This window comes from Sphaerospermopsis torques-reginae ITEP-024 (genome assembly GCF_019598945.1).
In the GTDB taxonomy this organism is placed as follows: Bacteria; Cyanobacteriota; Cyanobacteriia; order Cyanobacteriales; family Nostocaceae; genus Sphaerospermopsis.
The window spans coordinates 115,343-230,685 of the sequence record NZ_CP080598.1 but is presented as its reverse complement, the minus strand read 5'-3'; the positions used below and the strand labels follow the sequence as shown (position 1 = coordinate 230,685).

General features: G+C 37.2%; 116 protein-coding genes, 1 tRNA gene and 1 pseudogene (1 of these 118 cut by a window edge). 58 read left to right on the top strand and 60 right to left on the bottom strand.

What is annotated here, in order from left to right:
- The first annotated feature begins 109 nt into the window (after positions 1-109).
- The 9 genes from K2F26_RS00915 (at position 110) to K2F26_RS00875 (ending at position 8,957) form a co-directional block, all read left to right on the top strand.
- Positions 110-1,105 carry a DnaJ C-terminal domain-containing protein gene (locus K2F26_RS00915; protein ID WP_220609999.1) on the top strand — a complete coding sequence of 332 codons (996 nt, stop codon included), beginning with the start codon at positions 110-112 and terminating at the stop codon, positions 1,103-1,105.
- Between the two features lie 271 nt (positions 1,106-1,376).
- Positions 1,377-1,862: a DUF29 domain-containing protein gene (locus K2F26_RS00910; RefSeq protein WP_220609998.1), complete on the top strand. Its 486-nt coding sequence runs from the start codon at positions 1,377-1,379 to the stop codon at positions 1,860-1,862.
- A gap of 317 nt (positions 1,863-2,179) precedes the next feature.
- Entirely contained in the window at positions 2,180-2,347 is a 168-nt protein-coding gene (locus K2F26_RS00905) for a hypothetical protein (protein ID WP_246605486.1), read from the top strand.
- A gap of 640 nt (positions 2,348-2,987) precedes the next feature.
- Complete coding sequence (locus tag K2F26_RS00900; protein ID WP_220609997.1) at positions 2,988-3,350, top strand: hypothetical protein; 363 nt, start codon at positions 2,988-2,990, stop codon at positions 3,348-3,350.
- Positions 3,351-3,468: 118 nt separating this feature from the next.
- Positions 3,469-3,819 carry a hypothetical protein gene (locus K2F26_RS00895; RefSeq protein ID WP_220609996.1) on the top strand — a complete coding sequence of 117 codons (351 nt, stop codon included), beginning with the start codon at positions 3,469-3,471 and terminating at the stop codon, positions 3,817-3,819.
- Between the two features lie 124 nt (positions 3,820-3,943).
- Positions 3,944-6,100 carry a peptidase domain-containing ABC transporter gene (locus tag K2F26_RS00890; protein ID WP_220609995.1) on the top strand — a complete coding sequence of 719 codons (2,157 nt, stop codon included), beginning with the start codon at positions 3,944-3,946 and terminating at the stop codon, positions 6,098-6,100.
- Between the two features lie 233 nt (positions 6,101-6,333).
- A complete protein-coding gene (locus K2F26_RS00885) occupies positions 6,334-7,836 on the top strand; it encodes an HlyD family secretion protein (protein WP_220609994.1) in 1,503 nt (500 codons plus the stop codon).
- A gap of 148 nt (positions 7,837-7,984) precedes the next feature.
- The gene (locus K2F26_RS00880; RefSeq protein WP_220609993.1) at positions 7,985-8,524 is read left to right on the top strand and encodes a J domain-containing protein; all 540 of its coding nucleotides are present in this window, start codon (positions 7,985-7,987) and stop codon (positions 8,522-8,524) included.
- A 160-nt stretch (positions 8,525-8,684) separates the two neighbouring features.
- The gene (locus tag K2F26_RS00875; RefSeq protein ID WP_220609992.1) at positions 8,685-8,957 is read left to right on the top strand and encodes a DUF3143 domain-containing protein; all 273 of its coding nucleotides are present in this window, start codon (positions 8,685-8,687) and stop codon (positions 8,955-8,957) included.
- Positions 8,958-9,210: 253 nt separating this feature from the next.
- Here K2F26_RS00875 and K2F26_RS00870 read toward each other — a convergent pair whose 3' ends face one another.
- From K2F26_RS00870 to K2F26_RS00835, 8 genes are all read right to left on the bottom strand, one after another.
- On the bottom strand, positions 9,211-9,651 hold the full coding sequence (locus K2F26_RS00870) for a DUF29 domain-containing protein (protein ID WP_220609991.1): 441 nt from the start codon (positions 9,649-9,651) through the stop codon (positions 9,211-9,213).
- Between the two features lie 46 nt (positions 9,652-9,697).
- Positions 9,698-10,447, bottom strand: a complete 750-nt coding sequence (gene uppS, locus K2F26_RS00865; protein WP_220609990.1) for an undecaprenyl pyrophosphate synthase — start codon at positions 10,445-10,447, stop codon at positions 9,698-9,700.
- The gene (cdaA, locus tag K2F26_RS00860; protein ID WP_220609989.1) at positions 10,444-11,382 is read right to left on the bottom strand and encodes a diadenylate cyclase CdaA; all 939 of its coding nucleotides are present in this window, start codon (positions 11,380-11,382) and stop codon (positions 10,444-10,446) included. Before cdaA ends, uppS begins: the two co-directional genes overlap by 4 nt.
- A gap of 110 nt (positions 11,383-11,492) precedes the next feature.
- On the bottom strand, positions 11,493-12,899 hold the full coding sequence (gene lysA / locus K2F26_RS00855) for a diaminopimelate decarboxylase (protein ID WP_220609988.1): 1,407 nt from the start codon (positions 12,897-12,899) through the stop codon (positions 11,493-11,495).
- A 211-nt stretch (positions 12,900-13,110) separates the two neighbouring features.
- Complete coding sequence (locus tag K2F26_RS00850) at positions 13,111-13,659, bottom strand: PIN domain-containing protein (RefSeq protein ID WP_220609987.1); 549 nt, start codon at positions 13,657-13,659, stop codon at positions 13,111-13,113.
- 21 nt (positions 13,660-13,680) lie between these two features.
- A complete protein-coding gene (locus K2F26_RS00845; protein WP_220609986.1) occupies positions 13,681-14,889 on the bottom strand; it encodes an XRE family transcriptional regulator in 1,209 nt (402 codons plus the stop codon).
- Positions 14,890-14,901: 12 nt separating this feature from the next.
- On the bottom strand, positions 14,902-16,338 hold the full coding sequence (locus K2F26_RS00840; RefSeq protein ID WP_220609985.1) for a 7-cyano-7-deazaguanine synthase: 1,437 nt from the start codon (positions 16,336-16,338) through the stop codon (positions 14,902-14,904).
- 434 nt (positions 16,339-16,772) lie between these two features.
- On the bottom strand, positions 16,773-16,961 hold the full coding sequence (locus K2F26_RS00835; RefSeq protein WP_220609984.1) for a hypothetical protein: 189 nt from the start codon (positions 16,959-16,961) through the stop codon (positions 16,773-16,775).
- A gap of 232 nt (positions 16,962-17,193) precedes the next feature.
- Between K2F26_RS00835 and K2F26_RS00830 the strand changes: the two genes are divergently transcribed.
- The 4 genes from K2F26_RS00830 (at position 17,194) to K2F26_RS00815 (ending at position 21,222) form a co-directional block, all read left to right on the top strand.
- Positions 17,194-17,361: a hypothetical protein gene (locus K2F26_RS00830; RefSeq protein WP_220609983.1), complete on the top strand. Its 168-nt coding sequence runs from the start codon at positions 17,194-17,196 to the stop codon at positions 17,359-17,361.
- Entirely contained in the window at positions 17,358-17,684 is a 327-nt protein-coding gene (locus K2F26_RS00825) for a hypothetical protein (protein WP_220612029.1), read from the top strand. The genes K2F26_RS00830 and K2F26_RS00825 overlap by 4 nt, the downstream gene beginning before the upstream one ends.
- A gap of 47 nt (positions 17,685-17,731) precedes the next feature.
- A complete protein-coding gene (gene rimI, locus K2F26_RS00820; RefSeq protein WP_220609982.1) occupies positions 17,732-18,298 on the top strand; it encodes a ribosomal protein S18-alanine N-acetyltransferase in 567 nt (188 codons plus the stop codon).
- Positions 18,299-18,750: 452 nt separating this feature from the next.
- A complete protein-coding gene (locus K2F26_RS00815; protein WP_220611728.1) occupies positions 18,751-21,222 on the top strand; it encodes an ATP-dependent Clp protease ATP-binding subunit in 2,472 nt (823 codons plus the stop codon).
- A 91-nt stretch (positions 21,223-21,313) separates the two neighbouring features.
- Here the strand turns inward: K2F26_RS00815 and K2F26_RS00810 are convergent.
- Positions 21,314-22,128 (bottom strand): annotated as a pseudogene (locus K2F26_RS00810) (IS630 family transposase).
- A gap of 426 nt (positions 22,129-22,554) precedes the next feature.
- Here K2F26_RS00810 and K2F26_RS00805 point away from each other — a divergent pair.
- Positions 22,555-22,914, top strand: a complete 360-nt coding sequence (locus K2F26_RS00805; protein WP_194055767.1) for a hypothetical protein — start codon at positions 22,555-22,557, stop codon at positions 22,912-22,914.
- A 174-nt stretch (positions 22,915-23,088) separates the two neighbouring features.
- Here K2F26_RS00805 and K2F26_RS00800 read toward each other — a convergent pair whose 3' ends face one another.
- A complete protein-coding gene (locus K2F26_RS00800) occupies positions 23,089-24,168 on the bottom strand; it encodes a tetratricopeptide repeat protein (RefSeq protein ID WP_220609981.1) in 1,080 nt (359 codons plus the stop codon).
- 253 nt (positions 24,169-24,421) lie between these two features.
- Positions 24,422-25,165 carry a 16S rRNA (uracil(1498)-N(3))-methyltransferase gene (locus tag K2F26_RS00795; protein WP_220609980.1) on the bottom strand — a complete coding sequence of 248 codons (744 nt, stop codon included), beginning with the start codon at positions 25,163-25,165 and terminating at the stop codon, positions 24,422-24,424.
- Positions 25,166-25,278: 113 nt separating this feature from the next.
- Here K2F26_RS00795 and K2F26_RS00790 point away from each other — a divergent pair, with 113 nt between their 5' ends.
- Complete coding sequence (locus K2F26_RS00790) at positions 25,279-25,995, top strand: carbonic anhydrase (RefSeq protein WP_220609979.1); 717 nt, start codon at positions 25,279-25,281, stop codon at positions 25,993-25,995.
- A 136-nt stretch (positions 25,996-26,131) separates the two neighbouring features.
- Here K2F26_RS00790 and K2F26_RS00785 read toward each other — a convergent pair whose 3' ends face one another.
- Positions 26,132-26,713: a thioredoxin family protein gene (locus K2F26_RS00785; protein ID WP_220609978.1), complete on the bottom strand. Its 582-nt coding sequence runs from the start codon at positions 26,711-26,713 to the stop codon at positions 26,132-26,134.
- A 140-nt stretch (positions 26,714-26,853) separates the two neighbouring features.
- On the bottom strand, positions 26,854-27,069 hold the full coding sequence (locus tag K2F26_RS00780; RefSeq protein ID WP_220609977.1) for a CAB/ELIP/HLIP family chlorophyll-binding protein: 216 nt from the start codon (positions 27,067-27,069) through the stop codon (positions 26,854-26,856).
- A 186-nt stretch (positions 27,070-27,255) separates the two neighbouring features.
- Here K2F26_RS00780 and thyX point away from each other — a divergent pair, with 186 nt between their 5' ends.
- Together thyX and aroA are read left to right on the top strand one after the other, a co-directional pair.
- Entirely contained in the window at positions 27,256-27,978 is a 723-nt protein-coding gene (thyX, locus tag K2F26_RS00775; protein ID WP_220609976.1) for an FAD-dependent thymidylate synthase, read from the top strand.
- Between the two features lie 482 nt (positions 27,979-28,460).
- Entirely contained in the window at positions 28,461-29,810 is a 1,350-nt protein-coding gene (gene aroA / locus K2F26_RS00770) for a 3-phosphoshikimate 1-carboxyvinyltransferase (protein WP_220609975.1), read from the top strand.
- Between the two features lie 90 nt (positions 29,811-29,900).
- Here aroA and K2F26_RS00765 read toward each other — a convergent pair whose 3' ends face one another.
- Entirely contained in the window at positions 29,901-30,347 is a 447-nt protein-coding gene (locus K2F26_RS00765; RefSeq protein ID WP_302850076.1) for a restriction endonuclease, read from the bottom strand.
- Between the two features lie 85 nt (positions 30,348-30,432).
- Here K2F26_RS00765 and K2F26_RS00760 point away from each other — a divergent pair, with 85 nt between their 5' ends.
- Positions 30,433-31,053 (top strand): hypothetical protein, encoded by a 621-nt coding sequence (locus K2F26_RS00760; protein ID WP_220609974.1) that lies wholly within the window; start codon positions 30,433-30,435, stop codon positions 31,051-31,053.
- Between the two features lie 88 nt (positions 31,054-31,141).
- Here K2F26_RS00760 and aspS read toward each other — a convergent pair whose 3' ends face one another.
- From aspS to miaB, 3 genes are all read right to left on the bottom strand, one after another.
- Complete coding sequence (gene aspS / locus K2F26_RS00755; RefSeq protein ID WP_220609973.1) at positions 31,142-32,935, bottom strand: aspartate--tRNA ligase; 1,794 nt, start codon at positions 32,933-32,935, stop codon at positions 31,142-31,144.
- 166 nt (positions 32,936-33,101) lie between these two features.
- Positions 33,102-33,287: a ssr2422 family thylakoid membrane protein gene (locus K2F26_RS00750; RefSeq protein WP_194055722.1), complete on the bottom strand. Its 186-nt coding sequence runs from the start codon at positions 33,285-33,287 to the stop codon at positions 33,102-33,104.
- Positions 33,288-33,430: 143 nt separating this feature from the next.
- Positions 33,431-34,795 (bottom strand): tRNA (N6-isopentenyl adenosine(37)-C2)-methylthiotransferase MiaB, encoded by a 1,365-nt coding sequence (miaB, locus tag K2F26_RS00745; protein ID WP_220609972.1) that lies wholly within the window; start codon positions 34,793-34,795, stop codon positions 33,431-33,433.
- Positions 34,796-35,010: 215 nt separating this feature from the next.
- Between miaB and K2F26_RS00740 the strand changes: the two genes are divergently transcribed.
- Positions 35,011-35,550, top strand: coding sequence for a nucleotidyltransferase family protein (locus tag K2F26_RS00740; protein WP_220609971.1), 540 nt, complete (start codon positions 35,011-35,013; stop codon positions 35,548-35,550).
- Between the two features lie 347 nt (positions 35,551-35,897).
- On the opposite strand, the gene K2F26_RS00735 is transcribed toward K2F26_RS00740, so the two are convergent.
- Entirely contained in the window at positions 35,898-38,699 is a 2,802-nt protein-coding gene (locus tag K2F26_RS00735; protein WP_220609970.1) for a tetratricopeptide repeat protein, read from the bottom strand.
- Between the two features lie 257 nt (positions 38,700-38,956).
- Positions 38,957-39,187, bottom strand: coding sequence for a hypothetical protein (locus K2F26_RS00730; RefSeq protein ID WP_220609969.1), 231 nt, complete (start codon positions 39,185-39,187; stop codon positions 38,957-38,959).
- 84 nt (positions 39,188-39,271) lie between these two features.
- Here K2F26_RS00730 and K2F26_RS00725 point away from each other — a divergent pair, with 84 nt between their 5' ends.
- Together K2F26_RS00725 and K2F26_RS00720 are read left to right on the top strand one after the other, a co-directional pair.
- Positions 39,272-39,421 (top strand): hypothetical protein, encoded by a 150-nt coding sequence (locus tag K2F26_RS00725; protein WP_194055712.1) that lies wholly within the window; start codon positions 39,272-39,274, stop codon positions 39,419-39,421.
- 284 nt (positions 39,422-39,705) lie between these two features.
- Positions 39,706-41,706, top strand: a complete 2,001-nt coding sequence (locus K2F26_RS00720; RefSeq protein WP_220609968.1) for an FAD-dependent oxidoreductase — start codon at positions 39,706-39,708, stop codon at positions 41,704-41,706.
- Between the two features lie 75 nt (positions 41,707-41,781).
- Here K2F26_RS00720 and K2F26_RS00715 read toward each other — a convergent pair whose 3' ends face one another.
- Positions 41,782-42,219: a DUF29 domain-containing protein gene (locus tag K2F26_RS00715; protein WP_194055708.1), complete on the bottom strand. Its 438-nt coding sequence runs from the start codon at positions 42,217-42,219 to the stop codon at positions 41,782-41,784.
- 120 nt (positions 42,220-42,339) lie between these two features.
- Between K2F26_RS00715 and K2F26_RS00710 the strand changes: the two genes are divergently transcribed.
- Complete coding sequence (locus K2F26_RS00710) at positions 42,340-42,582, top strand: type II toxin-antitoxin system HicB family antitoxin (protein ID WP_194055706.1); 243 nt, start codon at positions 42,340-42,342, stop codon at positions 42,580-42,582.
- A gap of 114 nt (positions 42,583-42,696) precedes the next feature.
- On the opposite strand, the gene K2F26_RS00705 is transcribed toward K2F26_RS00710, so the two are convergent.
- Positions 42,697-43,776 (bottom strand): RNA-guided endonuclease InsQ/TnpB family protein, encoded by a 1,080-nt coding sequence (locus K2F26_RS00705; RefSeq protein WP_220609967.1) that lies wholly within the window; start codon positions 43,774-43,776, stop codon positions 42,697-42,699.
- A gap of 9 nt (positions 43,777-43,785) precedes the next feature.
- Positions 43,786-44,436: an IS607 family transposase gene (locus tag K2F26_RS00700; RefSeq protein ID WP_220611727.1), complete on the bottom strand. Its 651-nt coding sequence runs from the start codon at positions 44,434-44,436 to the stop codon at positions 43,786-43,788.
- Positions 44,437-44,505: 69 nt separating this feature from the next.
- Between K2F26_RS00700 and K2F26_RS00695 the strand changes: the two genes are divergently transcribed.
- From K2F26_RS00695 to K2F26_RS00685, 3 genes are all read left to right on the top strand, one after another.
- Positions 44,506-44,688 carry a type II toxin-antitoxin system HicA family toxin gene (locus K2F26_RS00695; RefSeq protein WP_220611726.1) on the top strand — a complete coding sequence of 61 codons (183 nt, stop codon included), beginning with the start codon at positions 44,506-44,508 and terminating at the stop codon, positions 44,686-44,688.
- Between the two features lie 132 nt (positions 44,689-44,820).
- Positions 44,821-45,144: an ATP-dependent Clp protease adapter ClpS gene (gene clpS, locus K2F26_RS00690; RefSeq protein WP_194055704.1), complete on the top strand. Its 324-nt coding sequence runs from the start codon at positions 44,821-44,823 to the stop codon at positions 45,142-45,144.
- 6 nt (positions 45,145-45,150) lie between these two features.
- Positions 45,151-45,447, top strand: a complete 297-nt coding sequence (locus K2F26_RS00685; protein ID WP_220609966.1) for a DUF2103 domain-containing protein — start codon at positions 45,151-45,153, stop codon at positions 45,445-45,447.
- Between the two features lie 53 nt (positions 45,448-45,500).
- Here the strand turns inward: K2F26_RS00685 and K2F26_RS00680 are convergent, their stop codons facing one another.
- Together K2F26_RS00680 and K2F26_RS00675 are read right to left on the bottom strand one after the other, a co-directional pair.
- Positions 45,501-45,821: a hypothetical protein gene (locus K2F26_RS00680; RefSeq protein ID WP_220609965.1), complete on the bottom strand. Its 321-nt coding sequence runs from the start codon at positions 45,819-45,821 to the stop codon at positions 45,501-45,503.
- 457 nt (positions 45,822-46,278) lie between these two features.
- Positions 46,279-46,752, bottom strand: coding sequence for a molybdenum cofactor biosynthesis protein MoaE (locus K2F26_RS00675; RefSeq protein WP_220609964.1), 474 nt, complete (start codon positions 46,750-46,752; stop codon positions 46,279-46,281).
- Between the two features lie 96 nt (positions 46,753-46,848).
- On the opposite strand from K2F26_RS00675, the gene K2F26_RS00670 reads away from it, so the two are divergent.
- The 3 genes from K2F26_RS00670 (at position 46,849) to K2F26_RS00660 (ending at position 51,519) form a co-directional block, all read left to right on the top strand.
- On the top strand, positions 46,849-48,927 hold the full coding sequence (locus K2F26_RS00670) for a PAS domain-containing sensor histidine kinase (RefSeq protein WP_220609963.1): 2,079 nt from the start codon (positions 46,849-46,851) through the stop codon (positions 48,925-48,927).
- Between the two features lie 242 nt (positions 48,928-49,169).
- The gene (locus K2F26_RS00665) at positions 49,170-49,616 is read left to right on the top strand and encodes a response regulator (RefSeq protein ID WP_220611725.1); all 447 of its coding nucleotides are present in this window, start codon (positions 49,170-49,172) and stop codon (positions 49,614-49,616) included.
- A gap of 16 nt (positions 49,617-49,632) precedes the next feature.
- Positions 49,633-51,519 (top strand): hybrid sensor histidine kinase/response regulator, encoded by a 1,887-nt coding sequence (locus tag K2F26_RS00660; RefSeq protein ID WP_220609962.1) that lies wholly within the window; start codon positions 49,633-49,635, stop codon positions 51,517-51,519.
- A gap of 85 nt (positions 51,520-51,604) precedes the next feature.
- Here the strand turns inward: K2F26_RS00660 and pyrR are convergent, their stop codons facing one another.
- The 3 genes from pyrR to K2F26_RS00645 all read right to left on the bottom strand — a co-directional run bounded on the left by pyrR (position 51,605) and on the right by K2F26_RS00645 (position 53,824).
- Complete coding sequence (pyrR, locus tag K2F26_RS00655; protein ID WP_194055695.1) at positions 51,605-52,141, bottom strand: bifunctional pyr operon transcriptional regulator/uracil phosphoribosyltransferase PyrR; 537 nt, start codon at positions 52,139-52,141, stop codon at positions 51,605-51,607.
- 112 nt (positions 52,142-52,253) lie between these two features.
- Positions 52,254-53,216, bottom strand: a complete 963-nt coding sequence (gene cbiB, locus K2F26_RS00650; protein WP_220609961.1) for an adenosylcobinamide-phosphate synthase CbiB — start codon at positions 53,214-53,216, stop codon at positions 52,254-52,256.
- Positions 53,217-53,380: 164 nt separating this feature from the next.
- Positions 53,381-53,824 carry an Rrf2 family transcriptional regulator gene (locus K2F26_RS00645; protein ID WP_096571486.1) on the bottom strand — a complete coding sequence of 148 codons (444 nt, stop codon included), beginning with the start codon at positions 53,822-53,824 and terminating at the stop codon, positions 53,381-53,383.
- Positions 53,825-54,363: 539 nt separating this feature from the next.
- Here K2F26_RS00645 and K2F26_RS00640 point away from each other — a divergent pair.
- Positions 54,364-54,777 (top strand): AbrB family transcriptional regulator, encoded by a 414-nt coding sequence (locus K2F26_RS00640; RefSeq protein WP_194055691.1) that lies wholly within the window; start codon positions 54,364-54,366, stop codon positions 54,775-54,777.
- Positions 54,778-54,956: 179 nt separating this feature from the next.
- Here the strand turns inward: K2F26_RS00640 and K2F26_RS00635 are convergent, their stop codons facing one another.
- A complete protein-coding gene (locus K2F26_RS00635) occupies positions 54,957-56,861 on the bottom strand; it encodes a chloride channel protein (protein ID WP_220609960.1) in 1,905 nt (634 codons plus the stop codon).
- 394 nt (positions 56,862-57,255) lie between these two features.
- Between K2F26_RS00635 and K2F26_RS00630 the strand changes: the two genes are divergently transcribed.
- On the top strand, positions 57,256-57,630 hold the full coding sequence (locus K2F26_RS00630; RefSeq protein ID WP_220609959.1) for a hypothetical protein: 375 nt from the start codon (positions 57,256-57,258) through the stop codon (positions 57,628-57,630).
- A gap of 103 nt (positions 57,631-57,733) precedes the next feature.
- Here the strand turns inward: K2F26_RS00630 and K2F26_RS00625 are convergent, their stop codons facing one another.
- Positions 57,734-59,344 carry an ArnT family glycosyltransferase gene (locus K2F26_RS00625; RefSeq protein ID WP_220609958.1) on the bottom strand — a complete coding sequence of 537 codons (1,611 nt, stop codon included), beginning with the start codon at positions 59,342-59,344 and terminating at the stop codon, positions 57,734-57,736.
- 228 nt (positions 59,345-59,572) lie between these two features.
- On the opposite strand from K2F26_RS00625, the gene K2F26_RS00620 reads away from it, so the two are divergent.
- Positions 59,573-61,132, top strand: coding sequence for a hypothetical protein (locus K2F26_RS00620; protein WP_367890320.1), 1,560 nt, complete (start codon positions 59,573-59,575; stop codon positions 61,130-61,132).
- Between the two features lie 82 nt (positions 61,133-61,214).
- Here K2F26_RS00620 and K2F26_RS00615 read toward each other — a convergent pair whose 3' ends face one another.
- The 10 genes from K2F26_RS00615 to pstS form a co-directional block, all read right to left on the bottom strand.
- Positions 61,215-63,047: a VMAP-C domain-containing protein gene (locus tag K2F26_RS00615; protein WP_220609957.1), complete on the bottom strand. Its 1,833-nt coding sequence runs from the start codon at positions 63,045-63,047 to the stop codon at positions 61,215-61,217.
- Between the two features lie 118 nt (positions 63,048-63,165).
- A complete protein-coding gene (locus tag K2F26_RS00610) occupies positions 63,166-63,957 on the bottom strand; it encodes an Rpn family recombination-promoting nuclease/putative transposase (protein ID WP_194055672.1) in 792 nt (263 codons plus the stop codon).
- A 21-nt stretch (positions 63,958-63,978) separates the two neighbouring features.
- Complete coding sequence (locus K2F26_RS00605) at positions 63,979-64,863, bottom strand: trypsin-like peptidase domain-containing protein (RefSeq protein ID WP_220609956.1); 885 nt, start codon at positions 64,861-64,863, stop codon at positions 63,979-63,981.
- A gap of 14 nt (positions 64,864-64,877) precedes the next feature.
- Positions 64,878-65,207: a CU044_2847 family protein gene (locus K2F26_RS00600; RefSeq protein WP_194055668.1), complete on the bottom strand. Its 330-nt coding sequence runs from the start codon at positions 65,205-65,207 to the stop codon at positions 64,878-64,880.
- An 88-nt stretch (positions 65,208-65,295) separates the two neighbouring features.
- Positions 65,296-65,367 (bottom strand) — tRNA-Cys (locus K2F26_RS00595).
- Between the two features lie 144 nt (positions 65,368-65,511).
- Complete coding sequence (locus K2F26_RS00590; protein WP_220609955.1) at positions 65,512-66,108, bottom strand: chromophore lyase CpcT/CpeT; 597 nt, start codon at positions 66,106-66,108, stop codon at positions 65,512-65,514.
- A gap of 275 nt (positions 66,109-66,383) precedes the next feature.
- Positions 66,384-67,163, bottom strand: a complete 780-nt coding sequence (gene pstB, locus K2F26_RS00585) for a phosphate ABC transporter ATP-binding protein PstB (RefSeq protein ID WP_246605485.1) — start codon at positions 67,161-67,163, stop codon at positions 66,384-66,386.
- A gap of 53 nt (positions 67,164-67,216) precedes the next feature.
- Entirely contained in the window at positions 67,217-68,098 is an 882-nt protein-coding gene (pstA, locus tag K2F26_RS00580; protein ID WP_220609954.1) for a phosphate ABC transporter permease PstA, read from the bottom strand.
- Positions 68,099-68,194: 96 nt separating this feature from the next.
- On the bottom strand, positions 68,195-69,196 hold the full coding sequence (gene pstC / locus K2F26_RS00575) for a phosphate ABC transporter permease subunit PstC (RefSeq protein ID WP_220609953.1): 1,002 nt from the start codon (positions 69,194-69,196) through the stop codon (positions 68,195-68,197).
- Positions 69,197-69,277: 81 nt separating this feature from the next.
- Positions 69,278-70,318: a phosphate ABC transporter substrate-binding protein PstS gene (gene pstS / locus K2F26_RS00570; RefSeq protein ID WP_220609952.1), complete on the bottom strand. Its 1,041-nt coding sequence runs from the start codon at positions 70,316-70,318 to the stop codon at positions 69,278-69,280.
- A gap of 725 nt (positions 70,319-71,043) precedes the next feature.
- On the opposite strand from pstS, the gene K2F26_RS00565 reads away from it, so the two are divergent.
- The 5 genes from K2F26_RS00565 (at position 71,044) to K2F26_RS00545 (ending at position 75,993) form a co-directional block, all read left to right on the top strand.
- Complete coding sequence (locus K2F26_RS00565) at positions 71,044-72,843, top strand: aspartate kinase (protein ID WP_220609951.1); 1,800 nt, start codon at positions 71,044-71,046, stop codon at positions 72,841-72,843.
- Positions 72,840-73,169 (top strand): YnfA family protein, encoded by a 330-nt coding sequence (locus tag K2F26_RS00560; RefSeq protein WP_246605484.1) that lies wholly within the window; start codon positions 72,840-72,842, stop codon positions 73,167-73,169. The genes K2F26_RS00565 and K2F26_RS00560 overlap by 4 nt, the downstream gene beginning before the upstream one ends.
- A gap of 123 nt (positions 73,170-73,292) precedes the next feature.
- Entirely contained in the window at positions 73,293-73,760 is a 468-nt protein-coding gene (locus K2F26_RS00555) for a DUF29 domain-containing protein (RefSeq protein ID WP_220609950.1), read from the top strand.
- A 29-nt stretch (positions 73,761-73,789) separates the two neighbouring features.
- Positions 73,790-75,097 (top strand): DNA methyltransferase, encoded by a 1,308-nt coding sequence (locus tag K2F26_RS00550; RefSeq protein ID WP_220609949.1) that lies wholly within the window; start codon positions 73,790-73,792, stop codon positions 75,095-75,097.
- 32 nt (positions 75,098-75,129) lie between these two features.
- Positions 75,130-75,993 (top strand): hypothetical protein, encoded by an 864-nt coding sequence (locus K2F26_RS00545; RefSeq protein ID WP_220609948.1) that lies wholly within the window; start codon positions 75,130-75,132, stop codon positions 75,991-75,993.
- A 40-nt stretch (positions 75,994-76,033) separates the two neighbouring features.
- Here the strand turns inward: K2F26_RS00545 and K2F26_RS00540 are convergent, their stop codons facing one another.
- The 4 genes from K2F26_RS00540 to K2F26_RS00525 all read right to left on the bottom strand — a co-directional run bounded on the left by K2F26_RS00540 (position 76,034) and on the right by K2F26_RS00525 (position 78,408).
- The gene (locus tag K2F26_RS00540) at positions 76,034-76,633 is read right to left on the bottom strand and encodes a MiaE family protein (RefSeq protein WP_220609947.1); all 600 of its coding nucleotides are present in this window, start codon (positions 76,631-76,633) and stop codon (positions 76,034-76,036) included.
- 72 nt (positions 76,634-76,705) lie between these two features.
- Positions 76,706-77,473 carry an SDR family oxidoreductase gene (locus K2F26_RS00535; protein ID WP_220609946.1) on the bottom strand — a complete coding sequence of 256 codons (768 nt, stop codon included), beginning with the start codon at positions 77,471-77,473 and terminating at the stop codon, positions 76,706-76,708.
- A gap of 186 nt (positions 77,474-77,659) precedes the next feature.
- Entirely contained in the window at positions 77,660-78,004 is a 345-nt protein-coding gene (locus K2F26_RS00530) for a XisI protein (RefSeq protein WP_220609945.1), read from the bottom strand.
- Positions 77,992-78,408, bottom strand: a complete 417-nt coding sequence (locus tag K2F26_RS00525; RefSeq protein WP_220609944.1) for a XisH family protein — start codon at positions 78,406-78,408, stop codon at positions 77,992-77,994. The genes K2F26_RS00530 and K2F26_RS00525 overlap by 13 nt, the downstream gene beginning before the upstream one ends.
- Positions 78,409-78,686: 278 nt before the next feature.
- On the opposite strand from K2F26_RS00525, the gene K2F26_RS00520 reads away from it, so the two are divergent.
- Positions 78,687-78,899, top strand: coding sequence for a helix-turn-helix domain-containing protein (locus tag K2F26_RS00520; protein WP_220609943.1), 213 nt, complete (start codon positions 78,687-78,689; stop codon positions 78,897-78,899).
- A 4-nt stretch (positions 78,900-78,903) separates the two neighbouring features.
- Entirely contained in the window at positions 78,904-79,842 is a 939-nt protein-coding gene (locus K2F26_RS00515) for a MamI family restriction endonuclease (protein WP_220609942.1), read from the top strand.
- A gap of 51 nt (positions 79,843-79,893) precedes the next feature.
- Here K2F26_RS00515 and K2F26_RS00510 read toward each other — a convergent pair whose 3' ends face one another.
- From K2F26_RS00510 to K2F26_RS00495, 4 genes are all read right to left on the bottom strand, one after another.
- Positions 79,894-80,865 (bottom strand): DNA-methyltransferase, encoded by a 972-nt coding sequence (locus K2F26_RS00510; RefSeq protein ID WP_220609941.1) that lies wholly within the window; start codon positions 80,863-80,865, stop codon positions 79,894-79,896.
- A gap of 299 nt (positions 80,866-81,164) precedes the next feature.
- Positions 81,165-81,506 carry a XisI protein gene (locus K2F26_RS00505; RefSeq protein WP_220609940.1) on the bottom strand — a complete coding sequence of 114 codons (342 nt, stop codon included), beginning with the start codon at positions 81,504-81,506 and terminating at the stop codon, positions 81,165-81,167.
- On the bottom strand, positions 81,457-81,642 hold the full coding sequence (locus tag K2F26_RS00500; RefSeq protein ID WP_246605483.1) for a type II toxin-antitoxin system RelE family toxin: 186 nt from the start codon (positions 81,640-81,642) through the stop codon (positions 81,457-81,459). The genes K2F26_RS00505 and K2F26_RS00500 overlap by 50 nt, the downstream gene beginning before the upstream one ends.
- Positions 81,643-81,711: 69 nt before the next feature.
- Positions 81,712-82,485, bottom strand: a complete 774-nt coding sequence (locus tag K2F26_RS00495; RefSeq protein ID WP_220609939.1) for a hypothetical protein — start codon at positions 82,483-82,485, stop codon at positions 81,712-81,714.
- A gap of 204 nt (positions 82,486-82,689) precedes the next feature.
- Here K2F26_RS00495 and K2F26_RS00490 point away from each other — a divergent pair, with 204 nt between their 5' ends.
- The gene (locus K2F26_RS00490; RefSeq protein ID WP_220611721.1) at positions 82,690-83,832 is read left to right on the top strand and encodes an IS4 family transposase; all 1,143 of its coding nucleotides are present in this window, start codon (positions 82,690-82,692) and stop codon (positions 83,830-83,832) included.
- Between the two features lie 188 nt (positions 83,833-84,020).
- Here K2F26_RS00490 and K2F26_RS00485 read toward each other — a convergent pair whose 3' ends face one another.
- The 3 genes from K2F26_RS00485 to acnB form a co-directional block, all read right to left on the bottom strand.
- Complete coding sequence (locus K2F26_RS00485) at positions 84,021-84,365, bottom strand: XisI protein (protein ID WP_220609938.1); 345 nt, start codon at positions 84,363-84,365, stop codon at positions 84,021-84,023.
- Positions 84,353-84,769: an element excision factor XisH family protein gene (locus K2F26_RS00480; protein WP_220609937.1), complete on the bottom strand. Its 417-nt coding sequence runs from the start codon at positions 84,767-84,769 to the stop codon at positions 84,353-84,355. Before K2F26_RS00480 ends, K2F26_RS00485 begins: the two co-directional genes overlap by 13 nt.
- A 66-nt stretch (positions 84,770-84,835) precedes the next feature.
- Positions 84,836-87,400 (bottom strand): bifunctional aconitate hydratase 2/2-methylisocitrate dehydratase, encoded by a 2,565-nt coding sequence (gene acnB / locus K2F26_RS00475; RefSeq protein ID WP_220609936.1) that lies wholly within the window; start codon positions 87,398-87,400, stop codon positions 84,836-84,838.
- A gap of 212 nt (positions 87,401-87,612) precedes the next feature.
- Between acnB and K2F26_RS00470 the strand changes: the two genes are divergently transcribed.
- Positions 87,613-88,638: a DGQHR domain-containing protein gene (locus tag K2F26_RS00470; protein ID WP_220609935.1), complete on the top strand. Its 1,026-nt coding sequence runs from the start codon at positions 87,613-87,615 to the stop codon at positions 88,636-88,638.
- A 29-nt stretch (positions 88,639-88,667) separates the two neighbouring features.
- Complete coding sequence (locus tag K2F26_RS00465) at positions 88,668-89,558, top strand: hypothetical protein (RefSeq protein WP_220609934.1); 891 nt, start codon at positions 88,668-88,670, stop codon at positions 89,556-89,558.
- A gap of 32 nt (positions 89,559-89,590) precedes the next feature.
- On the opposite strand, the gene K2F26_RS00460 is transcribed toward K2F26_RS00465, so the two are convergent.
- A complete protein-coding gene (locus K2F26_RS00460) occupies positions 89,591-89,851 on the bottom strand; it encodes a hypothetical protein (RefSeq protein ID WP_220609933.1) in 261 nt (86 codons plus the stop codon).
- A gap of 162 nt (positions 89,852-90,013) precedes the next feature.
- On the opposite strand from K2F26_RS00460, the gene K2F26_RS00455 reads away from it, so the two are divergent.
- Positions 90,014-90,226 carry a RelB antitoxin-like protein gene (locus K2F26_RS00455; protein WP_220609932.1) on the top strand — a complete coding sequence of 71 codons (213 nt, stop codon included), beginning with the start codon at positions 90,014-90,016 and terminating at the stop codon, positions 90,224-90,226.
- Positions 90,213-90,362, top strand: a complete 150-nt coding sequence (locus K2F26_RS00450) for a type II toxin-antitoxin system RelE family toxin (protein WP_246605482.1) — start codon at positions 90,213-90,215, stop codon at positions 90,360-90,362. The genes K2F26_RS00455 and K2F26_RS00450 overlap by 14 nt, the downstream gene beginning before the upstream one ends.
- A gap of 246 nt (positions 90,363-90,608) precedes the next feature.
- On the opposite strand, the gene K2F26_RS00445 is transcribed toward K2F26_RS00450, so the two are convergent.
- A complete protein-coding gene (locus tag K2F26_RS00445; protein ID WP_220609931.1) occupies positions 90,609-90,986 on the bottom strand; it encodes a hypothetical protein in 378 nt (125 codons plus the stop codon).
- A 528-nt stretch (positions 90,987-91,514) separates the two neighbouring features.
- The gene (locus tag K2F26_RS00440) at positions 91,515-92,573 is read right to left on the bottom strand and encodes an NAD(P)/FAD-dependent oxidoreductase (RefSeq protein ID WP_220611720.1); all 1,059 of its coding nucleotides are present in this window, start codon (positions 92,571-92,573) and stop codon (positions 91,515-91,517) included.
- A 102-nt stretch (positions 92,574-92,675) separates the two neighbouring features.
- On the opposite strand from K2F26_RS00440, the gene K2F26_RS00435 reads away from it, so the two are divergent.
- Both K2F26_RS00435 and K2F26_RS00430 read left to right on the top strand, forming a co-directional pair.
- Positions 92,676-93,518, top strand: coding sequence for a YaaW family protein (locus K2F26_RS00435; RefSeq protein ID WP_220609930.1), 843 nt, complete (start codon positions 92,676-92,678; stop codon positions 93,516-93,518).
- On the top strand, positions 93,500-94,831 hold the full coding sequence (locus K2F26_RS00430; protein ID WP_220609929.1) for an O-antigen ligase family protein: 1,332 nt from the start codon (positions 93,500-93,502) through the stop codon (positions 94,829-94,831). The genes K2F26_RS00435 and K2F26_RS00430 overlap by 19 nt, the downstream gene beginning before the upstream one ends.
- Before the next feature lie 42 nt (positions 94,832-94,873).
- On the opposite strand, the gene K2F26_RS00425 is transcribed toward K2F26_RS00430, so the two are convergent.
- Positions 94,874-95,599, bottom strand: coding sequence for a hypothetical protein (locus K2F26_RS00425; protein ID WP_220609928.1), 726 nt, complete (start codon positions 95,597-95,599; stop codon positions 94,874-94,876).
- Positions 95,600-95,719: 120 nt separating this feature from the next.
- Between K2F26_RS00425 and K2F26_RS00420 the strand changes: the two genes are divergently transcribed.
- The 3 genes from K2F26_RS00420 (at position 95,720) to K2F26_RS00410 (ending at position 99,034) form a co-directional block, all read left to right on the top strand.
- Positions 95,720-96,241, top strand: coding sequence for a Ycf51 family protein (locus K2F26_RS00420; protein WP_220609927.1), 522 nt, complete (start codon positions 95,720-95,722; stop codon positions 96,239-96,241).
- Positions 96,242-96,559: 318 nt separating this feature from the next.
- On the top strand, positions 96,560-97,708 hold the full coding sequence (locus K2F26_RS00415) for an iron-containing alcohol dehydrogenase family protein (RefSeq protein ID WP_220611719.1): 1,149 nt from the start codon (positions 96,560-96,562) through the stop codon (positions 97,706-97,708).
- Positions 97,709-97,828: 120 nt separating this feature from the next.
- On the top strand, positions 97,829-99,034 hold the full coding sequence (locus K2F26_RS00410) for an aspartate aminotransferase (protein WP_220609926.1): 1,206 nt from the start codon (positions 97,829-97,831) through the stop codon (positions 99,032-99,034).
- Between the two features lie 158 nt (positions 99,035-99,192).
- Here K2F26_RS00410 and K2F26_RS00405 read toward each other — a convergent pair whose 3' ends face one another.
- Positions 99,193-100,038: a Uma2 family endonuclease gene (locus tag K2F26_RS00405; RefSeq protein ID WP_194056091.1), complete on the bottom strand. Its 846-nt coding sequence runs from the start codon at positions 100,036-100,038 to the stop codon at positions 99,193-99,195.
- Positions 100,039-100,693: 655 nt separating this feature from the next.
- Here K2F26_RS00405 and K2F26_RS00400 point away from each other — a divergent pair.
- The 6 genes from K2F26_RS00400 to arsC all read left to right on the top strand — a co-directional run bounded on the left by K2F26_RS00400 (position 100,694) and on the right by arsC (position 106,292).
- Positions 100,694-101,017, top strand: coding sequence for an ArsR/SmtB family transcription factor (locus K2F26_RS00400; RefSeq protein WP_220609925.1), 324 nt, complete (start codon positions 100,694-100,696; stop codon positions 101,015-101,017).
- 195 nt (positions 101,018-101,212) lie between these two features.
- Positions 101,213-102,232, top strand: coding sequence for a PstS family phosphate ABC transporter substrate-binding protein (locus tag K2F26_RS00395; protein WP_437441065.1), 1,020 nt, complete (start codon positions 101,213-101,215; stop codon positions 102,230-102,232).
- A 1-nt stretch (position 102,233) separates the two neighbouring features.
- Positions 102,234-103,250 (top strand): ArsJ-associated glyceraldehyde-3-phosphate dehydrogenase, encoded by a 1,017-nt coding sequence (locus tag K2F26_RS00390; protein WP_220609923.1) that lies wholly within the window; start codon positions 102,234-102,236, stop codon positions 103,248-103,250.
- A gap of 85 nt (positions 103,251-103,335) precedes the next feature.
- Positions 103,336-104,598, top strand: coding sequence for an organoarsenical effux MFS transporter ArsJ (arsJ, locus tag K2F26_RS00385; RefSeq protein WP_220609922.1), 1,263 nt, complete (start codon positions 103,336-103,338; stop codon positions 104,596-104,598).
- Between the two features lie 95 nt (positions 104,599-104,693).
- The gene (arsB, locus tag K2F26_RS00380; protein WP_220609921.1) at positions 104,694-105,842 is read left to right on the top strand and encodes an ACR3 family arsenite efflux transporter; all 1,149 of its coding nucleotides are present in this window, start codon (positions 104,694-104,696) and stop codon (positions 105,840-105,842) included.
- 54 nt (positions 105,843-105,896) lie between these two features.
- Positions 105,897-106,292, top strand: a complete 396-nt coding sequence (arsC, locus tag K2F26_RS00375; protein WP_220609920.1) for an arsenate reductase, glutathione/glutaredoxin type — start codon at positions 105,897-105,899, stop codon at positions 106,290-106,292.
- Between the two features lie 42 nt (positions 106,293-106,334).
- Here arsC and K2F26_RS00370 read toward each other — a convergent pair whose 3' ends face one another.
- Positions 106,335-107,159: an Rpn family recombination-promoting nuclease/putative transposase gene (locus K2F26_RS00370; protein WP_220609919.1), complete on the bottom strand. Its 825-nt coding sequence runs from the start codon at positions 107,157-107,159 to the stop codon at positions 106,335-106,337.
- 575 nt (positions 107,160-107,734) lie between these two features.
- Here K2F26_RS00370 and dnaK point away from each other — a divergent pair.
- Positions 107,735-109,645, top strand: coding sequence for a molecular chaperone DnaK (gene dnaK / locus K2F26_RS00365; RefSeq protein ID WP_194056077.1), 1,911 nt, complete (start codon positions 107,735-107,737; stop codon positions 109,643-109,645).
- Between the two features lie 80 nt (positions 109,646-109,725).
- On the opposite strand, the gene dusB is transcribed toward dnaK, so the two are convergent.
- The 3 genes from dusB to rppA all read right to left on the bottom strand — a co-directional run bounded on the left by dusB (position 109,726) and on the right by rppA (position 112,415).
- Positions 109,726-110,778: a tRNA dihydrouridine synthase DusB gene (gene dusB, locus K2F26_RS00360; RefSeq protein ID WP_220609918.1), complete on the bottom strand. Its 1,053-nt coding sequence runs from the start codon at positions 110,776-110,778 to the stop codon at positions 109,726-109,728.
- Positions 110,779-110,910: 132 nt separating this feature from the next.
- Positions 110,911-111,498, bottom strand: a complete 588-nt coding sequence (locus tag K2F26_RS00355; protein WP_437441064.1) for an Hpt domain-containing protein — start codon at positions 111,496-111,498, stop codon at positions 110,911-110,913.
- Between the two features lie 224 nt (positions 111,499-111,722).
- Positions 111,723-112,415, bottom strand: coding sequence for a two-component system response regulator RppA (gene rppA, locus K2F26_RS00350; protein ID WP_220611718.1), 693 nt, complete (start codon positions 112,413-112,415; stop codon positions 111,723-111,725).
- 56 nt (positions 112,416-112,471) lie between these two features.
- Here rppA and hisG point away from each other — a divergent pair, with 56 nt between their 5' ends.
- On the top strand, positions 112,472-113,104 hold the full coding sequence (gene hisG / locus K2F26_RS00345) for an ATP phosphoribosyltransferase (RefSeq protein WP_194056065.1): 633 nt from the start codon (positions 112,472-112,474) through the stop codon (positions 113,102-113,104).
- Between the two features lie 611 nt (positions 113,105-113,715).
- Here hisG and K2F26_RS00340 read toward each other — a convergent pair.
- Positions 113,716-114,153, bottom strand: a complete 438-nt coding sequence (locus K2F26_RS00340; protein ID WP_220609916.1) for a Fur family transcriptional regulator — start codon at positions 114,151-114,153, stop codon at positions 113,716-113,718.
- Positions 114,154-114,341: 188 nt separating this feature from the next.
- On the opposite strand from K2F26_RS00340, the gene K2F26_RS00335 reads away from it, so the two are divergent.
- The gene (locus K2F26_RS00335) at positions 114,342-114,875 is read left to right on the top strand and encodes a peroxiredoxin (RefSeq protein WP_220609915.1); all 534 of its coding nucleotides are present in this window, start codon (positions 114,342-114,344) and stop codon (positions 114,873-114,875) included.
- A gap of 126 nt (positions 114,876-115,001) precedes the next feature.
- Positions 115,002-115,343 carry the start of a glutathione-disulfide reductase gene (gor, locus tag K2F26_RS00330; protein WP_220609914.1) on the top strand. It continues 1,011 nt past the right edge of the window, so 342 of the gene's 1,353 nt are visible here — the first part of the coding sequence; its start codon is at positions 115,002-115,004; its stop codon lies off the right edge, out of view.

The following is a 115,343-nucleotide window of genomic DNA, read 5'->3' as shown; positions in this document are numbered from 1 at the left end:
TTTATTGCATCTAAAATCTAATTTCAAATATTTGCAAGGTCAGTAAAAAGCAGAAGCATAACTGACAAATGATAACTGATAACTGATAACTAATAACTGATAACTGACTATGCAAAACTTGCAAAATTTCCGCGATTATTACGAGATTTTGGGAGTCACAAAAGATGCCTCTAGCGAAGAAATTAAAAAGGTTTATCGCAGGTTAGCAAGGCAATATCACCCTGATCTCAATCCTGGTGACAAGGAAGCAGAAGAAAAATTTAAGACTATTGGTGAGGCTTATGAAATTCTTTCCGATCCCAGTCGGCGATCGCAATATGATCAGTTTAGCCGTTATTGGAAACAAAAGGGCTTTGCTGGTAGCAAACAGTCACCAAAACCCAAAGGTTGGGGAGATAGTCGCGCTAACAGTCGCAGCAGTCAAAATGTAGATCCCAGCGATTTTCCTGATTTTGAAAGTTTTATTAATCAAGTCATAGGTGTTAGTAGTCGCAAAGAAACTAAAACTAATACTGGTAGTACAACCACTAGCGATCCCTTTCGCACTCCCAGAACCAAAGTAGCTTATACAGTTAACACTCCACCCCGTACCACTCGCAGAGATATCGAAGCGAGGTTAACTTTACCTCTAGAAAAAGCTTATCAAGGTGGTAATGAAAGAATACGTTTAGAAGATGGGCGATCGCTAGAAGTAACTATGCCACCTGCTATGGTAACAGGTCAAACTATCCGGTTACGCAATCAAGGTATAGGTGGCGGTGATTTATACTTAAAAATTACCGTTGAAACCCATCCGTTATTTAAACTAGAAGGTGCTAATATTTTCTGTCAAATTCCTGTAACTCCCAGTGAAGCCGTTTTAGGTGGACAAGTGGAAGCACCCACTTTAGATGGTCCTGTAAAAATGACAATTCCTCCCGCAGTTAGATCCGGTCAAAGATTTAGATTAGCTAATAAAGGTTATCCCGTAGAAGGTGGTAAACGGGGTGATCAATTAGTAGAAATTCAAATAGTCACACCGAAAAATATTACAGATGAAGAAAGACAACTTTATGAAAAATTGCGGGAAATTGAAAGTTTTAAACCAAGGGCGGATTTGATTTAATGGTAATTTAATTATCAGAATCAGGATTTTTAGGATATCCTGGAGTAAGTCAACAGTTAAATCCGAATATGAAATTGTAAGTATTCAGCTATCAGTAATCAGTAATCAGTAATCAGCCAATAGAAAGGATTCAGACGTTTTAATCTTAGTAATGTTGAATGTTATCTGCATCTGTTTTTTCATTATTTGTATTTTCATATTTCAGGTACATAGCTGATGGCTGACGGCTGATGGCTGAGTGATTACTGAAATTAATTAGTGAGGGCATATTATGAGTGTATCTCTCTATGAAAAAGATTTTAATTTATGGCTAGAATTAACAATTAAGCAATTAGAAAGCCATGAATTTACAGTTTTAGATACAGTGAATTTGATTGAGGAGTTAAAAGATTTGGGGAAAGCAGAAAAAAATGCTTTAGAGAGTAATTTAATGATTTTATTAGCCCATTTATTAAAGCTAAAAGTTCAAGCTGATGCCCCAGAAACAATGAAAAATAGTTGGTATAATTCGGTGATTGAACATCGTAAACGTATCAAAAAACAATTATCAAAAATGCCGTCTCTGAAATCCTATTTACCAGAAATTTTAGAAGATTCCTATGTAGATGGTAAAGATATTGCTATCAAAGAAGGAAAATTGGCATCTTTTGGAGTTCGTATTCCTGATGAATTTGAATATCCTGATCTATGTCCTTTTACCATTGAGGAAATTTTAGATGATGAATTTTATGGATCATCTTCATCTAATTTTGGTTAAGAATTACTCTTATCAATTGAAAATTGACAATTGAAAATTGACAATTGTTTCATTCAAGGCTTCCGCCGTGAGCGTCAGCCGAACGGTTTAAAACCTCCCCTTTCCAGGGGAAAAATAAAAAATCTGCTTTTTCAATCCTCTCCCTTCAAGGGAAAGGTAATTGTCAATTATTGAATTTGTTATGGTGATTTTTAGATCCCCTAATTCTTAAAGAAGTCGGGGTTATATCCACTCCACTGTCTATTTTATGTCTAATTTGTTGGAATACTTAATTTTTTCTGCAATAGCTTTTTCTGCTCCAATTTATCGCTGGGAACATGAGTATTTATTACAGTTCTCAGCAGATCAAAAATAAAGACTTTTGTGGTCTAGATTTTTTCTTAGTTTTGGATACAGAAAACCGACACCGTAATACTTGGGTCGTTTGGCAAGAAGGGCGTAAATATCCTAACCTGATTATATCTATTTCCCATTCCCAAACCTGATTTTACCATAGGTATTAACACATAAAATCAGGTTCTACCGTACTTGTTATGCTAATTTAACCTGAGTTCGAGGGAACAGGGAACAGGGAACAGGGAACAGAGATTAAGAGGGAATATTTAGACATTTTCTTCAATAACCAACATTATTTCCCTTATACGGTAAGCCTTTTCAGATTTTATCAGAACAATTTAGCATATTAGGTACTGAAGAGCCTAAAATCATCAGCTTTGAAGTAGAAACAAAAGAAAAAATAAAAATTATGCCCAGGTTTTCTAAAAATGATTTATGCTGCTAATATAGAAAAAAGAGAAGTTGATCATCTTCTCTTAAATGACAGTCTGACACCAACAAAATAACTGCTATTATTGATTATTATCTTTGCGTCTTATCTCAAGTTATACTAAGTTTTACTTCTGAATCTTTGCGATGAATATGATTAGCTGAAGGCTTACTAATACATTAGTAAGTCGGATATTTAATAGCTAATTTTCGCAACATCATAAATTTTTCCGGTATACATAAATAAGAAGAAAATATTAAGCCAATAGCTATCTTAATGGTTTATATATTTTCGCTGACTTAATTTTTCCTATCTGAGTCGCTACCAACAAACAACATCAACTATCAGGAGAAATTACCATGACTATTGCAGGAGAAACAACCCTGTTCAACAACCAAAGCATCTTACAAAATTTTACTTTCGGTGAAGAAATTGACGAACAAGCTGCGGAAATCATTTCTGGTGGTGTGGAGAGATTTACTCTGAAAAATGCCACACAACAAGCGATTATTTACACAGTAGATGACGTTGCATGGATTATAAAACCAAACGAAGAACATACAGTGATTACCGACATGGGTGGGAAAATAAGATTTGATGGAGATACTCGAGACAATAGATTAAGGGTAAAAGGATATAATCTAAGAGATGCTGGAAGATATGTATTTTCTAACTCTTCCAACAGTAATCCTAATAGAATTGACTTATACCGTCAAGCTTAATCTTCTGGAAAAATAGCCGTTGGTTTTTGATTAAAGCCAACATCATCTATTTCATTTGTTTGTAACAGACCGAGAAATATTGACCAATAAACTCAACTAAATTTCAGGAGTAACTCAAGTGAGTATTACTATTGCCACCTCTTTTTTACACAACCAAAGTATTTTAGAAAATATTGCTTTGGTAGAAGAAATTGACGAACAAGCAGCAGAAATCATTTCTGGAGGTCAATTTGCCAATTTGCTGAGTAAAGAAGTATATGCTTTGGATGATGGAAACGAAGAACCAAAGCTATACGATCCCAATAATCCTAATAATCCTAATAATCCTAATAAACCTGAAGAACGTGAAGATTCTGAAGAACCTAATCAACCTGTTCAGCAAGCTAATTTTGGATTTGGTGATAACAGAATATCTAGAAGAAGATACGGATTCAGAGGTAGAAACAGTAACAGAAATCGTTACTGTTAATTAGGGTTGATTTATAACTATCAAACCTCAAGTTCTACAGATTCATCACAGCCAATAATAATTTTTTCGACTGCGTAAATCCTCTTCTTTCACTGTATTTTCGCTTCAAAAATTACGCCAGTCAATGAAATATCAAATTGTCTTACAACACAGTGAAGAAGACTGTGGTGCAGCTGCTTTAGCTACAATTGCCAAATATTACGGACGCACTTTTACCCTCAACCGTGTACGTGAAGCTGTGGGTACTGGTGCAAGAGGAACTACTTTATTAGGATTAAAGCGGGGTGCGGAAACATTAGGATTTCATACCCGACAAGTTAAAGCTACTCCTGAACTCATTAACCAATTAAATCAAGCGCCTTTACCTGCTATCATTCATTGGAAAGGCTACCATTGGGTCGTATTATACGGACAAAAAGGCAAAAAATATATCATTGCTGACCCTGGTGTGGGTATCCGTTACTTAACTCACCAGGAATTAATCACAGGTTGGAGTAATGGGGTGATGTTGTTACTCCTTCCTGATGAAAGTCGTTTTTATCAACAAGAATCAGATAATATTGGCGGTTTGGGGCGTTATTTGCAACGGGTTTATCCCTATCGGTTTATTTTAGCCCAGGCGATCGCCATGAATATCGCCATCGGTATGCTTTCCCTTGCATCACCCTTTATGATGCAGTTACTCACCGATGATGTTCTCGTGCGGGGAAATACTCAACTATTAACTACCGTCGCTATCAGTGTAATTACCCTCAATTTAATTAAAAGTGCTATTAGTTTAGTACAATCTCATTTGATTGGTCATTTTGGACAAAAATTACAATTAGGATTAATCCTAGAATATGGACGCAAACTCTTACATTTACCCCTAGCTTATTTTGAAGGAAGACGTAGCGGAGAAGTAGTAAGTCGCATTGCAGATGTTCACGCTGTAAATAATTTAGTTTCTCAAATTGTCTTAGGATTACCTAGTCAATTTTTTATTGCTATAGTTTCCTTGGGTTTTATGCTTTTTTACAGTTGGGAATTAACTATAGCTTCCATATTTGCATTTATGATTATTACTGGTATTAACTTATTATTCTTACCAGCAATCCGCCGGAAAACTCGCAATATGATTGTTTCCGGTACAGAAAATCAAGGTTTTTTAGTGGAAACATTTAGAGGAGTACAAGTTTTAAAAACCACCCAAGCTACACCCCAAGCGTGGGAAGAATATCAAGGGAATTTTGGTCGTCTTGCTAACTTGGGTTGGAGTACCATGCAATTAGGACTTTATAGTAGTACCATCACAAATATTCTTTCTACATTTATTAATATTGGTATTCTTTGGATTGGTAGTTATTTAGTCATTAATCGTCATTTAACCATTGGACAATTGATTGCTTATAATAGCATGAGTGGCAATTTTCTAGGCTTTTTAAGTTCTGGAATTGACTTAATAGATGAATTTATCACTTCTCAAATAGTTATTCAACGTCTGACAGAAGTTATTGAAGCTACCCCAGAAGATGAAAATGATGTTAAAAAGCAATGGGTAGAAATTCCTGCTCATACAGATATTACTTGCACAGAAGTTAATTTTCATCACACTGGAAGAGTAGATTTATTGCAGGATTTTTCTGTAATTATTCCCGGTGGACAAGTAATTGCTTTAATTGGTAAATCTGGATGTGGTAAAAGTACCTTAGCTAAATTGATTACAGGTTTATATAAAATTCAATCAGGCAATATTCGTTATGGTTGTTATAATCAACAAGATTTAGCTTTAGAATGTTTACGAAATCAGGTAGTTTTAATTCCCCAAGAACCCCATTTTTGGAGTCGTTCTATTTTAGATAATTTCTTATTTAGTTATGCTCATATTAGTTTCGATGAAATTGTCAAAGCTTGTCATATTACTGGTGCTGACGATTTTATAAGCGAATTACCAGATAAATATCAAACTGTTTTAGGAGAATTTGGTGCTAATCTTTCTGGGGGACAAAAGCAAAGATTAGCCATAGCGAGAGCGATAGTTACTGATCCACCAATATTGATTTTAGATGAATCTACTAGCGCCCTTGATCCAGTGAGTGAAGCACAAATATTAGACCAGATTTTAGAGTATCGTCACGGTAAAACTACTATTTTAATTAGTCACCGACCGCGAGTCATTCGTCGTGCAGATTGGATTGTTTTTTTAGAAAAAGGACGTTTAAAAATTCAAGGTACACCAGGAGATTTGTCGAAAGTTCCTGGTGAACATTTAGATTTTTTAGATGATGTTATTTTGATATAAATTAATTTCTACATTAATTTTTAGATTATTTTTTAAATTAATTTTTACATTTGCGTATTTTATAACTCTTCATTTTCAAACTTTAGCCAAAAATAACAAATGAATAAATGTCTGAAATATAGTTTCTTTAGGGTGTAATTTTGTTACCCAATAATTATTAATTCTCAATGGTTATTTGATTATCTCATAACTGATTACTGAAAGCTGAAAGCTGATTACTGATAGCTATAATTATGGCTAAAGATACTGACTCATTAAACCCAATTCAAACCGATGAATTTCTCCCACCTATTAGTCATTGGACTACCTATGGTGGACTGTTTATTCTCTGTGTTTTAATATTAGCAATTCCAGTATCTGCACTGACTAAATATAAGGTGACAGTTAAAGGACAAGCAGTGGTTCGTCCATCAGGAGAATTGCGAATTGTGCAAGCGTCCACCGAAGGTCAAATTAGGCAAATTTATGTCAAAGAAAATCAAGTTGTGAAAACTGGAGAGGCAATAGCTATTATTGATGATTCTCGATTACAAACTAAAAAAAGTCAATTACAAACTAATATTCAACAAGCAAATTTACAACTTGTACAAATTAATGCTCAAATTCAAAATTTGAACTTGCAAATTAACGCCGAACTTGATAAAATTAATCGAATTATTAATGCTGCTGAAGCTGAACTGAGCGATCGCATCCGTCAATATCAGGATAAAAAAATTACCACCGTCTCTGAACTCCAAGAAGCTCAAGCTAATGTCCAAATTGCTCAAGAAGAATTAAAAATAGGACTAGCCAGATTAAAAATAGAACAAGCTAATTTAGAATCAGCCGAAGCAGTTTTGAATACAGCAAAATCCAAGCAAGAAAGATATGAAAGCGTAGCGCAAGCAGGAGCATTATCGAAAAATCAAGTAGAAGAAGCACAACTAGCGACTAAACAGCAAGAACAAGCCGTAAAAGCCCAAAAATCAGTAATTGAAGCCCAAAAAGAAACAATTACCAAACTAGAGAAAGCTGTATATGTTGCCCTAACCAGAAAACAGCGTGCAAAAGCAGCAATTAACCCCAGTCATGCAGAAGTAAAAATCGCCATTGAACGTATAGCCCAAGAAAAAGCAGCAGGAGAAAGTAACAAAGCAGCCTTAGAAAAAGAACGTCAAATGACAATTAAACAAAAAGTAGAAATTGAAAAACAGCTAGAACGGGATATTAGAGAAATCAAACAAGTAGACATAGAAATAAATCAGACCACTATTACCGCAACAGCGGATGGTATAATTACGCAAATAAACCTGCGTAACCCTGGACAAACCGTGCGAACTGGGGAAGAAATATTACAAATAGTCCCCAGTGATGCGAAACAGATCATCAAAGCAGCAGTAGCATCAGAAGATAAAAACAAACTGAAAATTGGTCAACCCGTGCAGATGCGAGTTACCGCTTGTCCTTACCCGGATTATGGTACACTCAACGGTAAAGTTGAAGCAATTTCACCAGATGCCATTGCACCGCCAAAAAAATCAACAGAGGAATCAATTACTAATAACACCAGTCCCAGAGCCACAGTACCAGGTACACTTTATGAAGTGACAATTGAACCACAAAACTTAGTTTTAGGTACAGGGAAAAATGTGTGTCACATTCAACTAGGAATGGAAGGAAGAGTAGATATAATTTCCCGTGAAGAAAGCGTACTGCAATTTTTCTTGAGAAAAGCCAGATTAATAGCAGATTTGTGATAGTGTTTTCTCATCATCAGGAAAAAAATTATCTGCGTTTATCTGCGTTTATCTGCGTTTAATGCTAAATTACCGCACCTCACTAGGACGGGAAAAGTAGTCATAATTTAAAATATAAAAACAGATGTGATCAAAGTGAATCAAAACCGTGAGTCAAACTGGGACACAGGCACAAAGCAGTAACACTACAACATATTACACCCTATTAGGACTGCATCCCTCAGCGTCAGTCATAGATATACGTCGCGCTTATCGAGAACTGAGTAAACAGTATCATCCAGATACAACAGAATTACCTGATCATGTTGCTACTGCCAAATTTCAGGAAATTAACGAAGCTTACGCTACTCTCAGTCATCCAGAGCGCCGTTTAAGTTATGATTTAAAGATTGGTTATTCGCGATTTGGGGTAATTCAAACACCAACAGATTTAAACCATCCAGTGCATAAACCCCATGATTATTCTAAATCAATGTACTTGGATGCAAGCGATCGCCCTTTATCATCGGGCGAAATCTTTGTATTATTTGTGTTGGTTTTAACCTTTGTGGGTTGTTTAGTATTGGCGATCGCTGTTGCTGTGTTCCGTGGTGAACCGAGTTTACAAACTCAACTCTCATCATATTTGAATATACAACAAATTTACCAAATCTACCAAATTAATACACAAACAACAAGTATAATTTAACAATTATTATTGAACAATTGATAATTACTTCTCCGTCATTCATGAGAAGATTGGGAAATAGGAAATTTTTGCTTTTTTCTCTTCTCAAGGAGAGGTTTTAAACATTGAATCAAACAATTGTCAATTATCAATTATCCAACATCCAACATCCAAAATTGTTATGTCTATTTTGCCAGCCAACACACCACTGTATAACCATCCTTTACCACAAATTGAAAAATGGCTAAAAGACCAAGGTTGTCAACAAGATGACACCGAGTTACATTGTTGGCGCGTGCAAAAACCAACTTGGCAAGCCGAACTTTGGCTAGATATCGAACAAATTACCGTTAGATATATTAACGCTGGAGAAAACGGTCAAGATATTCAACGTTCTTTTAAATATTCCTTGAGTCGGCAAGATATTCAAGCAGCAGTTTTTTCTGGTCCATAAGTCCAATTCCAGCATCGTTTTTATATCCTACAAAGAAGGCAAGAGGCAAGAGGCAAAAGGCAAGATTTTGGGCTATCTGTTCGTAACAAATTTTGGGAAATTTCACCCTCAAAATGCTCTATTTTTCCACTTATAGCTTCAAAAAACTTGCATTTTTGTTGAGTTAGAGAGATGGAAAATAAATTTTGAAATCTCCTCCTGACTCCTGACTCCTGACTCCTATGCCCTCACGAAAAGACTTTCTCAGCAAACCCTAATTATTCTCCCAAAAGTTAGAATTGAGGAGTATTTCTAACTCCGATGAATACGGCCATTCCGAAGGAAAATTGACTGATTTATACTCACTCCTGACATTAGTTAAACTTCGTCGCCAAGCCTCTTTAAAACTCGTATCCCATAGAGACTTGAGACTGGGTACTTGGGTAATTAATACATCAAGTTCAGTTCGTTGTGTGCGAATTGTGCGTTCCCAGCCATTATAATCGTAAGGTAAGTCAACATATAATCGCTTGAGTAAATGTTCTAGTAATACAATTAAACGACTCAATAGTTCTCTTTTTTGCGAAGTTCCCAAAGCCTCTACTTCCTCAATCAGATTTTCAATATCCAAGGTTTCAAAATCCCGTGCTTTGAGCTTGGCAACAGTATCTTCAACCCAGAGTAAAATATCTTGATCATAGAGGGATAGTGTCATATTTAATTTTTCTCCCAAATCTTACTATTGAATATAGCATTACTTCCTAAACTTTCCCAAACCGCCGTTCTCGTTGTTGATAAGCACATAAAGCGCGGTGAAATTCCTTTCTATCAAAATCTGGCCAGAGAGTATCAGTAATATAAATTTCACCATAGGCCATTTGCCAAAGTAAGAAATTAGATAAACGCATTTCTCCACTGGTGCGGATTAGCAAATCTGGATCAGCGATACCAGCTGTATATAAATGACTTTCAAATAACTGTTCAGAAATTTCATCTGGTTTTAAAATACCTTCTTGCACCTTTTGGGCGATCGCTCGACAAGCTTGTAAAATTTCCTGTCTACCGCCATAATTAGTAGCTACTGTAAACTTAATACTTTCATTATCCTTAGTTTCTGCCATAGAGCGAGAAATTTCTTCTTGTAGCGATTTTGGTAAAGCTTGCAAATTGCCCACAAACTGAATCTGCACATTTTCCTCCACCATTTCCCGCAGTTCTTGACGCAGAACCCGTTGGAAAAGACTCATTAAAAACTCCACCTCTTCCTGTGGCCTTTTCCAATTTTCTGTAGAAAAAGCATAAGCAGTTAAAGCTTTAATACCCCAATCCTTACAACAGCGCAACAAATCCTTTAGAGCATCAACCCCCCGTTTATGCCCCATAATTCTGGGAAGACCTTGACGTTTAGCCCATCGACCATTGCCATCCATAATCACCGCAACGTGCTGGGGGAGTAATTCTCGTTTTAAATCAGAAGGCAAATATTGCAGTTCAGTATGTTGTGTAGTCATTTTTCGGTCTTATTTTTTTGGCGAGAAGCAGTCGATGGTAATCTGAGTAAACGTGAAACCAGTGCTAATGTTTGACCACCTAGTTGACGACCTAAACTGAAAAGACCAGGTGCTACAGCTTCTCGGTCTACAGTTGGCGAAAATCGTTCCTCTAAAGACTCTTTTAACTTTCTAATCGTCAGTGGTCTATATAGAGTTCCCCTTTCCGCTAGGGAAATAGAACCCGTTTCTTCTGATACAACCACACAGATGCAATTTTCGACCCGCTCAGTAATTCCCATTGCTGCCCGATGGCGTGTACCCAACTGGCGCGAGGCTGTGCGTCCCGAAAGTGGTAAAATTATACCGGATGATACAATCCGCGAACCACGGATCAAAGTTGCCCCATCATGCAATAAAGTTTTGGGTTGAAAAATGGTCTGTATCAGTTCCTTAGAAACTTCTGCATTTAACTTTACACCAGGTACAGAAAAATCTCGCTCATCAATTGGTTCGGTAGTTTCCAAAATCAACAAAGCACCAATCCGATTTTTGGAAAGTTCTCTGACAGCATCAACAATTTCATCAATCACACTATCAGATTTAGGAACAGTCAAGCGGTGAGGTTGAAATAACTGCCGAAACTCGCCCCTTCCCAGTTGTTCCAAAAAGCGGCGAAACTCTGACTGGAGTGCTACGGCCATGGCTACAGCACAACCAATTACTAGCTTTTCCAAAACGAAATTGAGCAAAGGTAGTCCCAAAGTGCCACTCAATGCTGAGGCCAGCATCAAAATAATAAATCCTCGCACCATCCATAGTGTCCGGCGTTCACTAATAATCACCAGGATCATGTATGTCAACGCCAGCACTAACAGAATATCCAGAGTCCCAAGCAGCAAGGACTGTGACCATCCCAGGTTTGTCGTCAGCCATTGCTTCCACCAATCTCTCATGACATCTGGATTCTAATAGTCATTAGTCATTAGTCATTAGTCATTAGTTATTTAGTCATTAGTCATTAGTCATGATTCTTAGCTAATGACCAATGACCAAGAAAAAATAACTATTTTAGTCTTTCAGGTAGGCAATCTTGGCGAATGATGTCTTTATAGGTTTCCCGTTGCAAAATTAAATTTGCTTCACCGTTAGCCACCAACACAGCAGCCGGTCGGGGTAGACGATTATAGTTAGATGCCATACTGTAATTGTATGCTCCAGTTGCCATAACTACGAGAACATCCCCTGGTTCAGTTTTGGGCAGTTGGGCGTTTTTAATCAGAATATCTCCTGATTCGCAGTGTTTACCCGCTACTGTCACTGTTTCTGTTAGAGGAGCGGACATTTTGTTAGCAACAACAGTCCGATAAACTGATTGATAGGTGATGGGGCGGGGATTATCTGACATTCCGCCATCAATTGTCACATAAGTACGAATATCAGGAATTGTTTTAGCCGAACCAATAGTGTAGGCGGTAACGCAAGCTGTGGCAATGAGCGATCGCCCTGGTTCACACAGGAGTTTGGGAAGGGGCAAGTTTTCAGCAGCGCAAGCTTCTTGCACTACCTCACAAATCGCCTTTGACCATTCTTCAATGCTTGGGGGATCGTCTGATTCTGTGTATTTAATCCCTAAACCGCCACCGACATTTAACTCTGTCAATTCTAAATTATATTTAGCCGCATCTCGCAACCACTGTACCATTACAGCAGCCAAATCTCGATGGGGTTGACGTTCAAAAATTTGTGAACCAATATGAGCGTGTACACCCACACAGTTTAAAGCGGGTTGTTTGCTAACAAAGGCAAATACCTCTTCTAAATCATTGGGGTCAAAACCAAATTTACTATCTAAATGTCCGGTGCGAATATACTCATGGGTATGACATTCAATCCCCGGAGTTAACCGTAACATAATGCGGATTTTTTGTAGAGACGTTTCATGAAACGTCTCTACAATATCTACCAAAGTATGTAATTCATACCAGTTATCAACAACAATGGTACAACCTGATTCAATGGCTAAATTTAGCTCATCACGGGATTTATTATTTCCGTGGAGGTAGATTTTATCTGGACTCACACTGGCTTCTAATGCTGTGTAAAGTTCACCACCAGATACTACATCTATTCCTAATCCTTCTGAGGCGACAATGGCGCAAACTGCTAAACAATTCCATGCCTTAGAAGCATACAATACTTGAGATTCACCTTTGTAGTATTTTTTAAAGGTATCCCGATATTGTTGACAAGCTGTCCGCAAGGTTGTTTCATCCAAAATATATAAAGGTGAACCAAAGTGCTGAACTAGCATTGTGACATCACACCCACCGATTTCCAAGAAATCATCACGATTAACTTTGGCAGTCAAGGGTAATAGTTGCTGATTAGGAGAAATATTTGTACTATCTTGGCTGGGAGATAGATATTGATTGCCAGAAGGTTGAACCTTGACGGGGTGAGTCGCTACCATAACTAATGAAATTTTTCCTTGTTAAATTTACAAGCGTGAGTTATTCTTCTGATTTTCAGTTTACTGCTTTATGAGATTTTACCAACTTGTGATTCGTTCAGTTTTTTAGGTTTCCCCAGCAGCCATAACCATGATTTAGCCAGGGTAAGGCAGGGAATAGAGAACAGTAAATAAATTAGGGTGTACCTCATGAGACTGGGAAATGCTATGGTTAACTAGAAACAACTTGCCACCAGTTATACAGAGGACTATTTTTAGGTGGTACATAACGTCCTTTAATCTTAATCATATTGAGTACATTACTTAGCATTGCAGAATCTGAGTTTTCTGCTTCTGACCAATATTTGATTATTTCTGGAGTTGATAAAATCTGAAGATTAGGAAAATTCTGTTTAAAAAACTTGATAGCTTTATTGTCATCTGTTGCTACTGCCCATTCTCGATGAACTGCGATCGCTAAAGTTGCAGCTTCACCATCATCAAGAACAACAGCATAGTTAACAAATGATTCTTCTTCTGCTTCTGATTCAAAATCTACAACTTTTAATAAACCTTGTTGAATAGCTGCTTCAAATTCTAACACAGCATCATTTTCTTCTTCTTGAAGTTTTTGGAGTGTCTTTAATTCCCGTTCTTGAACAACTGTAGTCAGGACAATTTCAGCAGGAAGAGATTTCAAAATTGCCAGAAATTGACCCGATGCAAAGAGATTAAGAACACAACAAGCATCAAGAATAATGTGGGAGTGAGTAATTTCCATAACAATTTATATATATACTCCTCACTTCCCAGTAGTTTGGATTTGACGCAAATCAAAATCCGTATCTTCTTCCATCATTCCGCTTGAATGTTCCCGTAAAGCTTCAGCTATGCGACGGGCTTCTAAGCGGTCAACATGGAGAAATTTAGCAAAACGCCCTTCTGTAATTAAACCTTGATCAAGAGCTTCAATTGCTAGGTGTTGGTAGTGCAAAGGCATCATATCAACCCTTTGCGGAATCTGTTCTAAGCCAAGTTCCTCTTGTACTTTTCTGACTTTTAAACCTCTATCTCGTAATTTATCCCAAGTTCCTGTAGGCAAAAGTTCCATTTTTTCTAACCGATAAACTAGAGCTTCTACAGAAACACCGTAGTAATGAGCTAGTGTAAATAAATTAGTTGGAGTGAATTTGCCATGTGTACGGTACATATCATTAAACCGCTTCAGCAATCCACTGGTAGGCATGAGGAAATATTCGGGGAAGGTTTCCGCTAGTTGCTCACTTTCAGGAAATCGCTGATATTGACCATCAAAATGAAACTCTGGTTTTTGCCGATGTGCCAGAAAATGCAGGTATCCATGCGCCATTGACCAGCGCCGACGTTCTTCTGGATGATTGGCATTAATGGCCATACAACCGCCAACTTCATCGTTATAGCTATACACTTCTGAGTATTTTTGCGGCATCTGCAAATAGAAGATCCGTAAACCCACATCTTGTTCTAGGATGTCTCGCAGTTGGGAAATAGGCGCATCACCTAAACCTAAGCGTTGACGTTCTGCTACTGCTATACTCTCCGCAGCAGATTTAATGGGCATATCTGTTACTTGATACTCAAGAGGATAGTTTCGCGCTATTGGCGCATCCATGATTTTCTCAAGTTCTAGGTAATTTTGACATAATTCCTCTAATTGAGAGATAAATGGTTCAATTTCTGCTTGCTGTTCTTGACTGCGTTGATAAACTGCGCGAAACTGCACCTCAAAAGGTTGTACGACAGGGCGCGATCGTACAAATTCACTTACAGAACGTCCGTAAGCACGGGCAAGTTTAATCAGTTCATTGGCTTTGAGACGACGTTCTCCTTTCTCAATAGCGATCATAGTAGTGCGTGCAGCATCAATAATCTTGGCTGCATCTGCTTGAGTCATGCCGCATTTTTTACGGGCTTGTTGCAGGAGTTCACCTAATGTCCGCAGATCAATATTATCCAGGATGTTGGTAGTCATGATGGTTTTTCCTCAACTTTGTTGAGATGAGACTACATATTTACTAGATGCCTTCTGATCGCTTAATAATCCGTTCGCAATCTGTGATTCCACAGCATTCCATTCGGAAACATAATTTTGATAAAGTTGAATTAAACGACTTCGCATATCAGCAGGTAATAAATTTTCTGCCATAGCAGTTCGATCAACAATATCATCCAACACTGGAAACCTTTTAGTTAGAGTAATCCAAGGTTCATCTGAGACAGCAAACAAAGAATCAAGGGTACGAACTTGCGCCTGCATATTCAAGAAACATAAACTCGGCTCTTTAACTGGACGCTCTCCATGTAAGACCACATAACGAGTTCTATCTTTTATGGTAGAGGCTGCAAGTGATTGTCGCCTTAAAAGACAAGAGGAGCAGTAACCACACTGAACTGGCTTTTGACGATGTGGACTGTCACAGGACATAGTTAAAGGTGGTAAGTCATCTCTCCCATTTTTCGCCAATGCTTTACACATTTCGGCTTTAGTCCAAAACAGAAAGGGGTTTTTTACCTGGAACTCTTCTCCTAAAAGCTCGGAAACTAACTCGCTCACCATTAGTAAAGTCAGAGGATGAACAGAACGAGAGTGATCCAATCCTACAGCCGATTCACGATATGGAAGGTTGATTGCACCGATTCCGTTTTCATACAGACACAGAACCTTTTCTCCCATAAGGTATGCACACGCAGAACCAAGAAGAGTGAATACAACACCTCTTGCACGAGAAAGCTTGTTTTTTGGCTGCTCACTACTATCATCAAATCGTATTGGGAGGCGGAAAAGATAGCAGCGACCAGGGAAGATAGATTGGATTTGCTTATATACTCTTTCCTGACAGGCAGACATGATCCCATTACTGCCAGTACCAAATAGGATAAACCGTTTTTCTGGATACATCAGAAGCCGAGTGTACAAACCAGCCAGGGCATCTAGTCCACCACTCCACAACGTTACTTCACATCCTTTGGGTGCTAACGGAAGAGATTGCTGTTCAACAAGGCGTTCCGGTGCAATCCGTTTTTGGAAGTCGAAAATCCATTCGCTATCCGTTGTCCATTTAAGCAGGTTATCCAGTTTTGTGAGAAATGTTTCAGCACTTAATAATTCTGGATGACGTACTGGCAGTATTACATTAAAGCGACGCTGCTTCCCTGTAAGATTTTGAGGAGCAAGACGATCTGAGGTATATATAGCAACAGCAAGGTCAATGAGATCAGCAATAATAGGAGGAAACTCTTCTAGAACACGATATTTTAACTCTGTATCACCTACATTAATTCCAATAGTTGCCTTTTTATCCTGAGAGTGATCAACAAATAGCACAGATCCATTACTGTTCTCTACAGGTTGAAAGTGTAAAGTGTAATCTTTATTGTTACTTTCGGTTGGTTTTTGTTGACGTGAAGGTCTATGGTTCATATTGCTAGATTCTCCTCAAGGTCTATCTCCTGGATTTGCGATCGCCTACTTCGTCTCAATTTACCTACACTCTCATCTAAATTTACCTTTTTTGCTAATTTTGGAATTTCCGCAAAAATGTATCTTTTTAATTCCTCCATACGGTTTGTCAAAGTGAAATTATCAACTTTGGTATGGTGATCTGAAATTAGTGGTATTTTTCCTTCAAATTCTGATACGAACACCTTCTGCATATATCTTTCTATGATTTTTTCTGGAAGAGTATCATTGTCAAATTGTTGACCATAACGTAAATCATGAATAATACTCTTTCCAGCCTCAATAACAAGTGACTTAGTTCTATTTGTTATGTTGTTGGCTTGTTGTACTAATTTATCAATCTTTTTACTTAAATCGGCATAGTTTATAGATTTATTATTGCCATAACTTTGAATTTATTGAGCTAGAAGTTCCCCCATACTCTTGGCTATCACAATAGCTGCATTACCTTTTTTCTTCAGATCCTTCAGAAAGGGTTTCATTGTCATCCAAGCACATTCTTGAGGCTCTAGTTTTCCCTCACACAATATTAGGTATGGCTTTCTATAAAGTCCTAAAAGCCGATGAAATACATCCCCGTCCACGCTTCGACCTCCAATGAGAGCCTACTTATATGATGAGCTTAGAACATTATTTTAACAATGTCAACTTTTAAGACAGATTTTTTTTTAAAATGTCAGATTATTGTATGATTGACAAATAAGTCACCTGTTAATATTATACTTGCAAGTGACACACCTGTAACTACTTTAATTCATTATTAGTCAATCAGACTAATAAGAACGATAATTTAGGAGTAGTGAATCATGGTTAGATATGCCTTCTAAAAAACCGCAAATGAAAATTCGTATAGAAGAAGACGAATATAAATACTTAGAAAATTGGGCTACTAGAGAGTTTCTCAGTGTTACCCAATTGGCTAAGGTGATTGTTAAGAGAGCGAACGCCGAAAACAAAAAGTCTCAACAAGTAAAATCATCATGACAGATGAAGAAAAAATTTCCAGACACGCAGCAACAGACAGAGATAAATGTCAAGAAATGGCTGATAAATACGGATGGGAATTATTGAAAGTAGAACCTACTAATAATAAAATTCTCAAAGTTGATTATGTGTTTGAAAGTGAAACAGAATTTCCTAATTACAGCAGTCTCATTTGTTATGAAGTACATCATAGCCCCCTCATCGCTTGCGGGGAGGGGGTTGGGGGTGGGGTAATTTGTTACTGTCGTTATTCCCCAATAAATACCTCATTAAAACCATTACCAAAAATTCAAGTATCTCGCAGTATGAAAATAGAAACGTGAATAGATTATGGTGAAAAGATCTTGATGAAAGACGTATCTTCAATCCTGTGAACTTATTAGATTTAAAAATTCAACCTTTGACTTTAGAGCATTTGCCTGATTTACTGGAACTTGATAAAGCCTGTTTCAATGGTTTGTGGACTATGGAGGGCTACCGTCGAGAGTTGGAAAGTCCTAATAGTCATTTTTTGGGTTTATTTACACCATTTTCCAAATCTGGTTTGTTGGGAATGGGTTGTTTTTGGTCAATTTTAGAAGAAGCGCATATTACAATTTTGGCGATTCATCCTGAATATCAGGGTCAAGGTTTGGGACAGGCTTTGTTGTATGCTCTACTGAAAACAGCAAGCGATCGCGGTTTAGAAAGGGCAACTTTGGAGGTTAGGGTTTCTAATCAAACGGCAATTTCTCTTTATCAAAAATTTGGCTTTAAGACTGCGGGTAAAAGACCACGCTATTACCAGGATAATAATGAAGATGCTTTAATTTTGTGGACTTCTAACCTACAACAGCCCAGTTTTCTCAAAAATTTGGATGATTGGGAAGTGATGATTAGCGATCGCCTAAAGAAATCTTCTTGGAGTTTCATAATTTGTGAAGAAGGTGACAGGTGACAGGTGACAGGTGACAGGTGACAGTGTAAGAGAGAATAGGGAAGAGGGAGGTGGGGTGATGGGGTGATGGGGAGGTTAACAACCCAATGCCCAATGCCCAATGCCCAATTTATTAATATTTCAAAATAAATATTTTTGTTTGATAAATATTTTTTATAATTAAAATTTTTGTATTGACAATGTACCATTATATATGATAATCAGGTTTGTTTGGGAATAGATTAACAAAATCTAAAAATTAGTGGTGTCCTGTTGGTCGTAATTTCCAGGAAAGCTAGTAAATTCAACCTCCTCATCAAACTAGCGATAGAGAAAGTAATAAAAATTAATGAATGAACCCATCAACTTGTGTGATGGCTGGGGGATATCTATTTTCTTGATAGAGATATCCAAAATTTTAGCCTGTGCTAAAATCAGCATACCGGCACGACGCAGGTGATGGGAAAAATGCCATGTTTGAACGCTTCACAGAAAAAGCCATTAAGGTAATCATGCTGGCCCAAGAAGAGGCCCGCCGTTTAGGTCACAACTTTGTGGGAACTGAGCAGATCCTCCTGGGTCTGATTGGGGAAGGCACTGGGGTGGCCGCCAAGGTGCTAAAGTCAATGGGTGTCAATCTCAAAGATGCCCGGATTGAAGTTGAAAAAATCATAGGTCGGGGTTCAGGCTTTGTGGCTGTGGAAATTCCGTTTACGCCACGGGCAAAGCGGGTTTTAGAACTATCCTTGGAAGAAGCACGCCAACTAGGGCATAACTACATTGGCACCGAGCATCTGCTGTTGGGTCTCATCCGTGAAGGGGAAGGCGTAGCAGCCAGGGTGCTAGAAAACCTGGGTGTAGATTTGTCTAAGGTGAGAACCCAAGTGATTAGGATGTTGGGAGAAACTGCGGAAGTGACTCCTGGCGGTTCTTCGGGTCGCACAAAAACCCCAACTTTGGATGAATTTGGCTCGAATTTGACCCAAATGGCTGTGGATAACAAACTCGATCCTGTGGTGGGACGCGCCAAGGAAATCGAGCGTGTGATTCAAATTTTGGGTCGCCGGACTAAAAATAATCCAGTGCTGATTGGTGAACCTGGGGTGGGTAAAACAGCCATTGCTGAAGGTTTAGCCAGTCGCATCGCTAACAAAGATATCCCGGATATCCTGGAAGATAAACGGGTGGTAACTCTGGATATTGGTTTACTGGTTGCAGGAACTAAGTACCGGGGTGAATTTGAAGAACGTCTAAAGAAAATCATGGATGAGATCCGCCAAGCGGGTAATGTCATCCTGGTAATTGACGAGGTTCATACTTTAATCGGTGCTGGTGCTGCTGAAGGGGCGATTGATGCTGCGAATATCCTCAAGCCAGCTTTGGCGCGAGGTGAGTTGCAGTGTATCGGCGCTACTACTTTGGATGAGTACCGCAAGCACATTGAACGGGATGCAGCGTTGGAAAGACGTTTTCAGCCTGTGATGGTGGGTGAACCGACCGTTGATGAAACAATAGAAATTTTATATGGTTTGCGCGATCGCTATGAAGCGCACCACAAGTTAAAAATCTCCGATGAAGCTTTAGTGGCGGCGGCGAAGTTGTCTGATAGATATATTAGCGATCGCTACCTTCCAGATAAAGCTATTGACTTAATTGATGAAGCTGGTTCTCGCGTCCGTTTGATTAACTCCCAGCTACCCCCAGCAGCGAAGGAGTTAGATAAGGAACTGCGGCAAATCTTAAAAGAAAAAGATGATGCTGTTCGTTCTCAAGACTTCGACCGTGCTGGAGAACTGCGCGACAGAGAAATGGAAATTAAAGCGGAAATCCGCACCATTGCTCAAACTAAAACCAATGCAGCCGGTGGTGATGGTGTTGAACCTGTAGTTACAGAGGAAGACATCGCTCATATCGTTGCTTCTTGGACTGGTGTACCAGTGAATAAACTCACTGAATCTGAATCTGAGAAGTTGCTGCACATGGAAGACACCTTACATCAGCGCCTCATCGGTCAAGATGATGCTGTGAAAGCTGTTTCCCGTGCGATTCGTCGCGCTAGAGTTGGTTTGAAGAATCCTAACCGACCCATTGCGAGTTTTGTCTTCTCTGGTCCGACTGGGGTAGGTAAAACCGAGTTGGCTAAGTCCTTGGCTTCTTACTTCTTCGGTTCTGAAGAAGCAATGATTCGCTTAGATATGTCCGAGTACATGGAGCGTCACACCGTCAGTAAGTTGATCGGTTCACCTCCAGGTTACGTTGGTTATAACGAAGGTGGTCAGTTAACAGAAGCTGTACGCCGTCGTCCTTACACTGTGGTGCTGTTTGACGAAATCGAAAAAGCGCACCCTGATGTTTTCAATATGCTGCTGCAAATTTTAGAAGATGGTCGTTTGACTGATGCTAAAGGACGCACAGTGGACTTTAAGAACACTTTGTTAATTTTGACTTCTAACATTGGTTCTAAGGTAATTGAGAAGGGTGGTAGCGGTATTGGTTTCGAGTTTGCTGAGGATCAAACTGAGTCTCAATACAACCGGATTCGTTCTTTGGTGAATGAGGAACTGAAGCAATACTTCCGTCCTGAGTTCTTGAACCGTTTGGATGAAATTATCGTCTTCCGTCAGTTGAATAAGGCTGAAGTGACTGAAATCGCCGACATTATGCTTAAAGAAGTGTTTGGTCGGTTGACAGAAAAAGGCATTACTTTGGAAGTGAGCGATCGCTTCAAGGACCGCTTGATTCAAGAAGGTTACAGCCCCAGCTACGGTGCAAGACCATTACGTCGGGCAATTATGCGCTTGTTGGAAGATAGTTTGGCGGAAGAAATTCTGTCTGGACGCATCAAAGACGGTGATATTGCTTACGTTGATGTGGATGAAAATGGTGTTGTCCAAGTTACAGCTAAGGAAAGTCGGGAGTTGTTGACTCCTGGTGTTGAGTTGTAGTTAGGATTTTTTTAATAATAAAAAAACGGTGGAGGATTTCGGTTCTCTACCGTTTTTTTGTCTCATATCATGTCCGGGTAATGACTTACGATTAAGCGCCAGTTTGCAACCACCAATGAAAACCCGTCAAACCACGAATTAAATCAGGCTGTTGGAGTAAAGATTGACACCGATGAAATAAGACATCCTCTAAATCATCGAGTGTCTCAAAAGATTGATTAGCAATTGGTTCGTCCACCAAAGTCCAAAGCCTTTCTGCGGGTTGTAATTCAGGTGAGTGAGATGGTAATAATGTTAAATGCAGCCCTTCGGGAATCTGTAAACTCTTACTGGTATGCCATCCGGCTTGATCAACGGCTAAAAGAATACGTTTATTAGCACCTAAGCCAAATTCTTGAGCAAAATCGGCTAAAACCTGATTGAATAGCTCTGTGTTCACATAAGGAAGAATCCACCAATAGGTTTCTCCAGTTTTAGGATGTACAAAAGCATACAACCATAGCCATTTAAACCGCCAATTCACATCAGCAATTGGTTGTTCTCCTTCTGGTACATAAACTCGTCGTAAAACTGGTTTAAGTCCCAAGCGATGTTCATCTTCGCACCACAACTGAATTTCCATAAATGTGCCTGCTGGATATCATCTACTAGCGGCTGTGTACCTTGGTTTAACTGTCTACGATCGCCTAATCCTTCGATCCCTAACTCGTTGTATCTTTTTACCAATGCGTACATCCATGTTCTGCTGTAGCCAGTGATTTCCTCGATTTCTTCCGTTTTTTTGCCTTGCGCTACTAACCAAATAATCTGGTACTGACGGCTTTCTATCCCGTCTTTAGCTTGACGGTAACGTTTTTCTAACTCTTCAATACTCAGATGTGTGGCTACACTAATTCGTTTCGGCATTGGTCATCTTTGCACTCACCTCTTTTATCGTAAGCGATTAGCCGGACATGATATCAGTATTCATCAAATCTGATTTGATGTGATTATGTAAAAAATATAAACAAGTATCAGAGCTATCAACCCAAAAGCTATGACAGTTTTTGCAATTAACCAATGTTGTTAAATTTTGTTAAGGAATATCTCAGAATCTTGCTTATAGATACGGTAAGATTTAATAATGATTTCGCTGGTATTCATAAGTCGCTAATAGTTGTAATGAAGTCATAACAATTGGCCTATAGAATGACTACAAGGCGATTTAGTAAAAATCCCTAAAGTTATTACAGCTTATTACCGCAATGATTATGGCAACAAAATGTAAAATTATGTTGAAATAATTTACAATTACGGTGATATGACAAAAATTTAAAAACAGGAGAAATTGTCATGTTTGGATTTATCAAAAATTTAATCGGTGGTATTCTTGGTTTCATTGGTGGGTTATTTGGCAAAAAAGATGAATACTACTTGGAACTAAAAGAAGAAGTTGGAGAAACTACACCAGCAGCAGCACCCGTAGCACCAGCAGCAGCAGCAAAAGTAGAACCCGCTCAAGCGCCAACCCCCAAAGCAGAACCCGCTCAAGCACCAACCCCCAAAGCAGAACCCGCGAAACCCGCAGTAGCAACTGAAACAAATTTTGCAACCAAATATTTAATGGGACAATCTTTTGGTGGTCGTCGTCGTCCAGGTGCGAACATGAATATTTTTCTGGATATGGCCCGTCAAGTAAAAACTCCTGAATAAGTAAAGTTTGGATTTTAGATTTTGGATTTTAGATTTTGGATTAATTAACTTGTTTAATATAGAATATATTGCTCGTAGTGAGGACTTTAGTCCTCAAAATCAGGGCTAAAGCCCCAACTACAAACACAAAGACAAATCCTATCTTTAATCCAAAATCTCAAACTTACTGATTTATTAATTACTTGAACAGTTTTTCACAAACACAATTCCACTGTATAACTGAAAAGCTGCATCCCAATTAGTATTTTCCCTCCTAAATAATTGAATATGAGAGGGAATTTGATTTAGCACTTCTGTTTGATCTAAAACTGTTTCTCCAAAAGGTTGAAAATCTGACGAGGTTTTAACTTGAGGTATTTTTTGCTCAACCCAACTCATCAAACTATTCCAATTAATTCTAATTGTGTTTTGTGTAGCTTGGGGAGTGATTTCTAAACCTTTTTGAAATTCATAGCCATTGTCATAAATTCTTAAAATACTACGTCTTTCTGGTAGGTGTAAATCACAAAATTGGTAATAGTCTTGAGTTTGGGTTTTCCGTTCTAATTTACCACGAACATTAATATCTACTACCTGTTCAAAAATAGGTAAAAGTCCCACAACTTTGGCTGTGACTTCTGACCAATCAAAACTCAAAGAACCAAGTTGATTTTCTGAACTGACACATACAACTTTTGGGTTAGGTGATGATTCAGAAAAATATTGGACTTGATGTACTTGAATTTGTTGAATTTGGGATATTTTTAACCAAAAACAGGGAATCCCAGCTTGTTGTAATTGTTTGCCATAAAATTGCATTTCGCCTATTTTTCCTGTGCGGTATACTCGCCAACTACGACTAGGTAACATGAGTCTAGCTGAGTAAGTATCAATTTGCATAATTTGGGCAAATTTGGGTGCAGCTAAGGTTTTTAGTTGATTATTAATCGGTTCTAAAACTAAAATTCCTGGTTCATTATTACTTGGTTCTGCTATTGCTTGAGCAATGGCTTTTTGTCTTTCTGTTTGTTCAAAATCTTTGATTCTTTGTATACCTTGACGTGCTTGGGAAATGATTTTATTATTGATGGTCACTTTCAAAAGTTGACGATAAATTTTTTCTGCTTCCTGTCGCTTTTCATAAACTTCCTGTAACCGTGCAAAATAAAATTGCACCCAAGGATCTTCCGGTGATTGTTTGAGTAATGGTTTAATTAATGTAACTGCGGTTTGGTAGTCTTTGCGTTCAAAGGCGGCGATCACTTCTTCCAACATGACTTTATATAAACTTAAATGAATTTCTCACCCCTAGAAGTAAAGACGCAAACAGCGTTATCTTTATCTTGGTGCATGAGATATATCATTTATACCCACTATACTCACATTCAGCAAATTACATTCACTTCTGAATAATTATCACAAAAGACATATCCAGTAATTAGGGTTTGCATAACCAGAAACCCGTTCTAGGGACAATTCATGAATTGTCCCTACCATTATTTTCACCAGATGTCTAAAGTATTGCGGTTTATGCTTCACAAGCAGCGGCAATCAAGGATAATGCTACAATTGGGGCAGTGACAGCGCGGAGAATGCGACAACCCAGGGCAACAGGCTGAAATTTGGCTTTTATAGCCATTTCAATTTCCTTATCTGTCCATCCTCCTTCTGGTCCTGTGGCAATGACAATTTCACCTATATTTTCACCTATATTTTCACCTACAATTTCACCAGAGAGGTTATTTAGGACTTTTATTAAATGTGGATAATTTCCCCGCGCTTCACAAATATAACGCTTATAACGCTGATTTGCTGCACGTTCATTTAAAGCAGTGCTAAAAGCTACAGGTTCTAAAATGATAGGGACAAAAGCACGCTCTGACTGTTCCGCAGCTTCAGCAGCTATGCGCTGCCAACGTTCTAATTTTTGGGGACTGGGATTTAATAAGGTGCGATCGCTCAAAACTGGTACAATACAAGTTACACCTAACTCCGTACAACAACGGACAACATCATCAAAACCATTTCCTTTTGGTAAAGCTACCATCAAAGTAATAGATACAGGTAACTCGGTTTTCACTTCCAGTAATTCTAAAATCTCTCCTGTTTCTCCTGTTAACTGGGTTAACCACCATTTACCCATACCATCCATTGCGATAAATTTATCCCCATCTTGTAATCGCAAAACTCGCAATAAATAATGTTGTTGTTGGGGTGTTAATAAAATTTTTGTCTCTTGAAGTTGGGAAATTTGAATTGTGATCCTTTGCATTTTTAATTATATTTTATTGAGGTATAGATTTGAGTAGGATGAAACTAATCTGGAAAATAAAAAACCTTTTGTTTCTAAATCTTATAGTAATTGTAGTATTTTTAATAGGGTTAATGGCTGTATTTCCTAAACCAGTCATAGCTGAGGAAAATACACCAGAATGGAGCTATGCAGGTGCAGCAAATCCTACTCATTGGGGAGAAATCAGTCCTGATTTTGCGCTTTGTGAACTAGGGAAAAATCAATCTCCTATCAATATAAATAATGCAGTAGAAGCAACTCCTGTACAAATAGAGTTTAACTATCAACCCACACCTTTATTAGTTGTTAATAATGGTTATACTGTCCAAGTCAATTACCTCCCAGGTAGCACTATGAAAATTAACGATGAGGAATATGAACTCATCCAGTTTCATTTTCATATACCCAGTGAACATACTATTAATAATAAAGCATCTGCTCTGGAAATGCACTTAGTACATCGCAATGCTAAAAACCAATTAGCAGTTGTGGGAGTGATGATGAATAAAGGTTCAGCTAATCCCTTCATCGATCAGATTTGGCAGCATATTCCCGCAGTAGGAAAAATCAATGACATTGAAAATTATACGATTAACGCTGCTAATTTACTACCTAAAAATAAAGCTTTTTTCAGTTATATCGGTTCACTAACTACACCACCATGCAGCGAAAATGTAAAATGGAATGTACTGACACAAGCAACTCAAGTTTCTGAAAAACAAATTGCAGCTTTCCAAAAGTTATATCAAGTAAATGCTCGTCCAGTACAACCAATAAACACTAGAAAAATAGAATTTCACCCCTCATAGGTTAATTTTTATTTGTTGATTTTATTTGTGGATTTTTAGGGTTAATAATTCAGGAGTCAGGCGGGAAATTCCCACCTGTTCAGAAATCAGAATGTGTGAGTAATGTGTGAGTAATCTGGAGATGATTAAAATTTTCTTAACCAAAGTAATTAGGTTCGTTCCCCAGTTTCCATTTAATATTACAACCCACACTGGGAATTTGTTCACTGGTGACAGCTTGATCAGCTAAAACGGCTTCAATTGCTGCCCGTAAATCTGCACCTGTTACTGGTTTATTATTACTAGGACGACTATCATCTAATTGTCCGCGATAAACTAATTTTCTTTCTTGATCAAATAGGAAAAAATCCGGTGTGCAAGCTGCTGTGTAAGCTTTTGCTGTTTCCTGGGTTTCGTCGTAGCACAAAGGAAACTTAAATCCCAACTCTGTGGACATTTCTTTTAATGATTCAGGTGCATCATTTGGGTAGTTTTGAGCATCGTTAGCACTAATAGCAACTATTCCCAAATCACTATTCAAGTAATCTTTTCCTAAATTGGCTAATTCTTGTTGGATATGCTTCACAAATGGACAATGCCGACAAATAAACATCACTAATAATGCTTTTTTATCGGCAAAATTAGCCAGTGAAATATTTTCTCCAGATACTACTTCTGGTAGATGAAATTCTGGTGCTTTAGTACCTAGCGGTAACATTGTTGAAGCAGTTAAAACCATAGATTCCCCTTTGTTTAATGCTGACAACATACCATAAATTTTTTGCCCACATTCCCAAATTAAAAAGACGAGAATTTTCCCGTCTCTCTAGTTTATCAATTGTTATGTAAGCTGTTATGTAAGCAGATTTTAATTATTTTCTACAGGCTTTTTAAAATTCCGATCACACCGTGTCCTGTGAATACTTCTAAGGCTATCAGAGAAATGAAACCAATCATAGCTAAACGACCATTGAGTAATTCTGCATAAGGTGTAAAACCTGTGCGATCGCCTTGTTCGTCTATATATACTTTTGGTTCAACTGCAAAGTTATTCATTTTGCCTTGATCATCAACCATAGAACCGTTTGTAGCCATTATGTTATCTCCTTAACTTTTCTCTATATTAAGAACTGTAACAGATAAATTAATTTTTGTAAAGTATCTGAATATCTGGGATATATGTATGATCATCCAGAGAGTTTGATTTCTCTCCCTTCTCATCAATCAACTTGCTAACTGGTTAATTGCTATCTTTATTAAAAACCTTAATTTTGAGTAGTTATGGATAAATTTAGAGTAGAAGTTATTGCCAAAACACCAAACCCCCAACAAGTCATTTATGCTGCGATGCACCAAGACTATACAGACGGGTTTGTATATGATCAGCGAGACAAATGGCCTACCGAGTCCAAATGTGGTGAAATCATTGTTAAGCAACTCCTAGCAGGAGAAAGAGGACATTACGGACCATTAGAACATCCGCAAATAGTCTTTAACTGTGGTTTCTTTCCCCATAGCGTCATGCAGCAAGCACGCACCCACAGGGTAGGTGTATCGTTTGATGTGCAATCTTTTAGGTACACAGGAAACCAGTTTATTGAAGTGGTGGAAGGTAAAAAAGATATAGAAGATGTTTTTTACTTACGTCCTGTGGGATATTACACCGATAGACAAGGTAAGAAATATTATTATTCACCCGAAAAAAGAGCAGCAGATTTACAATGGTGTTTAGAAGCTGCCAAACAATACAAAATTGATTTTGAAGCGGGAATGTCGGAAGAACATATCAGGGGTAAAATGCCCTTTGATTATCGTCAGCATTTTGTTGTCAGTTTTAATGTTAGGTCTTTCTTACACTTTTGTGATTTGAGAAATAAGAGAGATGCACAATTAGAAATTCAAAAGTTATGTGAATTAATGTGGCCTCATTTTGAAGAATGGATTCCTGCAATAGCTGAATGGTACAAAAAATCTCGCTTGGGTAAAGGCAGATTAGCACCTTAAAATCAAAGATGGATAGATACCCGATTTCTTCAAGAATTCGGGTATCTGATTATTTACTTTTTCTGTTCGTTACAATAGACTTCTTTTTTCAGGCTGAACTCTTTAAGTAATATTACTTTAGTCTTGTATTAAATTGCTAATTACTACTTAATATTTATTTAGCGATCGCTCTTCCGGTGGGGTCATCCCACAAAATCGCATTGCTCCCTCTACTAATTTGTTAATCTACACAAATCAAGATGCAAACGGCTAGGATGGAAAGCTAAAACCCGAAAACAATGTTTTTTCTGGCTATCATCAGTCTGTGTATCAAGGTTGTGAATATTTTTGTCAAGATTTAAAAAAATGCTAGTCTAAACTGGGGCTGATTGGAGTGGGTTGCGGACTATGAAAAGCGGTAGGATAGTAGGGAGGAATGAAGCAGTGGCAGCATCTGAAGTCACTGCCAGATTTCCGGCCTATTCAAAAGCTAGTGTATCATAATGTCGGCTGCTATTATAACTTTAAAAACTCAAGAAAACGCTTCTCAAAACTTAATTATTCAGCGTCCTCCCTCTGGACTGTCTCTACAAGGTCGTATCAGTATTCCTGGTGATAAATCTATTTCCCATCGGGCTTTGATGTTAGGTGCGATCGCGGAAGGTGAAACTGAGATTCAAGGACTGCTGTTAGGTGAAGATCCCCGTAGCACTGCTCACTGTTTCCGGGCGCTTGGTGCGGAAATTTCCGAATTAAATACAGAGTTGGTGCGGGTTAAAGGTATTGGTTTGGGTAATTTTCAAGAACCTGTAGATGTGTTGAACGCGGGTAACTCTGGTACAACTATCCGGTTAATGTTGGGGTTGTTAGCTTCCCATCCAGGGCGGTTTTTTACGGTGACAGGTGATGACTCGTTGCGATCGCGTCCTATGTCCCGTGTTGTCAAACCTTTACAACAAATGGCTGCTGAAATTTGGGGACGCAAGGGTAATACTTTAGCACCTTTAGCAGTTCAAGGACAAGCACTCAAACCGATTCATTATCATTCACCCATCGCCTCAGCACAAGTCAAGTCTTGTATTTTACTTGCAGGTTTGAACACCGAAGGAAAAACTACCGTCACCGAACCCGCTTTATCACGGGATCACAGTGAACGGATGTTAAAGGCGTTTGGGGCAGAATTAAGTATAGACCCGGAAACCAACAGCGTGACTGTGACAGGTAATGCCAAATTATACGGTCAAAAAGTTGTTGTTCCTGGTGATATTAGTTCTGCGGCCTTTTGGTTAGTTGCGGGTTCTATTGTTCCCGGTTCTGAGTTAGTGGTGGAAAATGTTGGTGTTAACCCCACCCGCACGGGAATTTTAGAAGCTTTGGCAATGATGGGTGCAGATATCCAGCTAGAAAATCAACGGGAAGTTGCAGGAGAACCGGTTGCAGATGTGCGGGTGCGTTCTAGTCAGTTAAAAAGCTGTACTATTGCTGGGGATATTATACCGAGATTAATTGATGAAATTCCCATTTTAGCAGTAGCTGCCACCTTTGCGGAAGGGACAACCATTATTAGAGATGCGGCAGAATTGCGAGTTAAAGAGAGCGATCGCATTACCGTAATGGCGCAACAATTAAATAAAATGGGCGGTAAAATTACAGAATTACCTGATGGGATGGAAATTACTGGTGGTAATGCTTTGGTGGGTGCAGAGGTAGATAGTCATACAGATCATAGAATCGGAATGAGTTTAGCGATCGCTGCTCTGAATGCTAGTGGAACTACGACTATTCACCGTGCTGAAGCTGCGGCTATTTCTTATCCTAATTTCACTAATACTTTGGTAGAAGTTTGTCGGTAAAGGTGACAGGGGATTTTCGATTTTCCCCTGTTTTTTAGCATAGCTCACGCAGAGACGCAGAGGCGCAGAGAGGAAGATTGAGGTTTTTGATTACTCGTCTGTAAAATAGTCTGAATCTATTTTTTTAATCTCGTAAATAGAGACAGTTGATACACCCACATGATTATCAATCATTAATTGAGCTAATTCTTGTCCATCTATTAAAACAATCTTACTATCTATTATAGATACATATTCTCTAGCATCTTGAGAGAATTTAGAAGTGGTGATAAAAACACCTTTTCTTGCTCTTTGTCCATGTAAAGCACCGACAAATTTTTGAATTTCCGGTCTACCAACAACTGTATTATCCCATTTTTTAGCTTGAATGTAAACAATATCTAAACCTAATTTATCTTCTTTAATTATTCCATCAATTCCCCCATCTCCAGCTTTACCAATTGCTCTCCCTGCATCACGTCTTGAACCACCATAACCCATTTTCACCAATAAATCTACTACCAACCTTTCAAAAAAGTCAGGTGAACAACTTTTTATCCTCTCCTCTGCGCCTCTGCGTCTCTGCGTGAAATAAAATCTATAATATAGACAATAAAAAACCTACAATATAACTTACAACCTTATGACTACCCCCCATCGTCCGCAAATTCTCAAACCCAGTGAAACCTACACCTTTCGTAAATACTTTGATTTAAGATTTGCACCTGCGGATATTTTACAAGAACTAGGAGCAACCTTAATCAAAAGTAATATTAATTTTCCAACAACTAACAATCAAATTACTAGATTAAATGACTTAAAAGAAAGATTAGAAGAAGCAATTCAAAGAGTAAGTTTAACTAGCGAAGCAGCACGGAGAGAAGTATTAATTGCTCCTATTTTATTAGAAATTGCCCACATTACCCAAGCAACAATTAATATTGAATATCCCATTGAAATCAACCAATTTTTACGAGGTGACTTAGATTATTACTTGCAAACTCAACATCAAATATTAGTTGTAGAAGCAAAACAAGCAGATTTAACACGCGGTTTTACTCAACTTGCAGTAGAATTAATTGCTGTAAATGAATGGATATCAGGAAACGAACCAATATTATATGGTGCTGTAACCACAGGAGATATATGGCAATTTGGCAGTTTTCAACGTGATGAAAGAATCATAACTCAAGACTTAATGTTATATCGAGTTCCTACGGATTTAGAGATATTAATGAAAATTTTAGTAGGGATTTTAAATTAAAATTAATCAAAATATCCAGATACCCGACTTCTTAATTTAATCATCTTCATCAAATATGATTTATTTACAGAAGTCGGGGATCTTAAAATTACTCTTTCACTTTGGGTTTCACCGTCGAAGCAACATGAAGTTCTTTCAACTGTTTCCCATCCACTCCAGAAGGTGCATCTGTTAATAAACAGCGTGCTTGTTGTGTCTTGGGGAAAGCAATTACATCACGAATTGATTCTTCTCCAGCTAACAACATTACCAAGCGATCTAAACCATAGGCAATACCACCATGAGGAGGTGTCCCATATTCAAAAGCTTCTAATAAAAAGCCGAATTTATTTTGTGCTTCTTCGGTAGATAAACCAATAGTTTCAAATACCTGTGATTGCACTTCTCTTTGATAAATTCGCAGACTGCCACCACCGACTTCAAAACCATTTAAAACTAAGTCGTAAGCTTGAGCGCGGGCGGTTTTCAAGTCATGTAAATCATCGGGATGGGGTGCGGTAAATGGGTGATGTAATGCTTCTAATCTTTTCTCATCTGCATTCCATTCAAACATTGGGAAATCTGTGATCCACAGGAAGTTATTTTTCCCTTCTGGAATTAAATTAAATTCCCTAGCAACAAACTGACGCAACCTATCCAATGTTTTATTTACTGTTCCTGTATCAGCAGCAGCAAATAATAATAAATGACCATCTTTTGCACCAGTTCTAGTTAAAATTTCCTGTTTTTGTTCCGGTGTCAAATTATCTTTAATCGCGCCAATGGTGTCAATTTCTCCATTATCCCGCACGCGAATATAAGCTAAACCTTTAGCTCCTGCTTCTGTTGCTTCTTTGAAAATATCTCCACCGGGTTTAATGCGAACATTGGAAATAGCATCATTACCGTTAGGAATGGGGAGAATTTTCACAATTCCACCTTTAGAAATGGCATCTTTAAAAACTTTAAAACCCGAATCTTTTAAAACATCGGAAACATCAACTAATTCTAAACCATAGCGGGTATCTGGTTTATCACTGCCATATTTATTCATCGCATCTTTATAAGTTAGACGCGGAAAAGGACGGGGTAAGTCAATATTTTTGACTATTTTGAAAATATGACAAACTAAATTTTCGTTGAGTTCAATTATTTCCTCTTGTGACATGAAACTCATTTCCATGTCTAACTGGGTAAACTCTGGTTGTCTGTCTGCGCGCAAGTCTTCATCACGGAAACATCTCGCAATTTGATAGTATCTATCCATCCCGGATACCATCAATATTTGTTTGAATAGTTGCGGTGACTGAGGTAAAGCGAACCATTCCCCTTCATTAACGCGACTGGGAAGAATATAATCTCTTGCACCTTCGGGAGTGGAACGGGTAAGTACAGGGGTTTCTATTTCTATGAAACCTTCGTTATCTTCTAAATAACGCCGCATTGCTTTAACAACTTGGTGACGCAGTTGCATATTTTGCGCCATGCGATCGCGTCGTAAGTCTAAATAACGATATTTTAAGCGCAAGTCTTCCCGCACGTTTTCCGTGTCTGCGGTGGAAACCTGAAAAGGTAACTGTTTACGAACAGCGTTGAGGATGTGAATTTTATCAGCGTAAATTTCTACTTCACCGGTCGGGATGCGGGGATTAAGTGATTCTGCGGGGCGTTGGGTAACTCTACCAGTGATTTCTACAACGTATTCATTACGTATGGTGTTAGCCAGTTCGTAGGAGTCTGGGGTGCGTTGGGGATCGCTAACAATTTGCACAATACCAGAGCGATCGCGTAAATCCAAGAATATCACACCCCCATGATCGCGGCGACGGTCTACCCAACCGTATAATGTTACAGTTTCTCCAATATGCTCTTGTCGGAGTTCGCCGCAATAGTGAGTTCGCATAATGATTATTACTTCTTTTCCGGGCTGTTAGTAAATGTTAAGGCTTTCCTATTATCTAGCATTAACAGTCATTGTATTCATTTCTGGTGAAGAAAAAACGGCAAAAATAGCAAACTGGTTATTTGAGGTAAGGATTGATCATGTCCGAACTATTATGGTTACAGCTTTACCTCTTAAAAACTGACGACACCACCGTAATTATCGTAGCGCTGGCAATCAAACCGAAAGCCAAATTAACCAGTGACTGCGTAGCTTGCCTGTATACCTCAAATTTCTCATTTGATTTTGCCACATCAGTTTTTAATTCTTCGAGTGAATTTAAGATTTTTTGTTGAAACTCTTCTTGTGACATTTTATTTATCTCCTTCTTAGTATGTAGGTTGGGTTGAGGAACGAAACCCAACATTTACAAGGTTTGGTTGGGTTTCACTTTGTTCAACCCAACCTACGAAAATCTAAACCCTTACTGTTACCTGTTACCTGTCACCTGTCACCTCAAACAGCTACCGCTTCCCGCACCTCTACAGGTTCACCACTTAAACTAAAAGCGCGAACTTCGGTAATTTTTACCTTGACTATTTTTCCTTTCAGTTCTTTGATATCTCCTGTAAAGAAAGTCAGCCGGTTTCCTCCTGTTCTTCCCATCACCTGAGTTGGATCTTTGCTGTTTTGATCTTCAACTAAGACTTCTTCAATTCTGCCAAAGTAACGCTGCGATCGCTCGGCTGCTTTAATCGCCACTAAATGATTTAATCTTTGTAGGCGATCGCTCTTCACTTCCTCGCTTAACTGATTATCCCACAACGCCGCAGGTGTTCCCGGTCGTGGCGAATAAGCAGCAGTATTCAACAAATCAAAACCAATATCATCTACTAATTTCAGGGTATTTTCAAACTGTTCCTCTGTCTCCCCAGGAAAACCCACAATAGCATCCGCACTAATAGACGCATCTGGCATATATTTACGGATGGTATCAATAATCCTTCTGTATTTCTCCTGAGTATAACCCCGTGACATTGCTTTCAACACTTCATTATCCCCAGACTGGAAAGGAATGTGGAAATGTTCGCAAACCTTGGGTAATTCCGCACAGGCTTTAATTAACCTTTCCGTAAAATAACGGGGATGACTGGTAGCAAATCTGATTCTTTCAATTCCCGGCACATCATGGACAAAATACAGTAAATCTGTCAAAGTGTGCAAATGCCGACCTTCAGGAGTTGAACCGGGTAAATCTCGCCCATAAGCGTCAATATTTTGACCTAAAAGGGTAATTTCTTTGTAACCTTGTTTTCCTAAAGTTTCAATTTCCGCACGGATAGCTTCTGGTGTGCGAGACTGTTCCACACCCCGCACATTAGGAACTACACAATAAGTACAACGTTCATTACAACCATAAATCACATTTACCCAAGCAGTCACTTTACTATCTCGCCTTGGTTGGGTAATATCCTCTAAAATATGTACTTCTTCCGTAGCCACAACTTGATTACCTTCAAAAACCGACTCTAGCAAATCTTTAAGACGGTTAGCGTGTTGGGGTCCCATTACTAAATCTAACTCAGGAACACGACGCAGTAAAGACTCACCTTCCTGTTGTGCTACACACCCAGCAACTACCAAAGTTAAATCAGGTTCTTTATGTTTGCGTTTTGCTTGTCTACCCAAATAAGAATAAACTTTTTGTTCTGCATTATCTCTAATCGTGCAAGTATTATAAAGAATCACATTAGCATCATTAGGATCTTCTGACCATTCAAAGCCCATGTCTTCTAGGATGCCAGCCATGCGCTCTGAATCGGCCTTATTCATTTGGCAGCCAAAAGTAGTAATGTGATAACGACGGGAAGAAGTGGTCATGGGAAATTACGCTTAATAAATATCATGTATTTTAAGTCTATTCACCATTTTATCAAAAGCCGTAGCCTTTGTAGGTTATAAAACTCTGCGTTATTTATTTCTCTGAGTTCTCTGCTTCATTTCTGAACTCTAGTCATCCAAAGCATTTTATCATACTTGTTATGATACTTGTCAATAAATGACTTTATCTGTATTTTCAAGTTGTGCAATAAACCATGAGTGATTCTACAAACTTAAAAACTATTCTCTCCGATTCCGTAATTGCAGATGTACTACCACACATTGCTCAACTCAACTTACTCAACTGGTGGTTAGCAGGGGGAGCAGTACGCAATACCGTATGGTCTAACCTATTTGGTGAAAAATGTCAATTATTCATCAAAGATTTTGATATTGCTTTTTTTGATTTACAGGGAACACGAGAACAAGAACAACAAGCAAAATCAATTCTCACTACACAATTTCCTCAGTATGAATTTGATGTTAAAAATCAAGCTAGTTTTGGTAGATGGCGGACAGGTAGAACTATATATTACAGTACAGAAGATGGAATTAAAGATTGGTTACACACTGCAACCGCTGTTGGTGTGCGGATGGATCAAAAAGGAGAATGGCAATTTTTCACACCCTATGGTTTAGATGATTTATTTAGTGGTATTATTAAACCAACGCTCACACATATTAATAATGTGAATGCTAAAAATAAAGCATCTGAATTTATGCAAAAGTGTCCTTGTCTGCGGTTGTCTGTATAGTCTAAATTTCTAGTTAAAAATTCAAAATCAATTCAAAAAACTGTTTCATATCATATAACCTGAATATTGGTCAATATTTACTAGGGTAGATTTTGACTATTTCTCTAGATAGATGAGGTATGGGAGAAATAAGTTATATCTTCAATCAAGAGGTATTGATAGGATTTCCTAGAAAGGAAACTACGTTGTTGTTAAGGCTTTTCCTTGCACAATTGCAGCTTACCTATTGTTCAATTTCTCTGCTCCATCCCCCTCTCCTTGCAAGAGACATTAATGACTTCAAATTACCCCTTTATAGCTTCTAATTTGTGTAGAAACTATGCAGGGGTATTTTTAATTTCTCATGACTAAATCTGAATTAATTGTTGGAAGCTTTGCTCTTTATTAATATCATCAAAATCTATATCTGTAGCTGCATCTTCCTTATAACTAGGTTTAAGTTCAATTGCTTTTTGCAAATTCTCTACTGCTAGTTCCACTTCTCTTTGTAGTGCATAACAAGCAGCTTTATTATAGTAAGCACTTGCATAGTCTGGTTTAATTTCTAGTGCTTTATCGAAATTAGTAATTGCTTCGTCATCTCTGCCTAATCTTACCAAGGTGTAACCACGTTTATCCCAAATTTTCGGGGAGTTGGGTTGAAATTTTAAAGCTTGATCAAAAGAAGCGATCGCATCTTCATAACGTTCCAATTCTACTAAAGATAAACCACGATTTAACCAAGCTACACTATCATTTGGTTTTATCTGAGTAGCTTTATCAAAACAATTGAATGCTTCTTTGTGTTTACCTAAATTACCACAAGCTACACCAATATCACACCAAGCTTGATGATATTCAGGGTTAATTTTAATAGCTTTATTGTAAGACAATATCGCATCTTTGTATCTTTTTAAACGACTAAGAATTAAACCCCGTTTTAACCAAACTTCTGCATTATCAGGTTGAATGTTAACGATTTGTTCATAAATTGCTAAAGCATCCTCATAACGTTTTTCTGTAAACAGCGTTTCCGCTTCTTTGATATAATCATCAACAGCAACTTCTGGTTGTGTGGTTTCTGGTATCGTTTGTGGTATTGTTTCGGTTGCGGGTTCTTGTACTTGTATATTTACTTGTGTATTTTCAGGTTCAGCTATAAATTGAGGTTGAATAGTTGCTAACTCTTGTAAAATAGACTCTTTCCGAGTTTGAGCATCTAACTGTAATTCTGCAAGTTGTTTAACAAATTCAGCTTCTAATTTTTCTAACTGTTCTAACTTCTCCAAAATGCTCAACTTCTGTTGTTCAAAATTACTTTGAATATCAACAAATTGAGAAATAAACTCATCACCAGACTTTGCTAAATTCTCAACAATTTGCTGTTGACGTACTTCCGCGACATTTTGTAAAACCTTAATTTGGTTGATAGATTCAGATTCTAACTTTTGCAAATTGTGTAAAATCTGCGATTTTTGTTTTTGAATATCAGTTTGAATATCAGCAAACTGAGAAATAAACTCATCACCTGATTTTTGCAATTTCTCAACTATTTGCTGTTGACGCACTTCCGCAACATTAGGTAAAATCCTGAGTTGATCCATAGACTCAAATTCTAACTTTTGCAAATTCTGTAAAATCTGTGATTTCTGATGTTGAATATCAGTTTGAATATCAGCAAACTGAGAAATAAACTCATCACCAGAATTTTCTAAATTCTCAACAATTTGTTGTTGACGCACTTCCGCAACATTTTGTAATTCTCTAATTTGTTGAAGAGATGCAGATTCTAGATTTTGTAAATTCTGTAAAATTTGTGATTTCTGTTGTTGAATATCAGTTTGAATATCAGCGAACTGAGAAATAAACTCATCACCTGATTTTTCTAAATTATCAACAATTTGCTGTTGACGAACTTCAGCGACATTTTGTAATTCTCTAATTTGTTGAAGAGATGCAGATTCTAGATTTTGTAAATTCTGTAAAATCTGTGATTTCTGTTGTTGAATATCTTTCTGTATATCACTATGAACATCAGACAACTGAGAGATCAACTCATTACCTGATTTTGCTAAATTATCAATAATTTCCTGTTGACGAACTTGAGCAGAATTTTGTAATAATGATAGTTGTTGAGAAAACTCAAGCTGTAATTTATTTAAATTATCAAATAAACTACCTTGTTGGTTTTCAGCATCAATTTGTAATTCAGAAAGTTGGGATTTAAACAGATTATTTAATTTTTCTAAATTCTCAATAAAAATATCTGTTTGATGTTGAGCATCTGACTGAAAGTGAAATAACTGATCAGTAAAATCTGAGCGTGATTGTGATATACTTTCAAAAGTATCTTCTTTTTGTTGTAAAGTTGCCGATTCTAAACCATGAAGTTGAGATATTAATTGAGAACGAGTTGTTTCAATATCATTAATAGCAGCATCTTTTTGATTTTCTACTGCTGACTTCATTTGCTTATATTGAGAAACTAACTCAGCTTCTAATTTTCTGACATTTTCAATGGTGATTTTTTGTTGTTGAGCAGATAAAGTAACTTGTTCTAATTGAGTATTTAACCTAAATTCCAAATCACTAATATTTGCTTGAGCAGATGTAACTTCTCTTTCTAAAGCTGTGAGAAATTCCTGTTTTGATTTAGGTAAATCTGATAAAAGAATAGATAAATTTTCTTCTTCACCTTTAATTGCGGTTTTCAGTTTATTAACTTCCCGTGCTAATTCTTGAGTGAGATTTTGAGAATTTTTAATTAAATTTTCCGCATCTTGATTAACAGTAATTAATTGAGTTTGCAGCTTTTCAATTCCTTGTATTTGCTGCATTGAACGGTCAACAATATCCTTAATTATAGCTTTTCTTAATAACCATAATGTAGCAATTAAAACCACAGGAAATAAACTTAAAACAGTCAACCAAATATTAAGCAGGGTATTCGTGCGAGTAAAAGCACGCTCAAAGTCTGACTGTACTTGCTTTTGAATGCGGGTTTCCTGTCGTAGTCGGTTTAATTCTTCCCGTTCCTGATTGGATAATACCTGAGCAGTAGCGGAAAGTTGCAGTTTTCCACCCAGAAAACCTGTAGATAACAGTAACGGTGATAATAAAATGGCGATTTTTAAAGCTGATTTTGCAAAAATGGGTTTTTTGCTGTTCATGGCACTTTCCCTATCTGTAAGGTTGTTTTTTGCGGTGGTATGTCTATGATAGATTATCAATCTGGAGTGACTGGTTTTCGCAGTGGTTGTTTGATATTAGCAGATTAGGGGAAAGCAAGGTATCTATCAATCAGCTTGGTGTTTGATGGAAGTGTATAAAAAGTGTATAAAAGTATAAAAATTGTGATTATAGTTGATTAATAAATATTTGAGGTGTGATAATTTTTATATTCATAGTATCTATGAGAAACCTGGAGTTATTCGTCATTTAGTAAATCCTCTAAAATTTCAGAAGTTAATCCCCTCGCTTCTGCTTTTGTGCCGATTTCATCCATTAATTGACTCAGAGACATAGGAGGTTTATCTAATAATTCTCTCATGCGTAAGGCTAAGAGAAATTGAATCTTTTTTTGTTCTTCTTCAGAGGATTTTGTGTAAGCCTGTGCTATGGCAGCATCTACAGGAATAGAAATTGTGGTGTTTTCCATGTTGATCATGCAGTTTGGTTTACATTTCTGCTATCTTACTTTACCATAATTATGTCACACCAGTAATATCATCAGGATAGAAATATGAAAAAATCAAAGCAGGAACTTCTGGAAGCTAAAGGTTGGAAAGTGGGAACAGTTGCAGAATTTTTAGAACTAACTCCAGAGGAAGCAGCGTTAGTAGAAGTTAAATTAGCAGTTATTTGCAGTAACAAGACAAGGGAAAAATCTTAGTTTTATTTTCAGAGCATCACTTTTTTCTAATACCACTTTTTTCAACTAATTCTGGAATAATGACTCGGATATCTTGAGCGAATTGATCAATGTCATTACGACTAGCTGTAAAGTAGATATTGTGTGCTGACTCACAGAAAATCTCTCTCTTACCCTCTCCTCTTCGTGTCCTTCGCTTCTTCGTGGTTCATTTATTCCTACCTATACTTAACTCCCACTGACAAAGAACCTTTCCCCCACAACCACCGTCTACAAAATGACATAGTAGACATATTGCATCAACCATGAAACGTCTCATCAGCATCACCCTACTAACCACCTTCCTCACACCGTATTCCGTTACCGCAACCCCACCCAGAAACCCAGATAAAACAGTCAACTGTGAAATTTTAATTGTCGGTGGTGGACTTTCTGGAGTTGCAACAGCTTACGAAAGTTTACTTGCAGGAAACACCGTTTGTTTAACAGAAATAACCGACTGGTTAGGGGGACAAATTTCCTCTCAAGGTACATCTGCGTTAGATGAAAGACCAACTCAACGCGCAAAACTATTTTTTTCTCGTGGATATTTGGAATTGCGAAACCGCATTGAACAGAAATATGGTCAACTTAACCCCGGTGACTGTTGGGTAAGTGACTCTTGTTTTCTTCCCCGTGATGCTCATAATATCATTTCTCGAATGTTAAAAGATGCAGAAAAAAGGGGTCGAGGAAAATTACATTTATTTCCAAATACGGTAATTAAAGATTTACAAATTAGTGCAGATGGTAAAATTATAAATAGTGCGATCGCCATTCAACATCAACCAGCAAAAAACGCCCCACCTTTAAACACCTTCACCCTCTCCCAAACCATAGAAGACGCTTACAATTATCAAAATTCCTCCCGTTTTAATAAAAATATCATTCGTTTTTTACCCAAACAATCACAGAAAAATAATAATAAATGGTATGTTATAGATGCAAGTGAAACTGGGGAAATTATCGCTTTAGCAGATGTACCTTATCGTTTAGGAATTGATCCCCTTTCCTATCTCGAACCTTCATCTTCTAGCACTACAAATGATCCCTATTGTACCCAAGGTTTTACATATACTTTTGCAATGGAGGCAACTCAAGAACCACAACCTCAAATCATGCCCCCACTTTATCATCAATATGCCCCATATTTTAGTTATGAACTATCAAGATTAGCCAATTTTGATTTAGTTTTTACCTATCGTCGTATTTGGAGTCCCCAAAAAGGTAAACAAACTAAATTCGGTGGTATTAATTTTACAACTCCCACCCCTGGGGACATATCTATGCAAAACTGGACTTGGGGTAATGACTACCGACCAGGAACAGCACAGGATAATTTAATTTATACACAAAAACAATTACAAGCGACCGGTCAATTACAACCCGGTGGCTGGAAAGGAGGACTAAGAACCGAAACCCTCCGTAAAGGAGAAGAAAAAGCTCTCGCTTATTATTACTGGTTAGTAGCGGGAACTACTGACTCTCAACTCGGTGCAAATGTGAAAACACCCCAACCAAATAACCGTTTGTTAACTGGTATAAATTCACCAATGGGAACTGCATCTGGTTTATCAAAATATCCATATATGCGTGAAGGAAGACGCATTATTGGCCGTCCCAGTTGGGGACAACCCCTAGGGTTTGGTATTTGGGAAGTTGATATTTCTCGCCATAATTATAATGATGAATATTACCGGAAAACTCTGCCCGCAGATATGTACCGTCAGTTAAAAGCGACACTAGCAGGTATAGAAGCAATATTAGTAATTAGGGGTGAAGTCAGTCCAAATAAGGCAAGAAAGCGTCGCCGTTCCACTATTTTCCCGGATGCTGTGGGTATCGGTCACTACGCTATAGACTTTCACCCCTGTATGTTGAACAGTCCACCAGAAGCACCTGGTAATATAGAACGTCCGGGAGAAAGACGGGGTGGAGGTAACGCTTATCCTTTTCAAATTGCCCTGAGAGCAATGATTCCCCAAAAAATTGATAATTTATTAGTAGGAGGTAAAAGTATTGCTACCAGTCACATAGCTGCTGCTGCTTATCGCGTGCATTCTTTTGAATGGTCTGCTGGTGCTGCTGCGGGAACTGTCGCTAGTTTTGCACTCAAGGAAAATATAGCACCCTATCAGTTAGTTGATGATTTACCAAGATTAGAACCAAAATTGCAGGTTTTAAAAGGTATTTTAGAGAAAAACGGTAATCCTACTGCTTTTCCTGATACTTCTATTTTTAATCAAAATTGGCAAGATTGGAAGTAAAACAGAAGTCAGAAGTCAGGATAAAGAATACTCCTATTCTCTATTCCCTCTTCACTGTCACCTGTCACCTGTCACCTATTCTGGTAAAAATTCCGAGTTTAGGGTTTGTTCACAAGTGTAAGGACATATTTCGGGAAATATTTTTTCACCGAGTTGAGTTTCTCTTATTGCTAATGCTAAACCTAGTTCATAAGCTGTGAGAAACATTTCCTCCAAATAGGGTTTTAAGCTAGGACTATCTTCTAAAAGTAGTTTAATTTGAATACGTTGTTCTTTAATTGTACTCAACCAACTGTTAGTACGTTTTTCTGCTTGAAATTGCCATTTTAATAGATGTCCTAACAACACTGCTAGTCTATTTCTCAATTCTTGTCTTTCTTTTCTTCCCAAGGTTTCCAGTTCTTCAATGAGGTTAACGGTGTCTAATGTATGCCATTGTTGAGTTTTGAGTAAATTAACTTGTTCTTGAGTCCAAGCATGAAAGTCTGTTGTATATAATTCAAAGGTGTTCATTTTTCACCTGTTATTAGTTTATATATTCTTTATTGTAGTCTTGCTTAAGTGCTGTCAATTCTCAACCCAACCATAAAGTAAACTAGATATTTGAAGTATTTTTTTTGTAAAACGTCAGCAATGTTAATAGATTACATTCACAAAGCAATGCACAAAGCAACTTATGAGTTGTTGGAAGATGGGACTTTTTACGCAGAAATTCCCGAATGTTCTGGTGTATGGGCAAATAGTACAACTTTAGAAAATTGTAGGGAAGAGTTACAAAATACTCTGGAAGGTTGGATAATTTTAGGGTTACGTTTAGGTCATACTTTACCAATTTTAGATGATATTGATATTAATATTAATCAGGAGGTGGCTTAATGCCTCCTTGGAGTCCAGTTAAGCGACGTGATCTGCTATATAAAACCTAGACAAAACTAGACTTTACTTTCTACTTCAACGGGAGCATGGGAGCAGTTATCCCTCGGTAGACTTTCACGCTTTAGCCAAACGCGATAAATTAATTGCAGCATTCAGATCCCTATCCATCTCAAAACTACAGTTCTCGCAGTGATAAATTCTTTCAGATAAAGAAAGACTATCTTTTCTATGTCCACAGTGAGAACAGGTTTTACTTGATGGATAAAATCTATCAGCAATTATAATTTCACAACCAAACTTTTTAGCTTTATATTCTAGCTGACGCTTAAACTCATGAAACCCACAATCAGCTATTGCTTGGGCTAATTTATGGTTTGATAACATCCCTGAAACATTCAAATCTTCTACTACTATCTTGGCGTGGTTTTTGCATAAGTAAGTAGTAAGTTTATGAAGAGTATCTTTTCTCAGGTTTGCTATTCTTGCATGATGTCTAGCCAGTTTAATTTTAGCTTTATGCTTATTGTTTGAACCTTTAGCTTTTCTACAATAGACTTTGGATAATCTTTGTAGTTTAGCTAGATTCTGTTTATAGTGTTTAGGATTAGGAAATATAACACCAGTGCTTAGTGTAGCTAGTTCCTTGACTCCTAAATCAACACCAACAACAGCATGGTTTTTGATAGTTGGTTGACATTCTTGTTCATAAGAAAAGGCTATATACCAACTATCAGCAGTCCTGGAAATAATAATACTTTTACAGGTGCTGTGAGGTAATCCTTCATAAGTTTTTACCCATCCAATTGTCGGTAGTTTTATTGATGTACCACCTACAGGAATTGGTTTACCACCTGCATCAATTGTAAAACTATCATTTTTTCCTTTCTTTTTGAAGTTAGGATATTGAGACTGTCCTTTAAAGAATCTTTGAAAAGCTTCACCTAAACTATCAAAAGCGTATTGAGTGATTTTCTGGCAAATACCTTTTTCTTTAATCCATGCCAATTCAGGTTTTACATGATTATTAAAGAATTTCTTGAGGATGTATTTGTTTGGCTTTAATCCATCTTTGTACAAATCCTGCCAAGTAGCTAAACCCCAATTATAGGTAAACCTTGCTATACCAGCGTGTTTAGCCATGAATATTTCCTGGGTTTTGTTTAACTTGAGTTTTGTTTTGATAGATAAAAGCATTGCTCGACCTCAACACTGTATTTCTTTGCTGTCTAAATCTGACATATCTTGTACAGGGTTGTCAATAGCATTTTTGAGATGATCCTTGATTTCTTTGGAGTAATTCCTCAATCCGTACAATCGACAAGAAAAGCAGTGGATAATTGCCATTAGGTCTTCCACTAATTCTTGTTGAGGTGATAAAGATTCCTGATTTGCAACTATGATCTGACACCTCACGGAACTTGCTAATTCCATAATAAAGTCAAAAGCAAACCGACACATTCTGTCTTTGTGCGCCACAACAATTGTCGATATTTCGCCTTTAAGCATTGATAACATAATTGATAAAAACTTTTTTCTTTTAAAGTTTAATCCGCTTCCAATCTCTGAAACCCAATCATCAACAGCTAACCCACGACTCAAACAAAATGTTTCCATCGCGGATACTTGGTTTCTGAGTTCGGGTTTTTGGCTACTCGAAGAAACTCTACAATAAACAACTACTTTTCGTTTTGAGTCTACAGGTTTTAATCCCTGGGTAATCAGTAAATCATCTTCAGTATAAAAACGATGCCCCGACAATGTTCTTTTGGCTGGAAGTCTTCCTTCAACATCCCATCTTTGCAAGGTCTTGACTGAAACTCCGATTTTTTTAGCAAATTCATGAGGTTTAAACATAAAGTCACTCATAGGTTTGTCTATGAGTGTACAGGTTTGTTTATTAAATTGTCAACTTAGGACAAGCTCATTAATTATCTCAAAATTTTAGGTTTTGATGGACCATTTCCTGGTGGCAAACATCAATATATGATTAAAGGTGACTTTAAACTCACAATTCCCAATCCCCATCAAGCTGATATCAGTCCTAGTTTATTGAGTCGAATTTTACGTCAAGCTAATATTAGCAGGGAAGAATGGGAATCTCTGTGAAAAGCTGATCATTTTCTTTACTGTAACCTGTCACCTGTCACCTGTCACCTGTCACCTGTTACCTGTCACCTGTCACCTCTTTCCAATTAAACTAGATATTTGAAGTGTTTTTTTGGAAAATGTAGTTTATTTATGGAGACAAGACTTGCAGCTATTTATGGAATGGCTTCCGCACCAACTGTAACACCGGATCGGGTGAGTCAAGTTACTCGGAAAACCTATCCTAATTATAAGGTGATTGTTCTCAATGATGATTTCAATACTTTTCAGCACGTGGCTGAATGTTTAGTGAAGTATATTCCGGGAATGTCGAGCGATCGCGCCTGGGAACTGACTAACCAAGTACATTATGAAGGACAAGCCATAGTTTGGGTAGGTCCCCAAGAACCAGCAGAACTATATCATCAACAGTTGCGCCGTGCTGGGTTAACAATGGCACCTCTGGAAGCTGCGTAAACCATCATGAGTAAACCCACTGATGGTAGACTTGTTTGGAATCATTCTACCCACCTTCCCGGACTCATACCTATTTTAGAACGTTTGTGTAAACAGAATGGTATTACTACTGTCACACCTGCGGTAATTGGTAGAGTTAAAGGTCACGCGCCACAAATGAAATTGCGTGTGTCTGTACCCATTCGTGGGGGTTATAAAGTTATTGCACGCCAGGGTAAAACGGTGCAAGAGGTTTTTGTTCTCACTCAGTTATCACAGGATCAATTAGAAAATGCGATCGCTGTGGCTATGAAAATTTCATGAAGATCACAAATAATCAGGAGAGGAGTTTAAAAAGCTCCTCTTTTGATGTTTGACTATTCTTCAACTTCATGTACAGCAAATTTATGTAATGGCAAACTTAAAATACAAGAAAATGTTAAAAAATATGACAAAGCTGTAGTAATTTTTAGAGTCATGGTTAAACCTTCCCAATGGGGTAAAACCATTTTCTCAATGCCAAAAGCAAGACAGTAAACTAACCAATAACTAAAACTCATTCTTAATAGCGTTTCTTCTGTTACTTGTGCTTCATTGGTTTCTTGTTTACTATCCCAAAGCAACAACAAACCAACCATACAAGCTACCGCAGAAACAGCAACTACAAACTCATGACAAAATAAGTTTACTAAACACATTTGCCTTTATTCCTGTCTGAATGATGTCCATATCGTCATTAGTCTAAAGGCATATTCCTTCAGCTTACACAAAATAGTTACAAACTGAAATAATGTAAATGATTGCAACAAAAAGCTCTCTACTTGTTAAGATACTTAACAAAATCTTTTGCTAATTATAACAGGTGACAGTTTTAGACAGTGGGTAATACCGTTTCTTTATGAGGCTGCGCTAAATTTTCTGACCTCTTTCTTTGTGTTCTTTGTGTTCTTTGCGGTTCGTTAGATAATTTGGCGCATCTTCATACAGAATTGGTATAAGTTTTAATTTTTATCTCCAGTGCCAGGTTTTTTAGTTCTTACCCTCAAAACTCTGACATTTTTTGAAAGTCAAAATAGCTCAAATTCTTTAACTGTAATGTTTTCCCATTTATTCAGCAAACCCTTATTAGATTTTTTGGGCTTAACCGAAAAAACCTCAACATTCTTGTTCACAAGCACCAATACTTACCCAGGAACTAGAACCATCTTGCCAATGTTCTTTTTTCCAAATTGGTGCATTGTGTTTAAGAGTATCAATAGCATACTGACAAGCTGCAAACGCCTCACGGCGATGGGGAGATCCCACGGCTACTAAAACACTAATTTCCCCAATTTTTAACCGCCCGATCCGATGATATATGACTACGCGATTCACATCCGGCCATTGGCTGCGAATATCAGCGGCAATTTGATAAAATACCTGTAAAGCCATCGGTTCATAAGCTTGATACTCTAAAGCTACCACAGCTTTACCATCTGTTTGATTACGAACCATCCCACTCATTACTACTACTGCACCATTAGCTGGGTTATCAGCTTTGGTATATATTTCCTCCAGCAATAATGGAGCCAAGGTAATGCCAAAACTATCTTCAGCTTTGGGTTTGGTCAGAAGACATGGAGTTTTCATAACTAATTTTTATGCAATTTTACGTAAGTAGTTGTTAAAAATTGTCTTTATTACAAAGCGATCGGCTGCTTACTGGCAATGGAGAAGGGATTTTCAATGACTAAAAAAATACCAGGACAAAGTGAGCAAGTGCATCACTGGGAAACACAAATTAAGATGGTATTAGAAGCAACTGGCATCAGCATCTGGACTTTCGATATCCCAACCAATAAAATTACTATATCGGATAATCTGGAAAGTCTTTTGGGTTTGGAGAAAGTTAATTATCATCACACATATCAAACTATTTTAAACTGCATTCATAGCCAAGATCGAGAATTGGTGAACCGCACTTATCAACAAGTTATTGAAGACGGAGAAACATTTGAAATTGAATTTCGTGTGGTTTTGGCTGATGGTAGTATTCGCTGGTTAGCTAGTAAAGGTTCAGTTTATTGCAACTCATCAGGAGTACCCTTACAAATATGTGGGGTATCTATGGATATTACTCAGCGTAAACAAATTGAGCATCAAAGAATAGAAGAAGCAATCAAAAAAAGTGAAGAAAGATTTAAAATAGTTGCCCTGGCTACTAATGATGTGTTGAGGGATTGGGATTTACTCACCAATCAGGTATGGTGGAATCAATCAGTACAGTCACTTTTTGGTTATACATCCGAAGAAGTGTATTTAGATGTTAATTGGTGGCGTGAAAGAATACATCCAGATGATAGACAACGAATTAATTCTGATCTGCGTGCTGTAATTGATAGTAATAAACAATTCTGGTCGAATGAATACCGATTTTTGCGGAAAGATGGTACTTATGCCTATATTTTTGACCGTGGTTATATTGTTCAAGACCAAACAAATAAACCAGTGCGGATGATTGGGTTCATGATGGATATGACTGATCGCAAACGAGCCGAAGCAGAATTACAAAGACAAAACTTGCGATCGCAATTATTCGCCAATATCACCCTGAAAATTCGGCAATCTTTACAAATAGAGGACATCCTCCAAACCAGCGTTACCGAAGTACAAAAGCTACTCCAAGCAGATCGAGTATTAATTTTACAACTGAATGGAAATGGTTCTTTCCTCGCAGTCAAAGAAGCTGTAGTTCCCGGTTTACCTGTTGTTCTCGGACAAAACATCAATGATCCTTGTTTCAGTAAAAATTATATCCAACAATACAGTCAAGGGCGAATTAGTGCTATTAGCGACATCGAGAAAGCAGAGATTCAACCCTGTCATGTAGAATTTCTGCAACAATTTGCAGTTAAAGCTAACCTTGTCGTTCCTATTTTTCGCCAAAATCAAATGTGGGGTTTGCTAGTTGCCCATCAATGTTTACATACCCGTCAATGGACAAACTGGGAAATTGGACTCTTGCGACAACTTGCAGACCAAATTGGTATAGCTTTAGCACAAAGTTTGATTTTAGAACAAGAAACCAAACAACGACAAGAACTAGCTCGTTCTAACGAAGAACTGCAACAATTTGCTTTTATTGCTTCTCACGATTTACAAGAACCACTGCGGAAAATTAAAACATTTTGCGAAAGGTTGCAAGTCACTTGTGGAGACTTTTTAAGTGAACAAGGAAGGGATTATTTACAACGAATGCAAAATGCAGCCTTGAGAATGGAAACATTAATTGAAGGATTATTAACACTTTCACGAGTCACAACTAGAGCGCAGCCTTATGTAGCAGTAAATTTAACACAAATTGCCCAAGAAGTATTATCTGATTTAGAAGTAAGTATCCAGCAAACTAGAGGACAAATTGAAATAGGGGAATTACCTATTATTCAAGGTGATCCTCTACAAATGCGTCAATTACTGCAAAATCTCATTGGTAATGCCCTCAAGTTTCATCGTCCAAATCAACCACCTGTGATCAAAATATATGGTCAATTTTTCAACAATGATATTGATGATTTATCCGTTGGTAACACCTATTATCAAATTATTGTTGAAGATAATGGTATTGGGTTTGCAGAAAAATATCTTGACCGCATTTTCAATGTTTTTCAAAGGTTGCATAGTCGCAGTGAATACGAAGGTACGGGCATCGGTTTAGCAATCTGTCGCAAAATTACTGAACGCCATCACGGTACTATTACAGCAAAAAGTCAACCAGGACAAGGAGCAAAATTTATTATTACCTTACCAATTAATTCTCATCTCTAATTTTTCTTCCCAGAGATGGATTACTACTACACCCCAAAATGATGTTAATTGTACAAATGTGGACAGCAGTTGCAGGCAACTCGATAATTGTCAGCATTCAACCCAGGGCAGTCAGTCCTCAGCAAGCGGCTGAAAAATACAAATACCAGCCTGTAAATTTATTTAATTAGCACTTGCTGAATGCTTAGGAATAATTGAATAATTAATTAATACTTGTAATGAGTAAAAAGGAGACATTAAGAGTGAAAGATCGGCAACCAAACGTCACCATTTTAATGGCTGATGACGACGATGATGATAGCTTATTAGTTCATGATGCTTTGCTAGAAAGCCGATTGCCTATCAAACTACATATCGTCAGGGATGGTGAAGAATTGATGGATTATTTATCTCATCGTGGCTTGTATACTGATGTGAATAAAGCACCGCGACCAGGTTTAATTTTCCTGGATTTAAATATGCCGAAAAAACATGGATTGGAGGTACTAAAAGAACTGAAAAATCACCCCCAACACCGGATAATTCCCGTTATAGTCATGACAAGTTCTAACACAGAAGAAGATATATATAATACATACAATTTAGGGGCAAATTCCTTTATTCAAAAACCTGGAAATTTCACATCCTTAGTTGAGGTGATGAAAACTATAGGAAAATACTGGTTTGAAATTGTAGAACTGCCCCTATAAGCAGTAAGAGGCGATCATGAATGACAGACTCATTAAAGTTTTGTTAATTGATGATGATGAAGATGATTATATTTTAACCCGTGATTGGTTTCAGGAATTTCAAGTAACTGGTTGTGAGTTAGAATGGGTGGAGAGTTATCAATTAGCTAGGGAAGCGATCGCTCGACACCAACATGATATCTATTTAATAGATTATCGTTTAGGGGCAGATAATGGTTTAGAACTGTTGCGTGAAGCTATTAATAATGGTTGTAATTGTCCTTTTATTTTACTCACAGGTCAAGGAGATCGACACATAGACTTGGAAGCTATGAAAACCGGAGCAGTCGATTATTTAGAAAAAAGTCAATTAACTGCACCTTTATTAGAACGTTCGATCCGCTACGCCATTGAACGCAAACAAACAGAACACAAAATTCGCCAACAAGCAGCTTTACTTGATGTCGCTACAGACGCTATTTTTGTAGGTGATTTAGATGACCAAATTTTATTTTGGAACAAAGCCGCTGAACATCTATATGGTTGGAGTCAAGAAGAAGCCCTGACAAAAAAAATCCAGCATCTTTGTCCAGAAAAAAATTTTTCTCAAATTTCAGAAGCATTAAAAATACTCCTGAAACATGGTTCTTGGGAAGGAGAACTGGAGCAAATTAGCAAATGTGGTAAAACAATAATCGTTGCTAGTCGTTGGACTTTAGTACCCGCATTTGGAAACAAGCCCCAATCTATTTTAGTTGTTAACACTGATATTACCCAAAAAAAGCAATTAGAACAGCAATTTTTACGCACCCAAAGACTAGAAAGTATAGGCACTTTAGCTAGTGGTATTGCCCACGATTTAAATAATGTCCTCGCACCTATTTTAATGACAGCGCAAATTTTGGAAACTCAAGTGAAGGACGAACGCGCTCGACGACTAATACCTATATTAATTAGCAATGCTAAACGCGGTGCAAATTTAGTTAAACAAGTATTATCTTTTGCTAAGGGAATGGATGGCGATCGCACTATTTTACAATTAAAACATTTACTCATTGAAATTCAGCAAATTATTCAAGAAACATTTCCTAAAAACATGGAAGTTATCACCCAAATTCCCCAAAATCTTTGGACTGTATCTGGTGATGCTACTCAATTACATCAAGTGTTAATGAATTTATGTGTTAATGCCCGTGATGCTATGCCCAACGGTGGTACATTAACAATCACTGCCGAAAATCTTTTAGTTGATGAAAATTACGCCCAAATCCACATTGATGCTCAAGCTAAACCTTATGTTGTCATTACTGTGACTGATACAGGAATTGGGATTAAATCTACGATTATAGACCGGATATTTGAACCATTTTTTACTACCAAAGAATTTGGTCAAGGTACTGGGTTAGGTCTTTCCACAGTATTGGGAATTGTCAAAAGTCATGGTGGTTTTATCAATGTTTATAGTGAAGAAAAAAAAGGCAGTCAATTTAAAATTTATTTACCTGCACAAGATACCAACGAAATTTTAGAAGAAACTGAAATATCTTTACCGCAAGGTAATGGAGAAATGATCTTAGTTGTCGATGATGAATCTGCAATTTGTGAAATTACAAAAACATCACTTGAAAGCTATAATTATCAAGTAATTACCGCCCGTGATGGCATTGAAGCTATTGCCCTATATGTAGAACATCGTGATCAAATAGCCTTAGTTTTAACTGATATATTCATGCCATCAATGGATGGACTTACCAGCATCCGTACCATGAAAAAAATTAATCCCAATATCAAAATTATTGCTGTTAGCGGACTAGCACCCAGCGATAAAGTCAACGCAGTTTATGATATGGGTGTTAACGCTTTTTTGTGCAAACCTTTTACAGCAACCCAATTATTACAAACTATTAGCGCAGTTAACAGTTAATAGGTAATGGGTAATGGGTAATGGGTAATGGATAATAAATATTATTCCCAATCACCAATCACCAATCACCAATCACCAATCAAATTCAATTACCAATTAACTCCACTGCATCCCTTCCATCCTCATCTTGTAAATAAACTTTGACAATTTCTTCCTTAGCAGTAGGCAATTTTTTACCCAAAAAATCAGGATGAATAGGTAATTCCCGATGACCCCTATCTACTAATACAGCTAAACGAATAACCTCAGGTCTACCATACTCATTAACTGCATTTAAAGCAGCGCGAATTGTCCTACCTTTAAAAATGACATCATCTACCAAAACAACAGTTTTCCCTGTCAAGTCAAAAGGAATATCGGTTTTCGCTGGAGTTCTTAAACCAATTTTATCTAAATCATCACGATAAAATGTAATATCTAATGCTCCAACATCCACACTGATACCTTCAAGAGTTTCTATTTGACGTGCCAATAAATTGGCTAACGGCACACCTCTAGTATGAATACCCAAAAGTACCAATTGTGACAAATCTCGCGTCCTCTCCACAATTTGAGACGCAAGACGGTTTAAAGTACGACGCAGTTCTTCTGATGAGAGAATTTCAACGACTTTGGTAGACATGGTGATTGGTGATTGGTGATTGGTGATTGGTGATTGGTAAGAAATAAATTCAAAATTCAATCTATCTATTCCCTATTCCCTATTCCCTATTCCCTATTCTCTTCTTTACGAATTATGAATTATGAATTAAAAATATTCCTACTCCCAACCATAATAAAAACGAATATCGAGTTAATTGTAAAGCTTGGAAAATCGAAGTTGGGGTAATGGGATAAATAGCATCTCCCAAGAGTGGTTTATGTTTAGCTACTCCACGATACCAGTTTATACCTCCCATCTGCACACCTAAAATAGCAGCATAGGCGCACTCACTCCAACCAGAATTAGGACTAGGATCTTGAATAGCATCCCGACGACAAATACGCCAAACATATAAAGGTTTAATTGATAACAGCCCTAAAGTCATCACTGTTAACCGACAAGGAACCCAAGTTAAACAGTCTTCTAACTTAGCACTGAACCAACCAATATAAGTATAAGGTGCTTCTCGATAACCTACCATTGAATCTAAGGTACTACTGGCTTTATATGCTAGTGCTAAAGGCACAGGTCCAACCAATGGTATTAATGCACCCACAATTGCATAAAACAAAGGAGCCATGACCCCATCAGTAGCATTTTCCGTCACCGTTTCCAGAATTGCTCGCAAAACTTCTGTTTCTGAGAGATTTTCAGTATCCCGACCTACATAATTACTTAAAATCTGTCGTGCTGATTCTAAGTTACCTTTTGTTAAAGGTTGGATAACATCCACAGCAGCTTTTCGCAAACTATGAAGAGCAAAACAACTAGCTAACAGAATGCTCTCCACCACAATTCCTAACAATGGATGTAACCATCTGGCAATTTGAACTATTAACCAACCAGATAAACCGCTGCCAATAATGAGGATAATAGCAAGTACAATTCCAGCTAGACGTTGTATTTGAGAACTTTGACAGTGTTTAAGCAAAAATGTACTTAAACCAGAAATTAACCACCCCATCACTCGCACTGGATGAGGCCAACCCCAAGGATCACCAATTAGGTAATCTAACAAAGCCGCAATAATTAATATATAGATGTTATTAGTCATTAGTTATTAGTCAGGAGTCAGGAGTTCAAGGAGTCAGGAGTGATTTATTTTGGATTTTGGATTTTGGATTTTGGATTGTTTTTGTCAATTCCAATCTAAAATCTAAAATCTAAAATCTAAAATTTTCTTTCCCAGTCACCAGTCACCAGTCACCAGTGAACTGACTAAACTACAAAACTTGCTTCTTCCCCTAGAGATGCTTGCCAACTGCGGGCATCATAATAAAGGTCTGCCAGAGTAATACTATACAAAGCTTCTTTTAACTTTTGGTTCAGTCTTTGCCACAGAGTAAAAGTTACCCAATCTTCCGCTTGAGCAGGTGGTGGACTGTTCAGAGGTATGTGAGTCATATTTTCCCCAGCAGCCTCTAAAATTTGTCCTATAGAAATTTGTGCAGGTTCTCTTGCTAATTGATAGCCACCAACACTGCCACGAATTGAGTTGACTAACCCAGCGCGGCGCATTTCTATTAGCAGCTTTTCCAAATAGGGAGCCGGAATATCTTGACGTTTAGCGATCGCTCTGACAGATACAGGTCCATATTTCGGCTGTAAACTTAAATCCAGCAATGCCTTAACACTATAGTGTCCTCTCGTGGTTAATTTCATTGATCAGGGAATAGGTGACTGGGGACTGGGGACTGGTGACTGGTGACTGGTGACTGGTGACTGGTGACTGGTGACTAGGGATACAATGAAAGGATTTTGGATGCAAGGATTTTGGATTGTTCTTGTCAACTCCAATCTAAAATCTAAAATCTAAAATCTAAAATTATTCTGACTCCTGACTCCTTGAACTCCTGACTAATGACTAATGACCAATAACCAATGACTAATAACTAATGACTAAAGACTTTAGAATCATCTTCCTTTAGCAAACCACTTTTTTACGTTACTTTAAAAAACTTAAACAAATACAGTTTACCAGTAATTCACAAACTATATATATCTCTCTCTGAGCATGATCAGAATTTTATTTTAGAAAATATCTTGACAAGATTGATAATTGTGCAACAATTTCTCATAAGAGTGTAATATACTTGGCTATGCTGAGATAAAAAAATAAAGGATTCCGTTCCTGTTAGCTCAGTATCAGTTAAAATAAAATCGATTCAACCACTTCAATCATTTAATTCCGACCAAAGTTGATGCCTAAACAGAAAAAAAATGACCCCCTTGTTGGTGAAGAACTGCTCCAAAAAGTTAAGGAGCTAGAGAACGAAAGCAAGGAAGAGAAAGCTAAACAGTGTGGCTACTATACTGTTACCAAAAATGGTATAGAGCGCGTGAATATGATGAAATTCTTGAATGCCTTAATTGATGCCGAGGGCATTGAGTTGGACAGTACACCAGGTGCTAATGGACGTGGTGGACGCAGTGCCAGCTATAGAATTAGCGTGCAGTCTAACAACAATTTACTCATAGGTTCAGCTTATACAAAACAGATGAATCTTAAACCTGGAGATGAATTTATCATTACCTTAGGCAAGAAGCATATTCGACTACGCCAAGTAGATCCAGAAGACAGAGAAGATGGTGAAGTAGAAGAAGCTACAGCTTAATCAAAATTTAGTTGTAGAGGTTTTCAGCTAGAACATCAGTTGTCAGTTGTAGGGGTTTAGCAATGCTAAACCCAGACTTTCGGTTATTGATTTTTGTGTATTAACCAATCGGTTATCAGTTGTCAGCAGTTAAAAACCTCTTCCCCAATCACCAATCACCAATCACTAATCACCAAAGACTAATGACCAATAACTATATCGGTTGTTGGCAACATTGGTAAATAGTGCTGTAAAGCTTTGCGCGTAGCTGCTAAATTGCAAGTTAAAGCGATTTGCTCTTTTTCGAGTAAACCTAAAATGCAGTCGGGGTTGTTTCTTGCTACCACTGGTAGCTGATGCAAACCTCGCAGCGCCATACGGTCTAAAGCTTCAGATAAAGGTTCATCTTGCCAAGCATAGAGAATGTCAGTGGTACAGATATCTATGAGTGTTTGACTAGAAAAATTAGGCTGTATTTCACCAGGAGAATGTTGGTAATTTTCCCAAAGAGAAAGAGTGCGGTTAATATCGTCCAGAGAAATAATACCGACTAATTGTTCATTGGCATCAATGACTAAAGCACTGGGTGAGCGATCGCGGATCATTTCCATAGCAGCCTCCAAAACCCCAAGGTTTGCCGGCATTTTTTTAGGATAAGAGTGCATAGCATCTGCTACAGAAATTTGCTGTACAATTTCCACCTGCTCATCTTTTAATTCTGAAAGGCCAATCTGTTGTAGATTGGAATTAGAATTAACAGTTGGTTTAATTCTTTCTACTAACCAGACACTTAAACCCACCGCAGCCATCAAAGGTAAAACAATTCGGTAGTCACGAGTTAATTCAAACAACATTAAAATAGCTGTTAAAGGCGCTCTCACACTACCCGCCAAAACAGCGGCCATACCCACCATTGCATAAGCTGGAGGAGCAGCCATATATTCAGCAACTGCGGGAAATATCAAAGCCAAAACTTTAGCATAGGCAGATCCAAAAGATGCACCCAGAAACATTGCTGGCGCAAACAAACCACCTACAAAACCACTAGCAGAACTAACTGCCGTCATCAGCAGTTTCAACCCTATAAGTACAAGTAACAAATTCAAGGAAAACTCTTGATCTTGCAACATTGCTTGTACAGTTCCATAACCAATACCTAAAATTTGTGGGTATTGCAAAGCCACTAAACCAACTATTGCACCACCAATAATTGGTTGAATAGGTTTAGGAATCTTGGCTAAAAATTCAAATCCTTTAAACCGTCCTGACAACAACTCTTTAGCTAAATGAATAGATTGTTTATAAGTCAAAGCAACTAAACTTGCGCCCAAACCTAAACCCAGATAAAGCGGTAGTTCCAAAGGACTACGGACTTGGTAAGCAGGTAAAGCAAAAGCAGGTTGAGAACCCAAACCAATTTGAGCAATTAAAGCTGCTACTACCGCTGCAAGTAACACCACACTCACGGCAGAAGTAGCAAAAGATGTAGCTCCCATAACTACTTCTAGAGCAAAAAATACCCCAGCAATGGGAGCATTAAACCCAGCTGCTAAACCAGCAGCCGCACCAGCACCTAAAAGCAACCGCTGTCTCTCTTGAGAAACTTGCAGCACATCTGATAACAACACCCCAAAATTAGTACCAATTTCCACACTTGGACCTTCTGGACCCAAAGATGCACCACTACCTAAAGAAACAGCAGCAGCTATCATCTTAGTAACAGGTCGTAATTGTTGCTTAACTTCTCCACCCTGAGATAAAGCAATTAAAGATGAAAGTCCAGGTCCAAAATCTTGAGTACGCCAACGCATTAAACCTACAATTAATCCGCCCAGGGTAGGAACACAAGCTAAAGTCCAACCACCCCAGACTCCTATCTGTCCCAAAAAATTTTCCAGCATCAAGTGATGAATCAACTCGATGAGATAATGAAAAGTTACCACACCCATACCCGTACCACCACCAATGAGCATGGCTAAAAACAGCACCACTGTTTCAGGGGATGGCTGAAGACGATTGATCAGATGAGTTAAACGAGCAGAAGATGTGGGAAAAGCAACTGGCTGAGTTACTTTCCTCAGTTGTGTAGGAGGCAAGAGAGTCATGGAAACCCGGGGTAAATGTAAGAAAAAATTTAATTTTTTTATTGGTTAATTATTATTGTGAGGCATGATTCAGCAACCAGACAAGTGTGGTTGATATCCTTCATTTACACAGTTTTCATTAACTCAGACCAGCAGTTAAAATTTTTATGATCAGAATAGTTGAAATAGGAGAAAATTATTAGTTAATACAAGTTGTTAGTTATCACAGTGAGTAGTTGTGATGGGGAGATAGATTGAGTATTCACTATCAGCTATCAGATGGAACAGAGAACAGGTAATATTTTTCGTTTTCCTGCCTCTTACCTCCTACTTCCTGCCCCTACTACCAGCCATACTTCTTAGTGAATATAGCTATTGTTATAGAAAGAGTAAATGGACTAAACGGACGATCTAGATGAATATACACACCTTTGATAATAATTATGTTACTTGTCCGATTTGCCACAGAAATAACAGGACTAAACCTGTTAAAACTTATATCGGCTTATTTACTTGTCCTTATTGTCAGGAAAAACTCGTAGTTTGTAAAAGTGGTCACTACGTCCGTGATCCGTTTACTTGGAAAAAAATTCTGATCTCTTCGGCTTTGCGTCGTCAAAGCCGACCTTTAGCCAGGATGATTAGAGATTTGCCGCTTTCAAAACGTTTTTTGTTGGCTTTAGCTATGGGAAGTGCAATTTTATTTACTACAATTGCTATTACTCAGGACAGCACAAACTATAACCAGGAACTGCTTCCAGGAAGTGAGAAAATTACAGGTGACAGGTGACAGGTGACTGGGCATTGGGTTATTCATCTTCCCCTGCCTCCCCTGCCTCCCCTGCTTCCCCTGCCTCCCCTGCCTCCTGCCTCCTGCCTCCTGTCTGGATGATTTACTGAGTGTCTTTTGTAATCAATTGCCAACCGGCGGATTTTCCCACTACTTGAATAGATGGGAATTTAAGATTTTCTAAAGCAGAAGCATTCACAAGCAAATAGGGATGCACATCATACTGCCAATGATATTGTAGGTCGCCAGGGGAGGCAGGAATAATGGTGCGATCGCTATAAAAATTCAAGGATGAACGAGGGTAAGGAAAAGATGTGTAGATTTGCTGTACTGCCGGATTGGCACGTGCTATCATTGCGGCCACAGGTTTGACTGGATAGGCTTCTCCTAGTTCCCACATCCAGTAGTCAGATTTGATCAACAACAACAGAGAAATATAACTGCCCCAAATTAAAATTTGCCAAAATTGCCGATCGCCTCGTTCTGCCAAAATTGCTGCTAAAGTCATAGTCAAAGCTACGGCGGCCAAAATCATCTGTAAGTCTGTTGTACCTGCACTGCCCCAACTCAAATAAATACTAGCCGCAGATGCTACCAAAGCCAAGACTGCAAAACTGGTTATCCATGCACGGGGATAGGATGAGAATAAACGCCAATTCTCAGTCTGAGTTAAAAAGAAACCACAGGCCAAAGCAAAGCTAGGATAAATTGGTAAAATATACCAGGGCTGTTTGACGCTAACCAGAGAAATAAGTAGTAAATACACACTAATCCAAACTAGGATGAGTTTCGCCCAGCTAAAATTGCGATTTTCCCAGGTAAAACCCAGAGTTTGCGGTAAAAATACCAGCCAAGGCCATGTCCATTTAAGAATTTCTAGGAAATAATACCAAATAGGTTCAGGGTGACCATGAGCAGCAGCAATCTGCTTCCAGGCTTGATCCTTTAAATCAATTTGAGAGAAAGGATAACCATAGCGCAGTAGTTGGGCAACATACCAACCCAATACTGGTAAAATACCGATGAAGATTCCTGTCCACAGATAGTAACTGGTGAGTAATCTTGGTGTATCCCAAAAGAGAAAAACTACAGCAATAGCACCTAAAAATATGCCCACTATGCCTTTAGTTAGGCAAATCAGCCCAAAACTGATACCGACACCAAGACAATAACGCAAGTCTCGGCGCGATCGCAACACACAGAAAATCATCACCATCAACAAACTTACCACTACGCCATCTAGCGTTGCTAATCTGCCATGACGCACTACTGGTAACATCGTCAGATAAATCAAGGCGCTATAAACCGCAGCCCAACGGAGGCGAAATATTTCTCTACCAATACAATACAGCAAAGGCACAGAAATAGCTGTCAGCATAGCTCCAGGTAGGCGAGTTGTCCATTCATTAACACCGCCCAGGGAGTAAGCCCAAGCAATTAGCCAGTGCATGAGGGGAGGCTTGTTATAGTATGGTTCACCTCCCAAGGTAGGGTAAAGCCAGTGCATAGAACCTGCTTTGGCACGCCAAATTTCTTTAGCAACTTGTGCCACAGTCCCTTCATCCCAATCTGTGAGCGGCAATCCGCCAAGATTGATACTAAACAGCAATATTGCTACCAACAGCAATAATATTAGCCATACTCCATCAATCCATCTGCCAGAGGTGCGATGCTGTTTTTCTAGATGAGTTCCAATATAGCGTCCTTCTTGCATATTCTATGCTAATCATTTTACTCACTGGTTTGATTTCGTAGAGACCAGAGCGAATCTCCAATTTTGCCATACCTTCACAAACTATTTTCACAAGCAATGGCTAGATCCCAAATTACCTCAGTTTTCTCTGAAAAATAATAATTTTTTGCATAAAAATTTTTTAGTTATTTTTTAAACAATTTAACAAGATTTTTGCCAATTAAATGATATAAAGAATACAATGCTAAATTGGTCAATTACGCTGAAGGACTTTGGGAAATGCGCCTACCTGTCATTTTAGATATCGCCCTGGGTTTAATTTTTATTTACCTGATTTTAAGCTTGTTAGCTTCCGAAATTCAAGAATTGATTGCTACAGTCCTGCAATGGCGTGCTGTACATTTAAAAAAATCCATCGAAATTTTCTTGGCTGGAGATGTGAAAAATTCAGATGCCAAGGATATAATTGATATGGTCAACACAATTTATAGCAATCCTTTAATTAAAAGTATTAACCAAGAAGCCAAAGGCATTTTATCTCAGTTACCAAGAAAATTAACTTGGTTTATGGGTGATATAACGAGTAAGATGGGAAGAACAATCACTAAATCACAGGTAAATCATAAGACTTTTAATCAAGATAAAAGTGCGCCTTCTTATATTCAGAGTGATACTTTCGCTACCAGTCTTTTAGAAGAATTACAACTGCCACAAATCATCCATAGTCTAACAGAAGTAAGACTAGAAAAATTTAAAAACCAAAGGTTACAAGAAGTACAAACAATATTAACTCGCTCACTCAGACAAATCCAAGAAATAGAATTACCAAATTATATTGCCCAGGATATTAAAGATGATTTAGCAACTCTCACTTCAGAATATACAGAAATTGTTGAAGATTTTAAAAAGTACAAGTTTGATATAGATACAAGCGTTAGTCAGATGCAGGATAGCTTGGATAAATACATCAATAACTTTCAGGCGAATATAGAAAATGAAAATCCCATACTAATAGAAACTTGGAAGCGACTGCAAGCTTTACAGAAACACATTTTTCCCAGTGTTGAAGAAGCAATTATCATCGGTGGTTTAAAACCTAACATGAACGAAATTGTCCAATTACTAGATACAAGTAATACTGTTGTTGAGGAAATTCAAATCACTCTTAAAGATAAAAATAGTCAAACCCATAAAACCATTAAAGAATTAATAGATACCTTACCAGATGGCATGAAGAGAAATATTGCTAACATAGCCAAGCGAGCGCAATACAAGGCTAAAAGTACAGAGGAAGGTATTGAAATATTACGGAGAGAAATTGAGAATTCTTTTGATAGTTCTATGCAAAGAGCAGGTGGTGTTTACAAACGAAATGCCAAAGGAGTCGCCATTTTAATCGGTATTATCCTCGCTTTTGGTGCTAATGCAGATACATTTCATATTATTGATCGCTTATCGAAAGATACAGTTTTGCGAGAAGCAATTGTTTATAAAGCTGTGCAAACTATAGATCAACAATCTGATCCTTCCAACCTCAAAAATCTTGACACTAAGGAGATTTTAGAGGAAATTAGTTTACCAATAGGTTGGACAAAAGAAAACTTAGAAGAGCAAATTGGTTGGAATCCAACGAAGATCAATGGCGTACCTATAATCAGTTTATTAACGATGTTATCTGGTTGGATAGTCAGTGGTGTAGCTATTGCAATGGGAGCGCCGTTTTGGTTTGATTTACTGAGTAAAGTTATGAATGTTCGCAATGCTGGTGGTAAATCAACAAAATCAGCTAGAAATCGAGATGCAGATTAATTGATATCATTCCGGCGCTGCCCGCCTGGTTTTAGGTGCTATGATCCTCAAAAAGCTTGCACTTTGTGATAGCGAAGCGGATTCAGGTGTTAAAATATGAGGATTCAGGTGTTAAAATATGAGGATTTTCATAAATGAGAATAACATCATTTCCTAATAGATGATTATCACTCCTAATTCGTGATTCTAAGCGGTTTATTCTCACATTTTCTAGTAATTCATCAATACTACAGCAGTTTAAATCATGATTTTCTCTATTTTGATAATCTGTTAAAGAAATTTTATTTCTATGACAAATGGCTAAAGGAATTACATTACTCTGTAATGAACCAAAAATTTTAGAAATTTTATCAGCATCATTTTTGATATGGTCATCAAATATATTTAAAATAATACCAATTGCTTGATTTACAAAAGCAGAAAAATTGTTAGCATCATATTCATGTATTTTTTGAAAATTATTACACTTTATATTCTGTATATTCTGTAATTTATCCCATTTGTCAATCCACTGTTGTTTTTTGATTCTCAAATATTGTTTGTCTAACCGTTCCACATCTCGAACAATTACTCTGTACTTCTCACCAATATGACTAGTTTCACCAAAATCATCTATTTCCCATTGTTCAACAGGATGAATAAGATGTTCTTTAGGTAGAAAAAATACTATATTTATATGTTTTTCTAGAGAAAAATTGATTTTTTTGGTCAAGAGAGACTTTAAAATTTTGGGGATATCCTCAATTTTAAAACTTTGATCATGAGAATCAGAAATATCAATTGTATGATAGTATGGGCTATCTATTATATAATTTTGAATATTAGGAATAACCCAACCACTAATTTTAAATTTTGGCTTTTTTGCTCTTGATTTTGTTTGTAATGGTTCTATTTTAATTAATATGTATGATTCTGGTGTAATATTTGGGTTTAGCTCATCCTTAATGTGTGCATATGTTGAATCAAAATTTTCTATATATTGTTGACCCCATGTTTTTAATTTTTCAGATATATCATGAGGAACATTATTATCATTGATTAAAAATTGCAAAAACTTTGCTGTATGTCCGTTAGGATTAAATTTGACTTTACGATCTAAATTGATTTTATCTAGATCATATAAATCTTGAACAATGGCTTCTATTGTAGTGGGTATCTTTTCCGCTGGGTTTTGTGAGCATCCAGTCTGATAAGCTGTTTGAATAGCTGAAGTGATAGCTGAATCAGAATTAGTAGTTAAAATATTAATCAGATTTAAAAAACTCCAAGCTTCAACTAACACAGTTGTCGGTATCATAAATGCCGCTTTCACACCCTCTCGCTTTTTCTCTGCGGCCACGGCCATTCCCACAACTCCCTGTAATGTTTCATCCCAAATAGGAGAACCACTAAAACCCCGTTCAATTTGATATCCAGGAACTTTAATTGCTTCTATCTGTATCCAGCGATTAGCTTGAACATCACGCAGTTCACCATCAGCCCAAACACCAGTATCATGTCCTTGGGGAAAGCCAAAAATGCGGAATTTATGCTGCCAATAATCTGATGTAGTGACAAGTTTTATAGGACTTACGCCCATTGGTAAAGTTTCCTCTATCTGTAACCCAGCAATATCTTCCTTACTTTGTCCTTGGTTCACAGGTTGCCAAAATACAACCTTAGCTTTTAATTTTTGTCCAGGTGCAATCAGGGGAAAATCAAGTTCTATAATGCCATCTGGTGATTCTTGTATGTTAGTGATAATACCCAAAGCGGCCGTCACCACATGAGCGCAGGTAAGCAGATGGTACTGACTCACCAAAAAACCAGCACCGATAACTTTACCGTTTTTATGATAAATGCGAGCGATCGCATTTTTAAAATCTTCGTATCTCTTTTCTAATTGCTCAAGTTTAATATCATCAGGTTTTGCCATATTACAAAAAATCTCCATATCATAATTTATAGTCAAAATTGTTTAATTATTTGATTAGATGGGTAGGGATTTATCATTGCTAAACCCCTACAAATAGATGAGAATTTTTCATAGGAAATTATTTACTTTCCTTTTTGATTGCTTGTCTCACCACTTCTATATCTAACTCAAGGATACGAGCAATTTGTTCTATAGTTAGCCCCTCATGTAACAGTTTAGGAATTATTTCTAACTTAGTCTCTTCCTTAACCTCTTCCCTAAGTTCTTCCTTCACTTCTTGATAAAATCGAGTTTGTTGCCATTCTGTTAATCCAAACATTGCCTCTAACTCCTGACGGCTATAGGATGAAAATTTGTAAATCAGCATTCTCTCTACTAATTCTAAAAGATCACGACTGTTTTCTGCATCTGCTTTTTTTACCAGATTAATCAAACTTCGTGCCTCTTGTATAGCCTCATCTTCAGGAGAAACCACTAATTTAATAATTCCTAAACCAATTGAAGATGATGTATCAGCTATTTCATCTAAATAAACTACATGAATTTGTCCAGGAGCTAGTGAAGTTTGATATGCTAAGGGTACACCAGGATCAAGATCCCGATTTGCCCACAATACTACAGTTTGCCATGATTTTTGGGGTTTATACTGGTTTAAATAAAGAAACGCTTCTGTAATTAATCTCCAGTATAAATTATCATCGCTCTGAAATTGTACTTCTACAAAATAAATCGGGTCTTCTGGGTACTCTGGTTTGGGCAAAAATAAGCCATCAATCCGACGTGCTAACTCTTTGATTTCTACAGAAGAAAACTCGTAGTGTGAAGCCAGTGCGGGTGACTTTTCTAAAACTTCAAATAAAACGCTGGGGAGATTTTGAAGCAGGGTGTAAAATATGGTATCTGTTTTCATTTTATCATTTTAAAATGGTGATCACCCGATCATTTTTAACTGTTCAACGACATCATTCATATCCTTTTCAATCCTGTTTAATTGTCGCTGCAAGTTATTACGACTTTCGGCATTTTCTGTATAATTCAATTGGTTATAAACGGCTTCATAATCACCTTCTAAAATTACTAATCTTTTGTTCAATTCCCTAGCTTTAATTTCTTGGACTCGACTCAAAGAGGGAGAAGAATTTATTGATGGTTGCTGAATAGATTGATTTAAAAAACTCCAAGCTTCAACTAACACAGTTGTAGGTATCATAAATGCCGCTTTCACACCCTCTCGCTTTTTCTCTGCGGCCACGGTCATTCCCACAACTCCCTGTAATGTTTCATCCCAAATAGGAGAACCACTAAAACCCGGTTCAATTTGATATCCAGTAACTTTAATTGCTTCTATCTGTATCCAGCGAGTAGCTTGGACATCACGCAGTTCACCATCAGCCCAAACACCAGTATCATGTCCTTGGGGAAAGCCAAAAATGCGGAATTTATGCTGCCAATAATCTGATGTAGTGACAAGTTTTATAGGACTTACGCCCATTGGTAAAGTTTCCTCTATCTGTAACCCAGCAATATCTAACCCAGCAATATCTTCCTTACTTTGTCCTGGGTTCACAGGTTGCCAAAATACAACTTTAGCTTTTAATTTTTGTCCAGATGCAATCAGGGGAAAATCAAGTTCTATAATGCCATCTGGTGATTCTTGTATGTTATTCTTAATATCCAAAGCGGTTTTCACCACATGATCGCAGGTAAGCAGATGGTACTGACTCACCAAAAAACCAGCACCGATAACTTTACCGTTTTTATTATAAATGCGAGCGATCGCATTTTTAAAGGTTATAAAATAATTTGCTGTTGACATGGAAGCTGTAAATCTTAGTCTTTACTCCACTTAACAGTTACTTCAAAGGTAATTTCCCCACCCACAGAAGTTAATATAGCACCAGCATCAGCACTGAGTTTGACACCAAACTTCACTTCCATTTCTTTCGGACCTAAATCTTTAAATTTATTATTCAGACTAGCCACCACAGGCTTAATATTATCTATCGCTTCCGAAAATGTTTTTTGCGCTTTGGCAATTTCCTTACCAGAAGGTAGTGCCACTTTCTCAATAGCAGTAGATGTATCTTCTGATTCTTCCACCTCTACCAAAAATTTGCTGCCATCTTCTAACTCAAATTCGACTAATTGTTTGTCTGTCATATATCTGCTGTTAATTTAGCCATGCAACCCCAAGTATACAACATTGTCCGCATAGTTTAACAGTAGAAAGACTTATTAACACTAATTAAGGCGACAGGCGGATTCGAACCGCCGGATAAAGGTTTTGCAGACCTCTGCCTTACCACTTGGCTATGTCGCCGCACTCACAATTACTTATATTATCACCTTTATTCCAAAATTGCATCACCTTGGGAAAAAATTTTTTGGTGATTGGTGATTGGTGATTGGTGATTGGGTTATTAACTTCCCCTACCTCCCCTATTCCCTATTCCCTTTTAACTTCTTAACTGTCACCTGTCACCTCATCAGCAAAATTACCCCAGCGGACAAAGTGAAATGGACCTGCGACAGAACCCCAAAGATGCTCATCGGTGTCTGGATCTCGTCCTTTGTCCCAACTGATGAACTTATCTCCATCAATTTCAAATTTACTATCTAGGTAAGTTCTTTGTCCTTTGCGGACGACGATGCAACCTTTACCTGGTTCAACGTGACCTCTAAAACAATTCCCTGTCCACTCTACAATCATGTTACAGCCAGAGAGTTTTTCTAAGCGATCGCTCGTTAACTGATACAACCTTCCTAAATCACGGGATGCACCAAAAAAGTCTTTTTCCTCTTTTACCGTGTAGTTTTCAATCAGAATCTTCTCATCCTCTGTCACCAACTTCAACACCCGCAACCGATAAGGGTCATTGAGCATATAATCATAAGCCTGTTCTACAAAAAAACTCACCCCCGATAACAACGAATATGGGAGGGGACGCATACAAACACGAATATGGGCATAAAAAGCCGGATTTTCAAACACTTGCGCTTGGTTACTAAAATCAGCGGCCATCCAACGGGCTAAGGTAAGAATATCAGTGGAATGAGTCATAACAATTTTGGATTTTGGATTTTGGATTTTGGATTCTGGTTTTGGTATACAGGCTCAAAACTCCTTGACACACATTGCTTTATTTTAAAGCTTGGTGCGTCACATTAATTAATTGGGAAATCAAAATTCAAAATTAACTGCCGAAAATTAACAGTCTTGATGGCGGGTTTCTGTTGGATGAGAATAGGTAATCAGAAAACTCAGATAAAAATCTCACCCAGATTCTCTGTAATATTTCCCAATCCAAAATCTAAAATCTAAAATCTAAAATCCCATTAACCAAAGCGTCCTGCAACATAATCACGGGTACGCTCATCTAATGGATTACGAAAGATTTGACCTGTAGCACCAAATTCTACCATTTGCCCGATCCTACTTTCATCGGTGCTAAAGAAAGCTGTAAAATCAGAAACGCGGGTTGCTTGCTGCATATTATGAGTCACAATCACTATTGTTAACTCAGATCGCAAGCTGTGAATCAATTCTTCCACTTTTAATGTAGCAATAGGATCTAAGGCTGAACAAGGTTCATCCATTAATAAAACTTTTGGTTTCACTGCTAAAGCACGCGCAATACATAAACGTTGTTGCTGTCCACCAGAAAGACCTAATGCAGATGTGTTAAGTTTATCTTTCACTTCATCCCAAAGTGCTGCACCTTTGAGCGCCGATTCCACTATTTCATCTAATTTAAATTTGGGACATTTACCAGCAATTCTCACACCATAAGCAACATTTTCATAGATACTCATGGGAAAAGGATTTGGCTTTTGAAATACCATGCCAATTTCCCGCCGCAAACGATTAATATTAATGCGGTGGTCATAGATATTTTGTCCATAAAATTCTATGCTTCCTTCAACTTTGACTTTACCTTCTAATTCACTAATCCGGTTTAAGGTTTTAATGAAGGTAGATTTTCCGCAACCACTCGGTCCAATGAGTGCAGTTACTTGGTTTTTATAAATATCTAATGATATACCTTCGATAGCTTTGTAACTACCATAATAAAAACTTAGGCTTTTAATTTTGATGGCTGGAATTAGGTTACTCATGATTATTTTAGTGATAAAAAACGGTGAAAAGTATTGGTGAAAAAAATTAACAATTACTTGAATCTGCTTTTACTACTTAATAAACGAGAGATGAGACTAAAGAACAAAACTAAACTCAATAAAATGATAGAAGTCGTCCAAACTAATTTGTTAATTTCTGGGTCAGGATTATTGTAAAGATTGAAAATTAATACAGGTAAAGAAGCAGTCGGACTCATTAAACTATCAGACCAGTTTTGACTAAATAAAGCTGTGAAAAGTAATGGTGCTGTTTCACCTGATGCACGGGCGATCGCTAATGCAATACCTGTAGTAATTCCGGGAATTGCTGATTTAACAACAATTCTAAATGTAGTTTGAAATCTCGTTCCACCTAATGCAGCAGAAGCTAAACGTTGTTGAGTGGGAATAAGTTTTAAAGCTTCCTCTGTTGTCAAGGCAATTATTGGTAACATAATCACAGATAAAGCAAAACCACCAGCAAAAGCACTAAATTTTTTAGTAATTAAAACAACGACTCCATAAGCAAACATTCCCACCACAATTGAAGGTACACCTGTGAGAATAGAAGTTAGAAACCGCACAAAATTAGTCATTTTATTAGTTGTACTAAATTCTGCTAAAAATATGCCAGTCATTATTCCTATAGGAATGCTCAAAAATGCCCCAATACTCACCATAATAATAGTGCCAATAATGGCATTAGCAAAACCATTTTCAATCAAGGGAAGGTAAAACATTTCTGATTTTAACCCAGAAATTCCCCTTGATATAATTTCCCACAAAATTGATGCTAGTGGAAACAATGCCAACAAACTCAATATGAATGATAAACCATTCATGGCATAGCTAAACAAACGCCTCTGAGTTGGTAGTGGGCTGAGTAATTCTTGAGAGAAAGATTCAATATTTTCTGGATTTATATAGCTACTCATGGGATTTTAGATTTTGGATTTTCTGAGATTATTCTGAATTTATGAGCAATCTGTTTGTCTATATTTGAAAGCTGATAACTGATGACTTAATGCTTACTAAGAATTTTTCTTGCGTACCCATTGCACTAATAGCACAGCACCGATATTAACTGCTAAGGTTAAAACAAACAAAATCAAACCTAAATAACTCAATGAACCAATATGTAAACCAGGTTCAGCTTCGGCAAATTCATTAGCTAAAACAGCGGGAATTGTATAAGCTGGATCAAGTAAAGATAGACTAATTTGAGCCGAGTTACCAATTACCATTGTTACTGCCATTGTTTCACCAAGTGCGCGGCCTAAAGCTAACATTGCTGCACTTACCATTCCTGAAAAACCTGCTGGTAATAACACCCGAAAAATGGTTTCCCAACGAGTGCTACCTAACGCCATAGATGCACTGCGTAATTCTTTAGGAACAACCATCAAAACATCACGAGAAATAGCGGCCATTGTCGGTAAAATCATAATCGAGAGAATAATTCCCGCCGTTAACATATTATTACCTGTGGGATATTCAGTATTGAAAAAGGGGATAACTTTAAAAGTTTTACCTAGCCATTGTTCAAAGGGTTCAATGATGGGAATAAATACAAAAATTCCCCATAAACCGATAATTACACTGGGAATTGCAGCAATTAATTCTACTACAAAAGCAATAATATTTCTGACTACTAATGGTAAAAAGTCTTCACTCGTTACTAGGGCGACTGATATTCCTATAGGCACAGTCAATAAAATAGTGATCGCACTACTTACCAAAGTACCATAAATATAAGGTAATGCCCCAAAAACTTGATTACCTGTATCCCAATCTTGACTCCAGATAAACCCTAAACCAAATTGAAAAACCGCTGGTTTAGCTTCTTGGAAAATTACCCAAGTCATGACAAATAAAATTGCTACAGTAATGGCAGCAAATAGATAAACTAGAAATGTAAATCCTTGATCAAATCGAAAATTTAATCCACCAGTAACAGTTAAGTTGATATTTTCATCATCGAAATTGAGGTGAGGTGATGGATTATGATTATTAGGTGGAAATGATTGAGTCATATTTAAAAACACAAAGCGAATATTTTTTATAGAGTGGGTTATCCCCACCCTAATCGAACAACCTGCACAAAATTGGCAAAATTATTTAACAGTGCTATTCACTGTTTGTAAAACACGATTGACAACATCATTAGGAATTCTGGTGTAATTCATGTCATCATTAAATTGTTGACCATCTTTGAGTACCCAGTTAATCCATTTTTTAATCGCATCTGCTTTAGCTGGAGTGGGATAATTTCTATAAATCATCATCCAAGTTAAACCCACAATAGGATAACCCTGATTAGGATCACCTACAAATACACGATAGTTAGCTGGAAAAGTTACACCTGATAAAGCTGCATTTGCAGTTGCTAAAGAAGGTGCAACAAATTCTCCTTTTTTATTTTGTATTTCTGCTGATCTTAATTTGTTTTTAGTAGCGTAGTCATATTCAACATAACCAATAGCTCCAGGAGTACGAGCAACTAAAGCAGCTACACCAGGATTACCTTTACCTTTGAGGACATTTTTTAAATTCCAGTTAGGAGCAGTATTAGCACCAATTCTACCTTTAAAGTAGGGATTAATAGAACTCAAGTGATTGGTAAAAATGAAAGTTGTACCGCTACCATCAGCACGAACTACAAATTTAATAGGTTGATTTGGTAAGTTAACACCTGGGTTATCAGCTTTAATTTGTGGATCATTCCAGTTAGTAATTTGTCCAGAAAAAATTGCTGGTAGGGTTTTACGAGACAATCTAAGTTTGTTTACTCCTGGTAAATTGTAAACTACAGAAACCGCACCACCAGCAGTAGGTACTAAAATTACACCATTTTTAACTTTAGCCATTTCATCATCTTTCATGGCTGCATCACTAGCACCAAAATCTACAGTACCAGCAATAGTTTGACGAATACCACCACCACTACCAATTGCTTGGTAATTAACTTTTAATTCGGGATGTTTCTTCTTAACTTCACGTGCGTAACGTTCATAAAGAGGAGCAGGAAAAGTTGCTCCTGCACCGTTCAAAGTTTGAGCTTGAGCAACTGCTGTGAAAATAGGACTAAATGCTACGGCCGCTGTTACTACAGAAGTAGTGAATGCACGGCTAAAAATGGTGGTTGAAAAAGTCATACTACCTCGTATTTAAGGAAATCTTTCCTGATGGAATTACAGCCTTAAATAAAGTTCATACTTGCTGATTAACTAGAAATTAATAACCGTCAAAGAATAGATTAAACTATGTTTAAATTTCTGCCTAAAGGAGTAGTGATTTTGTTCACCAAGTTGTGTAAAGCCGAATTTTAATGTTTATGATTATATGCAATTAAAGGTATATTTACGTTGACAAAAAAATAAGTGTTGCAGTATAAATAAACCCAGCAGGGTCATGCCACGAGACTACCTGCCAGGAAATTAGTTTATATTCGTGCCATGTTTGAGCGGATCAGCGTTTATTTGTCCTAAATAATGCCTACCCCTACTTACAATAACTATATATAGTATGTAAATAGGTTAAGAAGAGTTATATAATAGGTTAAAATGCTGTTAAAGTTATGTTTCCTCAATGTGTAAAATTGCAGAGTTAAATCAATACTGCTCGGTTAAAGTTTTAATATCTTGAAGATCCCCCCAAACCCCCTTAAAAAGGGGGACTTTAAGCCTATTTTACCCCCTTTGTAAGGGGGTCGCCGAAGGCGGGGGGATCTTAACCGAGTAGTATTGAAAGTTAAATTACTGAGTTAAAAATCCAAATCGCTGATATTTTAGTAATCTAAATTAATGCTAAATTTTCAAGACTTCCCGACGGGAGTATTGATTGTAGCTAAAACAATTTGAATATTCAAACATCTACAGTTATGGCGCTCATAGTTCAAAAATACGGTGGTACATCTGTTGGTTCGGTGGAACGTATCCAAGCGGTAGCACAGCGGGTTTATAAAACTGTACAAGCAGGAAATTCCGTTGTCGTCGTCGTTTCCGCGATGGGAAAAACCACCGATGGATTAGTTAAACTAGCCAATGAAATCTCTAAAAGTCCTAACCGTCGGGAAATGGATATGTTGCTTTCCACGGGGGAGCAAGTTACCATTGCTTTACTCAGTATGGCTTTGCAGGAAATTGGACAACCTGCTATTTCTATGACTGGCGCTCAGGTAGGCATTGTTACCGAAGCTGAACACACCCGCGCTCGGATTTTGCATATTGAAACAGAGCGGTTGATGGGGCAGATTAATTTAGGCAAAGTGGTTGTTGTAGCTGGTTTCCAAGGAATTTCTAACACTACAGCAATGGAAATTACCACTTTGGGGCGCGGTGGTTCTGATACTTCCGCCGTGGCTTTAGCAGCAGCTTTGGCAGCAAATTTTTGTGAAATTTATACCGATGTACCAGGGATTTTAACTACAGATCCGCGCCTTGTACCGGAAGCGCAGTTAATGACAGAAATCACCTGTGATGAAATGCTGGAATTAGCTAGTTTGGGTGCAAAGGTATTACATCCCCGTGCGGTGGAAATTGCCAAAAATTATGGTGTGCCTTTGGTGGTAAGATCCAGTTGGACAGATCAACCGGGAACTTGGGTAACATCGCCAAAAGTGCAAGAACGGGCGTTAGTGAATTTAGAATTAGCTCGTCCTGTGGATGCGGTAGAATTTGATATTGATCAGGCTAAGGTGTCTTTGTTGCGTGTACCTGATAAACCAGGGGTAGCAGCGCGGTTATTTAATGAAATTTCCCATCAACAAGTAGATGTGGATTTAATTATTCAATCAATTCATGAAGGTAATAGTAATGATATTGCCTTTACTGTAAATACACCTATTCTGAAAAGGGCGGAAGCTGTGGCAGCGGCTATTGCACCAGCTTTGAGAAATCAACCCCATTCAGATGAGGCAGAAGTTTTAGTAGAAAATAATACTGCAAAGGTGAGTATTTCCGGGGCGGGAATGATTGGCCGTCCTGGGGTAGCTGCTAAAATGTTTGCAACCTTAGCAGAAGCGCGTGTAAATATTCAAATGATTTCTACGAGTGAAGTTAAGGTGAGTTGTTTGGTAGATGCGGGAGATTGCGATCGCGCTATTGCTGCACTTTGCAACGCTTTTGAAATCAATGCTTCTCCTGCTGTCCTTTCTTACCCAACTCCCGAATCTCCCGCAGTGCGGGGTGTTGCTTTAGACATGAATCAAGCGCGGTTAGCTATTCGTCAAGTTCCCGATCAACCGGGGATGGCGGCGAAATTGTTTGGTTTATTGGCAGAATATAACATCAGTGTGGATATGATTATTCAATCACAACGCTGTCGGGTGGTTGATGGGGTTGCGCGTCGGGATATTGCTTTTACTGTAGCGCGGATGGATGCAGAAAACGCCCAAAAGAAATTAACCCAAGTTGCGGATCAGTTAGGATGGGGTGAGGTAGTTTTGGATAATGCGATCGCTAAAGTCAGTATAGTTGGTTCAGGAATGGTTGGACAACCAGGAATAGCAGCCAAAATGTTTACAGCTTTAGCGGAAAATAAAATCAATATCCAAATGATTGCTACTTCAGAAATTAAAATTAGTTGTGTTGTTTCACAGGATGAAGGTGTTAAAGCATTGCAAGTTATTCATGCAGCTTTTGGTTTAGCTGGAAGTGAAAAATTTGTAGTACCAGCGTGAAAATAGCCAACCTTGTTTTTCTCTTAATAGCTGCACTGGGAGAAATTGCAGGTTGTTTTAGTTTTTGGGCATGGTTAAGATTAGAAAAAAGCATTTTTTGGATTATTCCGGGAATTTGTTCTTTAATAATCTTTGCCATTTCCTTAACTAAAGTTGATTTACCTAATGCTGCTAGAGTTTATGCTGCTTATGGGGGAATTTATTTACTTTCCTCTTTATTGTGGTTATGGTTAGTTGAAGGTGTACAACCAAATAAATGGGATTTTTTGGGGGTGGGAATTTCTATATTGGGAACATTGGTGATTTTGTTTGGTTCACATCGGTGAAATCATTTAAAATAGTATTATAGGAATTACCATTCCAGTGAGGTACAAGCATTAATAATTAAACGCAGATGGACGCAGATAAACGCAGATGATTTTGAGTATCCATTTATGGAGGTTGAATTTATGATAGAAACAAACCTATCTTCTCTGCATCAAAATTCCCAGTCTATTTACGATGTTGACTATTTAAAATGGATAGAAACTACAGTAGAAAAATTGAGAAATCAAAACTATTCTACTGTAGATTGGGAGAATTTGATTGAGGAAATTGAGGACATGGGTAGAAGTGAAAGGAGAAGTTTAGAAAGTAATTTAATTGTCATTTTATTGCATTTATTGAAATGGCAATTTCAGCCAGAAAAAAGAACTGGTAGCTGGGAAAGAAGTATTATTGAACATCGTCGTCGAGTTAATAAAGCAATTAAAGAATCTCCTAGTTTGCTATCATATTTAGAAAGTATTTTTGCGGAGTCTTATCCAGAAGCAGTGAAACAAGCAAAAGCTGAAACTGGTTTGTCTAAAGAAACATTTCCTCCAGAATGTCCATACAGTTTAGCAGATGTCATGGATGATAATTTTTTACCGGAGTGAGTTTTGATTTAAGCAGGTTAATTTAAAATATGAACAAACAATTAGAATTAGCATTCCTGGAAAATTCATCTCCAAAAATACCAAAGGTTTTTTCCCAATCTTCAGATCATTCTTCTACCTTTGTAGATAACATGAAATTGCCAGTTCATCGCTGGTTTAGATATAGTGCAGGTTTTTCGGGACAATGGGTAGAAAATATCATAATTCAAGCACAAAACCAGGGAGAAGTTAAACTTTTAGACCCCTTTGCAGGTTCTGGTACAACATTAATTGCATCTGAAAAACAGGAAGTTGAATGTTTAGGAATCGAAGCTCATCCTTTTGTTGCGCGTATAGCAAGAACTAAACTTTTATATAAAACTGATGTTGATTCATATATTAAACATATAAACAGAGTTATAGAATGTGCTGCTAATTTACAGCCTGATATAGATAAATATCCAAAATTGATTCATGATTGTTTTAGTATATCTTCACTAGAATCTCTGGATAAATTACGACAATCTTGGAAAAATATAGATGATAGTTCACCAGAATCTCAGTTAGTTTGGTTAACACTTGTAGCGATTCTGCGCCATGTTTCTCATGCTGGAACTGCTCCTTGGCAATACATTTTACCCAACAAAAAGAAACAGTCCCCTTTAGAACCAAGATCAGCTTTTCAGCTAATGGCAGAAAATATGGCTACAGATATGATAATTGCTGGAAAAACAGCAGTTTCATCTGCTAAATTGATTCAGTCAGATGCTCGAACTTGTCAAGGTGTTCCTGATAATTTTGCTAATTTAATCATCACATCTCCACCTTATGCTAACAACTATGACTATGCGGATGCTACACGATTAGAAATGTGTTTTCTAAAAGAAATTGATGGTTGGGGTGATTTACAAAATACAGTCAGAAAATATTTAATTCGTTCATGTTCCCAGCACGTGACAAGTAAGAATGTAAATCTCGATGCAATTCTATCATCTCCAGAACTAGAACCAATTAGATATCATATTACTAAAATCTGTCATCAATTATCCCAAGAACGACTTTTACATGGAGGAAAGAAAAACTATCATCTGATGATTGCTTGCTATTTTTTCGATATGGCTCAAGTTTGGATAGCACTACGTCGAGTCTGCAAAAGTCCGTCAAAAGTTTGTTTTGTAATTGGTGATTCTGCTCCCTATGGGATTTATGTTCCTGTGATAGAATGGATGGGTTTATTAGCAATTTCAGCAGGGTTTGAATCCTTCGAGTTTGATAAAATTCGTGATCGAAATGTGAAGTGGAAAAACCGCAAACATAACGTTCCTCTTTGTGAAGGTTATTTATGGGTTCAGGGATAAAGCAATAAAAACAAAAATAATTCTTTAATGTAATGGCAGAATCATTTTCACATAAATGGGGTCAAATTATCGGAAATCTCATCCAAGATTTTATTCGCGAAAGACTCCAGGAAGTTGCAGATCAACATGGTTTTTATTTGGACTATCAGAAGAAGCGTAAAGCACGTATTAGTAAAAAAGTATCATGGCAGGATCGTTATGGTAACTATCATGATCTTGATTATGTCATGGAGCGAGGAGGTACTGAAGATACTCAAGGTCTTCCAGTAGCATTTATTGAAACTGCATGGAGACGCTATAGCAAACATTCTAGAAATAAGGTTCAAGAAATTGAAGGTGCGCTAATTCCTTTAGCAGATACATATAGTCAACTTAACCCATTTTTAGGTGCTATTTTAGCAGGTGTATTTACTCAAGGCTCGCTTCAACAATTAGAATCTAAAGGCTTTAAAATCCTTTATCTTGAGTATGATAATATAGTTAAATCATTTTCATCTGTGGGTTTAAATGCAGCTTTCAACGAAAGTACAGCGGAATTAGATTTCCAAAATAAGATCGCTGAGTGGAATAATTTATCAACCGAAAATATTACTAATATTAAAAATCAGCTACTTAGTTTAGAAAAAGCACAGATAGATAACTTTATTAATTCATTAGAAAAGTCATTTACTAGACAGGTTCAAAGTGTCAATATTATTGTACTGCATGGATTATCTCACCAAGTTGCTAATATTGAAAATGCTATTGAATATATCCAGAATTATCCAGATACCCAACCCACACCAGCACCTCCATTGAAGTACGAGATTAACATTCGCTATAACAATGGTGATTTAATCCATGCTATTTTTCAAAATAAAAATGAGGTAATCAAATTTCTGAGAACGTTTGTTTAATAGTGTGAAGAAGTAGGTTGTGTAACAGTTGAACTAATGACTAACTATGTATCCTGGGTTCTGGATGCAAGGTTGATAATATTTCACTTTCCACAATTGCTAATTCATCGAGTCTTTGCATCACCATTTCCCTATCAAAATAGGTATCTGCTAAAACCCAATATGTGCCAAAATGTCTCGCTTCTGATGCCATTAAACCACGATAAAATTTAGCTAATTCTGGTTCTGGACAGTTTGCTGCTAAAAGTCCTAAACGTTCGTGACTGCGTGCTTCTATTAAACCAGTAACTAATAAATTATCTAAAAATTGTTCTGGTTCTTTTTTTCTGACTTGTGCTTTTAACCCTGCACCATAGGGAGGTGGTGAAAGGGGTGCAAGGGGAATATTTCGACGTTCTAACCATTGGTTAACGAGTTCAAAATGTTCTAGTTCTTCTTTAGCGATCGCTGTTAATTCTCTCACCAGTTTTGTATTAGAAGGGTAACGAAACATAAAATTTAACGCTACACCGGCAGCTTTGCGTTCACAGTGGGAATGATCGAGTAAAATAATATCTAAATTGGCGATCGCTTGTTCTATCCAAGCATCACTTGTAGGTTGTTTGAGAGCGTTGATAGTTGGTAAAGGTGAACTTAGCACAATGGGTAATGGGTAATTTGGTAATTTGGTAATTTGGTAATTGGTAAGAAAATTCTACCTATTCTATTGTACCTAAATCCGATTTACTAAAGTTGCACTAGCTTGATCAACTGGCATTAATATCACTTCATTAATATTAACGTGAGCCGGTCTAGTGGCACAGAAAAATATTACATCAGCGATATCATCAGCAGTCAAGGGTTGCATTCCTTGATAAACTTTTTTCGCTCTTTCTGTATCTCCGTGAAACCGCACTTCACTAAATTCTGTTTCTACCATTCCCGGATCAACGGAAGTCACCCGCACAGGAGTACCCAGCAAATCTAATTTTAATCCTTCGGAAATAGCTTTAACTGCGGCTTTTGTGCCACAATAAACGTTACCACCGGGATAAGTTTGATGTCCCGCAATAGAACCAATGTTAATAACATGACCTCTATTCCGTTGCACCATACCAGGAACTACGTAGCGGGTGAGGTAGAGTAAACCTTTGATATTAGTATCTATCATTTCTTCCCAGTCTTGAAAGTCGCCTTCATATAATTTATCTAAACCGCGACTTAAACCGGCGTTGTTGATGAGGATATCAATTTCTGACCATTCGGGGGGTAAATTATTTATAGCAGATTCTACGGACGAGCGATCGCACACATCCAACTGAAGTAAATGGATTTTGTCAGCTGGTAAATTTAAGGTTTTGGCAAATTCCTGTAAGCGTTCCCACCGTCGAGCAGCTAATATCAGTTTTGCACCAGCTTGAGCGAAGATTTTAGCGCAAGCCGCACCAATTCCGCTACTTGCACCGGTGATTAATACGATTTGGTTTTCTACAGAGAGCATTTTCAATATTGTTGTTTTCTATATTTTTTTATATCACGCTAATTCCATTAGTAACTGATTAAATGTAGAATTTTCACTACTAATTTTTTTATTTTCGAGTTTCATTAGTTTTTACACAATCTTATAAAATTAAGGTGAGTCCCAGACCCACCCTAACCTATATAATACCAACAAAGTCTGTTCCTATTAAGCCACCGCAAACTCTGTGAACTTACGAGTTTCTGGATCATGAAAAGCTAAAACAATATCTTCTTTTGGTACACCTTCCCTTAATAACTCATTTGCAATACCTTCCTCTGTCCAGTCTTCTTCAATGTAAATTTTATTGTTTTTAATGCGAACATAAACAGTAATTGCTGTAATTTTTTTATCTTCATGCCAACCTACTTGACCCCAAATATATTGATCTCTTTGTTCATCAAAAGCTAAGACGCTATCAACTCCAGAAGGATTAGGAGTTTTTGATGCTATTTGTTCATATTCTGTGAGAATTTTTTTAATTAAACTGCGATAACTTGTTAATTTATCCATTGGACAATTTCCTCCTTTTTGAAATCAAAAACAATTAAAAGTAAATTTATTTCTTCCATCACCATTGAAATTGCTTTTTGTTGGAAAAATGATTGATAAATACCTGTACTAATCCCTAAATAAATTTTAGTTTCCGGCAAAATTTCCTTTAAAAGAGTTCGATAAATAATATATTGACCTAATGCTGTTTCAAATTCACGCATCGGTGAACGAGTAATAAAACTTTTAATTTCTACAACTATTTGTTCTCCATTACGCTCTACCTCTAAAGTTTTATCTGCCAGTAAGTCAGCAAACAATTGAACTTTTTCATATTTAATGGTATATTGATCACGAATAATTGTCCAACCATCTTTTATTAAAGCATTTTTTACCGCATCATGGTAGATGTCTTTCGCTGGCATTTTTACCCTGTTTGTTATGTTGTTATTTTGGCTGGTTAATATAATTATACTAATTTAATAGGCGATACCTACGGTCAGCTACCGCTAACGCACATTAATCATACCCAAAACAAGCGATACCTATGGTGATCTATCTGTTCGAGACGCTGCGCGAACGCTAACACACTCATATCATGCTAAATACACGACGGAAATAGTAGTGCTAACTATAGTATGTAGATTTATAGTTAGCATTTGTTGTATTGTCTATTTTGACTTTCATTAAGGCTTAATTAGCCGTGAAAGAAGCAATATTAATTAAGTTTGGACAAAAAATAAGACAAGAGAGATTAAAACAAAATCTTTCTCAGGAAGAGTTAGCTGAAAAAGCTAATCTTCACCGTACCTATATAAGTATGATAGAGCGTGCTGAAAAGAATATTACTTTAATAAATATTGAAAAAATATCCAACGCTCTAGGTGTAAGTATATCTGAATTATTTCGAGAATAAAAATATGAAACCTGACATTAACTTTATAACAATTCATAACAATGAAGCTCAGATTAAAGCGTTACTAGAAGAATTGGTTTTAAATCCTAGAATTAATGCTTTAAAGTGGTCAAAAATTACGTATCAAACACCTAATTTAAAAATAGGGTATCCAGGTCAGCATTTAGCATCTTTAATTACAGGAGTTAAAGGAAGTAAAACGGCAGCTAGAGGTGATGATTTAGAAGATGGAACAGAAGTTAAATCTTGTTCCCGGATAGATCAAATGGATAAATGTAAAGATTGTGAATCTCCAGTTGCTCGCAGTGAAAAAGTTTGTTCTGTTTGTGGTTCAAATAATATTCAGAGAAAAGATGATTCAAAATGGTTATTTACAATAAAAAGTGAAAACGACTTACAAGTAATTACCCAAGATGTAAAAAGAGTCCTGCTTATTTTAGGCGATTACCCCAATTTTGACAACCAAGATTATGATACTTTACGGTTTCAATGTTTTGAAATTTGGACTCAAAGTATTCGTAATCGAAAATTTAAAGAAATTCTGAGTAATTACTATTATAAAATTTATTTACCCAAGAAAAATAGTGGAAAAACACCTGATCCTAAAAATTTCTGGCCTTATCAATATCAATTTTATCTATGTAATCCTATTTTAACTTTTTCTTGTTATGTTTATAATGCTTCAATTCAACCAGAAATTGACATTAAACATTACATAAAACCACAGGAAGATAGAAGTAATTTCGGTTCTGAATTAATGCCTATAGAAATATTGAATAGAAAAGAGAAAGAATTGCTTCAAGAGCATCTTAATGTGAAAAATGAAAAAGATTTACCTCAATTTATTAATGAAGATTTGAGAGAAATACTACCATTAAGAGATACAGATAAAGGATTTAAGGTAAATACTCCTCATATCAGAAAATCAAGCAAAAAAAGATGATATGCAAACAAGATAACTATAGATAATTGATCAAAAAATATAGATTTTACATTAAAAAGGTAGTTGCAACTGAGAAGGTTCTTTATCCTTAACAAAATTGTGATTTTCAGGATAAAATCTATGTCTATGCAAAAGACTAGATTTATATTCACTAATTCTACTTTCAGCAACTTGAATATATTTTTCTTCTCGTTCAATACCAATATAATGACGGTTTAAATTTAAACAAGCTAATGCAGTTGAACCAGAACCCATAAAAGGATCTAAAATTACCATTTTTTCATTACTACTAGCTTTAATAATTCTTTCAATTAAGTTTACAGGTTTTTGAGTGGGATGATATCTTTCTTCTTTATAAAAATCTATATCTCTCCAAACATCAGTAATACCCATTTCAATATTAAAAACAGGTGCTATATCCTCATAAGGATATTCAAATTCTAGGATTACTTGCAATTTTTCCCACATTTCTTTAGTAGGAATTTGTGCTAGAATATTATTACCAGTATACAGTGACCACATTCCGCCACCATTAACTTTTACTCCTAATTTTTGGTTTATTTCTAAAGCGGTTAAACCTAATTGTTTTTGTCTATCCTTTAGGAGTTTTTTCACAAAAGGGTGACTATTATAGGTAAAAAATAACAGAGTTTCGGTAACGTTAGGAAACATTTTATAGCCTTTTGTTGCACGTCCACCAATAGCTTTAATTCCTTTATCTATAATTATTTGTTGTCTAAAATCAAAACCTAATTGAATTAAATGATCATAGAGATAAAACAAATTTCTTAAATAGCCAAATAAATATAAGCTACCAGATAATTTGATAACTCTAGAAATTTGATTTAGCCACTGTAAACACCATTGTACATAATCTTTTTCAGTACGCCATTGATAGTCCCATTTTTCTTGAATAACTTTCCAATAGGGAGGATCAAGAATCACTAAATCAATACTTTTATCTGGTAGTTCTGCCAGTTTTTCTATGCAGTCACCTGGAATTATTTGATTGAGATATTTCATGTTGTGTAAAAAGAGCAAAATTAATACTAAAATATTATACTACCAGAATATGATTTTACAAAAATATTTTTTACATATCATAAATGGTGCATTTAGTAGACATTTTTTACCCTGTTAATAAACTATTTGAAGATTTATGGATGAGTCCATCCAGACCCACCCTAATCTAAATTATAACAAAGCCGCTTCTCCTTACTAATCACTCTACCTTCATCCTCAAAACCAACAATTTGATCAAAATTCAAATACCGATACAAATTATTAGCAAAAGGATTAATTTTCTCCTGTTTATAAATTACTCAAGCAACAGCAAACTCTGTAAACTTCCGAGTTTCAGGATCATGAAAAGCTAAAACAATATCCTCTTTTGGTACACCTTCCCTTAATAACTCCGTTGCAATACCTTCCTCAGTCCAATCTTCTTCAATGTAAATTTTATTATTTTTAATTCTCACATAAACTGAAATTGCCTTTACTCTTTTACGATTCTTCCAACCAATATTAAACCAAAGATATTGACTTCTTTGATCATCAAAAATTAACACCTCATCTATATCAGGATCAGGTACTTGTGCTGAAATTCTTTCATATTCAGTCAGGATTTCTTTGATTATATTTTGATAATGAATTAGCTTGTCCATTTGTTAAGCGTTTCACATCTCCTTGTAAATCATCTTGCATTGCTTCAATTTTATTGATAATGCGTTCTCTTTCATTTACAGGAATTTTCTGTAAATCTTTAATCGCTTTGGGTTTAAATTCTATTTGGTACTGCACATATTTTAACCTTGAATTACTGCTTGAATTGATTTCCTTTGAAGGAAAGTAGTTTTTATGGCAATCAGATTATCTAAGGTTTAGGAATTGCTGTAAGTCAGAAACTAATTTTTTATTATTATAATCATTGTAAGGCAATATAATCTTTTGATCGGATTCCAGTTTAATAATGATTTGCTCCTCTATTGACATACCATTATCATGGGTTTCCAGATTGACGGCTGCAATTATATCAAGATCATACTCTTCTATTTGAGTGGTGCGAAACCACTTCTTGCGTGTGATCGTTAGACATTTGCGGTCAAGATCAAAGACAGAGATTGATAGACTATTTCTGATTATTAAGGCTGCGGATAGTAAACCAAATAAAATGAATGGGCTTCCCCCTAACAGTATGTGCCTCCAGTCCAGTGGGTGCAAATCTAATTTCTGTTCTGTAGATGTTGATATGAATTGATTAATTTCAGACACAACCCAATTAGCATCTTCTTCTGAACAACTTGTTAATATTGCAGTGGAAAAAGTTTCTTGCACCACTATAGTAGGAAAGTAGCAGTATTTTCCTTCATCATCGGGTTTGACTGATCTTGTTACCTTAGTCGTCAGTGCAGATAATGGAAATGCTACTCTTGTATGATCTAAAAATCTTTCTCGAATAAATTCACACTTTCCTTCAGAAGATTTTTCTCTTTGGCATATTAATCTATCACCGTTTCCTACCAAAAAAGCCCCTATCAATGGAATAGATGATGCTATTCCCAGCCAAACAAAACCCCCTATTAGAGAGCGAGTAAAAGATTGCCTAATGGTGAATTGCCGTAAATGAGGTTTGTGAATATTCATAGTTTCTCTAGGTCAAAATTTAGTGAGTGATCTATTTTCATGATGCTTACCAGTTTTTTCTATAGCGATATCTTCAATGGTAAGATAGGAAAAATCCTGACGGGGCGACAAACAAGGCTGAAAACAAGACGGTATAAAGAACGTAACGATTTATGGTAAAAAAAGATAGGTCAGCTATTGTCAATAAGACCAATAAGAATGAAAATGTTACCCTTATTCTATCAAAAGCACTTAAAAAGTCAATTGAGTTTAGCAGAATATCTGTTCCTCAAAATTTTGGTGAACATCTTACAGTCAATTAAAAATGTGAATTTAGAAAGGTTAGCGAATGGCGTACCGTTACCAATTAAATTTGAAAGTAGAAGAAAAAGAATACAAAGATTTTTATCATTACCAAATCTAACAATTGAAAAAATTTGGTTTCCCATTATTCAGGAATGGTTATCAATATACTTTACCAAGGAAAAAATAATTTATGTAGCAATTGATAGAACCAATTGGAATCGAATAAATTTATTTATGGTGAGTGTAATTTGGGATAAAAGAGCATTTCCCATATATTTTAAATTATTGCCAAAATTAGGGAACAGTAACATATCTGAGCAACAACAGTTATTAGCGAAAGTAATGCCACTTTTTCAAAACTATAAGGTATGTGTATTAGGTGATAGAGAATTTTGTTCAGTAAAACTCGCTAAGTACCTTCAGAGCTTGGGTGTATACTTTTGCCTGCGATTAAAAAAGAACGAATTTGTAGAATTTGAAAAAGATATTTTTTATGAGCTAAATAGTCTTGGTTTAGCACCGGGCGTATCGTTTTTTATTAAAGGCGTGAAGGTAACAAAGACTCGTGGTTTCATCAGTTTTAATGTGGCGTGTAAATGGAAGCGTAAAATCAACGGAGTATCACCCAAAGAAGGGTGGTTTATCTTAACCAATTTTGATAGTCTGGAATTAGCTATTGCTGCATACAAAAGGAGATTTGATATAGAAGAAATGTTTAGAGATTTCAAAAAAGGAGGCTACAATTTAGAAGAGACTAATGTAACTGGTGAACGCTTTATTTCTCTGGTTTTATTAATAGCAATTGCTTACTCTTCCGCAACAATTCAAGGTCAACAAATCAAACGTAAAGGAATACAGAAATATGTTTCCCGCATCAAAGAATATGGTCGAACAGAACGGAGACATAGTAGTTTTTATATTGGATTATATGGTCAAACTTGGGTTAATTTCAAGGAAATTTGTATGGATATGGTCATGGAATTAATGAGATTAAATCGCAATAAACGTAAGAATTATCAACAAGGTCTAAGAGCTATGAGGCTTATAGAGTCTGTCTTGTAGCTTATTTCGTCTCCCCTTCAGGGAAAAATCTATTCCCATTAATTCTAAAAGTTTCAAAAATATTTCTGTATCCATTTCCATGATTTCGGCTGCTTTCTGTAAACTAATCAACCTGATTTATACTGTCTGACACAACCTACTAATATGCTAGTTACGTAAGTCCTGAAATTTAGGATCAAGTGAAAATATTAAGCAACAGCAAACTCTGTAAACTTCCGAGTTTCAGGATCATGAAAAGCTAAAACAATATCTTCTTTTGGTACACCTTCCCTTAATAACTCCGTTGCAATACCTTCCTCCGTCCAATCTTCCTCAATGTAAATTTTCTCATTTTTAATTCTCACATAAACAGAAATTGCCTGGACTCGTTTTCTATTATTCCAACCTACATCAAACCACAAATACTGATTTCTTTCATCATCAAAAGATAATACAGTATCAACTCCAGAAATATTAGGAGTTTGACTAGTTATTTGATCATATTCTGTTAATATTTTTTTGACAATTTCACGATAATTATTTAATTTATCCATTGGACAATTTCCTCCTGAACAATATTAATTACAATCAGTAAGATTTTATATTCTTCTATCACAAGTTGAATCCCTTTTGTTTGAAAAAATGTTTCATAAGCTTCTTGTTCAATTGCTAAGTAAAGACGATAATCAGGATGTAATTGTTTTAGCAGTGTACGATATAAAATATATTGTCCTAAAGCACATTGAAATTCATGAATTAAAGACAGACTCAAGAAACTTTTAATTTCCACTACAATATTAGTATCTTCTTTTTGTGCAGAAAACAACTTTTTTCCGGCAAGATCAGCAAATAGTTTTAGTCCTTGATATCTAATGGTATAAGGATCACGAATAATCTGCCAACCATCCTTGAGTAAAGCGGTTTTAAATCCATCATGATAAAAATCCTTTGCTGGCATTGTTTACCCCGATAATTAACTATTATAACATTCAGGTGAGTCCATCCAGACCCACCCTAACCTATATTACACCAAAGCCGCCTGATCCTCCTTACTAATCACCCGACCCTCATCCTCAAAACCAACAATTTGATCAAAATTCAAATAGCGATACAAATTATCAGCAAAAGGATTAATTTTCTCACCCACAATATCCATATATTCCTTCACATTAGGAATACGCCCCAACAACGCACAAACCGCCGCCAATTCCGCCGATCCTAAATACACTTGTGCGCCATTTCCCATGCGATTATTAAAGTTACGAGTTGAGGTAGAAAACACTGTTGTATTATCTTCCACTCTCGCCTGATTTCCCATACACAAACTACATCCAGGAATCTCTGTTCTCGCTTTCGCACTCACGAAAACATCATACACTTTCTCTACCTTTAATTGGTGTTCATCCATTCTTGTCGGAGGTGCAATCCATAACCGCGCTTTTACCTCTCCTGCACCTTCCAAAACCTTGGCAGTTGCCCGATAATGTCCGATATTTGTCATACAAGAACCAACAAAAACTTCCTGTACTGGATCATTAGCAACTTGCGATAATAACTTAACATTATCGGGGTCATTTGGTGCAGCAACAATTGGTTCTTTGATCTCATTCAAATCAATCTCAATTACTTCTGCATATTCCGCATCTGCATCACCAGATAATAACACGGGATTGGCTAACCATTCCTCCATTTTTGCTACCCTTCTCATGATAGTTCTGGCATCACTATAACCCCGTGCTACCATATTTTTTAATAGGGCAATATTTGACCGCAAATATTCGGCAATGGTTTCTTCACTTAACTTAATTGTACATCCAGCACAAGAACGTTCTGCGGAAGCATCTGTTAATTCAAATGCTTGTTCTACTTTTAAATTAGGTAATCCTTCAATCTCCATAATTCGTCCAGAAAAAACATTTTTCTTGTTCTTTTTCTCGACGGTTAATAATCCTTTTTGGATGGCAACATAAGGAATGGCGTTAACAATATCTCTCAAGGTTATTCCTGGTTGCAATTCTCCTTTAAAACGGACTAATACCGATTCTGGCATATCTAAAGGCATTACACCTAATGCACCCGCAAAGGCAACTAATCCTGAACCCGCAGGAAAGGATATACCCAAAGGAAAGCGCGTATGGGAGTCGCCCCCTGTTCCCACTGTATCCGGTAACAACATCCGGTTTAACCAGGAGTGAATGATACCATCACCAGGACGCAAAGCCACGCCACCACGAGAGGAGATGAAGTCGGGTAGTTCCTGATGGGTTTTAATATCCACTGGTTTGGGATATGCTGCGGTGTGACAGAAACTCTGCATTACTAAGTCTGCACTGAAACCTAAACAAGCGAGTTCTTTTAACTCATCTCTGGTCATGGGTCCGGTAGTGTCCTGAGAACCCACTGTAGTCATGATTGGTTCGCAAGACGTACCCGGACGTACACCAGGCAATCCGCACGCCTTCCCGACCATTTTTTGCGCCAATGAGAAGCCTTTTCCGGTGTCCTGGGGTTGTTGAGGACGGATAAATAAATCACTGGGTGCTAAACCTAATGCTTGACGGGTTTTGTCGGTGAGGGTACGCCCAATTAATAGGGGTATGCGTCCACCAGCGCGAACTTCGTCTAAAATGGTGTCAGGTTTGAGGGTGAAGGTGGCAATAATTGTTCCCGCTTTGGTAATTTGACCTTTGTAGGGGTAAATTGTAATTACGTCACCGGTTTCCATTTGGGTGACATCGCATTGTATGGGTAATGCTCCTGCATCTTCGGCGGTGTTAAAAAAGATAGGTGCGATCGCTCCACCTAAAATATAACCTCCGGCGCGTTTGTTAGGTACACAGGGTATATCATTACCTAAGTGCCATAATACGGAATTGATTGCAGATTTACGAGATGAACCAGTACCCACCACATCCCCAACGTAAGCTACAGGATGTCCTTTTTTCTTCAAGTCTGCAATGGTTTGTAAACTTCCCGCTTGACGGGTTTCTAACATTGCCAATGCGTGTAAAGGAATGTCTGGACGGGTGGTAGCGTGGGTTGCGGGTGATAAGTCGTCGGTGTTGGTTTCTCCAGGAACTTTGAAAACCGTAACGGTAATAGCTTCGGGTAAAGTGGGACGTTCAGTAAACCATTCTGCTGCTGCCCAAGAGTCTATCACTTTTTTAGCGAATTTGTTGGTTTTAGCAAGTTCTAAAACATCGTGAAACGCATCATAAACTAAGAGAATTTTGCTTAATGCGGTGGCAGCGTTTTCTGCTACAGGGGAACTGAGTAAATCAATCAGTGATTGGACGTTATAACCGCCTACCATTGTACCTAGTAATTCTACTGCGGTGATGGGAGAAACTAGGGGACTGGTAATTTCTTGTTTCGCAATAGCAGTGAGAAAACCAGCTTTGACATAAGCAGCTTGATCAACCCCGGGGGGTATGCGATCGCGTAATAAATGTAATAATAACTCTTCTTGTCCTTGGGGGGGATTTTTGAGCAATTCACATAATTCTGATGTTTGTTTTGCATCTAATGGTAAGGGGGGAATACCCATTTGGGCGCGTTCTTGGGTATGTTGTTGATATTCTGCTAACATGATTTAGCTTTTCTCCTGCAATATCTTGTTTTCTTTATTTTATTGTAAAGGAAATGTTACAGGAGTTACGAATGGACGGAATTTGTTAGAAATAACAATTTATAACCTTACAGATTATGATATTGGGCAGAAGGTTTTTTATAGGTAAATTACTCAGAATATATGTTATACTTAGATAAGTATTCACGATTAAATTTAGCACTTTATTATTTATGACAATTGAAATTCCTGCATTTAAAATTCTTCAAAACGAGATACCTATGCTTGTTTTTATAGCTAATGCGAAAATGATTTATGAACGCTTTGATGTTTCCAGGAGAATTGATGATAAAAAACTAGGGTATCAAAGGTCTTTTTCTAAAACCAGAATAAAAGAAATTAAAAATTATATCAATGGAAAAGGTATTATACCTAATTCTATCTTAGTGAATATTGATGAAGGCAAATTTGATTATCACGAAAATAATAATTTACTCGTTTTAGAAGATACAGATTCTCTCGGTTTAATTATAGATGGACAGCATAGAGTTAATGGTTGCTATGATGCAAACCCTGATTTTCCATTAATGGTAATTGCAACTTTAGGATTATCTGTTAAGGATCAAGCAAGATTATTTGTCACAATTAACAAAACTCAAAAAGGTGTTCCTACATCTCTCTATTTAGACTTAATGGATTTATTAGAAGGAGAAATTGAGGATTTTGATGGAGAAGGAGTAACAGCAGAAAGACGAGCAAGAGAAATTGCTATTAGATTAAATGAAACAGATGAAAGTCCTTTGTATGAATTAATTAGAACAACTGGAGAAGCTGGTTTTGGCATATCTTTAAATGAATTTGTTACTCAAATTAGAGATTATGTAGAACCAAAAACAGGAAAACTAGCTAATTTAGGTTTTGAACAACAATATAAGGTTTTTGAAATTTATTTCCGTTCTGTCAAAGCAGTTTTTTTGGAACAATGGAATGATCCAAAATCATACATATTAAAAACAGTGGGATTTGGCGGACTAATGGCGGCATTTTATGAGGTCTTTAATTTAGTGATGCAGAAATATCAAATGTTTAATACTGAAAATACTATTAAACTTCTGCGATCAATTCAAGATTTTAAGTTTGATAAAGATAATTTACCTGGTGGTGCTGGTTTTAAAGCACAAGAGAAAGTTGGTGATATGATAGTAAGTAAATTAAAAAATGCAGTGAGAGAAGATTTTGCAGTGATGATTGGAGATTAACTAAAAGATTAATTTGGAGATTTAAAAGGGTGTCATTAACATTTGAGGAAATTGCTATTGCTTTTAGCAATTGTAATAGCGATGCTAAAAAGTCTTTTAAAGATTATTTGATTAATTTGGATAAATCCAAAGAAGACTATGAAAAAGGATTTATTATTTCCAATGTAAATAATTACATATTGACAGACATTGAAAAACTTTTATCTAAAGCAGTCTTAAATATTTGTGCTGCTGATAATTTGATTAAACAAGGTTATTTTAGTTGGGGTTTTGTAACTTCATACTATGCTAATTTTTTCTTAATACAAGGTTTAAATAGAACACAACTAAATTTTACCACTTGGGTATCACGTTCTATAGATTGTGTAGAAAAAGATTATCAAAAAAAGAATCTTCATATCATCGGTATTGCTAACTCATCAGATGAACATCAAAGGCAATTCAAACGATTTTTTGAAAATTTTAGTCATTTCAGAAATCGTAAAGGAATTGATAGATACTGGAATATTGGAATCAAATCTTTTGAACTTGGTAATGAACCAGAAATAAGGAATTGGATTAATTATGAGATTCGTATAGATGCTTTTTATGAATTAGATTTAGATACTATAGAATTTAATAAAATTATTAAAGATAATAGATCTTCTCCTTTTAATGAATATAAAGGAAATTCAAAACAAATTAACTATTCACGAAGTAATTTACAATTAGCTATAGCTAGGTTAAGAATGTTAACTTATACATTAAATTTTATCGCTGTGAGAAATTTAGAATATCAAAGTTATTATCAAAGAAATATGAGAAATAGATTAAAAGCGATTGATGATAAATATCCTGATGTAAGTAAATGGATTAAAGAACTTTTTCAGCAGTGGTTAATTTTCGACTCAGAACTTGTAGAAGAAGATGTGATCAAGTAATCTCTGTTAAATAATCTGATCCAACAAATATTTCATGATAATTTCAAATCCTCTAAATCATCAAAAACACCTTCAGAATCAATAACTAGAGGAGTATCTTTCAAACACCCTGAAGTTTCTTCAAAAAAATTAGCAGGCCAACCTTTTCCTTTAGGTTTATTTTCCGATTGAGAATTATCACTAGGTTTAACAATAATAGTAACTGTTAAATCAGCATTACTAATATTGACAGGAATATCTAAATGTAATATTCCATCTTGTCCAACATGAGAGTTTATAGTTATTGTTTCCATACAGATTACAAAAAGATAACTATATCATACAACAACACATTATACATCATATTTTGCATATTTTTCAAAATCTCTCAATTAAATCCTGTAAATTTTCAAATCCTGGACATCCTGATTCTGATAATATGCTATAATCTACCTAATGATTTAGGAGTAAAATCAATGCTACAAATCAATAAAAACTATGTTTTAGATCAAAATCAAAAACCAATCGCTGTACAAATTCCTATCACCGAATTTGAACAAATAGAAGAAATATTAGAAAACTATGGATTAGCAAAACTGATGGAAGAAGTAGAAACTGATGAAATTATATCTAAAAATGAAGCTATCAAATATTTAAAATCACTGAAAAATAACAATGTGGAAAGTTGAATACACCAAAAAATTTATCAAAGAATTAGCTTCTTTACCTCAAGACGTACAATCTCGCATAGAAGCAATTGTTTTTACTGAATTAGAAATAGAAAATCCCTTTGAATTAGCTTATCTTGGCAAAATGAAATGGTAAAATGACAAAATACTTCCGACTTTGAAAACGCCCTGCTTTTTAAGGCGGATTTAGGGGGATATACAAGTGTTTTATGCAACAGGAAAAAGTTGTTAGACATCCTCTGACTCCCAACTCCTGACTCCTTGAAATCCTTAATCTTCAGGGAAAGACTTTTTCAATAAACCCTATTTAGTGAGATCCCAGACTTCTTGAAAAAGTCAGGGATCTGATGATAGTCGAAAGTTGTCCAGGAATTAACAGCAATCAACCAAACCAGTTAGAAGGTTGAAAACCTGGTTGAATTGTTTCACAAAGGTGTTGACTAATAAACTCTGCTTTTGCTTGCATGATTGAAAAAATCCCTTGGTGAATCAAGTTTTGTAGATGTAATTTTTGCTCTAAAGGATTACGGGATAACTTGTGATTGAAAAAACTCTCTTTGGGATTTTCAGCTAATAATATTTGACTCTCAGAAACTCGACTATCAACACCCGGAAGACGATCAATTACAAAAGAAATTAGCTCTTGACGTAAATCAGGAATAGCAAAAACCTGTTGATAAGGTTGGTAGGGGTATGTATGCAAAACACTTTCAATTTCACTAATAACAGATTGCTGTGTTAACTTAACTACGGTTTTCATTTGTTCTTATCTCCTTTTCCATGCAAATAAATGATTGGTGCAACAAAACATTTATCTCAATACCAATTCGGTAATGATAAGCAGTGATCACCCTTTCCCACACCATACCCGACACCCCCAATTCAAGATTTAATCTTGGCAAAATATCAGAGGATTAAAAGTCCATGATATTTAGTTGTAATTTATACCTATTTAAAAATGTTATTTTCAAATAGGAATCCAGCTACTGCTTAATTACCGATGTTAGAGCTATACAAATATAATTATTTCATATTTACGCTATTTTGGTGAAAAACTACACAAAACGCAGCATAAACTATTAGGGATCAATTTTATTTACCTTTATTTACAAAAAATTTTGTTAATTATGCTTAACCTGAAAGTAAAGTTAAACTCACAATAAGATTTACATTACCTCTGATATTATTTCTATATGAAGCTGCTCCTAATTATGCCCCCGTCTGTGGGCTTAGTTTGTCTTTCCCCAGAATTATATTCTGAGGGAAGAATTAAAGTGTAATTTACATATTAAAAAAATCTTAAAAAGTCCACATCTTCCATAAATAGATGTTGCAGTTGCTGATCAATTTCAGCAGCAGCAGCTAATCCCGAAACCATTGCTCCTTCTACCAAATTTCCGCCACACCAATCACCACAACAAACTAAAGGTAAAGGAGTATTGGCAGATAAACAAGGTATATCTAAAGGAGTACGAGGAAAAGCATAACGCCACCGATGTACTTGCATCCATTGAGGATTTTCTAACCAGGGAAGTGCTAAATTTTCTGCTGCTGTTTGCAACATATCATTAGCAACAGGTTGTAAATCTTGGGTTTCTAGATGTTGTTGAGCGAACTTGGCGCTACTTTGTAACACAAAATGCGGTGGTTGTGACTGGGGACGCTTGCTACTATCGAATCCAATCCATGCTAAATCAGCATGATCATTAAAAGTTAAAGCTTTCCAATGGGGTAAAGGTTGAGAGTTGGGGGAAAATCCCGCCATGACACTAATACAAGGGTAAAACTCAACAAAATGCAAACTATCCAAAAATTCAGCACCCAATAAATTTTTACCCAAAGGCGCTAATAAATCCTCAGCTTGGGGTGCAGGAATAGCAACTATTAAACCCTTGGCTTTTAATTGTTCATTATTGTCTAAAGTAAGACACCAAGCATTTTCTTTGGTAAGATTAATCTTGATCACACGCTGATTAAATAAAATCTCTAAACCAGGAGTGAGAAATTTAGCAATACTGCTCATTCCCTCTGGTGCAACATAACGTGGACTAAAGTTTGCTGGTTGAGATATACCCTCTGCGGTTGAAAATTCATAAACCGTATCTGTCCAAACTTTCAGAACTTGCCGTTTTTGCAACAATTCCACAAAATTACTCAATAATTTACCCTTGGGTTTGAGATAACAAGCACCATGATCCGCCCAAGTTCCCTGCAAACGGCGAGTAGCAACTCTTCCCCCCACACCACGAGATTTTTCCACCACTAAAACCCCATAACCAGCTTGACGTAAGCGTTGGGCGCAAACTAAACCAGATATACCCGCACCAATAACCGCAATATCAGTAATATGAGAATTTGACATATTTCACAATTCAACCTTGACAATAACTATTAAAAGCTAATAGTAGAATAGGGTACAGACCAGCAGCACGGAAGGGAGGATGGGAAATTGGATGAACTAAGGGCGGTACTAGAGTTAGCCACCGAAGAAGAACTACAAGACTTAACAGCTATTCTGTTTAGTCGCAAATTTAATCCCCTAGATTATGTTCACACACCTGAACCCATCGAAGTGCAAAGCCAAGATCGTCAAGCTTGGTTAAATGCAATAGAAGACCGGTTTCGCTTTTTAGCGGCTGATGGGATCACGGTATTACGGGGGCGCACTGATCAAGTAACTTACCGACAAGCATTAATTCAAGTATGTAAATATTTGAAAATTCCTTATTATGAGGATTTAGCAACTGTTGATTTAGAAGCAGAGGTATTTTTGCATCTTTTAGGAAAGGTGTGGAAAAAATTGCCAAAACACGAACAGCAAAAAATTGCCACTAAAATACAACGTCAGTTATTATCATCAGATGTGCAAAAACCATTACCTCTGTCATTACAAAAAGATCCTTTAGGATTAATTTTCAAAGGTGGTAGTGCTTTGGCTGTAACTTCTGTGATTCAGCCTTATGTACTTCAACACATTGCCCGTCAATTTGCCATTCATTTAGCTACCTATCAAGTAGCCAAAGAAGCCGCAATTACGGGTACACAAGTAGCCAGCAAACAATTTCAAAGCTATGTCACAGCACAAATGGCGCGAAGGGGAATGACTGTAAGTGCAGCCCGATATAGTGCAGTTCGCAGTGTTTTTGCTGTTGTCGGACCAATGATGTGGGCTTGGTTTTTTGCTGATTTAGGTTGGAGAGCGATCGCCACTAACTATGGTCGCATTATTCCTACTATTTTCACCCTCGCGCAAATTCGTCTCACCCGTGCAGAATGTTGGGAGTTAGCTTGAACAAGGCTTTTTATCATCCTGATTCTAGTTTGCAACCTGCGTGGAACAGTCTTCAATTTGGGTTGCTTGTTTTCCCTGTCAATCCATTTTTGGGGGCTGTAACTATTTGTTTGGCAGCATTAATAACTTGGGCGAAAAAATACCGCACCATTAGCCAAAAACCCCTGCACAAAGGATTTGCAATTTTAAGTTTATTGTTGTTGATAACTACCGGGTTTGCCTCTCATAAATTAGAGGCTTTCCTGGGTTTATTCAACTTATTACCTTATTTTTTCGTATTTGCCGGATTAACTTCCTTAATTCAAACACCTACTCAATTACGGCGAATAGCTTGGATTATGATCATAGGTTCTTTACCTGTGGTAATTATCGGTTTTGGACAATTATTTTTAGGTTGGAGTTTTAAAATACAATTTCTTTGGGTGTTAATAGATTTGACAATTTCCCCTGGAGGAGATCCACCCGGACGCATGGCTTCTGTGTTCATGCACGCCAATACTTTAGGCGCTTATTTAGTGACAATTTTTATTTTAGGTTTGGGTTTATGGCTAGAAAACTATCAAAAAATCCAACAAAAACTCCAACAAAAACTCCAACAAAAAATCACAACTAATTACCGTCCTATTATTTTCTTAACAATAACAGTAATTGCTAATTTCCTAGCTTTGATTTTAACCAATTCTAGAAATGCTTGGGGAATAGCGATTATTACCTGTTTAGCTTATGCTTTATATCAAGGTTGGCGGTTGATTGTCGCTGGGTTTCTGAGTATTATAACTAGCATATTGTTAGCTGCTTTTGCACCAGGAGCGATCGCGCAATTTTTCCGTCGTTTCGTTCCTTATTTTATCTGGGCGCGGTTAAATGATCAAATGTACCCTGATCGTCCAGTAGCATTAATGCGAAAAACTCAATGGGAATTTGCTTGGAATTTAACACAACAACATCCCTTTACAGGTTGGGGTTTACGCAGTTTTAGCGGACTTTATAAAACCAAAATGCAGATAGATTTAGGTCATCCTCACAACTTATTTTTAATGTTATCAGCGGAAACCGGTGTAATTACCACTTTGTTATTTTGTGGGTTACTAATTTGGATTTTAATTACTGCTGGTAAAACTCTATGGAAATCAAAATATTTAGAACCAGAAAACAGAATCATTTTTTTCAGTTATCTACTTGCTTTTATCGGTTGGATAATATTTAATACAGTCGATGTCACAACATTTGATTTACGGTTAAGTACATTATTTTGGGTATTTTTAGCTGCCCTGTGTGGAGTGGTTTATAAATATCAATTACGCCATGAATAATCCAAAAAGAAATCTTTACCAGATGTTGATTGCAAATTTTCCTTAAATCAACAGCCAAACTGCTAAACCCCAAAAGGGAATAAATCTTAACCATCGTTTACCACTTTCAGGAGGTTCAATTTCTCCAATTAAAACTGCTTGAAATACAGTGAATAGCAATAAATCAACGCAAAAAGCAATTGTTACTCTATCATGAATCAAATCATCAATAAAATATTGGTATCTAGCGGTTAAATCGCCAAATTCAGGTCTAGCGATTGTACCCCAAATCAAAGCTATACCACCAATAATGATTCCTATCACACCAAAAACACGGGCTATTAAACCTTTACTGGGTTTTTCCTGTGGCACTTCTTGGGGTTTGGCAGCACGTACAGCCATGTAAGGGCATAAAAAAGTATTAGTTAAAAACATGGCTAAACCCCAAATCAACACTTTAGGGCATCCCTGAGAACGTTGATCAGCCAGCAACAAAGGCAAAAACATCAAAATCCACGCTTCTGCAAAGTTAAATTGTGCTTCTATCCAAGGATGTACACTGGGCGCTAACAGAGACTGAATACCCACAGCATTGAGGACGGGTAAAATAAAAAAGAAATTGATAGACTCATTCCACAATTCTTGTAAAGTCTGTGGTTGGATAGCCCAAATAGGTTCACCGGGTAAGATTTGTCCTGGTGGTGAAAGTAAAAGTATATAGATGTATGCGGCTGATAAAGTCCACAGTAGCGCCGATACTTTAGGTTGCTTAGATTGTAACACTTGCATTCATCCTACTGCTCATCGTCAAAACAGATCATAAATTTTTCTTCTTTCCTGTTTACTACCCAAATAGATATGATAACTATGCAAACGGACATCTGATAAGATACTCATTTAGCTAAACTGATGCCTACAACAGCTGATTTTCTCCAATACACCCAATGGTCAGGAATTGCTACCATAGCATTTGCAGTCCTGACAATTTTGGCTTTTATCCTCAAATGGGGTCTACGCTTTCGGCTGGTGGGTACAACCGGCTTTATGATCGTGTTAACCGCAGGTTTATTTTCTCTGTCTTTAGTACCTCTGAGTCGGACAGTCATTCCCGGTGCTGTAAAATACACCCTAGTTTATGATAACGGTTCTAACCAGGCGGTAATTGCCACAACACCAGAAATTACCCCAGAAGAATTAGAAGCAACTTTACGCCAAGCTGCCAGTAACCTTTATTCCTATGGGCGCTTAGGTGCTGGCGGAAACAACCAACTGACAATTCGCGCCCGTACCATTATCCACCCAGAACTAGGAATATCTATACCAGTTTACTTGGGTAAGGTACAACGAACCCTAGCAAGTCGTCAAGATCCTGAAATGGCGGTAGAAGTTTACTTGGATAAATTTGCCCAACTGCCAGAAGCTAAAGCTTAAAATGCTGATTGGTAATGGGTAATTGGTAATGGGTAATTGGATGACTAATAACCCAATGCCCAATGCCCAATGCCCAATGCCCAATGCCCAATGCCCAAATTTTTTGTGACTTGCAATACAATCAAGATTAATTTTAGATTAAGATAGTGAAGTCCTCCGGCTCATTATTATACAGCAATTACCTGAACAAATGCGTAAAGATTTGACAACTCCTCAACCACCCCTATTAGCAATAGGTTTCTATGGATGTCGCCACCAGAAGCCAAAATCATTAGTCTGATTGTATGAAGAATATCAAGTTTTGACATATTATTTATGATACCTAATCAATCTTTTACTCCAGCCTTGTCTACTCAAACCGCTAGTACATTATTGACATTGACTATTGCTCCGGCTAAAGTCATTCGGGGTGCGGGTGTACTCCCTTCCGCCGTGGTGGAAATTGCCCGTTTGGGAACTCGTCCCTTAATTATAGCTGGCGATCGCACTCTCTCTATTTTTCAAGAAAGTTTACAGCCGATTTTCCAAGCTGAAAATTTAGATACGGTTGCTAGTTCTTATGGTGCAGATTGCTGTGAAGCTAGTTTAAAGGCTTTACGCAAAGCTGCAAAGGAACATAAAGCAGATATCATTATTGGTGTAGGTGGTGGTAAGGCTTTAGATACGGCTAAGTTAGTCGGCCATCAATTAAATTTACCTGTTGTCACAATTCCAACATCGGCGGCTACCTGTGCAGCGTGGACGGCTTTATCTAATGTATATTCTGAATCAGGGGCGTTTTTGTATGATGTGGGTTTATCCCGTTGTCCTGATTTGCTGATTTTGGATTATGATTTGATTCAAACTGCACCTCAAAGGACATTAGTAGCAGGTATTGGAGATGCGATCGCCAAATGGTACGAAGCGTCAGTAAGTAGTGGACATTTACAAGACACTTTAATTATTGCCGCAGTTCAACAAGCGCGAGTTTTACGAGATATCCTCTTCCAAAAATCCGCCGCAGCTTTACAATCTCCTGGTAGTGAAGTATGGCGAGAAGTTGTAGATGCAACCGTATTATTAGCCGGTGTCATTGGTGGTTTAGGGGGCGCACAATGTCGCACAGTGGCCGCCCACGCAGTACATAATGGTTTAACCCATATCTGCGGACATGGTAGCATTCACGGCGAAAAAGTAGCTTATGGAATTTTGGTACAATTGCGATTAGAAGAAATGTTGCAAAGTAACCAACTTGCAGACGCAGCGAGACAGCAATTATTAAAGTTTTATGCAGAGATTGGATTACCCAAAACATTAGCAGATTTGGGATTAGGAAATATTACTTTAACTGAATTGCAAACGTCCGCAGAAATTTCCCTAGCACCAAACTCTGATATTCACAGATTACCTTTTCCTGTAGCTTTAGAACAATTGATGGCCGCAATGGTTTCTACCACTGCACCACATCAATTAAAAGTTAAAAATTAAAAATTAAAAATGGGTAATTGGTAATTGGTAATTGGTAAAAATAAACTCTTACCTTTTACTTTCTTACTGTCACCTGTCACCTGTCACCTGTCACCTGTCACCTACTTCGAGGTTTAAAAAATGAGTTTAAGTTGGATTACTCCCGCAGAGAGAATACAGAAATTACCGCCTTATGTTTTTGCTAGATTAGATGAACTCAAAGCAAAAGCGAGAGAACAAGGTTTAGATTTGATTGATTTGGGAATGGGAAACCCCGATGGTGCAACACCTCAACCGGTGATAGAAGCAGCGATGAAAGCATTACAAAATCCTGCTAATCATGGTTATCCACCCTTTGAAGGTACTGCTAATTTTCGCAAGGCAATTACTAAATGGTACAATCGCCGTTACAATGTGGTTTTAGATCCTGATAGTGAAGCTTTGCCTTTGTTGGGTTCTAAGGAAGGTTTAGGACATTTGGCTATCGCCTATATTAATCCTGGTGATATTGTATTAGTACCATCGCCATCTTATCCCGTTCATTTTCGTGGTCCAATTATTGCCGGTGGTGTAATTCACAATATCACTTTAAAGGAAGAAAATAATTGGTTAATTGATTTAAGTTCTATCCCTGAAGAAGTAGCACAAAAAGCGAAAATTCTTTATTTCAATTATCCCAGTAATCCCACCGCAGCAACCGCACCCCGTGAATTTTTTGAAGAAATTGTTGCTTTTGCTAAAAAGTATGAAATTCTCTTAGTTCATGATTTATGTTATGCAGAATTAGCTTTTGATGGTTATCAACCTACAAGTTTATTAGAAATTCCTGGTGCAAAAGATATTGGTGTAGAGTTTCACACTTTATCAAAAACCTATAACATGGCAGGTTGGCGGGTTGGTTTTGTCGTGGGAAATCGTCATGTAATTCAAGGTTTAAGAACCTTAAAAACTAACTTAGATTATGGCATTTTTTCCGCCTTACAAACAGCAGCAGAAACCGCTTTAGAATTACCAGATACCTATTTACAAGAAGTGCAAACTCGTTACCGCACCCGTCGAGATTTCTTGATAGATGGTTTAGGAAAATTGGGTTGGAATATTCCTAAAACCAAAGCAACTATGTATCTGTGGGTAAAATGTCCTGTGGGAATGGGTTCTACAGATTTTGCTTTAGATGTACTGCAAAAAACCGGCGTAGTTGTGACTCCTGGAAATGCTTTTGGTCCAGGTGGTGAAGGATATGTGAGAATTAGTTTAATTGCAGAATGCGATCGCTTGGGTGAAGCTTTACAAAGATTCAAAGAAGCAGGAATTTCTTATCAACAAGAAGCGGTAGTTTCTGTATAATCAACGTAGGGGTAGCGCCCCCGTGCCTACCCCTTGTTAATTAGGACTTACGCACGCACAAGTCACAAAAGAATGAACCACGAAGACACGAAGGACACAAAGGAAAGAGGGTTTTAGAGATATTTTGCGTAAGTCCTGTTAATGTTTAAACTCACCTTTTAAATATCATCAGGATTAACACCCAAAGACCTTAAATACGCTGCTAACTTCTCCTTTTGTTGTCGTTCTTGTTGGGCAATTTCTTCCGCTTGTTGTTGTGCTAATTTTGCTTGTTGGGCAATTTCTTCCGCTTCTAAACGGGCTTGTTTTTCAACAATAGCTCTTTCATCACCAGTTAACAACAAATTCCCCCCATCATCCCACCAACGTACCCAAGGTACACCGTCATCTTCTATTAAACCTAATTCCACACCCATAGGAGAAATTGGAAAATGTCCTCTTTCATTAGGTTGGATTTTTTGATAACTGCCATCTACTAAACGATAAACTTCTAGTAACGCTTTTCTCGCTTCAAAAATTGCGTAAAAAGGAATACGAATTGCTTGTTCATAAACCCAAAATTTCCCAGCTTTTTCCGTTGCACTGGGAGGGGTTTTATCTCTTTCTTCTTCCCCATTTCCTGACACAAACTCAATAGCAATTAATGGCGCTACAAATTCCTTCCATAACACATAAGACCGACGATAATCTCCATTTAGTTTTGGTGGTACATTAGGGACATAAAACCAATCTGGCGCTTCTGCACCTTTTTCTGGTGGATCTGTTAACCGCCAATAAATACCGCTATCCTGACCAATACAATAGTTACCATCAGGATGTATTTTTTGTAAAATTGGTTCAATGGAACTGGTTAAAACAATACTTTGGGGATGTTCCTGAAAATTTTTCACGAAATTTCCGTCTGAATCAGGTAGTTGTGTATGATCGGGTAATGTAAATTTAGGTGTATGAATATCTTGATTTGTGGGAGTAGTGGGGTTGATCACTGCTTGAGTGCTTTCCATAATAACTCCAGAATATACATTGAATTAATTTTAACATGAAAGTAGAAATTGATAATTGGTAAATGCAGATAATTTTAATTGTCTGAATCAGGATATCCAGGATTTAAGGATTTCCAGGATAGGGGTTTATTTGTTGTTGTTCAGATTTTAATTGTCTGAATCAGGATATCCAGGATTTAAGGATTTACAGGATGGGGAGTTATTTGTTATTGTTCAGATTTTAATTGTCTGAATCAAAATTTATGATGATTAATTATAAATGAATAGAATGTCATGTAGTGAATCTTAATAAAAGCAGATCATTAAAGATTAGATTTTCAGAATATCAATAACCAATTTATCAAATAATTTAAGAAAATAGACATTACAAAAATCCTGAAAATCCTCAAATCCTGGACATCCTGATTCAGACAAAATTTAATATTTGGTTTCACACAAATACGCAAAGACGCAAAGGAACACTAGAAATTAATCAATAACATCCTGTAAATCCTAAAATCCTGGACATCCTGATTCTGACAAAAACAATCTGCGTTTATCTGCGTTCATCTGCGTTTTCTATCCTGTTAATCCTAAAATCCCGGACATCCTAATTCAGATAGAAAAGCTATAATACAATATTAATAAACTTGCCCCCTGATATTATTACGAATTAATGATCACCCCCACAACCACACCCCCACACTTAATAATTGACGGCTTTCACGCCCTTTCTGACCCCATTAGAATTAAAGTCATAGAATTACTGCGTCAGCGTGAACTCTGTGTCTGTGATCTATGCGATGCTTTAGAAATAAGTCAATCAAAACTATCCTTTCACCTGAAAAACCTTAAAGAAGCAAATCTCGTTAATTCCCGTCAAGAAGGACGCTGGATTTATTATAGTCTCAACTTACCCCAATTCCAGCTATTAGAACAGTATTTAGCCGATATTCACCGTCATTCTGTACTTTCTCCCCGTCGTTCTTGTTGTGAGTAAGCAAAACTGGTAAAACCTCTTCCCAGTTTTCAGTACCCAATCCATCAATTTTTTTTGATTAATTTTTGTGTATTATGCTATCTTGGTACTTGACATATCAATTTTTTTTGAAATGATGAATACAAAGATATATTATCAAGCAGACAGGTAAAGTCAGTGAAAACAACGGCACAAAGATTAGTCCTAGCGGTGGGAATGTTAGCATTAGCCAGCAGTTGTACCAGTACATCTGACAGTTCCAGCAATATTCAGCAGTCACCACAAACCGCAACAGCCGCTACTTCCGGGACTGTATCAATCATCAAAATTGATGGTTCAAGTACAGTATATCCCATTACCCAGGCGATCGCCAAAGAATTTATAGCCAACACCAAAAACAACAGCCAAGTACAAGTAAACATTTCCGGTACTGGGGGAGGGTTTGAAAAATTCTGTGATGGGAAAACAGATATAAATAATGCCTCTCGACCAATTTCTCAAGCGGAGATGGCAATGTGTAATAAGAATGGCATCAAATACATAGAATTACCGATTGCCTTTGATGCTTTAACCATTGCCGTACATCCGCAAAATGATTGGGTAAAAGATATTACAGTAGCAGAACTGAAAAAAATATGGCAACCTGCGGCTGAAGGAAAAATTACCAAATGGAATCAAATACGTAGTTCTTGGCCAGATCGTCCTCTGAATTTATACGGTGCTGGTAAAAAATCTGGTACATTTGACTACTTCACAGAAGCCATAGTAGGTCAAGAAAAAGCCAGTCGCAATGACTACACAGCAAGCGAAGACGACGATGTTTTAGTAGAAAGCATCAATAAAGATCCCAACGCCTTGGGTTATTTTGGTTACGCATACTATGAAAAAAACCAAGACAAATTAAAAGTCGTAGCTGTTAATAACGGTAAAGGGGCAATTTTACCATCACAAGAAACAGTAGCAAAATCCAAATATCAACCACTATCTCGACCTTTATTTATATATGTGAATTTGTGGTCTAGTCAAAACCGAGGAGAGATTTATAAATTTGTAGATTTCTATTTACAAAAAGCACCAAAAATAGTTAATTCTGTAGGTTCTGTACCCTTATCAGAGGAAGCTTACAAAATTGACTATGTGCATTTACATAACGGTAAAGCCGGAACAGTATTTGCAGGTAAATCACAATTTGATTTAACCCTTGGGGAATTATTGCGTAAACAAAAGGAATTTTAACATGACAATTCGTGTAGGAATTAATGGTTTTGGACGCATGGGACGTTTAGCAGTTCGTGCTGCTTGGGATTGGAAAGAAATAGAATTTGTACATATAAATGAACTTAAAGGTGGTGCAGTAACAGCAGCGCATTTACTCAAATTTGATTCCGTACATGGACGCTGGGAAAAAGAAGTTGAAGCTGGAGAAAACCGAGTAGTTATTGATAGTAAACCCTTAACTTTTAGCGAATATTCCCAACCTGGTGAAGTTCCTTGGGAAGAATTTGGAGTTGATATTGTTTTGGAATGTTCAGGAAAGTTTAGAACTCCAGAAACTCTTAACCCTTATTTTAATAGGGGTGTACAAAAAGTAATTGTTGCCGCACCAGTAAAAGCAGAGGCGTTAAATATTGTCATGGGGGTAAATGATTATTTATATAAACCTGAAGAACATCATTTATTAACAGCAGCTTCTTGTACTACCAACTGTTTAGCCCCAGTAGTAAAAGTAATTCATGAAGGCTTAGGAATTAAGCATGGAATTATTACCACAATTCATGATAATACTAACACTCAAACTATAGTTGATGCACCTCATAAAGATTTGCGTCGTGCCAGGGCAACAAATCTTTCATTAATTCCTACATCTACTGGTTCAGCTACAGCTATCGGTTTAATTTATCCAGAATTAAATGGTAAATTGAATGGTTTAGCTGTGCGTGTTCCTTTGTTGAATGCTTCCTTAACAGATTGTGTTTTTGAAGTTGTTAGACCGACAACTATAGCAGAAATTAATGGTTTATTAAAAGCCGCTTCGGAACAAGAACCATTAAAGGGACTTTTGGGTTATGAAGAACGTCCTTTAGTATCAATTGACTATAAAGATGATCCTCGTTCTTCCATTATTGATGCCCTTTCTACAATGGTTGTTGATGAAACTCAGGTGAAAATTTTGGCTTGGTATGACAATGAATGGGGTTATGCTAACCGTATGGCGGAATTAGCTAAAAAAGTGGCTTTAAGTTTGCAGAAATAATGGTTTTTAAAAGGTGGGTTTCCTACCCTAAATATTTTTTCTCACGCAGAGAGAATTAGAGTTTGAAAAAATTGGATTTTTGATCATGGCTTCTACTACTGGTTCGGGTGGAAATTTAAGAGATTATGCTTTAGTAACCCTGGCTTATTGGGGGTTTACTGTTACTGATGGTGCTTTGCGGATGTTGGTTTTATTGTACTTCAATAAAATCGGTTATACGCCTTTACAAATTGCATTTTTATTTATGTTTTACGAGGTTTTTGGAATTGTTACTAATTTTTTAGGTGGTTGGATAGGTTCACAATTTGGATTGAAAGTTACTCTTTATAGTGGTATAGGTTTACAGGTTTTTTCTTTGGTAATGTTGTCTTTTTTAAATCCTGAGTGGGTGCAATGGTTTGCAGTTTTTTATGTGATGGTAGCCCAGGCATTTTCAGGTATTGCTAAAGATTTAACTAAGATGAGTTCTAAAAGTGCCATCCGTTTGGTTGTTCCCCAAGATGCCCAGTCTTCTTTGTTTAAATGGGTGGCAGTTTTAACGGGTTCTAAAAATGCTTTAAAAGGCGTTGGTTTTTTTGTTGGTAGTGCTTTGTTATCTGTATTTGGTTTTGTCAATGCTTTGTTAATTATGGCTGGTGGACTATTTTTAATTATGTTCACTGGTTTATTATTACCCAAGGGAATGGGCAAAATTAAAAAGAAAGTTAAATTTAGTCAACTGTTTTCTAAAAGTCAGGAAATTAATATTTTATCTGCGGCTAGATTCTTTTTATTTGGTTCGCGGGATGTGTGGTTTGTGGTGGGTTTACCTGTGTTTTTACGTGAGGTTTTAGGTTGGTCTTTTTATCAAGTAGGTGGGTTTTTAGCTTGTTGGGTAATTGGCTATGGAATTGTGCAATTTTTAGCACCTAATTTATTACAAAAATTCGGTTCTGGTCGTCCACCGGAATCTAAAACTATTCAATTTTGGACATTTACTTTAACTGCTGTTCCTTGTGCGATCGCCCTTGCTCTACAAATCAATTTACCTGCTAATATAGTTATTATTAGCGGACTACTTTTATTTGGTGTGGTATTTGCCTTTAATTCCGCAGTTCATTCTTACCTGGTTTTGGCATTTACTGATGATGATAAAGTAGCCTTAAACGTTGGTTTCTATTATATGGCTAACTCCGGTGGTCGTCTTGCTGGTACTGTATTATCTGGTTTAGTTTATCAGTTATTTGGTTTGGTCGGTTGTCTGTGGACATCCATGTTTTTTGTCTTAGCAGCAGCTTTAGTTTCTTTGAAGTTACCTAACCCCCAACCTAGTAAAAATATTGCTTGGAAAGGTGGAGATGGAGAATAGAATTTAGGTGACAGGTGACAGTTGACAGGTGACAGATTTTAAGTTCCTTGAGTGTGTAATTTTGCTGTGAATTTATTAAAGTTTTGGAGGACTATATGAATCTACATCACGGAGAAAATATAACTCCAATTAAAGCTAAAAGCAATCTGAGTTTTTTTGAAAAATACCTCACTGTTTGGGTGTTTATTTGTATCTTAGTAGGAATTGGTTTAGGTCGTTTATTTCCAGGTATTGCTGTCACCCTGGACGCTATTAGTATTTATCAAGTTTCTATTCCTATTGCTATTTGTTTATTTTTTATGATGTATCCCATCATGGTGAAAATAGACTTCACCCAAGCTGTAAATGCCCTGCGTGCGCCAAAACCTGTAATTCTTACTTTAGTCATGAATTGGTTAATTAAACCATTCACAATGGTAGTATTTTCTCAGTTCTTTTTAGGTTGGTTATTTAAACCATTAATTACAGGTACAGAAATAATTAGAGGTAGTGAAATTAGTTTAGCTAATTCCTACATAGCTGGTACGATTTTATTAGGAATTGCGCCTTGTACCGCAATGGTTTTAATGTGGGGATATCTTTCCTATGGTAATCAAGGTCATACATTAGTTATGGTAGCAGTTAATTCTTTAACTATGCTATTTTTATATGCTCCCTTGGGACGATGGTTACTAGCAGCAAATGATTTAACAGTACCTTGGCAAACTATTGTTTTATCGGTGTTAATTTATGTTGGTTTACCTTTAGCAGCAGGAATGTATAGCCGTTATTGGATTTTTAAATATAAAGGTAAAGAATGGTTTGAAAGACAATTTTTAAAATATCTTTCTCCTGTGACAATTTCAGCTTTATTAATTACTTTAGTTTTGCTATTTGCTTTCAAAGGAGAATTAATTGTTAAAAATCCTTTGCATATTTTATTAATAGCTGTTCCTTTGTTTATCCAAACTAATTTCATTTTTTTAATTAGTTATGTAGCAGCATTAAAATTAAATATATCCTATGAAGATGCAGCGCCAGCAGCTTTAATTGGTGCTAGTAATCATTTTGAAGTTGCGATCGCCACAGCAGTCATGTTATTTGGTTTAAATTCTGGTGCAGCACTAGCAACGGTGGTAGGGGTTTTAATTGAAGTTCCGGTAATGTTGATGTTAGTAGAATTTTGTAAACGTACAGCAGCATGGTTTCCCAGAGAACCGGAAAAAGCAACTTTACCAGATCCACGTTGTTTTCATTCTTCCTAGTTACAAATCATCCAGATTCAGCTATAGTATCCAGAAAACTGACTTCTTAGCATCATGAAAAAAATCATGTTTATCTGTAAACATAACTCCCGTCGTTCCCAAATGGCGGAAGGTTTTGCTAAGGTTTTAGGAGAAGGAAAAATAGAAGTTTATAGTTCTGGTTTAGCAGCAAGTGAAGTTGATCCGATTACTGTACAAGTAATGTCAGAAATAGGCATTGATATTAGTAATCAAACTTCTAAAGCGTTAAATAATTTCCACACAGAAGATTTTGATGCAGTGATTTCTTTATGTGGTTGTGGGGTAAATTTACCCCAGGAATGGTTATTAAGAAATGTGTTTGCAGATTGGCAATTAGATGATCCTCAAGGTGAAAATATTGATACTTTTCGGCGTATCAGAGATGAGGTGAAAGAAAGGGTAATTAAATTAATTGCAGATTTGAATTAATGTAGGGGCAAACCCCCCGTGGTTGCCCCTATTCCCTATTCCCTATTCCCTATTCCCTTCAGCAATTTTTTGTACAGTGTCAACTGTTAAATTTAAAGCCTGGGCGATTTGTTCCACCGTTAATTTTAAAGCTAATAATCTGGGAACAGCTTCTAATTTTGCTTCCAAACTCCCTTCTTCTCTTCCTTCTTCTCTTCCTTCTTCACGTCCTTCTTCACGTCCTTCTTGATAAACCTTTGTTTGTTTCAAATCACTTAGACTAAACATAGCTTCAATCTCCTTTCTACTCATTCTAGGAAACTTGTAAACCAAGATAGTTTCTAATAATTCTAACAACTGTTGTTGTTTGTCATTATTGATTTCTTGCTTGGTTCTGTTGATTAACTCTTTACCTGTGGTAATTGCTTTGTTTTCATCTTCGATAATTAATTTTATCGTAGCAATACCAATGGGTAAAGATGCACTTTCACCCAGTTCATCTAGATAAATTCGGCTGACACGCTGACTGGTGAAAAATTCACTGTAATGTTGGGTATCTGCTGTATCTAAACTGCGACTGGGATAAATAACAACCCCCCTCCAAGAATTTTGAGGTTGATATTGCCGTAGGTATAAAAAAACTTCCGAGAATAGACGGTAATAAATTTTTTCGTCGTCTTGAAACTGCACTTCCAAAAAATAAATCGGGTTTTGTGCATCTTGATCTGTTATTGGTAGAAAAACCCCATCTATGCGAAAAGCTGTTTGCTTAATTTCCACAGATGAGAATTTATAGGCCGCTGCGGTTTGCGGTTGGTTGCCAATTAACTCAAAAAATATACTCGGAAACTCTTGAAAAAGTCGGTAAAATATGCTGTCAGTTTTCACTTTGGATAATTCAAAAATTTTACTTTTGCTAAGTAACTCAACCTGAAAAAACGTAATATCCATATACCCGACTTCTTTAAGAAGTCAGGTATATGTCCACTTTATAGACTTCTATTTTACTTTTAATTATGTTGACCTACTTGTTGCTGATTTACCATCATTATTTATTCTTTCCCCAATCACCAATCACCAGTCACCAATCACCATTATCCCATCTTGACGGCAAATACGACTTATAAATTACGGTTCACCCCAATTCCTTAACGTATTAATTCTCATACATTATTCAGAGTAACAGCAGTTCAATCCATGAACCAACTAAAAACAACCTTTAAAATAAACCGTCCCATCCAAGGTTCGGGAAACCACCCTTCATGGACTGGCTACACAAGTTCAGTATATATATCAGCGTAATTTGCGGTTTTCACCCCAGACTAGCGCAACCATGCTGGACTGACTGCTTATTTTCAATCAGTTGGTTCAAAAGGTTCAAACATAATGTTCAAATATAAGGTTCAAACATTTAGTCCTTTATAATCCCATTCATTTGTAGTTATACGGAAGCAGCACCCAAAATGGCAAAAGTAGTAGGAATTGACTTAGGTACAACTAACTCTTGCGTAGCAGTGATGGAAGGTGGTAAACCCACTGTAATTGCTAACGCTGAAGGTTTTAGAACCACTCCATCTGTTGTGGCGTTTGCGAAAAATGGTGATAATTTAGTAGGTCAAATCGCTAAACGTCAAGCGGTGATGAACCCCGAAAATACTTTTTATTCTGTAAAACGCTTTATCGGTCGCCGTTTTGACGAAGTTACTAACGAAGCTACAGAAGTTTCTTATAAAGTTCTCAGCAGCAGTGGTAACGTTAAACTAGATTCTCCCGGTGCTGGTAAACAGTTTGCACCAGAAGAAATTTCTGCTAAGGTTCTCCGTAAACTGGTAGAAGACGCTAGTAAATATCTGGGTGAAACCGTTACCCAAGCAGTTATTACCGTTCCTGCATACTTTAACGACTCCCAACGTCAAGCAACCAAAGACGCTGGTAAAATCGCTGGTATTGAAGTATTACGGATTATCAACGAACCTACCGCCGCTTCTCTAGCTTATGGTTTTGATAAAAAGAGCAACGAAACCATCCTCGTATTTGACCTTGGTGGTGGTACATTCGACGTATCTGTATTAGAAGTTGGTGATGGTGTATTTGAAGTATTAGCAACCTCTGGTGATACCCACCTTGGTGGTGACGACTTCGATAAAAAAATAGTTGACTTCTTAGCAGAACAATTCAAAAAAGCAGAAGGTATTGACCTCCGCAAAGATAAACAAGCTTTACAACGTCTGACTGAAGCTGCGGAAAAAGCCAAAATTGAACTTTCTAGTGTTACCCAAGCGGAAATTAACCTTCCCTTCATCACTGCTACTCAGGATGGTCCAAAACACCTAGATACTACTTTAACTCGTGCAACTTTTGAAGAACTTTGTTCTGATTTAATTGACCGTTGTCGTATCCCTGTAGAAAATGCTCTCAGAGATGCCAAGTTAAATAAGAGCAATATTGATGAAGTTGTCTTAGTTGGTGGTTCTACCCGTATTCCCGCAGTTCAGGAAGTAGTTAAAAAGGTTCTAGGTAAAGACCCTAACCAAAGCGTGAACCCTGATGAAGTGGTAGCTGTGGGTGCTGCTATTCAAGCGGGTGTACTTGCTGGTGATGTGACTGGTATCTTGTTGTTAGACGTAACTCCTCTATCCTTGGGTGTGGAAACCTTGGGTGGAGTAATGACCAAGATTATTCCTCGTAACACAACAATTCCTACCAAAAAATCTGAGGTATTCTCCACTGCGGTTGATGGTCAAACTAATGTAGAAATTCATGTTCTGCAAGGTGAACGGGAATTTGCTAACGATAACAAGAGTTTGGGAACTTTCCGTTTAGATGGTATTCCTCCTGCTCCTCGTGGTGTTCCTCAAATTGAAGTTACCTTTGACATTGACGCTAACGGTATCCTGAACGTTACAGCGAAAGATAAGGGAACTGGTAAGGAACAGTCAATTAGTATTACTGGTGCTTCCACTTTGGATAAAAATGATGTGGAACGCATGGTACAGGAAGCTGAACGTAACGCCTCTGCGGACAAAGAACGTCGTGAGAAGATTGAACGTAAAAACCAAGCTGACTCCTTAGCTTACCAAGCTGAAAAGCAATTGGAAGAATTAGGTGATAAAGTTCCTGAAGCTGATAAAACCAAGGTTCAAGGTTTGGTGAAAGATTTGCGGGAAGCAGTAGCGAAGGAAGATGATGAGCAAATTCAAAAACTCACACCAGAATTGCAACAAGCATTATTTGCAGTAGGTAGCAACATCTATCAACAAGCTGGTGGTGGTGCTGCTCCTGGTGCTGAAGGTCCCGGTGCTGGTGGTGGTTCTACTCCTCCTTCCGGTGGTGGTGATGATGTAATTGATGCTGATTTTACTGAGAGTAAGTAAGCGGTGATTGGTGATTGGTGACAGGTGACAGTAAGAAAGTTATTCCCCCTGCTCCCTGCTCCCCTGCTTTCTCAGATATTTCAAACTACTGCGAAGTTTGCTGGTTCTTCCTCTGGTTCATAACCGGAGGAAAGTTTTTCTATTGCTTTGTCAATTAAATCTAAACCTTGCTGCACGGTTTCTACTAAGCTTAACTGTCCGCGCAAGTCTGCTGCACCCGTGAAACCTTTAGCATACCAGGTCATGTGTTTACGAGCTTGACGGACTCCGCGATCGCCTTTATATTCCCATAAAGCATAAAGATGTTCTCTGGCACATTCTAAACGTTGAATAGGAGTTGGTGCTGGTAATAATTCCCCAGTCTTTAAGAAATGGTCAACTTCACCGACTAAAAACGGATAACCTAAAGTACCGCGAGAACACATCACCCCATCTGCACCGGTTTCTTCTAAACATCTTACCGCCGCTTCAACTGAGAAAATATCCCCATTTCCAATTACAGGAATAGATAAGATTTCTTTTACCTTGGCTATCCATTCCCAACGGGCGTTACCATTGTAACCTTGGGCGCGGGTTCTACCATGTACTGTAATCATTTTTGCCCCTGCATCTTCCATTCTTTTAGCAAAATCAAGAATGGTAATTTCTTTATCATTCCAACCGATGCGGGTTTTCACAGTTACGGGAACATCAACCGCTTTGACAACTTCCCTCACAATAGCTTCAGCTACTTCTGGTTGTCGCAACAAAGAAGAACCACCACCATTTTTAGTGATTTTATTCACTGGACAACCCATATTAATATCAACAGTATCCGCACCTTCTTCTACTGCTTTTATTGCTGCTTCTGCTAAAAAATCGGGACGACAATCAAATAATTGAATACTAATAGGGCGTTCGTTGGGGTCTACCTCCATAATTTTTGGTAGTTGTTTAACATAATGTAACCCCGTAGCGTTGACCATTTCTGTATACATCATTGATTCTGGTGCATAACGACGCACTAAACGCCGAAATACCAAATCTGTCACCCCGGATAATGGTGATTGTAACACCCGGCTTTTAACTTCAAATGAGCCGATTTTTAAAGGTTGGGAAAGTCGAGCTTGAAGAGTGGGGGACAGTGAAAGCATAAGAATAATTCAATAAATTCAATCAATTAAATTAAGTAGAATGACTAGAAACAAAGTACATACAGAAAAGTTAAGTAGCTTCAAAACGTCTTCGATCCTGCCTTTTGCCTTTTGCCTCTTGCCTCTTGCCTATTACTTACATTCTAGCTGTAAAGCTGCTTCAACTCTTTGATATTCTGTCATTGCTTTGGATAATTTTGATGGGGCTTCTGCTAAGTTTTTATTACGACCAGAATCTTCTAAATCTTTACAAAATTGAGATAAAGTCTTAGCACCGACAATAGCACTACTAGATTTGAGAGCATGAGCTTCTAACTGTAGTGTTTTTGCATCTCCTTGAGTAATAGCATCCTGAATCGACTGCAAACGCTGAGGCGTATCTTCTAAATAACATTGTATTATTTCTATAAATTGTTCTGAGTCATTATTGCAAATAATGTCTTTCAGTTCTTCTAAAGCGGAAGCATCAAATATATTATTAGACATATTTTCAAAAATTTCAGTATTATTCACACCTTGTTTTTGACAATTACTTAAAGCGTTTGTTAAATCATCAATTCTAATTGGTTTTGTAGTGTAGTCATTCATCCCCGCTTCCAGGCATTTTTCCCGATCTCCTTGCATAGCATTAGCAGTCATGGCAATAATCCAAGGACGAGAAGATATTGGCCATTCCTGACAAATTTGCCGAGTTGCTGTCAATCCATCCATTTCTGGCATTTGTAAATCCTCTCGCATTTAAAGTGGATGTTTGAGTGGTTTATTCGACACACTACCTTTGATTTTGCCACTCTTCAGATGTACGGAATCTGTTCAAAATTCAAATAGGAGTCCTATAGATAAAGATAAGTTTGTACATTAATTTATCCAAAATATTTATTTTGATATAGAAAAATATACCAAATTAGTAATTATGACAAGAAAAATTATGGTTAAGTTTTGTATTATTCGATCACCGTAGATCCGAAACGATACCCTTTACCGTAAACGGTGTGAATTAGTGCAGATTCTTCACCTATCTCAATCTTACGACGTAACAGGCGAATTAAGGCAGCAATGACATTACTTTCTGGTTGTTCGCCATCTGTCCACAGATGTTGCATAATTTGGCTGTGTGTCAGTAACTGTCCTGAATTTTCCATAAAATATTTGAGTAGCTGGCTTTCTTTTTGCGATAGCTCAATTATTCTCCCTTGACGATAGGCTATCTGATTTTCTACATCCAGTTCTAAATCAGCTACTACTAAGCGTCCGACTGTGGTACTGTAAGCATCAAAACCAGAACGACGTAACAAAGCACGGACTCTTGCTAGTAACTCCCGCAGTTCAAAGGGTTTAACTAAATAATCATCTGCACCTGCATCTAAACCTTGCACCCGATCATCTAAGGTATCTTTAGCGGTGAGAAATAGTACAGCGGTAGTTTTACCTTGAGTGCGTAATTCTTGACAAATTTCTAAGCCTGTTTTTCCTGGCAACATCCAATCTAAAATTAATAAGTCATAGGTTTTAGTTTGTGCCAGTTGTCTGCCACTTGTGCCATCATAAGTAGCATCCACTGTATAACCTTCACGAGTTAAGATGCGACTCAAGGGATCTGTGAGTTCGACTTCATCATCAACTAATAAAATTCTCATGCTGCTAGTAGTAGTCATATAATAAACCGCAAAGACAAAGATATCAAAAAAAAATAATGCTGACTGTCGCACTACCAAAAGGGGAATTACTTAAAAATAGCATCCGCTTGCTGCAATCTGCGGGATTGGACTTTAGTGGTTTTTTAGATGCTGGAAACCGCCAACTACAAATTCCTGATGCTAGTGGACAAGCTAAAGGGCTGTTAGTACGAGCGCAAGATGTACCTGTTTATGTGGAATATGGTCAGGCGCAATTGGGTATTGTGGGTTATGATGTGCTACGAGAGAAAAAACCGCAGGTTGGACAATTAGTTGATTTGCAATTTGGTTATTGTCGGATGTCTGTGGCGGTAAAAGCTTCTAGTTCTTACAAATCTCCTTTAGATTTACCTGCTCATGGTCGAGTTGCTTCTAAATATGTTAATTGTGCGCGGGAGTATTTTCAAAGTTTAGATTTGCCTGTAGAAATAGTTCCTTTATATGGTTCGGTGGAACTAGGACCGATTACGGGTATGTCTGAAGCTATTGTTGATATAGTTTCTACAGGACGAACTTTGCGGGAAAATGGTTTAGTGGAAATTGCGACTTTGTATGAAAGTACAGCGAGGTTAATTGTCCATCCTTTGAGCTATCGTTTGAATATGGGTGATTTACACAAAGTGGTGGAACAGCTAAGAGTTAATAATTGATAATTGATAATTGATAATTGACAATTGTTTGATTCAAGGCTTCCGCCGTGAGCGTCAGCCGATAGCGTAGCGTGGCGTTAGCCATACGGTTTAAAACCTCCCCTTTCCAGGGGAAAAAGCTAAAAATTCCGCTTTTTCAATCCTCTTCCTTTCAGGGAGAGGTAATTATCAATTGCTCTGATGCTAACTGTTCAATGATTGAATTTAGAGCAGTATTTGATGATGTCGAAATTTATTTAAATTTATAGCTCTACCGTACTTGTTATGCTAATTTAACAACTGGTTCGAGGGAACTCTTAACGGGGAACAGGGAACGTAGTGATCCCTGAACTTCATAAACTTAATATCCCCTGAAATGTATATCTTAGGAGTGATTGACTTAATCTGTTGCTTGTGAGAATCATCAATATGCGGTCGTGATAGCAGTGGCAGTAATTTTGTGATGGAAATCACAGTTTTAGTCATTAGTCATTGGTCATTAGTCATTAGTTATGATGGTTGTAGCCATTGAGATGAGGACATGATTAGTCCTGAAAATCTAAGAATAACAAAGGTCTTACTCTTGCCTGCTACTAACCTTCTGTCACCTGTCACCTGTCACCTGTCACCTGTCACCTGTCACCTGTCACCTCATCATTACAGCGATCGCATACTCCCTGAACTGTAACCTCGTAGGTTTTTCCCTGCAAACCAGGACGGAGATTTTTTAGCTCGATACATTGAAATGTATCCCAAGCTATATCTTCAATAGCACCGCAGGACTGACAGCAAAAGTGATGATGGGGTTGAACATTAGCATCATAACGAGATACCCCCTCTTGTAATAAAACTTCCCTGACAAGTCCCACTTCTCTGAGTGCTTGCAGAGAACTATAGATAGTGGCCTGGGATGAAACTGGAAAATCTTTATTTAAATCAGTTAATAACTGCTCAACAGTTGGGTGATCTGTGCGAGATAACAAATTTGCATAGACCGCAAACCGCTGAGGTGTCACCCGCAAACCCTTGGATTTTAAGGTTTGAATAATTGCGTTTGCTTCTTCCTGCATAACTATTGCCGTATTTATAGAGATTTAACCCTAATTATAGTTTAGCACATTAATGAATTAATAGTATATGTTACTCTTTCTCAAAATTAAGTATTTATAACTATTGAACTTTTATTAAATCAGAATTATTCTGAGATAGAGACAAAAAGCAAACACAATTTCACACATCAAAACATCAAGAGGTCAACATGGCTGTAATCGAAACTGTTCCTAACGTTGTTTTTAAAACCCGTGTTCGTGATGAGTCCATTGGTGGACCCAACCCCTTCCGTTGGCAAGATCGCACCACTGAAGAACTGTTTGCTGGTAAGCGTGTAGTAGTATTCTCATTACCTGGTGCGTTTACTCCCACTTGTTCCACCTCCCACCTACCCCGCTACGAAGCACTCTATAACGAATTTAAAGCTTTGGGAGTTGATGAAATAATTTGTATATCTGTAAATGATGCCTTTGTGATGTTCCAATGGGGTAAACAACAAGGTGCGAACAATGTTTTCTTGTTACCCGATGGCAATGGCGAATTTACTCGTAAAATGGGAATGTTAGTAGATAAAGCTAACTTAGGTTTTGGAATGCGGTCTTGGCGCTACTCAATGGTAGTAAATGACCGTAAAATTGAAAAAATGTTTGTTGAGCCTGGTTACAGCGATAATTGTCCTACCGATCCTTTTGAAGTGTCAGATGCAGACACCATGTTAAATTACCTCAAAAGTGTGAAATAGTTGATTGGTAATTGGTGATTGGTGATTGGTGATTGGTAAAAATAACTAATAACTAATGACTAATCACTAATAACTAATGACTAATAACTAAAATCTAAAATCTAAAATCCAAAATCTAAAATTGATATGACCTACGAATTTGACTTATTTGTAATTGGTGCTGGTTCTGGTGGTATTGCGACTGCAAGAAGGGCTGCGGAATATGGTGCGAAAGTAGGAATTGCCGAGTTTGATAGACTGGGTGGAACTTGTGTAAACCGTGGTTGTGTGCCTAAAAAACTCATGGTTTATGCTTCTCATTTTCCCGAATTATTTACTGATGCTGTAGGCTATGGTTGGAGTGCTGTTAAAAGTTCTCTAGATTGGGAAAAGATGATTACCGCAGTTAATAATGAGGTAGATCGTCTGAATGGAATTTATCAAAGAATGCTGGATAATTCCCAAGTTGAGATTTTACAAGGATATGGA

Excerpts from the sequence above, each read along its gene's own strand:
- K2F26_RS00915 (WP_220609999.1), top strand. The coding sequence starts at position 110 with ATGCAAAACTTGCAAAATTTCCGCGATTATTACGAGATTTTGGGAGTC.
- K2F26_RS00910 (WP_220609998.1), top strand. The coding sequence starts at position 1,377 with ATGAGTGTATCTCTCTATGAAAAAGATTTTAATTTATGGCTAGAATTA.
- K2F26_RS00905 (WP_246605486.1), top strand. The coding sequence starts at position 2,180 with ATGAGTATTTATTACAGTTCTCAGCAGATCAAAAATAAAGACTTTTGT.
- K2F26_RS00900 (WP_220609997.1), top strand. The coding sequence starts at position 2,988 with ATGACTATTGCAGGAGAAACAACCCTGTTCAACAACCAAAGCATCTTA.
- K2F26_RS00890 (WP_220609995.1), top strand. The coding sequence starts at position 3,944 with ATGAAATATCAAATTGTCTTACAACACAGTGAAGAAGACTGTGGTGCA.
- K2F26_RS00885 (WP_220609994.1), top strand. The coding sequence starts at position 6,334 with ATGGCTAAAGATACTGACTCATTAAACCCAATTCAAACCGATGAATTT.
- K2F26_RS00875 (WP_220609992.1), top strand. The coding sequence starts at position 8,685 with ATGTCTATTTTGCCAGCCAACACACCACTGTATAACCATCCTTTACCA.
- K2F26_RS00870 (WP_220609991.1), bottom strand. The coding sequence starts at position 9,651 with ATGACACTATCCCTCTATGATCAAGATATTTTACTCTGGGTTGAAGAT.
- uppS (WP_220609990.1), bottom strand. The coding sequence starts at position 10,447 with ATGACTACACAACATACTGAACTGCAATATTTGCCTTCTGATTTAAAA.
- cdaA (WP_220609989.1), bottom strand. The coding sequence starts at position 11,382 with ATGAGAGATTGGTGGAAGCAATGGCTGACGACAAACCTGGGATGGTCA.
- lysA (WP_220609988.1), bottom strand. The coding sequence starts at position 12,899 with ATGGTAGCGACTCACCCCGTCAAGGTTCAACCTTCTGGCAATCAATAT.
- K2F26_RS00850 (WP_220609987.1), bottom strand. The coding sequence starts at position 13,659 with ATGGAAATTACTCACTCCCACATTATTCTTGATGCTTGTTGTGTTCTT.
- K2F26_RS00845 (WP_220609986.1), bottom strand. The coding sequence starts at position 14,889 with ATGACTACCAACATCCTGGATAATATTGATCTGCGGACATTAGGTGAA.
- K2F26_RS00840 (WP_220609985.1), bottom strand. The coding sequence starts at position 16,338 with ATGAACCATAGACCTTCACGTCAACAAAAACCAACCGAAAGTAACAAT.
- K2F26_RS00830 (WP_220609983.1), top strand. The coding sequence starts at position 17,194 with ATGCCTTCTAAAAAACCGCAAATGAAAATTCGTATAGAAGAAGACGAA.
- K2F26_RS00825 (WP_220612029.1), top strand. The coding sequence starts at position 17,358 with ATGACAGATGAAGAAAAAATTTCCAGACACGCAGCAACAGACAGAGAT.
- K2F26_RS00815 (WP_220611728.1), top strand. The coding sequence starts at position 18,751 with ATGTTTGAACGCTTCACAGAAAAAGCCATTAAGGTAATCATGCTGGCC.
- K2F26_RS00805 (WP_194055767.1), top strand. The coding sequence starts at position 22,555 with ATGTTTGGATTTATCAAAAATTTAATCGGTGGTATTCTTGGTTTCATT.
- K2F26_RS00800 (WP_220609981.1), bottom strand. The coding sequence starts at position 24,168 with ATGTTGGAAGAAGTGATCGCCGCCTTTGAACGCAAAGACTACCAAACC.
- K2F26_RS00795 (WP_220609980.1), bottom strand. The coding sequence starts at position 25,165 with ATGCAAAGGATCACAATTCAAATTTCCCAACTTCAAGAGACAAAAATT.
- K2F26_RS00790 (WP_220609979.1), top strand. The coding sequence starts at position 25,279 with ATGGCTGTATTTCCTAAACCAGTCATAGCTGAGGAAAATACACCAGAA.
- K2F26_RS00785 (WP_220609978.1), bottom strand. The coding sequence starts at position 26,713 with ATGGTTTTAACTGCTTCAACAATGTTACCGCTAGGTACTAAAGCACCA.
- K2F26_RS00780 (WP_220609977.1), bottom strand. The coding sequence starts at position 27,069 with ATGGCTACAAACGGTTCTATGGTTGATGATCAAGGCAAAATGAATAAC.
- thyX (WP_220609976.1), top strand. The coding sequence starts at position 27,256 with ATGGATAAATTTAGAGTAGAAGTTATTGCCAAAACACCAAACCCCCAA.
- aroA (WP_220609975.1), top strand. The coding sequence starts at position 28,461 with ATGTCGGCTGCTATTATAACTTTAAAAACTCAAGAAAACGCTTCTCAA.
- K2F26_RS00760 (WP_220609974.1), top strand. The coding sequence starts at position 30,433 with ATGACTACCCCCCATCGTCCGCAAATTCTCAAACCCAGTGAAACCTAC.
- aspS (WP_220609973.1), bottom strand. The coding sequence starts at position 32,935 with ATGCGAACTCACTATTGCGGCGAACTCCGACAAGAGCATATTGGAGAA.
- K2F26_RS00750 (WP_194055722.1), bottom strand. The coding sequence starts at position 33,287 with ATGTCACAAGAAGAGTTTCAACAAAAAATCTTAAATTCACTCGAAGAA.
- miaB (WP_220609972.1), bottom strand. The coding sequence starts at position 34,795 with ATGACCACTTCTTCCCGTCGTTATCACATTACTACTTTTGGCTGCCAA.
- K2F26_RS00740 (WP_220609971.1), top strand. The coding sequence starts at position 35,011 with ATGAGTGATTCTACAAACTTAAAAACTATTCTCTCCGATTCCGTAATT.
- K2F26_RS00735 (WP_220609970.1), bottom strand. The coding sequence starts at position 38,699 with ATGAACAGCAAAAAACCCATTTTTGCAAAATCAGCTTTAAAAATCGCC.
- K2F26_RS00730 (WP_220609969.1), bottom strand. The coding sequence starts at position 39,187 with ATGGAAAACACCACAATTTCTATTCCTGTAGATGCTGCCATAGCACAG.
- K2F26_RS00725 (WP_194055712.1), top strand. The coding sequence starts at position 39,272 with ATGAAAAAATCAAAGCAGGAACTTCTGGAAGCTAAAGGTTGGAAAGTG.
- K2F26_RS00720 (WP_220609968.1), top strand. The coding sequence starts at position 39,706 with ATGAAACGTCTCATCAGCATCACCCTACTAACCACCTTCCTCACACCG.
- K2F26_RS00715 (WP_194055708.1), bottom strand. The coding sequence starts at position 42,219 with ATGAACACCTTTGAATTATATACAACAGACTTTCATGCTTGGACTCAA.
- K2F26_RS00710 (WP_194055706.1), top strand. The coding sequence starts at position 42,340 with ATGTTAATAGATTACATTCACAAAGCAATGCACAAAGCAACTTATGAG.
- K2F26_RS00705 (WP_220609967.1), bottom strand. The coding sequence starts at position 43,776 with ATGCTTTTATCTATCAAAACAAAACTCAAGTTAAACAAAACCCAGGAA.
- K2F26_RS00700 (WP_220611727.1), bottom strand. The coding sequence starts at position 44,436 with ATGTTTAAACCTCATGAATTTGCTAAAAAAATCGGAGTTTCAGTCAAG.
- clpS (WP_194055704.1), top strand. The coding sequence starts at position 44,821 with ATGGAGACAAGACTTGCAGCTATTTATGGAATGGCTTCCGCACCAACT.
- K2F26_RS00685 (WP_220609966.1), top strand. The coding sequence starts at position 45,151 with ATGAGTAAACCCACTGATGGTAGACTTGTTTGGAATCATTCTACCCAC.
- K2F26_RS00680 (WP_220609965.1), bottom strand. The coding sequence starts at position 45,821 with ATGTGTTTAGTAAACTTATTTTGTCATGAGTTTGTAGTTGCTGTTTCT.
- K2F26_RS00675 (WP_220609964.1), bottom strand. The coding sequence starts at position 46,752 with ATGAAAACTCCATGTCTTCTGACCAAACCCAAAGCTGAAGATAGTTTT.
- K2F26_RS00670 (WP_220609963.1), top strand. The coding sequence starts at position 46,849 with ATGACTAAAAAAATACCAGGACAAAGTGAGCAAGTGCATCACTGGGAA.
- K2F26_RS00660 (WP_220609962.1), top strand. The coding sequence starts at position 49,633 with ATGAATGACAGACTCATTAAAGTTTTGTTAATTGATGATGATGAAGAT.
- pyrR (WP_194055695.1), bottom strand. The coding sequence starts at position 52,141 with ATGTCTACCAAAGTCGTTGAAATTCTCTCATCAGAAGAACTGCGTCGT.
- cbiB (WP_220609961.1), bottom strand. The coding sequence starts at position 53,216 with ATGACTAATAACATCTATATATTAATTATTGCGGCTTTGTTAGATTAC.
- K2F26_RS00645 (WP_096571486.1), bottom strand. The coding sequence starts at position 53,824 with ATGAAATTAACCACGAGAGGACACTATAGTGTTAAGGCATTGCTGGAT.
- K2F26_RS00640 (WP_194055691.1), top strand. The coding sequence starts at position 54,364 with ATGCCTAAACAGAAAAAAAATGACCCCCTTGTTGGTGAAGAACTGCTC.
- K2F26_RS00635 (WP_220609960.1), bottom strand. The coding sequence starts at position 56,861 with ATGACTCTCTTGCCTCCTACACAACTGAGGAAAGTAACTCAGCCAGTT.
- K2F26_RS00630 (WP_220609959.1), top strand. The coding sequence starts at position 57,256 with ATGAATATACACACCTTTGATAATAATTATGTTACTTGTCCGATTTGC.
- K2F26_RS00625 (WP_220609958.1), bottom strand. The coding sequence starts at position 59,344 with ATGCAAGAAGGACGCTATATTGGAACTCATCTAGAAAAACAGCATCGC.
- K2F26_RS00615 (WP_220609957.1), bottom strand. The coding sequence starts at position 63,047 with ATGGCAAAACCTGATGATATTAAACTTGAGCAATTAGAAAAGAGATAC.
- K2F26_RS00610 (WP_194055672.1), bottom strand. The coding sequence starts at position 63,957 with ATGAAAACAGATACCATATTTTACACCCTGCTTCAAAATCTCCCCAGC.
- K2F26_RS00605 (WP_220609956.1), bottom strand. The coding sequence starts at position 64,863 with ATGTCAACAGCAAATTATTTTATAACCTTTAAAAATGCGATCGCTCGC.
- K2F26_RS00600 (WP_194055668.1), bottom strand. The coding sequence starts at position 65,207 with ATGACAGACAAACAATTAGTCGAATTTGAGTTAGAAGATGGCAGCAAA.
- K2F26_RS00590 (WP_220609955.1), bottom strand. The coding sequence starts at position 66,108 with ATGACTCATTCCACTGATATTCTTACCTTAGCCCGTTGGATGGCCGCT.
- pstB (WP_246605485.1), bottom strand. The coding sequence starts at position 67,163 with ATGAGTAACCTAATTCCAGCCATCAAAATTAAAAGCCTAAGTTTTTAT.
- pstA (WP_220609954.1), bottom strand. The coding sequence starts at position 68,098 with ATGAGTAGCTATATAAATCCAGAAAATATTGAATCTTTCTCTCAAGAA.
- pstC (WP_220609953.1), bottom strand. The coding sequence starts at position 69,196 with ATGACTCAATCATTTCCACCTAATAATCATAATCCATCACCTCACCTC.
- pstS (WP_220609952.1), bottom strand. The coding sequence starts at position 70,318 with ATGACTTTTTCAACCACCATTTTTAGCCGTGCATTCACTACTTCTGTA.
- K2F26_RS00565 (WP_220609951.1), top strand. The coding sequence starts at position 71,044 with ATGGCGCTCATAGTTCAAAAATACGGTGGTACATCTGTTGGTTCGGTG.
- K2F26_RS00555 (WP_220609950.1), top strand. The coding sequence starts at position 73,293 with ATGATAGAAACAAACCTATCTTCTCTGCATCAAAATTCCCAGTCTATT.
- K2F26_RS00550 (WP_220609949.1), top strand. The coding sequence starts at position 73,790 with ATGAACAAACAATTAGAATTAGCATTCCTGGAAAATTCATCTCCAAAA.
- K2F26_RS00545 (WP_220609948.1), top strand. The coding sequence starts at position 75,130 with ATGGCAGAATCATTTTCACATAAATGGGGTCAAATTATCGGAAATCTC.
- K2F26_RS00535 (WP_220609946.1), bottom strand. The coding sequence starts at position 77,473 with ATGCTCTCTGTAGAAAACCAAATCGTATTAATCACCGGTGCAAGTAGC.
- K2F26_RS00530 (WP_220609945.1), bottom strand. The coding sequence starts at position 78,004 with ATGGATAAATTAACAAGTTATCGCAGTTTAATTAAAAAAATTCTCACA.
- K2F26_RS00525 (WP_220609944.1), bottom strand. The coding sequence starts at position 78,408 with ATGCCAGCGAAAGACATCTACCATGATGCGGTAAAAAATGCTTTAATA.
- K2F26_RS00515 (WP_220609942.1), top strand. The coding sequence starts at position 78,904 with ATGAAACCTGACATTAACTTTATAACAATTCATAACAATGAAGCTCAG.
- K2F26_RS00510 (WP_220609941.1), bottom strand. The coding sequence starts at position 80,865 with ATGAAATATCTCAATCAAATAATTCCAGGTGACTGCATAGAAAAACTG.
- K2F26_RS00505 (WP_220609940.1), bottom strand. The coding sequence starts at position 81,506 with ATGGACAAGCTAATTCATTATCAAAATATAATCAAAGAAATCCTGACT.
- K2F26_RS00495 (WP_220609939.1), bottom strand. The coding sequence starts at position 82,485 with ATGAATATTCACAAACCTCATTTACGGCAATTCACCATTAGGCAATCT.
- K2F26_RS00490 (WP_220611721.1), top strand. The coding sequence starts at position 82,690 with ATGTTACCCTTATTCTATCAAAAGCACTTAAAAAGTCAATTGAGTTTA.
- K2F26_RS00485 (WP_220609938.1), bottom strand. The coding sequence starts at position 84,365 with ATGGATAAATTAAATAATTATCGTGAAATTGTCAAAAAAATATTAACA.
- K2F26_RS00480 (WP_220609937.1), bottom strand. The coding sequence starts at position 84,769 with ATGCCAGCAAAGGATTTTTATCATGATGGATTTAAAACCGCTTTACTC.
- acnB (WP_220609936.1), bottom strand. The coding sequence starts at position 87,400 with ATGTTAGCAGAATATCAACAACATACCCAAGAACGCGCCCAAATGGGT.
- K2F26_RS00470 (WP_220609935.1), top strand. The coding sequence starts at position 87,613 with ATGACAATTGAAATTCCTGCATTTAAAATTCTTCAAAACGAGATACCT.
- K2F26_RS00460 (WP_220609933.1), bottom strand. The coding sequence starts at position 89,851 with ATGGAAACAATAACTATAAACTCTCATGTTGGACAAGATGGAATATTA.
- K2F26_RS00455 (WP_220609932.1), top strand. The coding sequence starts at position 90,014 with ATGCTACAAATCAATAAAAACTATGTTTTAGATCAAAATCAAAAACCA.
- K2F26_RS00450 (WP_246605482.1), top strand. The coding sequence starts at position 90,213 with ATGTGGAAAGTTGAATACACCAAAAAATTTATCAAAGAATTAGCTTCT.
- K2F26_RS00445 (WP_220609931.1), bottom strand. The coding sequence starts at position 90,986 with ATGAAAACCGTAGTTAAGTTAACACAGCAATCTGTTATTAGTGAAATT.
- K2F26_RS00430 (WP_220609929.1), top strand. The coding sequence starts at position 93,500 with ATGTTGGGAGTTAGCTTGAACAAGGCTTTTTATCATCCTGATTCTAGT.
- K2F26_RS00425 (WP_220609928.1), bottom strand. The coding sequence starts at position 95,599 with ATGCAAGTGTTACAATCTAAGCAACCTAAAGTATCGGCGCTACTGTGG.
- K2F26_RS00420 (WP_220609927.1), top strand. The coding sequence starts at position 95,720 with ATGCCTACAACAGCTGATTTTCTCCAATACACCCAATGGTCAGGAATT.
- K2F26_RS00410 (WP_220609926.1), top strand. The coding sequence starts at position 97,829 with ATGAGTTTAAGTTGGATTACTCCCGCAGAGAGAATACAGAAATTACCG.
- K2F26_RS00405 (WP_194056091.1), bottom strand. The coding sequence starts at position 100,038 with ATGGAAAGCACTCAAGCAGTGATCAACCCCACTACTCCCACAAATCAA.
- K2F26_RS00400 (WP_220609925.1), top strand. The coding sequence starts at position 100,694 with ATGATCACCCCCACAACCACACCCCCACACTTAATAATTGACGGCTTT.
- K2F26_RS00395 (WP_437441065.1), top strand. The coding sequence starts at position 101,213 with ATGTTAGCATTAGCCAGCAGTTGTACCAGTACATCTGACAGTTCCAGC.
- K2F26_RS00390 (WP_220609923.1), top strand. The coding sequence starts at position 102,234 with ATGACAATTCGTGTAGGAATTAATGGTTTTGGACGCATGGGACGTTTA.
- arsJ (WP_220609922.1), top strand. The coding sequence starts at position 103,336 with ATGGCTTCTACTACTGGTTCGGGTGGAAATTTAAGAGATTATGCTTTA.
- arsB (WP_220609921.1), top strand. The coding sequence starts at position 104,694 with ATGAATCTACATCACGGAGAAAATATAACTCCAATTAAAGCTAAAAGC.
- arsC (WP_220609920.1), top strand. The coding sequence starts at position 105,897 with ATGAAAAAAATCATGTTTATCTGTAAACATAACTCCCGTCGTTCCCAA.
- dnaK (WP_194056077.1), top strand. The coding sequence starts at position 107,735 with ATGGCAAAAGTAGTAGGAATTGACTTAGGTACAACTAACTCTTGCGTA.
- dusB (WP_220609918.1), bottom strand. The coding sequence starts at position 110,778 with ATGCTTTCACTGTCCCCCACTCTTCAAGCTCGACTTTCCCAACCTTTA.
- K2F26_RS00355 (WP_437441064.1), bottom strand. The coding sequence starts at position 111,498 with ATGCCAGAAATGGATGGATTGACAGCAACTCGGCAAATTTGTCAGGAA.
- rppA (WP_220611718.1), bottom strand. The coding sequence starts at position 112,415 with ATGAGAATTTTATTAGTTGATGATGAAGTCGAACTCACAGATCCCTTG.
- hisG (WP_194056065.1), top strand. The coding sequence starts at position 112,472 with ATGCTGACTGTCGCACTACCAAAAGGGGAATTACTTAAAAATAGCATC.
- K2F26_RS00340 (WP_220609916.1), bottom strand. The coding sequence starts at position 114,153 with ATGCAGGAAGAAGCAAACGCAATTATTCAAACCTTAAAATCCAAGGGT.
- K2F26_RS00335 (WP_220609915.1), top strand. The coding sequence starts at position 114,342 with ATGGCTGTAATCGAAACTGTTCCTAACGTTGTTTTTAAAACCCGTGTT.